Consider the following 114,090-nt stretch of genomic DNA (forward strand, 5'->3'; position numbering starts at 1 on the left):
TCGGTGGTGCCACGCTCGCGGTGGGCGTCCTGACGACGGACGATGCGCGCCTGGGGCGCGAAGCGCTCGGCGATCGTGGTCCGGGCGTCGGTGAGCTCGTCGGCGGCGCCCCGCTTGTGCAGCAGCAGCACGACGTCGACCGACTCCAGGGCCTCGACGGCGTCGAGCGTGAGGTGGCCGGGCGAGCCCGCCCCGATCCCGACGACGTGGACGGTGCGACTCACGCCTCGGCCTTGGCGGCCTTGGCGGCCTTCTTCTGCGCCTGCTTGAAGTCCCGGACCTCGGCGAGCGTGGTCTGGTCCACCACATCGGCGATTGATCGCCGGGAACCCTCGTCGCCGTAGTTCCCGGCCGCCTCGCGCCAGCCGTCGGCCTCGAGGCCGAGCTGCTTGCCGAGCAGGGCGGTGAAGATCTGGGCCTTCATCGTGCCCCAGCCGGGCAGGGCGTTGAGCCGCTTGAACACGTCGCGGCCGTCGGCGGCCTCGGTCCAGATCCGGGTGACGTCGCCGCTGTAGTCCTCGACGATCGTGCGGCAGATCGCCTGCACGCGCTCGGCCATGGACTTCGGGTAGCGGTGGACCGCCGGCGGGCCGGTGAAGGCGGCGACGAGTTCGTCGTGGTCGTACTCCGCGATCTTCTCGGCCGTGAGCTCGCCGATCCGCTCGGTCAGCAGGGCCGGCCCGGCGAACGCGCGCTCCATCGGGAACTGCTGGTCGAGCACCATCCCGATGAGCAGCGCGAGCGGGTTCTGCGAGAGGACCTCGTCGGCCTCCGGGTCCTGGGCGAGGGTCAGCTGCGGTGCCACGTCGCTCAGCCTAGGGGCTTGCGCAGGACCGCGAACCGGAAGTCGTCGCCGCGCGGGAACCCGACGCCGGGCTCGCCGTACGGGAACGGCTTCGTCTCCCCCGTGCGCACGTAGCCCCGCCGCTCGTACCAGGCGATCAGCTCGGCGCGCCGGTCGATGACGTAGAGCTCCATCGTCGTCGCGCCCGCCGTGCGCGCGTACTCCTCGGCGGCGGCCTGCAGTGCCTTGCCCAGCCCCGAGCCCTGTTGGTCCGGACGGACCGCGAACATCCCGAACGACGCGACCTCCTCGCCGGCCCGGTGGGTCACGGCGCAACACCCGTCGTGGTCGCCGGCCACCAGGACGTGGATGCCGGGGTCGGCGAGGTCGGCCGCCAGCAGCTCCCGGGTGGTGCGCGGCCCGTCGATCAGCTCCGCCTCGGTGGTCCAGCCGACCTGTCCACCCTCCCCGCGATATGCGGCGTGGACGAGTTCGAGGAGGGCGTCGGCGTCCTCGGCGACGGCGGGACGGATCGTGAGCGGGGCACTGGTCACGGCGTGCAGTCTGCGCCCGACGCCCGGACGAGGTCACGGGCGGAATCGCGTCGCGTGCCGCACACCGGTCAGTGGCCCGGGCGATCGGGAGGGGCGCTCCGCCCCCGCGCGTCGCGCACAGGGTGTCGCGATCCCGCGATTCCACGAGGTGCACACCAGGCATCCCGAGGAGCCCGTGAACCTGCCCCACGTCACTCTCGCGAACGCCGCGCCCGCTGGCTCGTCCGCGAGAGTGACACCAGGCAGCCCCGACAGCCCGCCGACCTGCCCCACGTACACCTCGCGCCGGGGGCGGCACGCCGCCGGACCTCGCCCCACCGTGTGCGCGACGCAATGCGCACCCGTCGTCGGGACGGCGTCAGACCCGCTCGAGCTGCCCGAGACCGCGGTCGACGTCGGCGGGGGTCCGCCCGATCACCGGGAGCCCCCGCAGGTAGAGCGCGATCCCCCGGCGACGGATGGCGAGCGAGACCCGGTGGGTGACGAACGGGTGCCGCAGCACCGCGCGCAGCACCACGCGGCGGGTCGCCGCGCGCCTCGTCCCGCGCATGGTCGCGACGAAGGCCGTCGCGAGCCCGCCGTCGGGACCCTCGCGGCGGAGCACCACCGTGGCCGACAGCGTCTCCCCCGGCTCGGGCACCTTCATCCGGTACTCGCCGTCGACGGGGAAGAACGGGGAGACGTAGAAATCCTTGTCCACGCGCGCCCGGCCGGCGTCGTCGACGTCGAGCAGGTAGTGGTGCCGCCCGCCGTAGGTGTTGTGGACCTCCGCGACCACGGCGCTCAACGAGCCCGTCGACGAGTAGGCCCAGTAGAGCGAGATCGGGTTGAAGACGTACCCGAACGTCCGGGGGTGGGCGAGCATCAGCACGCGGGCCGGGCGCTCCCGACCCTGCGCCGCGAGGAACGCGTCGAGGTTCTCGCGGATGGAGCGGGCGGGATCACCGAGGTGGTCGGCGCCCCGGAACGAGACCCCCGCGGCCCGGAGGAGACGACCCCGCGGCAGGTCGTCCAGGTCCACCAGCCACAGGTACATGCGGTGGGTGAAGGCGTCCTCGAGCGTCTGCGACCGTCGGTGGTCGACCAGCACCTCGTAGAGGGAGGTCACCACGCCACCCCGAGCGAGGCCGCCGCGCGCACGCCCGAGGCGCAGCCGTCCTCGTGGAACCCCCAGCCGTGGTACGCGCCGGCGAAGGCGATCCGGCCGTCGTTCAGGCCCGGCAGCTGCTTCTGCGCCGCCACCGAGGCCGGGGTGTAGGCCGGGTGCTCGTAGTCCATCCGCGCGATGACCGTCGAGGGGTCGACGCGGTCGGTCGCGTTCAGGGTCACGACGTAGGTCTCGGGGGTCTCGAGCCGCATGAGGCGGGACATGTCGTAGCTGACCAGCACGCGGTCCTCGCCCGGGACGCGCAGCAGGTTCCACGACGCCCGCGCGGCCGGGGCCTTCGGCAGGATCGACGTGTCGGTGTGCAGCCAGGTCTCGTTGGCCGAGTACTCGAAGGCGCCGAGCACGGCCTGCTCGGCGGACGTCGGGGCGGCGAGCATCGACAGCGCGGTGGGCGCGTGGGTGGCGATCACGACGCGGTCGAACGGGTGCGCCACGTCCGCGTCGTCCCGGACCTCGAAGCCCTCGCCGACGCGGGCGACGGCGCGCACCGGCGTCGACACCTCCACCGCCGACAGTCCCTTCGCGGCCTTCTCGACGTAGCGGGCCGATCCGCCGACCACGGTCTTCCACTGGTGCGACCCGCTGACCGAGAGCAGCCCGTGGTTCGCGAGGAACGCGAACAGGTAGCGCGCCGGGTACTGCATCGACAGCTCCGCACCGGACGACCAGACCGCCGAGACCACCGGCACCGCGAACGTGTCGACGAAGTACCGGGAGAAGCGGTTCGTCCGCAGGAACTCGCCGAACGTGACCTCCTCGGCGAGCTCGGTGTGTCCGTCGAGCACCCGCCGGGCGGCACGGTGGAAGCGCAGCACCTCGGCGAGCATCGCGAGGTGGCGCGGGTTCGCGAGGTTGCGCCGCTGCGCGAAGAGACCGGCCGCACCGCGTGCCCCGGCGTACTCCAGGCCGGTCGCGTCGTCGCGCACGCTCATCGACATCTCGGAGTCCTGCGTGGCCACGCCGAGCTCACCGAACAGGCGGATGAGGTTCGGGTAGGTCGCGTGGTTGTGGACGATGAAGCCCGAGTCGACGCTGACGTCCGGCAGGTCGTGGGTGTGCGCGTGCCCACCGAGGCGCGACTCGGCCTCGAAGAGCGTGACGTCGTGCGCGCGCTGCAGGACGTAGGCGGCCGTCAGGCCGGACACACCGGCCCCGATCACGGCGACGCGTTCCCGGGACACGGGCGACTCCTCAGACGGTCGGGGCGGAGAGCGGGACGGACAGGCCCTCGGGGGCACCGGCCGCCATCGCGTTCGCGACGGCGGGCTCGAACGGTTCGAGGCCGAGTGCGGCCAGCGCGAACCGTGCGGTCAGCCGGTGCCAGTCCCCCGCCCGACGCAGCATCGCGTGGCCGTCGCCGTGCACGTCGAACCGGGCCACCCGGTCGCTGACCGTCGACACCTGCCGCGCGAACCACAACGAGGAGCGCGGGTCGGTCATGCGCTCGCGGTCGCCGTGCGCGACGAGCAGCGTCTGCCCCCGCAGGTGCTCCCACGGCTCGTTCCGCTCGATCCACGGCGCCAGCGCGGCGATCCCGACGACGTTCGGGTCGTCCCCCACCCGCAGCGCGGCCCGCGCACCCATGGAGTGGCCGACGAGCACCACCCGCACGTCCGCACCGTGACGGCGGCGCAGCTCGTCGAGGGCCCAGCGGGCGTCGACGACCGGGTCGAGGTCGGGCGCGTTCCAGCCCCGGACGCGGTAGCGCAGCAGCTGGGTGTCCACCCCGCGCCGCGCCCCGACCCGGGCCACGGCCTGCCCGAACGGCACCATCCGCACGTGGGAGAGCAGGAACCCGCCGGCGCCCTGGTGCCCGTCGGGCCGCCCACCGTGGAGCACGAGGACGGCACCGGCACGGCCGTCCCCGTGCGGGGACGCGGCTTCGAGGCGAGGAAGGCTCACTCCCCCATCTTCGGCCCCTTCCTGACGCCGGGTCGGTGCCGGTGGTGAGGGTCGGATCACGGTTGCGGGCGGGTGGCGGCCGTGGCGAGGTCGGCCAGGTCCGCGGCGCGCAGCCCGGGCCAGCCGTGCACCCGGTCGCGCCACTCCGCCCGCAGCGACGACCCGCCGTGCGCGGCCCCGAGCAGCGCCCCGGCGATCGCGGCGACCGTGTCGGTGTCCCCGCCGCCGCGGACCGCCGCGAACAGACCGTCCTCGGTGTCCGAGGCCTGCGCCACGGCCGCCCACGCCCCCTGCAGCGCGGCGACCACCCAGCCGTTGTGCGACGCATAGGCCGCGGGGCCGAGCCGGGCCGCCTCCTCGAGACGGGGGATCCAGTGCCGGGCGGAGTCGTCGCGCAGGTGGTGGATCCGGGCCGCGACGTCGGGCCCGCCGGTGTGGATCGCCGCGTCGATCGCCAGGCACCAGATCGCGCAGGCCTCCCCCGCCTCCGGGTCCCAGTGCGTCAGCACGCTCACCGCCGTCGCGGCCTCGACGATCGCGACCGGGTCACCGAGGTGGGCGAGGGCGACGGGGGCCGTCCGCATCAACGACCCGTTGCCGCCGCTGCGCCCGGTCCGCCGGTGCAGCTCGAGCGCGCGCCGCCGCAGCCGGTCCGCCGAGCCCGGTCCCGGCTCCTGCCCGCGGAGCACCGACGCGGTCTGCGTGCCGATGTCCGCGGGCCCCTGCCGGTACCACCCGATGAACCCGTCGGCGATCGCGTCCAGGGCCTCATCGCTGCGCAGGTCCGCCCCGGTCGCGGCGACGCGGGCGATCACCGACGCCATCTCGGTGTCGTCGCTCCACTGGCCGGGTGCGTACCCGCCGAGGCCGCCGCCGAGCATCGCGGGCTCGCCGTCGAGGCGCCGGGAGCCGTACTCGTAGGGGACGCCGAGCGCGTCCCCGACGGCGCCGCCCTGCAACGTCCCGATGATGCGGTCCACGTGCTGCTCCAGCGTCATCGGCGTCTCCATTAGCTCGTTCCTGCGCTAATCGAGATAAGAGCACGTCTGCGCTAACCTGTCCAGCGTGTGGCGCGACGAGACCGGCCGGAGCCTGGCGGACTACCCGCACCCGTCGGTCGCGGTCGACGTCGCCCTGCTGACCGTGGTCGACGGCGCGCTGCACGTCGCCCTGCACCGCCGCGCGGGACACGCGGCGGGCGAGCTCGCGCTGCCCGGGACGTTCGTGCGGATCGACGAGACCCTCGCCGCCGCCGCCCTGCGGGCCCTGCGCGAGCACCTCGGCGTCAGCGGTCGCTCCCCCGAACAGCTGCGCGTGTTCGACGACCCCGCACGCGACGACCGCGGCCGGGTCCTCGCCGTGGCCCACGTGGACCTGGTCGACGCGGAGATGCTGCCCACCGGTACGGAGACCGCCGCGGTCGACCGGTGCCCGACGCTCGCCTTCGACCACGACGCGATGGTCGCCGCGGCGGCCGAGCACGTCCGGGCCCGGCACCGCCGCGGGCCGGACCCCGCGGGCCTGCTCGGTCGGGCGTTCACGCTGGCCGAGCTGCAGGGCCTGCACGAGGCCGTGCTGGGCGGGCCGCTGCCGAAGGACACCTTCCGCCGGCACGTGCTCGCCCACCTGGAGCCGACCGGCGAGGTCCGCACGGGCACCGTCGGGAAGCCGGCCCGGCTCTACCGACGAACCGCACCGGGGGTCCGGACGAACGCGCACGGACACCAGCCGTCACGAAGGGGAACCCACTGATGAAGGCCGGAGACACCGCGCCCGACTTCTCGCTCGCCGACGACACCGGGGCCACCCGGACACTGTCGGAGCTGCTGACGAACGGGCCCGTGGTCCTGTTCTTCTACCCGCTCGCCAGCTCGGGCGGCTGCACTCAGGAGAGCTGCCACTTCCGGGACCTGGCGACGGAGTTCGCCGAGGTCGGGGCCCAGCGCGTGGGGATCAGCGCGGACTCGGTGGAGAAGCAGCACACGTTCTCCCAGGCGAACTCGTTCGACTACCCGCTGCTCTCGGACCCGAAGGGCGAGGTCGCGAAGAAGTTCGACGCCAAGCGCTCGTGGCTGCCGGTGCTGCCGATCAAGCGGAAGACCTTCGTCATCGACACCGACCGCACGGTGCTCGAGGTGATCACCGGCGAGATGAAGTTCGACGAGCACGCCGACTCCGCGCTGACGGTCCTGCGCAAGCGTCGCGAGAACTGAGTCCCACCCGTCCTGAGCGAAGGGCCCCCTCGGTCGAGTAGGCCGACCGAAGGGGCCCTTCGTTCGTTCCGGGACGAGCCTCAGCCGAACGGCGCGTGGATCGAGTCGGCGGCGATCCGCAGGATCACCCGCGTCTCGTCGGGGTTCCCGGAGAAGTTCGGGTAGGGCCGGCCGAGGTAGCGCTGGGAGAGCTCCTCGATGTGCTCCCTGCCGCCCTCGGTCGTCGTCTCCACCACGCGGCCGCGGATGCCGTAGTAGCGGGCCGGCTGGTCGGGGTCGGCCACGTTCAGCGCCACGCGCGGGTCGCGGGCCACGTTGCGGGCCTTCTGCATGCCGCCGACGACGTTGACCACGACGTGCTTGCCGTCGGTGTCGACCCACGTCTCGGTCATCTGCGGCGAGCCGTCGGGCATGAGCGTGGCGATGAAGCACGGCGCGGGGCGGCGCAGCAGCTCGACGAGGGCATCGGGCAGGGCGGTCACGGGCGGACTCCTCAGGTGGCGCGGGCCGGGGCGGAACCGGGCGGCAGCGGGAAGAACCCGCTCGTCCGCTCGACGTACTCGGCGTACCCGGGCCGGTCGGACATCCCCTTCTCGAGGAGCTCCTTGCCGGTCACGTTGATGAGCAGGTAGCTCATGAGCGCCGGCCCGACCACGGTCACGAGGGCGGCCGGGTGCCCGACGGCGACCAGGAAGATGCCCCACCAGACGCAGAAGTCGCCGAAGTAGTTCGGGTGCCGCGTGTAGCGCCAGAGCCCGGAGTCGAGGATCTTCCCCTTGTTGTCGGGGTCCGCCTTGAACCACGCGAGCTGCGCGTCGCCGACCGACTCGAAGAAGAACCCGACCAGCCAGACGAGCGCGCCGACGATCAACAGCACCGACACGGTCGACGGACGCACCATCGCCGCGAGGACCGGGAGCACGACGACGAGCTGCACGCCGGCCTGGGTCAGGTAGACCTTGCGGACGACGGTCCAGGTCGTCGCGCCCGGCGCGTGTCCCTCGCCGAGCATCTCGGTGTAGCGCGGGTCCTCGCCCTTGCCGTGGTTGCGCCAGCCGATGTAGATCGCGAGCCGCAGGCCCCAGATCACCGGGAGGAGCAGCGCGACGAGCCGCACCGTGTCGTTCCCGACCCCCAGCAGACCCGACGTCACGTAGGCCGACGCCGCGATCAGGGCGAAGCCGAGCCCCCACGTCACGTCGACGACCGAGTGCTTCCCCACCGCCCGCGCCACCAGCAGCGTCACCGCGAAGGTCACGACGACGACGCCGACGGCGACCGCCAGCAGGATGCCGGCGGCCGCCCAGTCGAAGCTCATGACCTCGAGGTACCCGCGGGCGCGGATTCCACCGAGGGCTCGAACGTGGCGCGCGTCGCGGGCATCCCGGAGCGACCCGTCGTCGTGGGCCGGGAGAGCAGGATCTGGTCGACGCCCATGCGGTTCTCCTCGAACGCGAGCGCCGCCCCGACGAGGTAGAGCCGCCACATCCGGGCACCGCGCTCCCCGGCCAGTGCCACCGCGCGGTCCCAGTTCGCCTCGAGGGTGGCGATCCACGCGCGGCAGGTCGGCACGTAGTGCTCCCGCATGACGTGCACGTCGCGCACCTCGAGACCCGCCTGCTGGAGCAGCGTGAGGGTGTCGCCGACCGGGCGCATGACCATGTCCGGGGTCACGTAGGTCTCGATGAACGGTCCGCCGCCGGGGTGGTCCCCGGGTCGACGGGACATCTGCTGCACGAGCGCCCGCCCCGCCGGGCGGAGGGCGCCGAACAGGATCGAGGCGAACGTCGGGTAGTTGCCGTCGCCGACGTGCTCGCCCATCTCGATGCTCGACACCGCGTCGAACTCGCCGTAGCCCTCGATGCGGGTCGGTACGTCGCGGTAGTCGACGAGGTCGACCTGCACCCGGTCGGCGAGCCCCTCGGCGCGGATCCGCTGGTTGATGTGGTCGCGCTGCTCGGTCGCGATCGTCACGCCGCGCACGTGGGCCCCGTAGTGCTTGGCGGCGTGGATGGGCAGGGAGCCCCAGCCGCACCCGACGTCGAGCAGGCGCGAGCCCTCCCCCAGCCCGAGCTTGCGGCAGATCAGGTCGAGCTTCGCGTCCTGCGCGGCCACGAGGTTCGCCTCGGTCACGGGCGCCGCGAGGTCGGCCCAGTAGCCCGACGAGTACGCCATGTTCCGGTCGAGGATGAGCTCGTAGAAGTCGTTGCCGGCGTCGTAGTGGTGGTGGATGACCGCCCGGTCGCGCAGCCTGGAGTGCAGCTTCGCGAAGCGCGGCAGCCGGATCGCCTCGGGCGGCGGCGCCGGGCGCGGGCCGAGCAGCCCGAGCCGGGCGGCGCTGCCGAGCAGCCCGGGGAGCTCCGCGACGCCGGGCTTCCGCGGCCGCACCGCGCCGTCCCGCACGAGGCCCCACATCGCGGTGAGGCCCTCCTGCAGGTCGCCCTCGACGTCGAGGTCGCCGGAGACGTAGGCGTGCGCGAGCCCCATCTCGCCCGGCTGCCACAGCAGGCGGCGCAGCGCGCGGCGGTGCTTCAGGACGACGACGGGGGCACCGGACTCGCGGGTCGCGCCGGCCTCGCTGCCGTCCCACGCGCGGATGCGGACCGGCAACGTCCCGTCCACGAACCTGCCCGCCGCGCGGACCACCCGGGTTGCTGCGCCTGCCATCCGTCCTCCAACGCACTCGACGACCTCGGCAGGATCATCGCGGCGCACGCCCGACCGGTTCGGTGTGACGTGCCGCGCCCGACCGGGAGAACTACTCATGCGCGCACGCCGGAGGACAGGACATGATCCGGGGCATGTCCTCCCAGGCGCCGCAGCCTCCCCTTCCTCACGACGGGCCCTCGCCGCTGGCGGCGGCGCCGCCGGAGCCGGCGTCCGCACCCGCCGTCGAGAAGGCCCCGCACCCCCCGGCCGCGCCGCAGCACGCCGACCAGCCCCGCCCGCACCCGCTGGTGCGTCGGATCGCGCAGGGCCACGACCGGCGACCGCCGGGCCGGCCGATGCGGCTCTGGCGCAAGCTGCTGATCTGGCTGGCCATGCCGCGGCGCGACCGGGGCTTCGGCTACGGCTTCGCGATCGAGGTGCTGTGGCCGGTGCTCATGGCGGTCGCCCGGTGGGACTTCCGCGGCGGGCGGCACCTGCCGAAGCAGGGTGGCGTGCTGCTCGCGGTGAACCACCTCTCGCACGTCGACCCGATCGTGCTCGTCGCCTACTGCATGGCGCAGGGCCGCATCCCGCGCTTCCTCGCGATGAAGGAGCTGTGGGCGATGCGGGTCGTGGGGGCGCCGCTGCGCGGCGGCCGGCACATCCCGGTCGACCGGAAGGCGTCGGGCATCGAGGCCTACCGGGCCGCGGTCGACGCGGTGAACCGGGGCGAGTGCGTGGTGGTCTACCCCGAGGGCGGCTTCCCGGACGAGTCCGACGGCTGGCCGCAGAAGGCGCACACCGGGATCGCGCGGATGGCGCTCGAGACCGGTGCGCCGGTGATCCCGGTCGGGCAGTGGGGATCGAACCACCTGCTGCCGCCGCAGGCGAAGGTCGGGACGCTCGTCCCGCGCGCCACGCTCCGGGTGCTCGCGGGCGAGCCGGTGGACCTGGCCGACCTCGTCGGGAAGCAGAAGCGCGGCAGCGCCCTGAAGGAGGCGACCGACCGGATCATGGGCCGGGTCACCGACGAGCTGGCGATCCTGCGCGGGGAGGTGCCTCCGGCCCGTGAGCACTAAGTGGGGCGATGGGCCCACTTAGTGCTCACGTGCGGAGCACCTATCCCTGGATCTGCTTCTTCATCTCGTCGACCACGGACGGGTCGACGAGCGTGGAGGTGTCGCCCAGCTCCTCGCCCTCGGCGAGGTTCTTCAGCAGACGTCGCATGATCTTGCCCGACCGGGTCTTGGGCAGGTCGTTGGCGAAGATCACCGTCGCCGGGCGGGCCAGCTTGCCGATCGACTGGGCCACCTGCTCGCGCAGGGCCTGCTCCAGCTCCTCGGTGCCCGTCTTGTCGCCGGTGAGCGACACGAAGGCGACGATGGCCTGGCCGGTGTCGGGGTCCTTGCGCGCGGCGACCGCGGCCTCGGCCACGTCACCGTGCTCCACCAGCGCGCTCTCGATCTCGAAGGTCGAGAGGCGGTGGCCCGACACGTTCACGACGTCGTCGAGGCGGCCCATCAGCATGATGTCGCCGTCCTCGTCGTACTTCGCGCCGTCCCCCGCGAAGTAGGCGTCGGAGTACTTCGACCAGTACGTGTCGCGGAAGCGCTGGTCGTCCTTGTAGAGCCCGCGCATCATCCCGGGCCACGGCGCGGTGAGCACGAGGTTGCCGGTCTGCTCGACACCGAGGACGTTGCCCTCGTCGTCGCGGATCTCCGGCCGCACGCCCGGGAAGGGCTGCTGGGCCGAGCCCGGCTTCATCGTCGTGATGCCGGGCAGCGGGGTGATCAGGATGTGCCCGGTCTCGGTCTGCCACCAGGTGTCCATGATCGGCGCCTTGTCGCCGCCGACGTGCTTGCGGTACCACTCCCAGACCTCGGGGTTGATCGGCTCACCGACGCTGCCCAGGATCTTGATCGACGACAGGTCGTGCGCCTGCGCGTGCTGCTCGCCCCACTTCATGTGCGAGCGGATCGCGGTGGGCGAGGTGTAGAGGATCGAGACATTGTACTTCTCGACGATCTTCCACCACACCTCCTTGTTCGGGTAGCCCGGCACGCCCTCGTAGAGCACCGAGGTCACGCCGTTCACCAGCGGCCCGTAGGTGATGTAGCTGTGCCCGGTGATCCAGCCGATGTCGGCGGCGCACCAGTAGACCGAGTCGTCCTTGACGTCGAAGACGAGGTTGTGGGTGGTCGCGACGCCGGTGAGGTAGCCGCCGGTGGTGTGCACGACGCCCTTGGGCTTGCCGGTCGAGCCCGAGGTGTAGAGGAGGAACAGCAGGTCCTCGGACTCCATGGGCTCGCACGGGCAGCTCTCGGCGTCGGAGGACTCGCCGTCGACCAGGTCGTCGAGGTAGACGTCCCGGTCGTTCATCGGGATGTCGCCGCCCGTGCGCTTGACGACGACGATCTTCTCGACCGTGGTGCTGCCGGCCCCGTCGAGGCCCTCGTCGGCGTTGGTCTTCTGCGCGGCCGTCTTGCCGCCGCGGAGCGCCTCGTCCTGGGTGATGAGGACCTTGCACTCGAGGTCGTTGCAGCGCTCGGCCACGGCCTTGCCGGAGAACCCGCCGAAGACGACGGTGTGCGGGGCCCCGAGCCGGGCGCACGCGAGCATCGCCACGACGGCCTCGGGGATCATCTGCATGTAGATGCCGACGGGGACGCCCTTGCCCACCCCGAGCTTCTTCAGCCCGTTCGCGAAACGGACCACCTGCTCCTGCAGCTGCGCGAACGTGATGTCGTGCGCGTCCGCGGAGTCGGGCCCGTCGTCGGGGACGACGTGCAGGGCGACCTTGTCGCCCTGGCCGTTCTCGACGTGCCGGTCGACCGCGTTGTAGCAGGCGTTGAGCTTGCCGCCGACGAACCACTTGGCGTACGGGAGCTGCCAGTCGAGCACCGTGTCGTACGGCTCGAACCAGCTGATCCGTTCCTTCGCCTGGGAGTCCCAGAACTCCTCGAGGTCCTGGTCCTTCATCTCCGGACGGACGTTGGCGGTCTTCGACAGCTCCGGGTCCGGCGGGTAGGTCTTGCCCTGACTCGAGCCCTGCTCCGACATCCGCTGGCCTCCGCTTCGTTGCTTCTCCACTGGCTCCGGGCGTGCGGGGACCTGTGCGCAGCGTCACCGCCGACCCGGTTGGGGGCAACCCTGCCACGATCGACGTCGCCGGGTCCCCTTCGTCCGGACGGCGTGTTCCCCGTCGGGCCGGAGTGCAACCCGTCACAGTCGCTCCGCGGACGGTGAACCGATCCGGAGGCCAGACTGTCCGCCGTGATCGATCGACTCCCCGCGGTGGCCGGCCGCCTCGCCGCGGTGTTCCGCACGGCCGGCTTCACCGTCGAGGGCGTGGCGGAGGCGCTCGGCGCCGAGGCCGGCGCGGCGCTCGACCGCGGGGAGCCCGAGCCCGCGCGGCGCCGCCTTCCCGACGCCGGGTCCTTCCGCACCCTGGTCCGGCTCTTCCTGCTCGCCGAGACCGTGCCGGGCGAGGAGGCGGCCGCGGCCTTCGCGCCGGTCGACCTCGACGACCTGCTCGACGCGGAGCTCCTGCGCCGCGGATCCGACGGCGTCGCGGCCGGGCTGGACCTGCGCCCGCACGCCGACGAGCACGGCTCCTGGTGGGTGCTCTCGGACCTCGACGACGGGGCGGGCAAGGACGTCGAGCACGTCCTCGGGGCCGGCGCCGCGTCGATGTCGCTCGCGCGCGCCACGGTGCGCCGCCCGGTGGGGTCGCTGCTCGACGTCGGCGCCGGATGCGGGGTGCAGACGCTGCACTGCTCGGGGCACGCCGCCACCCTGACCGCCACCGACGTCTCCCCGCGGGCGAACACGCTCGCGCGGGCGACGTTCGCGATCTCCGACGTCGAGGTCGAGGTGCTCACCGGCCCCTGGTGGGAGCCGGTCGACAGCCGCCGGTTCGACCAGGTCGTCTGCAACCCGCCGTTCGTGCCCGGCCCGCCCGCCGTCGAGCACGTCTACCGCGACTCCGGGCTCGGCGGCGACGGTGCCTCCGCCCTGCTCGTCTCCACCCTCCCCTCCTTCCTGACGCCGGGTGGGGTCGGCCAGCTGCTCGCCTCCTGGTTGATCACCGGCGCGGACCTGGCCGCCGCCGAGGAGCCCCGGACGGGGTGGGCCACCCGCCCGCGACAGTGGGTCGAGGAGGCGACGCGGGCCGCCACCCCGGGCGGGCTGGACGCGTGGGTGGTGCAGCGCGACGTGGCCGACCCGGCGCTGCACGTCGGCACCTGGCTGCGCGACGCCGGCGTCGACCCGGCCTCCCCCGCGGGCCGTGCGCGGACCGCGGAGTGGCTGGACTTCTTCGCCGCGCACGACGTCGTGGGGATCGGGTTCGGCTTCGTCACCCTGCGCCGGACCGCCCCGGGCGAGGAGGGCACGGCCGTGTTCGAGGACATGCGCCAGGCCCTCGGCGACCCGCTCGGTCCCGAGATCGAGGCGTGGCTGGACCGGGTGACCTGGCTGCGCGGGCACGACCTGCTCGACGAGCCGCTCGTCGCCCCGCCCACGACCGCCCTGGAGCGCGGCTTCACCGGCTCCGACGAGGGTTGGCGCCGGATCGGCGGGACGCTCGTGCGGCTCGACGGCCCGCAGTGGCGCCACGACCTCGACGAGCTCGGCGAGTCCCTGCTCGCGGGGTGCCGCGGGCACCTGCCCCTGTCCGACCTGCTCGGGCTGCTCGCCGTCGCGCACGGTCGCGACGCCGACGAGCTGTCGGCGGCCGCCCTCCCCGTCGTCCGGGACCTGTTCCTGCACGGGCTGCTCGTGCCGCGGGACGCCCTCGCGTGAGGGCCGTCGTCGCGCGGGTGAACGAGGCGTCGGTGACCGTCGACGGTGCGGTGGTGGGCGCCCTCGACGGACCGGGCCTGCTCGTCCTGCTCGGCGTCCACCGGGACGACCCGGGACGGGGCGACGAGCCGGTGACCACGATGGCGCGCAAGCTGCACGAACTCCGGGTGCTGCCCGACGAGCAGTCGTGCGCGGACACCGGAGCGGGACTGCTCGTCGTGAGTCAGTTCACGCTCTACGGCGAGACGCGCCGGGGACGACGACCATCGTGGTCGGCGGCCGCACCCGGGGAGGACGCGGAGCGGGTCGTCGACGCCGTGGTCGCGGCCCTGCGGGTCCGGGGTGCGAGCGTCGCCACCGGCCGGTTCGGCGCCGACATGGCGGTGGCGTCGGTCAACGACGGACCGTTCACCGTGCTGGTGGAGGTCTGAGGCTCCCCGGTTGTCGGGTGATGACCGGAACCACGCGTCAGCACCGTCACAAGCGGCTATCCGGAGGACGAGCCGGTGCGCGGGAACGATCGCGCGCCACCGCGCGTTCGACCACATGTAGCGGCGTGCCAGACCAGCGCCGCGCAGGGAGGATTCCATGACGGCGACACTCGCCCCGCAGACGTCTCGCAGTGACGTCACCGCCGAGGCCGTCCTGCCCGAGTCGACCCCCGACGGCGCCGACACCTCCGAGAACCCCGTGCTGCAGACCGAGGCCGAGATCCAGAGCGACCTGGATGCCCAGAGCCCGGCCGCCGACCTCGTCCGTGTGTACCTGAACGGTATCGGAAAGACCGCGCTGCTGACGGCCGCCGACGAGGTGGAGCTGGCGAAGCGCATCGAGGCCGGCGTCTTCGCGGCGCACCTTCTCGAGGACCCCACCGCCGAGATCGACCCCGAGCGGGCCAAGGACCTGCGGATGGTGGCGCGCGACGGGCGTCGTGCCCGCGCCCACCTGCTCGAGGCGAACCTGCGACTCGTCGTCTCGCTGGCCAAGCGCTACACCGGCCGCGGGATGCCGCTGCTCGACCTGATCCAGGAGGGCAACCTCGGCCTCATCCGGGCCGTGGAGAAGTTCGACTACGCCAAGGGCTTCAAGTTCTCGACCTATGCGACGTGGTGGATCCGTCAGGCCATCACCCGCGGCATGGCCGACCAGGCCCGCACCATCCGCCTGCCCGTCCACCTGGTCGAGCAGGTCAACAAGCTGGCCCGCATCAAGCGCGACCTGCACCAGACCCTCGGGCGTGAGGCCACGAACGAGGAGCTGGCCGAGGAGTCGGGACTCGCCGTCGAGAAGGTCGCCGACCTGCTCGACCACAGCCGCGACCCGGTGAGCCTGGACATGCCGGTCGGGTCCGAGGAGGAGGCCCCGCTCGGAGACTTCATCGAGGACGCCGAGGCCACCGACGCCGAGTCGACGGTCATCTCGGGGCTGCTGCACGACGACATGCGACGGGTCATCGCGACGCTCGACGAGCGCGAGCAGAACGTGATCCGGCTGCGCTACGGCCTGGACGACGGGCAGCCGCGCACGCTCGACCAGATCGGCAAGCGCTTCGGGCTCTCCCGCGAGCGCGTCCGCCAGATCGAACGCGAGGTCATGTCGAAGCTGCGCGAGGGCGACCGCGCGCGACGGTTGAAGGCGTACGCCGCCAGCTGACACCCAGCGCGACACCGACTCCCCGGAGCGACCCCCGAACCGGGGGTCGGCCTCCGGGGAGTTCGTCGTCGCAAGCGTGTACGGGTGACGGAGCGTTCCGGAATCGTTCCGTCCACCTGCGGATGGCCCCTCCGGTCGGTCGCTTGACCCCTCCGACCGGGCAGGGGCATGCTCTGACCAGCGCGAACGCCGGACGCGCTGCACGCCGGGACGGCGGTCACCGCCCCCGGCCACCGACACGGTGATCCTGCCCGATCACCCGCGACGAGAGGCCGGGACGGCCGGGGGCCGTCCCGGTTTCTCGGCCCTCTCGTCGTCGGCGGTGTCAGCGGTGGCACACGGCTAACGCTCGACGTCAGCCACGCGCCACGCTCAGCGCACCTCGCCGGTGATTACGACCCGGCGTTGCCCCAGGTCCGCGTCCAGCGGCAGCTCGAACGCCGGGTAGCGCAGTTCCCGGGTGCACGGACCGGTCGAGGTCGACGTCTGCGTCACCCGCACCGTCACCGCGTCCGCCGTCTGGTCGACGACGGCCGCCGTCGCCTCCGTGCACCCCCCGGCGCGGCCGTACACCCCGAGGGTGCGCGGCCCGGTGGTCCAGACGAGCGTCGGCAGCCCGGCCGGGAGACCCGTCGTCGTGACGCGGGCGGGGTCGAGGGCGGTCCCCCCGGGCGGCGGCTGGGCGATCAACGGGTCGACCGGCACCGCCGGCGTCGACGTCCCGGGCGGTGCGCCGGTCGGCACCGTGGCCGGGGTCGGGGCGGACGACGGGGCCGGCTCCGGCGTCGGGGTGGACCCGCACCCGGCCGCGAGGACCAGGGCGACGGAGAGCATCACGATCATCGGCAGCGCACGCATCGCCCGCGATCGTGCCCGACGGCCTCCCCGCCCGGTGGACGCCTCACCCCTACGGGTCACCCGCCGAGTCGGCGGGGTCCCCCGTCGCGGGGGCCCGGGGGCGGGCCCAGGACCGCCCGCATCGACGTCGGGTGCACCCCGCGCTCGGCCACGAGGATCGGGTCGAGCACCAGCGAGCGGAGCTCCGGCACGTGGTCGGCGAGCTGGCCGACCCGCAGGAGCAGGTCCTCCAGGGCCGCGAGGTCCATCGGCCGGGCGCCGCGGTACCCGTCGAGCATCGGCGCCGCCCGCGGGGCCCGCACGAGCGTGTGGGCGTCCATCGTCGAGAGCGGCGTGGCGCGGTAGGCGCGGTCCCCCAGCAGCTCGGTGACCACCCCGGCCAGCCCGAAGGACACCAGCGAGCCGAACGACGGGTCGTCGCGCAGCTCCACCACCACGGGCATCCCGGGTGGTACCTGGGTCTGCACGTCGACCTCCGGCGAGCCGGACAGGTCGGTGAGCTGCTGGTAGGCGTAGGCCACGGACTCGGCGTCGCTCAGCCCCGTCCGCACTCCCGCGAGGTCGGAGCGGTGCCGCCAGGTGCGCACCACGGTCTTGACCACGACCTCGCCGGCGCCGTGCTCGCGCAGGGCCGCCGCCGCCTCGACGGCCTCCTCCCGGGAGGTGGCCCGGCGGAAGGGCGCGACCCGGATGCCGACGCGTCGCAGCAGCTCGGCGGTCTGCTCGTCGTCGAGCACCAGGGCGTTCTCGATCGGCCCGAGGTCCGCCACGAACGCCCGGGCCGCGGTGAGGTCGCAGCCCGGCGGGACGACGAAGTCGCCGACCGGGCGCTCCAGCCACTGCGTGTAGCGGACCACGCGGGCCAACGCGATCACCGCGCGCTCCGGGGACGGGTAGGACGGCACGCTGCCCCGGGCGGGGACCGCGGCCCCGCCGTGCTCGGAGGGCACGACGAGGTGCTCGGGCACCCCCGAGGAGGCGAGGAACGTCGTCGTCACCGGCTTGTCGGCGCTGGTGACCACCTCGGCGAGGGCGTCCGCGTGCTCCGCGCCGTCGGTGGCGACCGGCGGCGAGAACACGATCACCAGCGCGTCGCACCGGTCGTCCTCCAGGGCCTGTAGGGCCGCGTCGGCGAGCTCCGCCGGGTCGCCCATCGCGCCCACGTCGACCGGCGGGAACGCCAGGTGCATCCCGTGGGCGAGCGCCACGTCCGCGGCGAGGACCCCGAGCGCGCTCGAGTTCCCGACCACCCCGATCCGCGGACCCTGCGGCAGCGGCTGGTTGGCCACGAGCAGGGCGACGTCGAACAGCTCCTCCACCGAGCTGACGCGGATGACACCGGACTGGTCGAAGACCGCGCCGACCGACGCCTCCTCGAGCGGCGAGGTGCTGGCCGCGAGTCCCGGCGTCGCGTGCCGCCCCGACGCCACCGCCACGACCGGCTTGCGGCGGGCCAGGCGGCGCGCGACCCGGGCGAACTTCCGCGGGTTGCCGAAGCTCTCCAGGTACAGCAGCACGACGTCGGTGGAGGGATCGGTGTCCCAGTACTGCATGAGGTCGTTGCCCGACAGGTCGGCGCGGTTGCCCGCCGAGACGAACGTCGACAGCCCGAGCCGGCGCTGCGCGGCCGCGGCGAGGATCTGGATGCCCAGCGCGCCCGACTGGCAGAAGAAGCCGACCCGCCCGGGCGGCGGCAGGGTCGGGGCCAGCGACGCGTTGAGCCGCACGGCGGGCGCGAGGTTCACGACGCCGAGCGCGCTCGGCCCCACCACGCGCATGCCCCGGGAGCGGGCGGCGGTGACGAGCTCGCGCTGCCGGGCGATGCCGGCGTCGCCGGTCTCGCCGAAGCCCGACGTCACGACGACGAGGGCCCGGACCCCCTTGGCCAGGCAGCCGTCGACGACGCCCGCGACCTCCTCGGGCGGGACGGCCAGCACGGCGAGGTCGACGTCGTCGGGGATGTCGGTGACGGTCGGGTAGGCGCGCACGCCTCGGACCGACCGTGCCTCCGGGTTGACCGGGTAGACGGGGCCGGTGAACCCGCCCTGCAGCAGGTTGCGCAGGACGACGTGCCCGAGCTTGCGCTCGTCGGTGGAGGCGCCGACCACGGCCACCGACCGCGGGGTGAGCACGTTCGACACGGACCGCGCCTCGGCCGCCTGCTCCCGCGAGCGGCGGACCTCGGTGGAGCGGTCCGTGGCGGCGACGTCGAACTCGAGGTGCAGCGTGGACCCGTCCAGCGAGCGGGTCACGTCGTACCCGGCCTGGCGGAAGGTGTGCACCATCGCCCGGTTCTCGGCGAGGACCTCGGCGACGAACCGGCGGATCCCCACCTCCTCGGCCGCCGCCGCGAGGTGCTCGAGCAGGATCGAGCCGAGCCCCCGACCCTGGTGGTCGTCGCGGACGACGAAGGCGACCTCGGCCGACGGGTCGTCGGCCCCGAGGCGCACGTAGCGACCGATGGCGATGATCTCCTCGCCCAGCCACAGCACGAGGGCCACCGAGTCGTGGTGGTCGACCTCGACGAAGCGCTTGAGGTCGCGCGGCGGGATCGTGGGGTACGGGCTGAAGTAGCGGTAGTAGCGGGTCCGCTCGGAGAGCCGGGCGTGGAAGGCCACCACGGCCTCGGCGTCGTCCGGCGTGATGGGCCGCAGGTGCGCGGTGGCGCCGTCGGCGGCCACCACGTCGGCCTCCCACTGCCGGGGGTAGGGCGCGTCGGGGACGGCCGAGACCGGCGTGGTCGCCGCGTCGAGGCTCGAGATCTCCTCGACCGGGGATGAGCTCATGGATCAGTCCAGGACGTTCTGCGGTTCGAGTCCGTGCAGCGGGAACACCGCACGGCGGGTCTCCAGGACGAAGCGATCGACGTCGATCTCGGTGTAGCCGCCCCACGGCGTCCAGTCCGTCGGGGCCTCCTCCGTCATCGTGGTCGGCAACGGCCGGTTCGTCAGCGTGGCGGCGTGTGACGTCCATTCCGCCGGGATGGTGCGGTCCGGGTCGACGTCGCGGTCGAGCACCGTCGCGAGCAGGTGGGTCCAGGACCGCGGGACGCCGCGGAAGAGGTTGTAGCCCCCGCCCCCGAGGGCGAGCCACTTGCCGCCGGCGTACTCGGCGGCGAGGTCGCGGCAGGCCCGGTAGATCGCCCGGTGCCCGTCGACGGTGAGCGAGAGCTCGGCCAGCGGGTCCTCGTGGTGGGTGTCCGCGCCGCACTGGGTGACGAGGATCTGGGGCTCGAAGGCCCGCAGCAGGCCGGGGACCACGGCGTGGAAGGCGCGGAGCCAGGCCTGGTCGCGCGTGCCGGGCGGCAGCGGCAGGTTGATCGCGGTGCCCGCGGCCGCGCCCTCCCCCAGCTCGGAGGCGAAGCCGGTGCCGGGCCACAGCGTCCCCGGGTGCTGGTGGACCGAGATCGTCATCACGCGCGGGTCGTCGAGGAACGCCGCCTGCACCCCGTCGCCGTGGTGGACGTCGGTGTCGAGGTAGGCGATGCGGGTGTACCCGTGGTCGAGCAGCCAGCTGATCGCGATCGCGCAGTCGTTGTAGACGCAGAACCCCCAGGCGTGGTCCCGCATCGCGTGGTGCAGGCCGCCGGACAGGTTCACCGCCCGGTCGGCCCGGCCCTCGGCGATCTCGCGGGCGGCCGCGATCGACCCGCCCGCCACCAGCGCGGAGGCGTCGTGCATGCCCTCGAAGATCGGGTTGTCGGCGGTGCCGAGCTGGTGCACCGGGTCGTCCCCGTGGCTCGGCGCCTGCCGGACCGCGTCGAGGTAGGACGCCACGTGGACCCGCTCCAGCTCCTCGTCCGGCGCCGGGGTGGGGATCAGCGGCTCGACCCCCTCCAGGACGCCGAGGCTGCGGGCCAGCCGCATCGTCAGGTCCAGCCGGACCGGGTGCAGCGGATGGTCGTTCGAGAGCTTGTAGGCGAGGAGGGCCTCGTCCCAGACCACCGTGGCGCGCATGCCGGGCAACCTACCGAGGGAGACGGAGCTCGACCGTCTAGTGAGGCGTCCCGGTCTCCACCGGCCGCTTGCCCGCCACCCAGTTCGACCACGACCCGACGTAGAGCGCCACCGGGTCCTCCGGCGGACGCACCCCGGCGATCTCGGCGGCGAGCACGAGCATCGCCGCACTCACCCCGGACCCGCAGTACGCCCCGGCGGTGGTCCCGACGACGGGCTCGAGCAGGGCCGCGAGCTCGGCCGCCGGCCTCCAGCGGCCGTCGGCGGCGAGGAGCTGACCGACCGGCACGTTCACCGCGCCCGGGATGTGCCCGGCCACCGGGTCGATCGGCTCGGTCTCGCCGCGGTACCGCTCGGCGGCGCGGGCGTCGAGCAGCGTGCCGCCCTGCGCCGTCGCGGCCGCGGAGTCGGCGGTGAGCACGGGCATGGCGCCGCCCGCGACGTCGACGTCGCCCTGGGTGCGGGCCCCGCCGGAGACGGTGGAGGACTCGCCGCCGGCGGCGGTCCAGGCGCCGAACCCGCCGTCGAGGACCCGCACCCGACCGGGACGCAGCCCGGCCCAGCGCAGCACCCACCAGGCCCGCGCGGCGGCCATGCCGTCGCCCGCACCCACCGCGTCGTAGACGACGACCGAGCTGGACGGGACGATCCCGGCGCGGCGCAGGGTGGTCTGCAGGTCGTCGGGGTCGGGCAGCGGGTGCCGGCCCGCGGGGCCGGGCGGGCCGGCCAGCTCGGAGTCGACGTCGACGAACACGGCGCCCGGGACGTGCCCGGCGTCGAAGTCCGGCTCGCCCACCGGATCGGGGCGGCGGCGGGTCCGCTTCTTCGGCGGCGGCGTGAGCCGCCAGCGGACGTCGAGCACGACGGGACGTCCGTCGACCCCGGCCGGACCCCCGGCCAGTTCGGCGACGAGGTCGGCGGCGGCGACGAGCGGCCCCTGCGAGTTCGGCACGGGTCCATCGTGCCGTGTCCTTCTCGGTAGGATCGTGATCGGGACGGAAGGGGTGGGGATGAACGACCTCATCGACACCACGGAGATGTATCTGCGCACCATCTACGAGCTCGAGGAGGAGGGTGTGGTGCCGCTGCGCGCGCGCATCGCCGAGCGCCTCGAGCAGAGCGGGCCGACCGTGAGCCAGACGGTGGCCCGGATGGAGCGCGACGGTCTCGTGCACGTCGCCGGGGATCGCCACCTCGAGCTGACGCCGGAGGGCCGCGGCAAGGCCGTCTCGGTCATGCGCAAGCACCGGCTCGCCGAGCTCCTGCTGGTCAATGTCATCGGTCTGGAGTGGGAGCACGTCCACACCGAGGCGTGCCGCTGGGAGCACGTCATGAGCGAGGCCGTCGAGCGCAAGGTGTTCGCGCTGCTCGGCGAGCCCGCCGTCTCGCCGTACGGGAACCCGATCCCCGGGCTCGAGGAGCTGCGCGGCGAGGGCACCACGGAGCTGCCCGCGCGCACCCCCACGCCCGACGAGGCCGGGCTGGTCCGGCTCGACGAGTTCGCGCGGGCCGGAGGCGGCAAGGTCGTCATCCGCCGGATCGCCGAGCACGTCCAGCTGAACGAGCCGCTCATGGCCGGGCTGAAGGCCGCGGGCGTCCTGCCCGGCAGCGACGTCGAGGTCGTCGGCATCCCGCGCTTCGGCGACGCCGTGAACGTGGGCTCCGGGGGCCGGCGGTCCGAGGTCGACCCGCTCGTCGCGCACGCGGTGCTCGTCCGGGCGGTCTGAGGCAGCACCCGCGCTCACCGGCCGCACAGCCCGGTAGGCCAGACTCGGTGACCATGAAGCTGATGGTCACCGGAGGCGCCGGGTACGTCGGGAGCGTGTGCACCGCGCACCTGCTCGACGCGGGCCACGACGTCACCGTCCTCGACGACCTCTCCACCGGCCACCGCGACGCCGTCCCCGCGGGCGCCGCGTTCGTCGAGGGCGACGTCGCCGTCGCGGCGGCCGACGTGCTCGCCGACGGCTTCGACGGCGTGCTGCACTTCGCGGCCCGCTCGCTGGTGGGCGAGTCCGTGGTCGACCCGGCGAAGTACTGGCACGGCAACGTGGTCACCTCGATCGCCCTGCTCGACGCGGTCCGCGCGCACCGCGTGCCCCGGCTCGTGTTCTCCTCCACGGCCGCGACCTACGGCGAGCCGGAGAGCACGCCGATCACCGAGGACTCCCCCACCCGGCCCACCAACCCCTACGGCGCCACGAAGCTCGCGATCGACCACGCGATCACCTCCTACGCCGCGGCGTCGGGCCGGGAGCTGGGGGCGGTGTCGCTGCGCTACTTCAACGTGGCCGGCGCCCACGCGGGCATCGGCGAGCGGCACGCGACCGAGACCCACCTCATCCCGCTCGTGCTGCAGGTGGCGGCGGGCACGCGGGAGCAGGTCGCGATCTACGGCGACGACTGGCCCACCCCCGACGGCACGTGCGTCCGCGACTACATCCACGTGGACGACCTCGCCGACGCCCACCTGCGCGCCCTGGAGCACGCCCCGCCCGGCGAGCACCTCGTCTGCAACCTCGGCAACGGCACCGGGTTCTCCGTGCTCGAGGTGATCGAGGCCTGCCGTCGGGTCACCGGCCACCCGATCCCCGCCGCCGTCGCCCCCCGCCGCGCCGGCGACCCCGCCGTCCTGGTCGCCTCCGCCGCCCGGGCCCACGAGCGTCTCGGCTGGACGCCCTCGCGGGGTGACCTCGACGGGATCGTCGCCGACGCCTGGGCCTTCGCGCAGGGCCGGGTGTCCGCGTGAGCTCCCCCCGGGGTCACTCCCCGTCGCTGCGCTCGCCCCTGATCTGCTTCGACCTCGACGGCACGCTCGTCGACTCGGGCCCCGGGATCCGCGCGTCGGTGCGCCGTGCCGCGGCGTCCGTGGGGCTCGCCGAGCCCGACGACGAGCAGCTCCGCGCGCTGATCGGCCCGCCGTTCCCAGAGGCGTTCCGGGACGTCCTCGGCGTCGACGCGGCCACCGCCGACGCGATGATGGCCACCTACCGCGAGGTCTACGGCGGTGGCCTGCTGCGCGAGGTCACCGTGTACGACGGCGTGCCCGACCTGCTCGCCGACCTCGCGGCGCGCGGCGACCGCCTCGCCGTGACCACGAGCAAGCCGCGCGCCTACGCCCACGAGGTCGTCGCCCACGTCGGCCTCGACAAGTACCTCGCCGCCGGGGTGTTCGGCGCCGAGTTCGACGGCAGCGTCGAGGGCAAGGCCGCCGTCGTCGGGCTCGCCCTCGCCGCGCACGACGGCCCGGTGGTCGCCCTCGTCGGCGACCGCCACCACGACGTCGAGGGCGCCCGGGCGCACGGCCTGCCCTGCGTCGGGGTCACCTGGGGTTTCGGCGGACGCGACGAGCTGGCCGGAGCCGGGGCGGCCGCCGTCGTCGACGCCCCCGCCGCCGTACCGGCCGCCCTCGACGCCCTCCGCTGAGTCACACCCCGAGCTGCCGCGTCGTCTCCGCGACGGCGCGCTCCACGATCCGGCGGGCCGACTCCGGCGGCTGACCGGCCGCGAGCATCGTCGCGAGGAGCCCGCTGAGCCGGTGGTCGGGGTCCGCGCTCCGGGCCCGTTCCAGCGCCGTCGTCAGGGTGGCCCCACCGCCGTGGTCGAGCGACGCGAACGCGAGCAGCGTCGCGGGCTCGGCCACCTCCGGCTCGGGCACGGCGCGGACGAGGAGCCGCCAGAGCTGCTCGGCCGCCGCGGGCTCGACGCCGTCGTCGCACCCGGCGGCGAACCCCAGGGCGATGTCGCGGACGCGCGGGTCGCACAGCGCCACCGCGAGGCGGGCGATCTCCTCCTCCGCGAGCACCCCGCCCGACCCGACGTCGAGGACCGCGCGGCGCACGGCCTCGAGGTCCCGGCGCGCGGCGCCGGGCCCGGCCAGCTCCCGGTCCAGCAGCGCGGCCTGGTGCGCGTCGTCCACCAGGTCCCGACGGCGGCGGGAGCCCGCGCCCGGGTCGGGGGCCAGAGCGGCGGCCATCTCGTCGCGCGAGCCGTAGGTGACACGGCCGAGCGCGGTGGTCTCGGCCGCGGTGTGGGTTCCGCCCGGGTCGGGCAGCGTGCCGGAGCAGTCGCAGCGCTCGAAGCACCGGTAGGGCTCCCCCGCGGCGATCCGCGCGGTCCAGGTGGCGCCGATGAGCGGGACCCGGACCTCGGCGAAGGCGTCGGTGATCGCGTCGACCAGCCCGGCGCCGGGCGGGCGACCGTCGGGCCCCGGCGGGGCGGCCGACACCACCACGACGACGACCGCGTCCGGCCCCGTGGGGACCAGACGGTCGCGCACCGCGGCGGCGAGGACGGCGTCGTCCTCCGGGCCGTCGCCGAGGTCGATGCGCAGAGACGCGCCGAGCCGCCGCTTCCGGTCCGGCCCGTGCATCCCGAGGACGACCAGCGACTCCTCGGGGGTGAAGCCGAACAGGGGCGGGATGGAGGCGACGAGGTCCGCCGGGTCGGAGATCTTCACGACCACCGCCTCGTCGGGACCCCGCCGTCGCGACGGGGCCGGACGGGGCCGGGCGGGCCGGCGGGTGCGGGACTTCTTCCGGGTGCTCACACGGGCACTGACTCGGGCGGACCCCTCCCGGATCCACGCTCCACCCGTTCGGAGCAGCCGCCTGCGATCTCTTCACCGGCCGGTCACGTGCACGCGCTTGCCCCCGTCCCGGACACCGGTCACAGTCGCGACGTGGCGACCCACGACTACGACCTGCTCGTCATCGGCTCCGGCCCGGGCGGACAGAAGGCCGCGATCGCCGCGGCGAAGCTCGGGAAGCGGGTCGCGGTGGTCGAGCGACGCGGGATGGTCGGCGGGGTCTGCACGCAGACCGGGACCATCCCGTCGAAGACGCTGCGCGAGGCCGTGCTCTACCTGACCGGCTACGCGATGCGCGGGCTCTACGGCGAGAGCTACCGGGTCAAGCAGGACATCACCGTGCAGGACCTCCTCGCGCGCACCCACTTCGTCATCGGCCGCGAGGTCGAGGTCATCCGCGCCCAGCTGCAGCGCAACCGGGTCGACCTGCTCTCCGGCGCGGCCCGCTTCCTCGACGAGCACGCCGTCGAGGTGCTCGGCGAGCGCCGCGGCGAGCACCAGACCGTCACCGCCGACAAGATCGTCGTCGCGACCGGCACGAAGCCCGCCCGGCCGCCGTCGGTGGAGTTCGACGACCGCCGCGTGGTCGACTCCGACGGCATCCTCGCCATGGAGGCCATCCCGGCGAGCATGGTGGTCGTGGGGGCGGGTGTGATCGGCATCGAGTACGCCTCGATGTTCGCGGCGCTCGGCACGCGGGTGACCGTCGTCGAGCGCCGCCCGGCGATGCTCGAGTTCTGCGACACCGAGGTCGTCGAGTCGCTCAAGTTCCACCTGCGCGACCTCGCCGTCACCTTCCGCTTCGGCGAGGAGGTCTCCGGGGTGAGCGTGTCCGAGCGGGGCACGGTGACCACCCTCGCGAGCGGGAAGAAGATCGCCGCCGAGACCGTCATGTACTCCGCCGGCCGCCAAGGCGTCACCGAGGAGCTCGCCGTCGGGAGGGCCGGGCTGGAGGCCGACCCGCGCGGGCGGCTGACCGTCGACGAGCACTACCGGACCGCCGTGCCGCACATCTACGCGGTCGGGGACGTGATCGGCTTCCCCGCCCTCGCCGCGACGTCGATGGAGCAGGGCCGTCTCGCCGCGTACCACGCGTTCGACGAGCCAGTGGGCCACGCGGACGCCGCACTGGCGCCCTACGGCATCTACACGATCCCCGAGGTGTCGTACTGCGGCGCCACCGAGGCGGAGCTGACACGGTCCTCGGTGCCCTACGAGGTCGGCATCGCCCGCTACCGGGAGCTCGCGCGCGGGCAGATCGTCGGCGACGACTACGGGATGCTCAAGCTCCTCGTCCACCCCGACACCCACGCCCTGCTCGGCGTGCACGTGTTCGGTACGTCGGCCACGGAGCTGGTGCACGTCGGTCAGGCGATCATGGGCTGCGGCGGCACGGTGGACTACCTGGTCGACGCCGTCCTGAACTACCCGACGCTCTCCGAGGCCTACAAGGTCGCCGCCCTCGACGCGACGAACAAGATCCGGGCGCTCCAGGCCTTCGGCTGATCCTTCCCGACGCCGGGTCGGTGCGGGTCCAGCGCTGAAGTCCGCCTGAGGATCGGCGCCGGCTCAGGGTGACTTCAGTTCCGTCTCCCACCGTGGCCCCATGAGCGAACGACAGTTCACGATGCCGTCGAGCCCCGCCGGGATCCCGGGGTTCACCGAGTGGGAGCGCTCCCTGTCGCACGAGCGCGGGCAGACGACCCTGGCGCCGACACCGACGCCGACGCCACGGGCCGAGGAGAACGGCGGCTACGGGCGGGCGGTGGCGCGCGCGGCCGTCGCGTTCGTCCTCGGCCTCGGGGTGGGCACCGCGGTCATCCTCGGCACGGGCATCGCGGGACCGGCCGGTCCGGCCGGTGGCCCCGCCGCGCCGGGAGCTCCCGCCTCGACGGCGCCCGCCGTCGGTGGTCCGGCCGCCGGGGGTCCCACCGTCGGAGGTCCCGCCGCAGGTGGTCCGGCTGCAGGAGGTCCGGCCGCAGGAGGTCCGGCCGCAGGAGGTCCGGCCGCAGGTCCCGCCGCGGGTGGTCCGGGCGCCCCGGCGCCCGGTGGCCCCGCCGCGCCCTGACCGCCGGCACCCGCCGTCGGGAAGATCCGAGGACGTGGGGCGTGTCGCCCTGACCGCCGGGCGCGTCGCCACAGGAGTTCGGATCTTCGACCGGCCGCAGGACGAGCGAACGGCACCCTCGCAGCATCGAGGTGCGCGAGAGTGCCGTTCGCTCGGAAAGAGACGCGCCCAGCCGTCAGCTCCCGACGGGGAAGCGCAGCAGTGCGCCCACGTTGTCGACCAGCTCGGCGCCGGCGCCGAGGACGGACACCGAGCCGCCGAGCGCCCCGGTGGTGCGCAGCAGCACCTGCTCGGCGGGCCGCTGGACGACCTCGCCGTCGGTCAGGGCCGCCGCGCGGTCCTTCTCCGTGGAGATGGCCTCCGGGGTGGCCCCGGTCCACAGCTCACCGGTGACCTGGGCGCCGTCGACGAGCAGCAGCGTGTCGATGGCGCCGTTGCGGGCGGCCTCGAGGACCGCCTCGAGCCCCTCGGCGGCGTTGTTGTGGCCCTTGGCCTCGTGGAAGCGCTCACGGATCGACGTCTCACGCGACGTCGCGGCGAGCCCGGCCTCGGTGAGCAGCGCGTCCTCGAGGGCGTCCTCGCTGGCGCCCGCGGCCCGGCTGCCCGCCTCGATCTCGCGGGTGAGCTCGACGAGGTCCTTCGGCATCTCGTGGCGGACGACCTCGCGGCCGCTGACCTCGCCGGCCAGCACGATGATGTCCGGCCGGAAGGACTTCACCGCCGACTGGATGCCCTTCACCACGTCGGCGCCGTTCTGGTAGGCGGCCTCGGCGTGGCGACGCTGGCGGCGCTTGTGCGCGTTCCCGCCCTCGCGCGGCTTGTGCACGGACTCGACGGCGGTGCCGCGGACCGTCTCCTCGGAGACCTCCTGCGCGCCCTCGACGTTCGACGCGACCACCTGGTAGACGTCCCCGCCGGTCTGGTCCACGACGGCCAGCACCACGCGGACGCTGCCCGACTGGGACCGGAAGTACGAACCGAGCTCCGGCAGCGGCGACCACGTCGCCACGTCGCCGGAGTGGTCGACGCCCTCGACGGCCTCGTCGAGGAGCACCTCGCCGCCCGCCGCCACGACCACGCGACCGTAGGCGTCGAGCTCGCCACCGCGGTTCTCGGAGAACACCTCGGAGATCGCGGCGACCGTCTTGTCGTCGGCGCCCTGCTCGGTGAGCGAGTCCGCCAGTCCGCGCCAGCGCAGCTCGGTCTGCTTGGCCGCGTTCTCGCCGGGGTTCGTCGCCTCCAGGTAGACCGTCGCGAACGGCCCCGGCCGCTCGAAGAGTTCACGCGTGCGCGACAGGTCCATCAGGTCGTTCCTCCTCCAGGCCGCCACGGTGCGGACGGCCGACTCGAACTGCTTGCCGGCCTGCCGTACCCAGTGGCGGGGGGAGGTCTAACCCCCTACCAACCCCGCAGGTCCACCGGCCAGGTCTCGAGGACCTCCTCGTCCCGGACGACGTGCATCCGGTCGTGGTAGGCCACGGTCGGGTCGACGTGCGCGGGGATCACCAGGACGCGGTCGCCCACCCGCACCGGGTCGTCCGCGGCGAAGGTGACGTGCTCGTCGGAGCAGAACCACACCTGCGCGCCGGGGATCGTCGGGTTGCCGTGGTCCATGCCCAGCGCCTTGAGCCCGACGTCGGCGACGGCGTACGCGGGCATGTCCGGCCGCGCCGCCGACACGTGCACGACCGTCCCGAGCACGTGCAGCGCCTGCACGTAGCCCACGCCCGCCGCCGTGTACGCGGAGTCCATGAGCGCGTAGGAGCCGGCCTGCATCTCCGTGACGTACGGGTTGCACGCCGACGTCCCCGTGCCGCCGCCGGAGACCACGTCGCCCCCGACGTCGCGGTGCGCGGCGAGCAGCAGCTCCATCGCGGTCTTCGTGAGCGTCGCGCGCTCCTCGGCGTCCGGCCACGCCTGCAGGTGTCCCTCGTAGCCCATGACGCCGCGCACCGTCAGCCCCGCCGCGCGGGCCCGGTCGGCGAGCGCCCCGGCGTCGTCGGGCCGGCACCCGCAGCGCGGCATCCCGACGTTGACGTCGACCAGCACCTCGCGCACGCCGCCCGCGGCGGCCGCCTCGATCGTCTCCGGCGAGTCGACCGCCACGGTCACCCGCGCGTCCAGCCGTCCCAGACGCCGGGTGTCGAGGACCTCGTTGGCGAGCAGCAGGTCCGCGCCCAGCCCGGCGGCCGCCATGCCCTCGACCTCGCGGATCGTCGCGCACGTGAACCCGGTCGCGCCGTGGGCGGCCTGCCGGGCGGCGAGCGCCGTCGTCTTGTGCGCCTTGACGTGCGGGCGCAACGTCTCCCCCGGCCACCGCGCGGCCATCGCGGCGAGGTTCGACTCGAGGGCGGCGGCGTCGACGATCAGCGCCGGCGTCGTCAGGTCACCGAGCTGCACCGAGGATCCCCTCCAGGTGGGCGTTGAGGAACCGGCCCTCCGGGTCGAGCCGGTCGCGCAGGGCCACGAAGTCGCCGAACTCCGGGTAGCTCTCCGCCAGCTGCGCCGCGGTGCGGGTGTGCAGCTTGCCCCAGTGCGGGCGCCCGTCGAGCGCGGTCATCACCGCCTCGACGGCGCCGAAGTAGGCCTCGTGCGGCCGGGTGTGGTGGACGTGCACCGCGAGGTAGGCGGAGTCCCGGCCCGACGCCGTGGACAGCGGCACGTCGTCGGCCGCGGCCACCCGCACCTCGACGGGGAAGGTCACGTCCACCGCGTGCCGGTCGGCGGCCGTTCGGAGCCCGGCGAAGGCCTCCCCCAGCGCCGCCCGCGGGACCGCGTACTCCATCTCCTTGAAGCGCACCCGCCGCGGGCTGGTGAACACCCGGTAGGAACGGTCGACGTACTCGGCGTTCGCCATCTGACCCGCCAGGACGCGGTTCAGCGTCGGGACGGCCGCGGGCGCGACCGCGCCGAGCCGGCAGACCAGCTCGAAGGCGCCGTTGCCGAGCAGCTCGTCGCCCACCCACGCGCCGACCGCCGACCGGGTCGGGCCGGTCGCCGTCGTCCGGTCGTTCATCTTCGTCGCGGCGACGTCGGTGTGCGGGAACCAGTAGAACTCGACGTGGTCGTGCCGGTCGGCGAGCTCGTCGAGGCCCGCCAGTACCTCGGCCAGCGGCATCGCCGCCTCGGTCGCGTGCAGGGCGAAGGCCGGGACGCACTCCAGGGTCACCGCGGTGACGACCCCGAGCGCCCCGAGACCGACCCGGGCGTGGTGGAAGATCTCCGGGTGCTCGGTGGGGCTCGTCGTGATCACCGTGCCGTCGGCGAGCACCATCGCCAGCGCCCGGATCCGCGCCGCGATCCCGGTGTGCCCCGCGCCGGTGCCGTGCGTCCCGGTGGCGACCGCACCGGCGATCGTCTGCGCGTCGATGTCCCCGAGGTTCGGCAGCGCGAGCCCCTGCTCCCACAACGCCGCGTTCAGCGCCCGGATCGTCATGCCCGCCGGCACCGTCGCGAGCATTCCGTGGACCTCCGGCACCCCCTGCGACGGGACCGCCAGGGCGACCCCGTCCGGCGCGCCGATGCCGGTGAACGAGTGGCCCGACCCGGTCGCCTTCACGCGCAGCCCGTCGCGCGCGGCCTCCTTCACCGCCGTCGCCACCTCGTCGGTGGTCCGCGCGACCACCCGTCGGGCGGGCGTCGCGCGCTGGTTGCCCGCCCAGTTACGCCAGGTCAAGAGTCCGTTCCCTTCCCGACGACGGGTCGGCCTGCGGCAGACCCGCCGTCCCGTCGCGCAGCCGGCGCCGGAGCACCGCCACGTACCAGAGCCCGGTGAGGGCGAGACCGCCCAGCACCACGTAGTCGGCCGCGCGGAAGGCCTCCGGCAGCGTCAGGGCGGCCACCACGACGACGAGCCACAGCATCGCGAGCCCGGCCACCGGCAGCGCCGCACGACCGAGGCTGAACGGAGCCGTCCCGCCCGCGTCGTTCCTGCGAAGGCGCTTCCGCCGCGCGAGGTACCCGCCGAGGGTGAGCAGGTAGATCAGGTAGGGCACGAGGGCGGTGGCCCCGACCAGGATGGTGAACGCCGCGCCGTCCAGCGTGCCGTAGGCCAGCAGCGCGAGGCAGACCACGAGGCTCACGACGAGCGCGACCACCGGCGTCGCCGTCGCCGCGTTCACCCGGCGCAGGGCGCGCGAGGCGGGGAGCAGCCCGTCGCGGGCCATGGCGAAGATCAGCCGCGAGTTCGACGCCGCGGCCACCACCAGCAGCGCGAACATCGAGAACACGACGATCACGAGGAACACGTCGGTCAGGACCGGTCCGAGCCAGAACGACGCGATCGCCGCCAGCGGGACGGGCGAGGACTCGACGGCGGCGAGGTCGGGGATCGCCACGGTGAACCCGACGAGGGCGACCAGCCCGAGCACCCCGGAGACGACCGCGGCGACGATCATCGCCCGCGGGACGGTGCGGCGGGCGTCGACCGCCTCCTCGGCCATGTCCGCGGCGGCCTCGAACCCGACGAGGGTGAAGATGCCGATGAGCGCGCCGCCGACGATGCCGTCGGCCACCGGGGTGCCCGGATTGACCGTGCCGAGGAAGCCGAGCCCGTGCCCGCCGTCGGGAGTGGCGCCGCGGTGGGTCGCCCAGAGCACGAGGAGGAGCACCGAGAGCGCCACGGTGCCGGCGACCTCGGCGAACACCGCGAGGTTGTTCACCCGGGCCGCCCACTGCACACGGATCACGTTGACCAGGTAGGCGAGGACGAGGGCCGCCACGGCGATGACCAGCAACGTCAGCGGGTCGGCGGCGTCCAGCCCGAGCACGGTGGCGGCCAGCGGGGCGAGCCCGACGAGGGCGATCCCGGGCAGTCCGACCGCGGAGTAGAGCAGGCCCAGCGCGCCCACGGTGTAGCCGAAGCCGGTGTTCACCAGCCGCGCCGACCACTGGTAGTTCGCGCCCGCCAGGGGCATGTGCGCGGCCAGTTCCGCGAGGACCAGCACGACGAGGATCTGCCCGACGGCGGCGACGGGCCACAGCCACACCGCCGCCGGACCGAGGGTCGTCAGCCCGTAGGCGTAGTTGACGAAGATCCCGGTGGTGATCGAGACGACGGAGAACGCGATCGCGAACAGCGCGAACCGCCGCAGGACCCGGGGGAACGAGCTCGCGTATCCGGCCTCCATGAGTCGACAGCGTGCGACCTGCGTCATACTGAGTCAAGCGTCTGGGACAGTTGTCCAAGTCTGGGGGTTTCCGTGGCGCGGGTATCGGCCGCCGAACGGCGGCGCCAGCTCGTCGAGGCCGCGTTCCGCGTCATCGGCGCGGAGGGGTTCGCCGCGGCGACCACCCGCCGGATCTGCGCGGAGGCCGGCGCGCCCGTGGCGGCGTTCCACTACTGCTTCGCCTCCAAGGAGGAGCTGTTCGTCGAGCTCACCGAGGTCACGGTGGCGGCGCTGCGGGACGCCCAGGCCGAGGGGGTGCACATCGTCAGCCAGGAGGGATGGAACCCGATCGGGCCGTCGTTGCGCGAGACGCTGCGGCAGTGGTGGGCGACCGTGGAGGCGGCGCCGGAGCGGGAGGTCGTGCTCACCGGCCTGACCCACCACGCGCTGCACGAGCCGTCCCTGGCCGGGGTCGCGCAGCGGCAGTACGAGGCCTACCACCGGACGGCGGCACTCACCCTGTCCTCGCTCGCCGAGGCGTGCGGGGTGCGCTGGACACTGCCCGTGGAGCAGCTGGCGCGGATGCTCGTCGTCGTGACCGACGGGGTGACGATCGCCTGGCTCGTCGACCGGGACTCCCCTGCCGCCCTGGACGCCCTGGACGCCTTCGCCGCGCAGCTCGCAACCCTCGCAGGTGCACCGGGGTGAGGGCTGTGGTGAGGTCGCACGCGTGAGCGAGTTGCGCACGGTCGACGTCGCCGAGGTCGAGGCCGTCGTCCGGAAGCTGTGCGTCGAGGCGAACCACGAGCTGCGCGAGGACCACGTCGCCGCGCTGCAGCGCGGGCGGGACGCCGAGGAGTCGCCGATCGGCCGGGAGGTGTTCGACCGGCTGCTGGAGAACGCCCGGGTGTCGGCGGCCGAGCAGATCGCCTTCTGCCAGGACACCGGCTACGCCGTGGTGTTCCTGACGATCGGGCAGGACGTGCACTTCACCGGCGGCTCGCTGGCCGAGGCGATCGACCGGGGCGTGGCCGAGGGGTACTCCGACGGCTACCTGCGGGCCTCCCTGGTCCGCTCCCCCGTCGACCGCGTGAACACCGGCGACAACACCCCGGCGATGGTCCACTACGACCTCGTGCCGGGCGCCGACATCGAGCTCACGCTGCTCGTCAAGGGCGCGGGCTGCGACAACATGAGCGCGCTGCGGATGCTCACGCCGGCGGCGGGCGTCGAGGGGATGAAGCGCTTCGTCGTCGAGACGATCGAGAAGGCGGGACCGAGCGCGAGCCCGCCGGTGACGGTCGGGATCGGCATGGGCGGCACGTTCGACCGCGCGGCCGTCCTCGCGAAGCGGGCGCTGACGCGCGACCCCACCGGCTCGCCGTCGCCCGACCCGAAGCTCGCGGAGCTCGAGGCCGAGCTCGTCGAGGCGATCAACGCGACCGGGATCGGGCCGGCCGGGTTCGGCGGGACCGTCACCACGGTCGCGGTGCACGTCGAGGCCTACCCGACGCACATCGCGGCGTTCCCGGTCGCGATCAACCTGGACTGCCACTCCCACCGGGTGCGGAGCGTGACCCTGTGAACCTGACCCTGCCGATGGACGACCCGTCCTCGGTGCACGCCGGCGACTCGGTCACCCTGAGCGGCACCGTCTACACCGCGCGCGACGCCGCGCACGCCCGGTTCCTCGAGGCGATCGAGGCCGGTGAGGACCTCCCGTTCGACGTCGAGGGCGCGACGATCTACTTCGTCGGCCCCACCCCGGCGCGGCCCGGGCACGTCATCGGCAGCGCCGGGCCCACGACGGCGAGCCGATGCGACGCCTACTCGCCCGCGCTGGTCGAGCGCGGGCTCGCGGCGATGATCGGCAAGGGCCGCCGCAACGCCGAGGTCAAGGCGTCGATGCTGGAGCACGGCTGCGTCTACTTCGGCGCGATCGAGGGCACCGCCGCGCTGCTCTCGCAGTGCATCACCTCGGCCGAGATCGTCGCGTACGAGGACCTGGGCGCCGAGGCGGTGCGGAAGCTGACGATCGCGAACTTCCCGGCCCTCGTCGTCAACGACCTGCACGGCGGCGACCTGTACGACGACGGGCCCGCGCGCTACCGCCGCGTCTAGAGCTGCGCGCGCACCCCGGCCTCGTGAGGCAGGGACCGGGTCTGCTCGGCCAGACCCGCCTCCATCGCCGTGCGGGACTCCGTACCGCCGAGCCGACCGACCGGCAGCACCGTGCGGTGTCGCACGTCCTCGAGCACCAGGGCCGTGGCGAGGTAGGCGGCCAGGGCGGCGACGACGATGGCCACGATTCCGCTGACGCGCTCCCACGCGGTGGAGGCGGTGAGGTCGTAGAGGCCGCCCGCGACGAACCGCAGCGCCGCACTGAGCAGGACGACCGAGAACAGCGGCTTCGAGGTCAGGCCCGGGATCGCCATGAGGACCAGCACGCCGGCGAGGGCGCAGAAGAGCACGCCGCGCGGGGCGCTCGTGGTGGCGCCGGTGTACTCCTGCACCACGACGTCGGTCGGCCAGGTGACGGCGAGCAGCCCTAGCAGGGTCGCGACGAGCGGCTCACGCGTGAGGAACCCGAGGACCGCGGCGAGGAACTGCGGCAGGGCGATGAAGGTCGCGAGCATGATCATCACGACCCGGGTGTCCTCCGGGGAGAACCCGCCGAGGTGGGTCACGGCCAGCAGGACGTTGCCGATCGCGAAGGCGAACAGCCCCAGCGGCAGGGGGCTCGCGTAGGCGCGCAGCACGATGGACGTGCGATCGAGCACGTCGTCCGTGGCTCCGTCCCGCTCGCCCGGGCGCCCGTGGCGCGGGGCCGCCTCGTGGCGGCCGAAGCCGTCGGTGGCCGGGTCGGACTCGGGCGGGGCATCCGTGGTGCTCACGCGCCGGGGTCCCGCGCCGACCTGCGGACCAAACTCGGACACGCGTCCCACCGGCCGTGCACCCGTCGTCGTGAAGTGCTCGGATACCGCCCATGCGCTACGACGCGATCCTCGCGGAGACGATCGGCATCCGCGGTCACGGTGACGACCTCATCGAGGCCTACACCGCCCGCCCGATGGAACCGGGCCCGCACCCCGGCATGATCGTCATCCACCACATGCCCGGCTACGACCGGGAGTCCAAGGAGATCACCCGTCGCTTCGCGGCGATGGGCTACTCGGCGGTCTGTCCGAACCTCTACACGCGCGAGGCCCCCGACGCCGAGCCCGACGACGCCGCCGCCACGGCGCGTGCGCAGGGCGGGGTGCCCGACGAGCGCTTCGTCGGCGACGCGCAGGGTGCCGCCCGGTGGCTGCGCAGCCTGCCGAACGCGACGGGGAAGGTCGGGGCGATCGGCTACTGCTCGGGCGGGCGCCAGGCGGTGCTGACCGGGATCGCGGTCGACGTCCAGGCGACGGTCGACTGCTACGGGGCCTTCGTCGTGGGCACCCCGCCCGAGGGGTTCCCGTTGAAGGTCAGCCCGCTGGCCGACCGCATCCCGGAACTCGGCGCGCCGCTGCTCGGCCTCTTCGGCAACGACGACTCCTACCCGTCGCCGGAGCAGGTCGACGAGCTGGAGAAGCTGCTGCAGGAGAACGGGAAGACCTACGAGTTCCACCGCTACGACGGCGCCGGCCACGCGTTCTTCTCCGTCGACCGGCCGTCGTACCGACCCGAGGCGGCCGTCGACGGCTGGCAGAAGGTCACCGCGTTCCTCGCCACCCACCTCGGGAGCTGACCGTGTGCACGTACTCGACGGAGAAGGTCACGCTCGAGCGGTCGAGCGGCAAGACCCGTGAGGGCTGGCGGCCGATGAACGAGGCGACGGTCTACTACGACCACCCCGTCCACGCCCCGGACGCCCACACCGTGAACATCGACTTCCTCGGCGCCGACCCGAGCTCACGGGTTGCGGTGGAGCTCTCGCTCGACTCGGCCCGGGAGCTGCTCGCCGCCCTCGAGGTCACCGTGGAGCGGGCCGCCCTGCACTAGGTGCCTGCGGCAGGTGAGCACTAACGGTCGCTATGACGACCCTTACTGCTCACCTGCGCTTGCGCACCGGAGCAGTCGCGATATATCTTCGAGCCATCGCCGACAGTCGGCGATACATGACGAGAGGATCGAACGACATGTTCGACATCAACGAGCGCCCCGGGTGGGCGCACAAGCGGGGCATGCGTGGACACGGCGCTCCCGAGCACGGCGAGCCGGGCGGCCCGGGTCGCGGCGCGCCCCGTCGTCGGGGTGGAGGCCCCTTCGGCATGGACTTCGGGCCGCCCTTCGGCCCCGGCGGCCCGCGCGGCCGCGGCGGTCGTGGTGGCCCGTTCGAGGGTCCCTTCGAGCGCCCCGAGGGTCCCGACGGCGAGCGCGGTCACGGCCGCGGTCGGCACGGACACGGCCCGCACGGTCGCAGCCGGCGGTCGCGCGGCGACGTGCGGCTCGCGATCCTGGCGCTGCTGCGCGAGGAGTCGCGCCACGGCTACCAGATCATCCAGGAGATCGCCGAGCGTTCGGGCGGCTCGTGGAAGCCCAGCCCCGGTTCGGTCTACCCGACCGTCTCGCAGCTGGCCGACGAGGGCCTCGTGCACACCGAGAAGTCGGAGGGCCGCACGCTCGTGCACCTCACCGACGCGGGGCGCACGTACGTCACCGAGCACGCCGACGAGCTCGACGCGGTGTGGTCGCAGGTCGCGGCCGGCGCCCAGGACGGGTTCGGAGACCTGCGCACCGCCGGTCGTGGGCTGGCCGGGGCGGTCGCCCAGGTCGCCCAGGTCGGCACCCCCGAGCAGGTGACCGAGGCGACGAAGGTCCTCGACGAGGCCCGGCGTCGGCTCTACCTGCTGCTGGCGGAGGTCTCGCCGGAGACCCCCTCGGAGGATGACGAGGACCAGACCTCGTGACCGCAACATCCCCGTCACACGCCCCTCCTAGTCTCGATCACTCCTGATGGGACCGAGGAGGAACGTGTGCTGGGCCTGTTCGCGGGAGGGGGCGCCCCACCGTCCCCCGGTCCGGTCGCCCGCCGGGTCGCCGGGGAACGGTGGACGCTGCAGTACCGCGTGGTCCACGGCTATCGGCGGGCCTTCCGCCGGGCCGGCAGCGGCCCCGTCCTCCTGCTGATCCACGGGATCGGCGACGACTCCTCGACCTGGGGCCCGGTCCTCGACGACCTCGCGCGCGACCACACCGTGATCGCCCCCGACCTCCTCGGCCACGGCGGCTCCGACAAGCCCCGCGGTGACTACTCGATCGGCGCCTACGCCAACGGCATGCGGGACCTGCTCTCGGTCCTCGACGTCGACCGCGCCACGCTCGTCGGCCACTCGCTCGGCGGCGGGGTCGCGATGCAGTTCGCCTACCAGTACCCCGAGCGCACGGAGCGACTCGTCCTCGTCGGCGCCGGCGGGGTGGCCCAGTCGGTCACCCCCGCGCTGCGGGCCGCCTCACTCCCCCTCGCCCACCTCGTGCTCCCGATGCTGGGCTGGCCGGGCGTCCGGTTCCAGACCGAGCTGGTGCTGCGCCTCTGCCAGCAGCTCGACACCGGGCTCGGGCGCGACGCCGAGGACCTCGTCCGCCTCGTCGACGCCCTGCCCGACGCCACCAGCCGGTCGGCCTTCCTGCGCACGCTGCGCGCGGTCGTCGACTGGCGGGGCCAGGTCGTCACGATGCTCGACCGGTGCTACCTGACCGTCGGCATGCCCACGCTGCTCGTGTGGGGCGCCGAGGACATGGTGGTCCCGGTCGAGCACGGCGAGACCGCCCACGCGGCGATGCCGGGGAGCCGGCTCGTCGTCTTCGAGCGCGCCGGCCACTTCCCGTTCCACACGGACCCGGCGCGCTTCCTCACCGTGCTCCGCGAGTTCCTCGTCGCCACCGAGCCGGCGCACTGGAGTCCCGCAGAGTGGCGCGAACTGCTGCGCACGGGGGCTCGTCCCGACGGTCCCGCCGACGCTGCGCGGGACGCAGGACTCGTCGTCGAGCACCCCCGGCAGGCGTGACGGCCCGTACCCGGGCCGCGGAGTGCGGCGAACTGCACCAGCGGTGACGCAATCCGCCGCACTCCGGGTGCGACCGGGCGACCGGGCCCGGGGATCGGCAGACTGATCAGCGTGACCTCGACACCGGCGCCAACGCAGACCGACGACCCGTACCTCTGGCTCGAGGACGTCACCGGCGACGAGGCCCTGTCCTGGGTCCGCGAGCGCAACGCCGAGAGCCTCGGGCGGCTGACCGACACCGACCGGTTCGGCGAGCTGCGCGACGGGCTGCGCGCCGTCCTCGACTCCGACGACCGCATCCCCTACACCCGCCGTCGGGGTGAGCGGCTCTACAACTTCTGGCAGGACGCCGAGCACCCGCGCGGGCTCTGGCGCCGCACGACGCTCGACGACTACCGCACCGGCGACCCGACCTGGGAGCTCCTGCTCGACGTCGACGCCCTGGCCCGTGACGAGGACGAGAACTGGGTGTGGGCCGGCGCGGCCGCCCGCTGGCCGGACTACACGCGCGCCCTCGTGCAGCTCTCGCGTGGCGGCGCGGACGCCACGGTCGTCCGCGAGTTCGACCTGGAGGCCAAGCGGTTCCTGACGGCGGAGGAGGGCGGCTTCGCGCTGCCCGAGGCCAAGAGCCGGGTGTCGTGGATCGACGACGACACGGTGTTCGTCGGCACCGACCTCGGCGAGGGTTCGATGACGACGTCGGGCTACCCGCGGGTGATGCGGCGGTGGTCGCGCGGGACGCCGGTCGCCGAGGCCCCCGTCGTCTTCGAGGCGCGGGAGACCGACGTGTCCGCCTTCGCCGGGAAGGACCGGACGGTCGGGTTCGAGCGCGAGATCGTCGGGCGCAGCCCCGACTTCCACACCGTCGAGGAGTTCGTGCTCGGGGCCGACGGGTCGCTCGTGAAGATCGACGCGCCGGCCGACGCGGACACCGACATCGACCGTGCCTGGCTGCTCGTGCGCACCCGGTCGCCGTGGACGGTCGAGGGCACCGAGTACGGCGCCGGCACGCTGCTGGCGTTCGAGGCCGAGGGGTTCCTCGCCGGGCGCCGGGAGCACACGGTGCTGTTCGCGCCGACGCCGTCGCGATCGCTGTCGGGCTGGACGTGGACGAAGAGCTACCTGATCCTGACGGTGCTCGAGGACGTCGCGACCCGCCTCGAGGTGCTCACCCCGCCCGCCGGTCCGGAGCGGTGGGCGGCCGGCGACTGGGTCCGGCGCGAGCTGCCGACCGGCGAGGCGTTCGCCGAGGTCGCGGTGGTCGGTACCGACCCCGACGAGTCCGACGAGATCTTCCTCGACACCGACGGCTTCACCCGCCCCTCGACCTTCGCCCGCACCGTGCTCGGTGCGTCCGCCGACGAGGACGCGCCGCTGGAGACGCTGCGCTCCGCGCCCGCGTTCTGGGACACCACCGGGGTCACGGTGCAGCAGTTCTTCGCGACGAGCGAGGACGGCACGAAGGTGCCCTACTTCGTCGTCGGGAAGGAGTCCGCCGAGGCCGGGCCGGTGCTCATGACCGGGTACGGCGGGTTCGAGATCTCCCTGACGCCGTCGTACTCCGGGATCATGGGTCGGGGGTGGATCGCGCAGGGCGGGACCTACGTCGTCGCGAACATCCGCGGCGGCGGCGAGTACGGACCGGAGTGGCACACCTCGGCGCTGCGGGAGAACCGGCACCGGGCGTACGCCGACTTCGCGGCGGTCGCGCGCGACCTCGTCGACCGCGGGATCACGACGCCGGGTCAGCTCGCCATCCACGGCGGGTCCAACGGCGGGCTGCTCATGGGCGTGATGATCACGCGGTACCCGGAGCTGTTCGGGGCGGTCGTGGTGATGGTGCCGCTGCTGGACATGCGCCGGTTCCACCTGCTGCTCGCCGGCGCCTCGTGGCAGGCGGAGTACGGGGAGCCCGACAATCCCGACGACTGGGCGTTCATCTCGCAGTACTCGCCCTACCAGCACCTGTCGAAGGACGCGACGTACCCGTCGATCCTCGTGACCACCTCGACGCGCGACGACCGGGTGCACCCCGGGCACGCCCGCAAGTTCGTCGCGCGGCTCCGCGAGTACGGGCACCCCGTGGAGTACTACGAGAACGTCGAGGGCGGCCACGGCGGCGCGGCGGACAACGCCCAGCGGGCCTTCCAGTGGGCGCTCGTCCTCGAGTTCTGCCGCCGCGTCGTGGGCTGATTCCGCGCCCCCTGTGGCAGCGAGGGGGACTCAGACCAGGCGCGACAGCAGGCGGTCGACCTCGGCCTCCGGGTCCGCGGTGAGTCCGGTGTGCACCGGGCCGGCCTGGACGACGGTCGAGCGGGGCGCCGTGAGCCACCGGAACCGCTCCCCCGGCGACAGCACGCCCGCCGGGCCCTCCCCCGCCACGACCCGCGGCCAGGCGTGGACCGCCAGGGCCACCTCGTCGAGGTCCGCCTCGGGAGCGAGGGCCCGCAGGCGGTCCACGTCGAACGCCAGTCGCATCGTCAGCACCACGGCGTGCCGGCAGTAGAGCAGCACGCCGACGTTGACGCACTCACCCCGGTCGACACGCGGCACCACCCGCAGCGGGGCCCATTCGTACGTGTTCACGGGGCCCACGACCGGTCCGCCACGCGCGCCAGCAGGTGGGCGACGTAGGCCTCCCGCGCCGCACCCGCCGTCGGGAAGTCGGCGTCGAAGCCCCCGACGAGCCAGTCGTCGGGCACCTCGGCGACCACGCCCTCCAGCAACGGGCGCGTCACCAGCGCCGACAGCGATGCATCAGCGGCAGCCCGCGCACCCGCCGTCGTGAAGGGCAGGAGCACGTGGTCGGAGGCGTCGTAGGCGCGACCGACGACGGCGGCCGCGCGCGCCCAGGAGTGGTGGAAGTACAGGCAGGCGCCGTGGTCGATGCACCAGAGGTCGCGGTGCCAGCGGAGCAGGTTGGGGTTGCGCCAGGAGCGGTCCACGTTCTCGACGAACGCGTCGAACCACACCACCCGTGCCGCTTCGTCCTCGGAGACGGTGTGCGCCACCGGGTCGAAGCCGAGCGCGCCGGGCAGGAAGTCCATGCCGAGGTTGTCGCCGCCGGAGCGGGCGAGCAGTTCCTGGACCTCCCAGTCCGGCTCGGACTGCGCCACCACCGGGTCGAGCTCCACGACGACGAGCTCCGGCACCCGCAGCCCCAGCGCCCGGCCGATCCCACCGGCGACGATCTCGGCCACGAGCGCCTTCACGCCCTGCCCGGCGCCGGTGAACTTGACGACGTAGGTGCCGAGGTCGTCCGCCTCGACCAGCCCGGGCAGCGACCCGCCCTCCCGCAGCGGCGTGACGTAGCGGGTCGCGACGACCCGCCTCACCGCAGGTCCAGCGCGTACCAGACCTGCGCGTACGGGTTCGCGTTGTACGGCTCGACCTCGACGAACCCGGCGCGCTCGTAGAGCGTGCGGGCCTCGACGAGGTCGGCGCGTGTGTCGAGCACGACCCGGGCACGGCCGGCCTCCCGGGCGCGCCGCAGCAGGTCGTCCAGGAGGGCCTTCCCGACGCCGAGCCCGCGCGCGGCCGGTGCGGTCCACATGCGCTTGATCTCCGCGGCGTCGTCGGGCACGCCCGGGCCGACGAACCGCAGCCCGGCGCACCCGAGCACCGTGTCCTCCGCGCCGAGGGCCAGCACGAACACGCCCTCGGGCGGCACCAGCCCGCCGTGTGGGCTCTCCGCGACGAACGCGTCGATCTCCTCGTCGGTCGCCGGGCGGCCGTTCATCCGACCGATCACGTCGCCGACGTACCCGCGCAGCGCCCCGAGCCCGGGCTCGGCGTCGGGACGGGCGTCGTGGAGCGTGATGGTCGGGCCGGTCATGCGTCCATTGTCGCGCCCGCCCCGTTCCAGTCGACGAGCTGGACCACCACGCCGTTGGGGTCGCGGGTCTGGAACGCGCGCTCGCCCCACTCCTCGACGGTCAGCGGCATCGTGATCTCCACGCCCTCGTCCTGCAGCCGCGCGAGCTCGCCCTCCAGGTCGTCGACGACGAACGCCAGGATGAGGCCCTGCGCGGTGACGTCGCGCTGCTCGGGCGGCATCGTCTCCAGACCCGTGGCCAGGTAGACGACGTTCACGCCCGCGTCCGCCCGCTGCAGCGAGTGGAAGCTGCCCGGCGCGCTCATCACCGCCTCGAACCCGTAGTGGTCGACGAGGAACCGGGCCGAGGCGTCCGGGTCGGCGACGGTGAGGCTGACGGCCGTGGCGGTGATGTGCACCCCGTACAGCGTACATTGTACGATGTACGATGTACGATGTGACCGATCCGGCGCGCGTCATCGCCCTGCTCTGGCGGACGGCACCACCGCCGCGGCGCGGCCCGTCACGCGGCCTCACGGTCGACGGGGTGGTCGAGGCCGCGACCCGCCTCGCCGACACCGGCGGCCTCGAGCCCCTGACCATGCGCGCGCTCGCCGGCGCGCTCGGCGTCGCACCGATGACGCTCTACACCTACGTGCCCGGCAAGGCCGAGCTCGTCGACCTGCTCGTCGACCACGCCTTCCTGACGATGGATCGAGGCGGGTCCGCCGGGCCGGGCTGGCGCGAGCGGGTGCAGGCGGTGATGGAGGAGAACCGCGCGCTGTACCGCGCGCACCCGTGGATCGGCGCGGTCGACCCGGGCCGCCCGGTCCTCGGGCCCGGCACGACGGCGAAGTACGAGCACGAGCTGGGCGCCTTCGGGGGATGCGGGCTGTCCGACGTCGACCGGGACGCCGCGCTGACGTTCGTCCTCGACTTCGTGGCGGCGTCCGCCCGGGCGGAGGCCCGCTCCGACCCGGCCGGCGACGAGGCGTGGTGGGCGGCGGCCGGGCCGGCGCTCGCGGAGGTGCTGGACCCGTCGTCGTACCCGCTGGCCACCCGGGTGGGCACCGCCGCGGGCGAGGCACAACGCAGCGCGCGCCACCCCGACGCCGCGTGGGCGTTCGGGACGGCGCGCGTGCTGGACGGTCTCGCGGCGCTGATCGACCGCTGACGATGTGGCTTCTCTGCCACTGGGTGACAGCAACGACGCTTTGCTGCCACGGGGGTGGGGTCAGACGGTGTAGCCCGGGCTGGACAGCATCTCGACCATCACGCCGGCGATGCGCTCGACGTCCGCGGGCTGCAGGCCGAACATCGCGAAGTGGCCGGCCGGGGTGTCGATGACCCGGAGTTCGCCGTGCGGGAGGTGTCCGGCCTCGTTCTCGCAGTCCTCGACCGGGAAGAAGTTGTCCCCGCCGAACGGCACCACGAAGAAGTGCGCGGTGATCTTGCCCAGCGCCGCCTCCAACGACCCGCCGCCGTGGGGGGAGATGTCCCCGGCCCACCACTTGTTCGCCTGCGTGACGAGGTTGTTCGGGTCCATCGGGGCGAAGTAGCCGCGGATGAAGCTCTGCCGGAAGTCGTTCGCCGACGCGAAGCCCAGCCCGCGCCAGTGCTCGCCGCGGTACCACTCGTGCGTGAAGCCCTCGAGCGAGAACGCGAGGGCGTGGCGGGTCAGGCCCAGCCGCACGTCCGCGGCGTCGGAGTAGAAGCCGTCGGCGAAGGCCGGGTCGCTCTTGAGCAGCTCCATGTGCAGGTCGATGAAGACCTGGTTGTGCACCGGGGTCTTCGCGGTGCCGGCGAACGCGGCCGCGCGCGGGACCATGTCGGGGAAGCGCACCGCCCACTCGTAGGTCTGCTGGGCGCCCATCGACCAGCCCAGCACGGCGTGCAGCTGCTCGACCCCGAAGTGCTCGGTGACCAGCCGGTACTGCGCCAGCACGTCGTCGGCGATGGAGACGAAGGGGAACTGCCCGCGGTCGAAGGGCGGCGGGGTGTTCGACGGCGAGCTCGACATCCCGCCGCCGAGCTGACCGGGGCACACGACGAAGTACGTGTCGGTGTCGACCGGCTTGCCGGGCCCGATGTAGTCGTCGAGCGACGACGGGGTGCCGGAGTACATGTGCGGGAAGAGGACGAGGTTGTCCTTGTTCGCATTCAGTGTGCCGTGCGTGCGGAACGCCAGCTGCGCCCCCGGCAGCGTGTAGCCCGACCGCAGGACGAACCCGCCCAGGTCGAAGTACTCGTGCTCGCCCTGCTGGGCGTGCGAGTAGTAGCCCTGCCGGTCCGTGCCGGTCATGTCAGACCTCCGCGCCGAGTCGATCTTCCGCGCCGGAGCCTACGGCGACGTGGGTCACAGGGACAGCTCGTGCACGGCGTTGCGCGCGCCGGAGGTCGGTTGTGTGCGACCAAGGGCGTCCGTCGCCCGCGCGGTGATCGTCCGCGCGCTCCCGACCGTCGCCCGGAACCCCTGCCAGGCCCGCCCCCGGGCGCGTTCGAGCTCGGCGGTGACCGGCCTGCCGTCCGCCGTCACGACGACGCGGGTGACCGGCACGGAGCTCCACGCCCAGCCGCGCGCCACGCCGTCGGTGACGTCGATGAGCACCGAGGTCACGTCGAGCTCCCGGACCGGCACCGACCGGCCGTCGGGACCGGGCCGCAGGTAGAGCCGCGTGGTGAACAGGTGCTCGGGGCGGTGGTCGGCGAGCGTGAGCTCGGTCAGCCACTTCACCGAGTTCGTCCCGAAGAACCCGGGGACCACGAGGCGCAGCGGGCCGCCGCGGTCGGCCTGCAACCAGGTGTCGTTGCAGGCGTACGCGACGAGCGCGCGGTCGAGGACGGCGTCGACCGGGAGGTCCTTGAGGTAGTCCGGGCTCGTCTCCCCGCCGAACTCGCCGTGGTCGGCGCCGCGGGCCCAGACCGACGTGGCGTCCGGCTGCACGCCGGCGAGGTCGAGGACGTCGCGCAGCCGCGCGCCGGTCCACACCAGGTTCGCCGCCCGCCGCACCCACTCCCCCGGCGCCAGCGGGTTGCCGAAGCACTCGTGCACCGACTCGACCCGCCGCTGCGGCAGCGCCCGGACGTCGTCGGGCGTCAGCTCGACCGCACGGTCCACCAACCCGTTCACGACGACGGGTCGGTCCGGCCGGGGTGCGGCGAGGCCGAAGTGCCCGATGACGAACGCGTCCTCGAGAGCGGTGACCCGGCTCGTCAGCCGCTCGGGCGGCACGAGCCGACGGACGGCTCCGACGGTGTCCATCCGCGCGCGCACGGCCGGGACCCTACGGCGCCGACGGCCAGCGCACCTCGATCCGCGCGCCGCCCTCGGGCGACCGCGCGGCACGCACGGCCCCGCCCCGGCTCTCGACCAGCCGCGCCACGAGCGCCAGGCCCAGCCCCGAGCCGGGCGTCCCACCCGTCGCGTCGAGCCGGGTGAAGCGGTCGAACACCCGCGCCCGCTCGTCGTCGGGGATGCCGGGCCCGTCGTCGTCGACGAGCAACCGGGCCGACGACCCGGCCGGGACGACCGACACCTTGACCACCGTCGTCGCGTGTCGCCGTGCGTTCCCGAGCAGGTTGTCGAGCACCAGCCCGACCTCGGCGGGCGTGCTCAGCGCCGACACCGCGGTCGGCGCCCAGACCGTGGTCACCGGCCCGTCGGGCTGCCGCTCCACGGCCTGGGCGACCGCCTCCCCGAGGTCGACCGGCTGCGCCTGCGGCAGCCGGCCGCCGTCCGCGCGGGCGAGGGCGAGCAGGTCGGTGACCAGCGAGGACAGGCGTTCGGCGTCCTGGGCCACGGATCGCCACGCCTCGGTGTCCTCCCCCGGCCGCGGGTGCGCGACCGCCACCTCCGCCTGCGCGCGCACCGAGGCGATCGGCGACCGGAGCTCGTGGGCGGCGTCGTCGGCGAAGCGCCGGACGGTCGAGACCGCGTCGTCGCGCCGGGCCAGCAGGGCGTTCAGCTCGACGGCGAGGGCGGCCACCTCGTCGTGCGCGGGCGGGACCGGCAGCCGCTCCCCCTCCCCGACCTGCGCCGCCGCCGTCCGGAGCCGGGTCACCGGACGCAGCGCCGCGCCCGCCGCGAACCAGGCGGCCGCAGCCAACGCGACCGCCGCGACCACGACCCCCGGCACGAACCAGAACGCGGCGTCGCCGAGCAGGGACGCGGCACCGAGGAGGTCGCGCGAGGCGACGACCAGGCGCGGCGTCCCGTCGGGCAGCGTCACCGGCACCGCCACGTACCGGCGCGGTTCGGTCCCCGGCCCGCCGACGGTCACCGGCTCCCCGCTCGCCAGCGCCCGCACGACCGGCTCGGCGAGCGGCAGCGGACCACGCCCGTCCACCGGTGTCCCGGCCACGTCGGTCACGCGCAGCGGTGGCGGCAAGGGCTCGCCGTTCCGGACGGCGGGTGCGGCGGCCGCCGCGCGCTCGCGCAGCTCCCCGTCGCCGGCCTCCACGACCGCCGACAGCAGCAGTCCGGCCCCCAGTCGCGCCAGCGCGCCGAGCACCACGAGCGCCACCACGCCGACGACCAGCGCGATCCGGGTCCGCGTGGTCCGGCGGGCCCACCAGGCGCCGGGCCCCCGTCGTCCGTGAGGGGAGGATTCGAGCGCTCTCGTGGGCTGAGGGTTCCCCTCACGCGGGGTGGAGGGCGGGCCGTTCACGACGGCGGGTGCAGCCGGTACCCGCGCCCGCGCTCGGTGACGACGAGCCCGTCCGCGCCGACGGCCGCGAGCTTGCGGCGCAGGTACCCGACGTACACCTCGACGACGTTGCGGGCGGCCGCCCCGTCGCCCCAGACGGCGGTGAGCAGCTCGTCCTTGGTCACCACGACCCCGGGCCGGCCGGCGAGGAACCGCAGCACCGCGAGCTCCCGGGCCGACAACCCGATCTCCGCGCCGGCCCAGGTCGCGGCCTCGCCGTCGACGGTCAACGCGCCGACCACGAGCCGCGGCGCCGAGGGCGTCCGGCGCCGCAGGAGCGCCCGGAGCTGGGCGACGAGCACGACGAACGAGAACGGCTTCACGACGTACCCGTCGGCGCCCAGGTCGAGCCCGTCGGCCTGGTCGACCTCGCCGTCCTTCGCCGAGAGCAGCAGCACGGGCGTCTCCACGCCGTCGGCGCGCAGCTGCTCGAGGACCCGGTAGCCGGAGAGCCCGGGCAGGATGATGTCGAGGACGACCGCGTCGAACGTGCCCGTCGACGCCTCCGCGAGCCCCGCCGGCCCGTCCCCCACGGCGACGACGTCCATCCCCTCGGCGCCCAGCCCGCGCACGAGCGCCGCACGCACGCCGGGCTCGTCGTCGACGACCAGCACGCGGGGCACGGGCGCGACGGTAGTCCCGCGGACCTGTGGCGGTCTCAGTCCAGCCGCGCGAAGGCCCGGACGGGGAACGTGGCGAGCCCGACGACCACGGCGTACCTGCCGGCACCGCCCGAGTCTGTGAGCGTCTCAGTGTCACCGCCGCAGGATGGTGTCCATGAGGCGCAGATGGTTCGGGGCAGCTGGGGTGGTGGCGGCGGGGGCGGTCGCCGCCGCGGTGATCGCGATTCCGACGGCGGCCGCCCAGCCGCAGCTCCCGCCGGTGAGCCCGGAGGACCTGGTCGCGTCGGTGATGACGGCGCAGCCCGGTCCCTTCAACGGCACGGTCGGGATCGACAACGAGCTGGGCCTCCCGGCGCTCCCCGGCGCCCCGCAGCTCGGCAACGGCACCCAGACCGCCCGCATCTGGTCCGGCGGCGACGGCAAGGGCCGCGTCGCCCTGCCGTCCGGTGACGGCGAGAAGACGCTGGTCTCCGACGGCACCACCCGCTGGGCCTACGACGCGACCGACCGCACCGCCACCCGCTCGACGGGCGGCGCGCCGGAGCAGAAGGACCCGCAGACCGACCCGGCCGGCGCGTCCACCCAGATCATCGGCGAGCTCCGGAAGACCAGCCAGGTCGCCGTCGACGGCACCGCCGAGGTCGCCGGGCGCCCCGCGTACACGCTGGTGCTGACCCCCCAGCCCACCGAACGCACGATGCTGCGCGAGGTCCGCGTCGCGGTCGACGCCGAGAAGCGCATCCCGCTGGAGCTCACGGTCCTCGCGACCGGCTCGGCGACGCCGGCCCTCCAGATCGGCTTCGACGACGTCACCTTCGGGCCGCAGGACCCGTCGCTGTTCACCTTCACCCCGCCGCCCGGCACCACCGTCAAGGACGCCCCGGCGCGCGAGGGACGGCCCGGGCCGGACCGGCAGGGCCCGCCGGAGGGCACCCGCACGGTCGGCGAGGGCTGGGACCGCGTCCTCGTCCTGCAGCGGCCGGCCGGTCAGCCGGGTCAGCAGGGTGACCAGCAGCAGCGTCCCGAGGGCGCGCCGGACCTGAACGCGCTCGGCACCCCGGTCAGCGGACCGTGGGGCAACGGTCGGGCGATCACGTCCGCGGTCGGCACGGCCATCGTCACCGACGACGGGCGCGTCGCCGTCGGCGCGGTGCCCGAGCCGGTCGTGGCCGAGGCACTGGGTACGAAGTGAGGCGAGCGGAGCGACGGGGGGTAGATCGATGAGCGTGGCCGAGGAGATCCGCACCTCGGGCGGGCGGGGAGCGGCATCGTCGGGAACGGACTCCGAACCCGCCGCCCGGCTGCGGGACCTGCGCAAGACCTACGGGTCGGTGACGGCGGTCGACGGGGTCGATCTCGACCTGCCGGCGGGCGCGGTCGTCGGGCTCCTCGGCCCGAACGGCTCGGGCAAGACCACGCTGATCCGGATGCTGCTGGGCCTGACTTCGCCGACGGCGGGTCGGGTCGAGCTGCTCGGGCGCGACGGCACCGAGCTGGAGAAGGCCCTTCCCGACGTCGGGGCGCTCGTCGAGGGCCCCGGGTTCCACCCCTTCCTCTCGGGGCGGGACAACCTGCTGCGCGCCGCCGCGTGCGAGCCGCGGCTGGAGGGTGACCTGCGGGCGCCGGTGGACGCGGCGCTGGAGCGGGTCGGGCTCACCGAGGCGGCGCGCCGCCGGTACCGCGGCTACTCGCTGGGCATGAAGCAGCGCCTCGGGCTCGCCGCGGCCCTGCTCGTGCCGCGACGACTGGTGGTGCTCGACGAGCCGACCAACGGGCTGGACCCGGCCGGCACGCGGGACGTGCGGCGGGTGATCGCCGAGCTGCACGAGGCCGGCACCACCGTGCTGCTCTCCTCGCACCTGCTCGCCGAGGTCGAGGCGGTCTGCACCCACGTGGCCGTGCTGGCCCGCGGGTCGCTGCTGATCTCGGGCGAGCTGTCGAGGCTGCTGGCCTCCGACGGCGAGCTCGCCGTCACCGTCGACGACCCCGCCCGCGGGCTGGCGGCTCTGCGCGCCGAGGGGTTCCGGGCCTACCTGCGGGACGACGCGCTGGCCGTCACCGAGGTCGACCCGCCCGCGGTGGTGGCCGCACTGGTGCACGCCGGGATCGGAGTGTGGGAGGTGTCCCGACGACGGGCGCACCTCGAGGAGCTGTTCGCGCGGCTGACCGAGGAGGACGCGTGACCGCTGTCCTGGAACGCACCCACGCCCCGCTCGGGCGAGTGATCGGCGCCGAGGTGCGGTGGGTGCTCCGGCGTCCGCGCACCCTCGTCGTGCTGGGGCTGCTGGCGCTGATCCCGGTGGCCGTGGCGATCGGGATCGCCGTCGCCGGACAGGGTGGCCGCGGGCTGATCGCCCAGGTCGCGGGCAACGGGTTCGTGCTGCCGGTCGTGGCCCTCGGGCTGGCCCTCACCCTCCTGCTGCCGCTGGCCGTGGCCTCGGCCGCCGCCGACGCGGTGGCCGGCGAGGCCGGGTCGGGCACCCTGCGCGGGCTGCTGGTCGCACCGGTCGGCCGGGCCCGCTTCGTCGTCATGAAGGCGGCCGGGGTGATCACGGTGGCGGTGCTCGCCGTCGTGATCATCGCGGTGGTCGGGATGATCGCCGGGACGCTCGTCGTCGGGAGCCCCGGCTCGTTGATCACGCTGTCCGGCACCACGCTCGGCTACGGCGAGGCCCTCGCGCGGATCGCGCTCGTCGCGGTGTGGACGATCGGGCAGCTCCTCGCGATCGGGGCCGTGGCGCTGGCGATCTCGACGTTCACCGAGCACCCGCTCGTCGTCCTCGCCTGCGTGCTCGGCGGCATGATCGTGTTCGGCGTGCTGGGCGCCATCCCGGCGCTGGACTGGCTGCAGCCGCTGCTCCTGACGTCGGGCTTCACCGCCGGCACGGATGTCCTGCGCGACCCGCTCCCGCTCGACGGGCTGGGCTCGTCGTCGCTGCGGGCGCTGGTCTACGTGGTGCTCGGGGTCGGCGTCACGTCCTGGCGGATGGCGCGCCGGGACGGCTGATCCTCAGGCGGCCCCGCGGGCCGCCCGCACCGCCTCGGCGTGGAAACCGCGGGCCACGGGCTCCAGCGCCTCGAACGCGCCGGGCGGGGTGCCCGGGAGCTCGCGGCCCGCGTCCCGGACGCGCCCCAGGATCGCGTCCGCGGCGGTGTCGGCCTCGGCCGTGAGCCGCGGCAGGTCGACGCCGGTGAGCACCCCGTCGCGCTTCACCACCCGGCCGTCGACCAGCACCGTCGCGACGTCCGCGGCCGTCGTCTGGAAGACCAGGGTCGCGTAGGGGTCGATCCGCGGGTGCTGCTCGAGGGCGCCCCCGCCGACGAGCTGCAGGTCGGCGCGCTTGCCCGGGGTCAGCGAGCCGATCCGGTCGCCGAGGCCGAGCGCGTCGGCGGCGTTCACCGTGGTCCAGGTCAGCGCCTCCTTCGCGAGGCTGGTCACCCGCTCCGGCATCGCGCCCGCGCGGTTGACCGCCTCGGTGGCCTCCCAGCGCGTGAAGCCGAGCCCGAACCGCATCTCGTGCCAGAGGTCGCCGGAGTTGAGCGAGATGACGTCGGCGGACAGCGTCGGCGCCAGGCCGTGCCGGCGGCACCGCTCGAACACCGGACGCCCCATCCCCATGTTCAGCTCGGTCTCGACGGAGATCGACACCTTCCCGCCGCTGCGGACCACGGCCTCCCACTCCGCGTCGTCGAGCGCGTTGCAGTGGACGTGGACCATGTCCGGACCGAGCAGCCCGAGCGCGTCCAGCTCGCCGATCCCGCCGGTCAGCACGCTGCCCCAGACGCAACCGGTGTGGTTGACGATCAGCGCGCGGCGCTCGCGGGCGGCCGCGAGCTCGGCCACCGTCCGGTCGAACGGCAGGCCGAACAGCTCGGACAGCGAGACCCCCAGGGTGAGCAGACCGTCCGCCGTCGGGAAGTACGCGTCGGCGATGCGGTGGAAGTCCGCCAGGCGGGCCTCGTGCTCCCCGAACCGCGACGCCTCCGGCGAGCTCTCGAAGAAGCCGTAGCAGAACGCCGCCCGGATCCCGGCGTCGCGGAGCCCCAGCACCGCGGCGTCGCTGTGGTCGGGGGTGTTGTTGCAGTGCGAGAAGTCCAGCAGGGTCGTGACGCCCGCGTTGAGCGCGTCGAGCCCGCCGAGGCGCTGCCCCAGCCGCACGTCGTCCGCGGTGAAGGCGGGCGAGATCGCGAGCCGGATACCGAAGTAGTAGTCGCCGAGCGTCCAGTCCCCGCAGATGCCGCGCGCCAGCGACTGCCACGTGTGCCGGTGGGTGTCGATCAGGCCCGGCAGGACCAGGTGGCCCCGGGCGTCGATCACCTCGGCGTCGGTGTCGGGCAGCGACGGGGCGACGGCGGCGATCACGCCGTCCTCGATCAGGACGTCGCCGGTGGTCAGGTCGCCGAGCGCGGGGTCCATCGTCAGGACGTGACCGCCCCGGATCAGGGTGCGGGCCATGGTGCCTCCTCGTGGTCGGGTTCCGGGCCAGCATCGGAGGGCGCACCGCGGAGAACATGTCCCGTTCCGGTTCCGATCGCCGGTCGAAGACGGCGGGTCGGGCGTCGTAGCATCGCGACGCGCCCCGGTGGAGGTGGTGGGACATGGACGTCCGGGCCCTGCGGTACGCGGTGACGCTCGCCGAGACCCTGCACTTCGGGCGCGCGGCGCAGGCGCACTTCATCGCCGCGCAGCCCTTCGGGCGCCGCATCCAGGCCCTCGAGCGCGAGCTCGGCACCCCGCTGTTCGCGCGCACGAGCCGTCGGGTCGCGCTGACCCCGGCCGGCGAGCGGTTCCTCCCCCGCGCGCGGCAGGCCCTGGCGGGCCTGGACGCGCTGGTCGACGAGGTCGACGTCCGGCGCGACGTCCCCGGGGTGCTGCGGATCGGCGTGCTCGGCTTCGGGCTGGCCGACCTCTGGCCCGACGTCTGGGACCTCGTCGAGGCCCGCTGCCCGGACCTCGTGGTGGAGACCGTCGAGCTGACCTGGGCCGACCAGTACGACGCCGTCCGCTCCGGGGAGGTCGACCTCGCCCTCGTCCACGACGTGGGCGGCGCGGACGACCTCGCGCTGGACCGGGTCCTGACCACCGGCCGCGTCGCGGTCGTCCCGGTGCGCTCCGAGTTCGCCGGGGCCGACCGGCTCACCGGCTCCGACGTCGCCGGGCACCGCCTGGTCTCCCCGGTCGGCGCCTCCGCGGGCCTCGCGGAGTGGGGCGAGGGCGGCGGCGGGCGGGGCCGGGTGACGGTGCGCTCGCCCGCCGGGGTCGCGACGGCGGTGGCGACCAGCGGGTGGCTCGGCCTGCACGCGGAACCGGCCCGACGGTTCTTCCCCCACCCCGGGGTGCGCTACGTCCCGATGGACGGCCCGCCGGCCACGGTCGCCGTCGCGAGCCGCCCGGGCGAGCGCCGCGACGCGGTGGCCGTCGTCCGAGCCGCGGCGCGCGCGGTCTCGGGGCTGGACCGCAACCGGATCGGTGCATGATCCCCGAGGTCGCGCGACGCAGACTGGCGGCCGACGAGAGGAGCGCGGATGCGCTGGAGCAGCTACGCGGAGGCCGACGGGACCGTCTGGACGGCGGTGTGGCGGGACGACGTCCTGCACCCGGTCCCCGGCACGACGTCGCTGGTGGACCTGCTCGGTGACGACGGGTCGCGGCTCGGTCGGGCCGCCTCCGACGCGCTCGCCGGGCCCGCCGTCGACCCCGGCACCGTGACCCTGCTCCCCCCGGTGCCGCGGCCGCCGTCCGTCCGCGACTTCATGGCCTTCGAGGAACACGTGGTGACGGCCAGCGCCGCGATCGGGCTGACGGTCGACCCGCTCTGGTACCGGCAGCCGGTCTTCTACTTCACCAACCCGGCGGCGCTGCGCGGAGCACACGATCCCGTCCCCGTCTCCCCCGGCAGCGCCGCGTTCGACTACGAGCTGGAGGTCGCGGCGGTGATCGGCCGGGAGGGCGCGGACCTCGATCCCGACGAGGCCGTGGACCACATCGCGGGCTACGTGCTGTTCTGCGACTGGAGCGCCCGGGACCTGCAGGGCGAGGAGATGAAGCTGAACCTCGGCCCGGCCAAGGGCAAGGACTCGGCGTCGAGCTGCGGGCCCTGGATGCTCACGCCCGACGAACTCCCGGCGGCCGCGGCGATGCAGGCCGCCGTGAACGGCCGGCCGTACAGCGCGGGCCGGTTGGACGCCCTGTACTGGTCCTTCGGGGAGATGATCGCCTACGCCTCGCGGGGCACGCGGGTCGTCCCCGGGGACCTCATCGGCTCCGGCACCGTCGGCACCGGCTGCATCCTCGAGCTCTCCCGCGTCCACGGCGCGGACGCCTACCCCTACCTGGTGCCCGGCGACCGGGTCCGCCTCGAGGTCGACGGCCTCGGGGCCGTCGACGCCCCGATCACCGCCGGCGCCCCGGTCCGTCCCCTCCGGAAGGAGACCCCCGCGTGAGTGCCCACGCCCACGACATCACCGTCCCCGGCCCGCCGCGGCTGGAGGAGGTGTCCGACGGCATCCACGCCTACGTGCAGCCCGACGGCACGTGGTGGATCAACAACACCGGCTTCGCGGTCGGGCCGCAGGGCGTCGTCGCCGTCGACTCGTGCTCCACCGAGCGGCGCACCCGGGCCTTCGTCGACGCCATCGCCTCGGTGACGTCCGCGCCGGTCCGGACCCTGGTCAACACCCACCACCACGGCGACCACACGTGGGGCAACGCGCTGTTCGGCACCGCGACGATCGTGGCCCACGAACGGGCCCGCGACGAGATGATCGCGTTCGGGCCGCCCCGGGAGCTGCCGTTCTGGGAGAACCCGGAGTGGGGGTCGCTGCCCCTCGACCCGCCGTTCCTCACCTTCACCGACCGCGTCGCGCTGCACGTCGGGGACCTGCGGGCCGAGGTGCTGCACGTGGGCACGCCCGCGCACACCACCAACGACTCGCTGGTGTGGTTCCCGGAGCGGTCCACGCTGTTCTGCGGCGACCTCGTGTTCAACGGCGGGACCCCGTTCCTGCTCATGGGGTCCGTGACCGGTGCGATCGAGGTCCTCGAGCAGGTCGTCGGGCCGCTCGGCGCGACGACGACGGTGCCCGGTCACGGCCCGGTCTTCCACGACCGGGCTCCGCTCGACGCCACGCTGGACTACCTGCGGTTCGTGCTCGACGTCGCCGAGCGGGGGCGCGCGGCGGGGCTGACGCCGCTGGCCGCCGCGCAGGACACCGACCTGGGCCGCTTCGCCGACTGGCCGGACGCCGAGCGGATCGTCGGCAACCTGCACCGTGCGTACGCCGAACTCGACGGCCTCCCCCGCGGCGGAGCGATCGACGTCATGGCGGCCCTGGGCGACATGGTGACCTGGAACGGCGGCCGCCCGCTGACCTGCCTGGCCTGACGCCAGGTCCGGGGTGAGCGAGCGGCCCGTTCGCAGCATCTACGTGCGCGAGAGTGCCGTTCGCTCGTCGCGGGTGGTCGTCGTGACCGACGACCGGGCCGCCCGGATCGCGAGGACCCCGAGCCCCACGGCGCCTATCGCCTCGAACAGCTCGACCTGCAGCCCCGTGAGGACCGGCGCCTCGGGCAGCGGGACGAGCACGCCGAGCGCGGAGAGCACGAAGGCCGCGCCGATCCACCACGGCACGCCCGACCCGCGGCGCAGCAGGGCGATCCCGGTCAGGAGCACCCCGGCGACGAAGACGAGCCCGCCGACGGTCTGCAGGGTGACGAAGGCGCCCGAGGCGACGATCGACCCGTCGTCGGGAACGGCCTGGGGAATCTCCCGCGCGACGAAGCCCTCGACGACGAGGTGCGACTGCGCGGAGAGGGCGTTGCCCACGAAGTACAGCGTCAGGCCGACGACGCCGAGCACGCCGATCCGCGGCGCGAGCCACGCGGTGACGGCCGGGAGCCCGAGCATCAGCAGGATCGCGCCCCCGTAGAGCAGCAGGTAGGCGGGTGGACCGCCCGGCGCGGTGATCGACGCGGCGGAATGGGACTGTCCGTCGACGACGGGGTGCAGCATACCGCCGGCGAGCCCGGTGACCCCGGACAGGGCGAGGGCGGCGCCGCCGAGGGCGAGCAGGTGGCGGGGGGTGACGGTCATGGTGACTCCTCGGTCGTGGGTGTCCCGACCGTGCCCGCCGCCACTTGCGATCGACTTGCGGTCAGGCTCGCGCCGCCGCCAGCCACTGCGGGGCGGCCAGACGGCGGGCGAGCGCCGCGGCGGCCTCGGCGTGCGGGCGCGGGTCCTCGCCGAGGGCGGTGGCGGCGCGCGCGAGGACGAGGTCGACCGGGCCGAGGACGAGCTGGCCGTTGCCGGTCCGGACGAGCTGCCCGGCCCACGGCCGTAGCTCGTCCCGGGTCCGCCGCACCACCTCGACGTCTCCGAGGCGGCACGCCGCCAGGCACTGGAACGCGGTCTCCAGGAGCCAGGTGGCCTCCCGCGGATAGGGCGGGAGCGGCCAGAGCGCGCGGGCGTCGGCCTCGCGGCCCGCGTCGAGGTGGGCGAGCACCCGCAGCACCGCGACGTAGCCCGCCCCGCCCGCCGCCGCCACGGCTTCCAGCTCGTCGAGGACGACCGAGCAGTCCCCGGCCACGGCGGCCACCGTCGTCCGGATCCAGGTGCGGATGACGCGCCCGTTCGGGTCGCCGGACGCGGTGATGCGCGCGCTGAGCTCGTCGAACGCGCGGCGGGCGGCGTCGAGGCGGCCGTGGACGAGGTCGAGGGTCGCGGCGAAGACGGTCACCGACAGGGCGAGCACCGGGAGCTGCCCCGCGCCCGCGGTGGCGGTGGCCGCGTCGAGGTGGCCCTGTGCGGCGTCGAGCTCGCCGCGCCCGACCGCCGCGGCGGAGAGGACCAGGTGGGCGAGGGCGACGTGGTCGCCGAGGTGGGCTCCGCTCGCGACGGCGAGCATCTCCTCCCCGACCCGGCGTTGGTGGTGGGGGTCGTCGGTCGCGAACGTGTGGAAGTGCGCCACCGCCAGGGCGCGGCAGCGCAGGCGCGGGTCGTCCAGCTCGACGGCGATCGCGAGCGCCTCCTCGCCGGCGGCCCGTCCGACGTCGACGAGCCACGGCTGGGACTCGTGCGCGAGGGCCAGCAGCAGTTCCGCCCGGAGTCGCCGGTCGGACGGGTCGATCGCGTCGAGCAGCTCCCGGACACGTGCGATCGCAGCGTCCTGCTCGTCCAGCGCCGGGCGCGTGGCCCACAGCGCGACGACGTCCCAGCTCCAGGCCCACGCCTCGTCGGTGAGGTCGCCGTCGCGGCGGGCGACGGCGATCGACCGGTCACGTTCGGCCAGCGCCGCGAGGACGTCCCCGGAGGCGGCGAGGGCCCGGACCAGGGACCGATGGGTGCTCAGCCGGCTCGCGGTGTCGCCGGCGCCCAGATCGTGGGCCCGCAGCGCCGCCCGCCACCACCGGACGGCCTCCTCCACCGCGCCCGCGTCGAGGGCCGCCGTCGCCCCGGCGACCAGGTGGGGCAGGGCGCGGCCGGCCGTGGTGGTGTCGAGGGCGAGTTCCGCGTGGTGGGCGAGTGCGTGGACCCGCTCCGGGTGCCGGGTCCCGAGCGCGTCGAGCAGTGCGCGGTGCAGGCGGGCCCGGCGCAGCGGCGGCATCCGGGCGGCGACGGTGTCGCGGACGAGGGCGTGGGAGAAGCGCAGGTCGGGGTCGCTCTCGAGCAGCCCCGCCACCACCCCGGTGTCGAGGTCGTCGAGCAGCTCCTCCTCGTCCAGCGGTCCCCGGAGCGCCTCGACCCCGAGCATCAGGTCGACGTCGACCTCCCGGCCGAGCACCGCCGCCCGGGTCAGGGTGGCGACCGCCCGGGCCGGCAGCCGCGCGAGCCGCCGGCTCAGCACGTCCCCGACGCCGGCCGGCAGGTCCCGGGTCGCCACGTCGTCACCCTCGGTCCGCGCGAGGTCGCCCAGTTCCCGGAGGAAGAGCGCGTTGCCCGCGGCACGGTCGAGCAACGCCCGCCACGTACGTTCGGCGAGATCCCGCCCGGCGTGGCGGGCGAGGAGGCGACGCCCGGACTCGGGATCGAGCCCGGCCAGGCGGATCCGGTCGACGGTCTGGGCGGCGAGCAGCGCCAGGGTCGCCCGCAGGTCGTCGGACACCTCGTCGTCGCGGTAGGTCGCGACGACGAGCAGCGCCCCGTCGCCGTTCGCGACGAGGTGGCGCAGCACCTGCAGCGTCTCCCCGTCCGCGCCGTGCACGTCCTCGCAGACGAGCGTGACCGGGCCCGCGAGCACCGGCGCGACGGCCGCGGCGAGCGTGAACGGGTCGGCCGCGGTGGGCGGCGTCCCGGTCGCGGCGGTGACGAGCTCGCGCCACGCCCACCCCGGTGGGGCGCCACCCGCCTCCGGGCAGCGGGCCCGCAGCACCCGACCCGTGACCTCCCGCGCGAACCGCTCGACGAGTGCCGACTTGCCCGTCCCGGCCTCGGCGGCGACCCACACGACGCCCGCCCGGGAACGCCGGGTGCCGTGCGCGCGGTGCAGCCGCGCGAGTTCTGCGGTCCGGCCGAGGAAGCCGTCGTCGGGCTCCGCGGCGACGACCGGCGCTGCCCGACGACGGGCGGGGGTCGCGACGGGGGCGAGCACGGCCTGCTGGGCCTCGTGCCACGCCGGGCCCGGGTCGAGGCCGAGCTCCTCGCCGAGCCGGGTGCGCACGTCCCGCAGCACCGCCGACGCGTCGCCCGGCCGTCCGACCGCAGCCAGGGTGCGGGCGAGCAGCGCGGCGGCACTCTCGCGCAGCGGCTCGGCGCGGGCCAGCTCGTCGAGGGCGGACAACACCTCCCCGGGCCGGCCGACGGCCAGGGCCGCCTCCCCCGCGATCTCGGCCGCCGCGGCGTGGACCTCGCCCAGGCGCGTCGCCGCGTCGGCCGCCCACGGTTCGTCGGCGTACGCGGCGAACGGCGGGCCGGTCCAGCGGCTCCGGGCCGCGAGAGCCAGGGTGAGGGCCTCGGCGGCCGGCGCCGCCCGGGCGGCGTCGACGAGCCGGGCGACGTCCCAGGCGTCGACCTGCTCGTCGGGCAGGACCAGCCGGTAGCCGGGCGCTGCACTGACGAGGACGGCGGCGGGCGTCCGGGGCGCCCGGTCCGGTTCGAGCCGCCGCCTCAGGTGGGAGACGTAGGCCTGCAGCGCCCCGAGCGCCTTGGGCGGCGGATCCCCGGCCCACAGGTCCTCGACGAACCGGTCGGTGGACACGATCCGTCCGCTCGCGGCGGCGAGGAGGCCGAGCACCGCCCGCTGCCGGGGTCCCCCGAGATCCAGCGGCCGACCGTCGATCGTCGCCCGGACGTCGCCGAGCACGTCGACGCGGAGCACGTGACCAGCCTAGGGACCGGAGTGGGAGGGCGCTCGACCCTCCCACTCCGTCCCGGGTGCCGGACTAGCTGCAGCCGCTGGTGGAGCCGCAGCCCTCGCAGACGTAGCAGGAGCCGGCGGGCCGCATCTTGGTGCCGCAGGTCAGGCACAGCGGCGCGTCGGCCGCCTTGCCCTGCTGCAGCTCGAGCAGCTCGGTCGAGCTGCCCACCGAGATGTCGGCCTTGCGCACGCCGGCCGGCTTGGCGGGCTCGTCGGCCGCGTCGACCGTCGTGCGGAGCTCCTCGACGACCTCCACCGGAGCGGCCGGGGCCTGCCCGTAGTCGTTCGCCACCTGCGCGGTGCGCTCGTCCGCCGAGAAGATGCCGAGCTGCGCCCGCTTCTCGTAGGGCAGGTGGTCGAGGGCGATCCGGCGGAACAGGTAGTCGACGATGCTCGTCGCCATCCGCACGTCCGGGTCGTCGGTCATGCCCGCGGGCTCGAAGCGCATGTTCACGAACTTCGACACGTAGGTCTCCAGCGGCACCCCGTACTGCAGCGCGATGGAGATCGCCATCGAGAACGCGTCCATGACGCCGGCGAGCGTGGACCCCTGCTTCGACATCTTGACGAAGATCTCGCCGAGGCCGTCGTCGGGGTAGGAGCCCGCCGTCATGTAGCCCTCGGCGCCGGCGACCGCGAACGACACCGTCTCGCTGGGGCGCTTCTTCGGGAGGCGCTTGCGCACCGGGCGGTGGTCGGTGGTCGCGACCTCGGCGCCGGTGGTGGACTCCGCGGTCGACCCGCCGGTCTTGCCGGCCGACAGCGGCTGCCCGACCTTGCAGTTGTCGCGGTAGATCGCGAGCGCCTTGAGCCCGGACTTCCAGGACTCGAAGTAGATCTCCTCGACGTCCTCGACGGTGGCCCGCTCGGGCATGTTCACCGTCTTGGAGATCGCGCCGGAGATGAACGGCTGGACGGCCGCCATCATCCGCACGTGGCCCATCGGCGCGATGGCCCGCTCACCCATGGCGCAGTCGAAGACCTCGTAGTGCTCGGGACGCAGGCCCGGGGCGTCGACGACGTGGCCGTGCTCGGCGATGAACTCGACGATCGCCTCGATCTGCTCGCCCTGGTACCCGAGGGCCTCCAGCGCGCGCGGCACCGTCTGGTTGACGATCTGCATCGAGCCGCCGCCGACCAGCTTCTTGAACTTGACCAGCGAGAAGTCCGGCTCCACCCCGGTGGTGTCGCAGTCCATCATGAAGCCGATGGTGCCGGTGGGGGCGAGCACGCTGGCCTGCGCGTTGCGCCACCCGTTGCGGGCGCCGATGTCCAGGCCGTCCTGCCACTGCTTCGTGGCGGCGTCGCGGATCCGGGCGTCCTCGCGGTGCAGCGTGCGGATCGCGTCGTTCGCCGCGGCGTGCTTGCGCATGACCCGACGGTGGGCGTCGGCGTTGCGGGCGAACCCGTCGTAGGGCGCGACGGCGCCGGCGAGCTCGGCGGAGCGCCGGTAGGCGGTGCCGGTCATCAGCGAGGTGATCGCCGCGGCGAGCGCTTGGCCGCCCGCGGAGTCGTACGCGTGGCCGGTGGCCATCAGCAGCGCACCGAGGTTGGCGTAGCCGATCCCCAGCTGCCGGAAGGCCCGGGTGGTCTCGCCGATCTCCGGCGTCGGGAAGTCGGCGAAGCAGATGGAGATGTCCATCGCGGTGATGACGAGCTCGACCGAGCGCGTGAAGCCCTCGACGTCGAAGCGGCCGTCGTCGCCCAGGAACTTCATGAGGTTCAGCGAGGCGAGGTTGCAGCTGGAGTTGTCCAGGTGCAGGTACTCCGAGCAGGGGTTCGACGCGGTGATGCGACCGGACTCCGGCGAGGTGTGCCAGTCGTTGATCGTGTCGTCGTACTGCAGGCCCGGGTCGGCGCACTCCCACGCCGCCTCGGCCATCTGGCGGAACAGGCCCTTGGCGTCGACGGACTCGATGACCTCGTGCGTCATCCGGGCGCGGAGCCCGAACTGCCCGCCGGACTGCACGGCCCGCATGAACTCGTCGGTGACCCGGACCGAGTTGTTGGCGTTCTGGTACTGCACGGAGGCGATGTCGGCGCCGCCGAGGTCCATGTCGAAGCCGGCGTCGCGCAGGACGCGGATCTTCCTCTCCTCGGCGCGCTTGGTCTCGACGAACTCCGCGATGTCGGGGTGGTCGACGTCGAGCACGACCATTTTCGCGGCCCGCCGGGTCGCCCCGCCGGACTTGATCGTCCCGGCGGACGCGTCGGCGCCGCGCATGAACGAGACCGGGCCGGAGGCGGTGCCGCCGGAGGAGAGCAGCTCCTTGGAGGAGCGGATGCGCGAGAGGTTGAGGCCGGCGCCGGAGCCGCCCTTGAAGATCAGCCCCTCCTCGCGGTACCAGTTGAGGATCGACTCCATGGTGTCGTCCACGGAGAGGATGAAGCAGGCGCTGACCTGCTGCGGCGAGGCCGTGCCGACGTTGAACCAGACCGGCGAGTTGAAGCTGAAGTACTGGTGCAGCAGCATCCAGGTCAGCTCGTCGGAGAAGATCTCCGCGTCGGCGGGCGTGGCGAAGTAGGCGTGGGTGCGGCCCGCCTCGGTGTAGCTGCGCACCACGCGGTCGATCAGCTGGCGCAGGCTCGACTCGCGCTGCGGGGTGCCGACCGCCCCGCGGAAGTACTTGCTCGTGACGATGTTCGTGGCGTTCACCGACCACGTCGAGGGGAACTCGACGCCGCGCTGCTCGAAGTTGATCGAGCCGTCGCGCCAGTTGGTCATGACGACGTCACGGCGCTCCCACTCCACCCCGTCGTACGGGTGGACCCCCTCGGTGGTGTGGACGCGCGTGATCGACAGGCCCCGACCGGCCGCGCCGTCCGGCGCGCCGCTCGTGCTCGTGCCGGACCCGACGGTCTCCGTCATGCGTTCCTCGCCTCCTGCACCGGGGACGCTTCCCCACGATCCGGTGCTCCGTAATCCCCGACTCATCGACCGGCGTCGCCGCCGGCCCTGTTCGATCACACTGATTCGTGCTCTGTTCCCTGGTCCTCCGGCTCCGCGGCGAGCCGACCCCGGAGGTCGGCGATCTCGGCCTCGAAGTCGGCCACGCAGGAGAAGTTCCGGTAGACGCTGGCGAACCGCAGGTAGGCCACGGCGTCGAGCTCCCGCAGCGGACCCAGGATCGCCATCCCGACCTCGTGGCTCGGCACCTCGGCCGTGCCCGACGCCCGCACCGTCTCCTCCACCTGGTGCGCCAGCAGGGCCAACGCGTCCGGGTCGACCGGACGGCCCTGGCAGGCGCGGGCCACCCCGCGCACGACCTTGTCGCGGCTGAACGGCTCGGTGACCCCGCTGCGCTTGACCACCGCGAGCACGGCCTCCTCGACGGTGGTGAACCGCTTCCCGCACGCCGTGCAGGAGCGGCGGCGACGGATCGCCTGCCCCTCGTCGGCCTCGCGCGAGTCGACGACGCGCGAGTCGTCGTTGCGGCAGAACGGGCAGCGCACCCGGTTCTCCTCTCGCCCGGCCGGACGGCCTGTGGATGGACGGCCTCCCCGCGTACCGCCTGGGGACACCGCTGTGGACCAGACGCTCCCGGGGTGTGGATTCGGGGGCGCCGCCGGTGGAAGAACCACCGACCTCGGTGGAGCGATGCCCGGATCCTGTGCGGGACCCTGTGGACAACGCCTCACCTGCACACACAACCTGTGGACTAACTACACGCATGTAACCACAAGATGTTGGGGCGGGACGCTAGCGACACCCGAGAGAGCGGTGCAAGCCGGATCCCCCCGTCCGGGGACGCCCGCGGCGAGCGGCTCCCTCGGGCGCCGGGCGGCCGTGTGTGGTGCCGGTGAGCGCACGCGTGGGTGACACGGCGACGCCACCCCGTCGGCGGCTCAGGGGGCGGCGGGGACCACGAGGGGGCGACCGGGAGTGACCAGGGACGACGAGAGGTGGTTCGCGTCGCGGATGCGCTCGACCACCGCGCTCCGCTCGGAACCCGGCGCCACCCGGGCCGCCACGTCGAGCAGGGTCTCCCCCGGCGCCACGACCGTGACCGCCGTACCGGCGGGCACCGGCGCTACGGGACCGGCCGGGCCGACGACGTCCGCACCGAGCCGGACCACCAGGGCCAGCAGGCCCACGAGCAGCGCGGCGAGCACGACCGCCGCGACGGTCCGTCGCCGGCGCAGCACCACCGCAGGCGCGGGAGCGACATGAATCACATCCATGCAATTCACCCGCCCGACGGAGGCCGGGAGCGGCGTCGCGGGGACCACCAGCGCGGCCGGGCGACCGGCCGGGCGGCAGGCGTCGCGCCGGGGCGCCGGACGGGTCGGGACACCGGCGACCGACCGCCCCGTGGGCCGCACACGACCGGGTGACCGACTGCCCCACCCGGCGTCGACACCCCCGGTGACCTGCGCGGGAACCGCAGCGGGACCGACGGCCGCGGACCGCGGCCGGACCGGAGTCGGAGAGCTCATCGGGCACCTTCTTCCATCGCACAGGCGTTCGATCGAACGTCTGTGCGATGTCTAGCACCGACCCCCGACAACGTCGACGTACCGACCGGCGTGTCCTTCGAACACGTGTTTGATCCGTCGCGCACTCGGCGCTACCTTCTCCCACGGGAGCACGCAGCGTCACCGTCCCGGCCGACCACGGCCGGCCCGACGCCGGGCTCACGCTTCGAACCGAGGAGGACGCCATGACCGGTCGCCGACGCGACGGGACGCCCGACCCGCCCGGGACCGACGCCGAGGCCGCCGGGGTCGCCACGGCCGTGACCGCCGAGGTGCACGCGTTCCCCGACCGGGAGCCCGAGCCCTCCGCCTCCGGGGCGCCCGCCCTGACCCCGCGCCAGCGCAAGGTCCTCGAGGTCATCCGCGACTACATGGACCGCGTCGGCTACCCGCCCAGCGTCCGCGAGATCGGCGACGCCGCGGGCCTCACCTCCACCTCCTCGGTGGCGCACCAGATGAAGGTGCTCGAGAAGAAGGGGTTCCTGCGCCGCAACGCGAGCCGGCCCCGCGCGCTCGAGGTCTTCATGCCCGAGGAGCTCGACCCCGAGTTCGGCGGCGGCTCCGAGACCGAGGGGGTGCGCGCCGACCGGCCGACGCCCTCCTACGTCCCGGTGGTCGGCCGCATCGCCGCCGGTGGGCCGATCCTCGCCGAGCAGGCCGTCGAGGACGTCTTCCCGCTGCCCAAGGAGCTCGTCGGCGAGGGCTCGCTGTTCCTGCTCAAGGTCGTCGGGGACTCGATGATCGAGGCCGCCATCACCGACGGCGACTGGGTGGTCGTGCGCCAGCAGCCGAACGCCGAGAACGGCGAGATCGTGGCCGCGATGCTCGACAACGAGGCCACGGTGAAGACCTACAAGCGCAAGGACGGCCACGTCTGGCTGCTCCCCGCCAACGAGGCCTACGAGCCCATCCCCGGCGACGAGGCCACGGTGCTCGGCAAGGTCACGGCGGTCCTGCGACGGCTCTAGGGTCGCCGCCGGCGCCGCCGCGCCAGGAGCAGCCCGCCGACGACGACCGCGAGCGCACCGAGCGCCACGGCGGCGATCACGGTCCCGCGTCTGTCCCCGGACCCGTCCGGTGGCGCGCCGACCTGCGCCCGTGGCGCGGGCGACGTCGACACGGGCGGCACCGGGAACCCGTACAGCCGGGCCGTGGGTGCGCCGTCCGGTGACTCCCCCGCCGACAGCAGCGAGCCGTCGGCGCCGAACGCGAGCGCCTCGCCCTGCGGCTCCCCGGGCAGCGGGACCGGTGTCGGTGTCCCCTGCAGCCCGGCGATCACGTCGTCCGCCGTCGGGCCGCCGACCGGGAAGAGCCATGCGTCGGTGTAGGTGCGCAGTGCGGCGGTCCGACCGTCCTCCGCCAGGGCGCCGCCCGTGATCAGCCCGCGGCCGAGGAAGCTCACCGGCCCGCCCTCCGTGGTCGACGACGGGAGCCGCACCTCACCCGCCGCCCGCAGGGCCAGGGGCTCGGCGGAGGCGTCGGGGAGTGGGCGGTCGGTCGTGTAGACGCGGCCGAATCCACCGCCCTCCTTCGTGACGATCACCGGCCGTCCGTCGGCGGGCAGCAGCAGCGCCTCGGCGTCGTGCGGGCCGTCCGGGTAGGCCAGCCGCACCACCGTGCCCGTCCCCGAGCGCGGGACCCGGATCAGCGCCACGGTGGACCGTTCCCGGTCGTTGTCGCCGACGTCGGCCAGCCACAGCGTCCCGTCTGCGCCCCGCGCCAGGTCCTCGACGTCCCGGCCCCGCACCCCGACCGGCCGGGCCGAGGCCACGGAGCAGTCGGGGCGCAGCGTGTACACCACGGTCGCGTTCCCGCTGTCGTTCACGACGACGGGTCCGGCCGGCGTCACCGCCAGCCCGGACACCTCCGCGAGCCGGTCGTCGCTCAGCGCGCAGTCGACCGACGGTGTGGCGTCACTGGCACTGGGTGCAAGCAGCGACGCATTGCCTGCACCCAGGAGACCTGCCGTCAGGAAGAGCTCGAGGATCAGGGGACCGGCACCGGGACGGCCGCCTCGGTGACGGCCGCGGCCAGCTCCGAGGACACCCGGGCGTGCAGCACGGTGCCCTCCGCGACGTGCCGCTCGTCCAGCACCTCGCCCTCGGCGTGCACCCGCGCCACCAGGGCACCCTCGGTGTAGGGCAGCACGACCTCCACCTCGACCTCCGGGCGCGGGAGCGCCTCGGCGATGCGACGACGGAGCAGGTCGATGCCCTCCCCCGTGCGGGCGGACACGAACACGGCGCCGGACAGCGTGGCGCGCAGCTGCGCGATCGCCATCGGGTCGGCGTCGTCGACCTTGTTGACGACGAGCAGCTCGGGCGGCGTGGGCAGCGCGCGCTGGGGGTCGTCGCCGCGGGACGGCGGACGCGGGGCCTCGGGGTCCTGCCCGATCTCGGCGATCACCTCGCGGACCGCGGCGATCTGGTCGAGCGCGGCGGGGTCGGACCCGTCGACCACGTGCACGATGAGGTCGGCGTCGCCCACCTCCTCGAGCGTCGACCGGAAGGCCTCCACGAGCTGGTGGGGCAGGTGCCGGACGAAGCCGACGGTGTCGGTGAGCGTCGCGACGCGTCCGTCGGCGGTCTCCCACCGGCGGGTCGTCGGGTCGAGGGTGGCGAACAGCGCGTCCTCGACGAGCACGCCGGCGTCCGTGATGGCGTTGAGCAGCGAGGACTTGCCGGCGTTGGTGTACCCGGCGATCGCCACGGCCGGGACGTCCCGACGACGGCGGCGGTCGCGCTGGGTGTCGCGCACGGTCTTCATGCCCTCGAGCTCGCGGCGCAGCTTCGCGATCCGCTGGTGGATGCGCCGCCGGTCGGTCTCGAGCTTGGTCTCACCGGGGCCACGGGTGCCGACGCCGCCGCCGGCGCCACCACCCGCACCACCACCCTGCCGGGACATCGACTCGCCCCAGCCGCGCAGGCGGGGCAGGAAGTAGCGGAGCTGGGCCAGCTCGACCTGCGCCTTGCCCTCCCGGGAGCGGGCGTGCTGGGCGAAGATGTCGAGGATCAGGGCGGTCCGGTCGACCACCTTGACCTTGAGCTTCTCCTCGAGCTGCCGCAGCTGACCGGGCGAGAGCTCGCCGTCGGCGATCACGGTGTCCGCGCCGGTGGCCTGGACCGTCTCCTTGAGCTCGGCGACCTTGCCGGAGCCGACGAAGGTGGCCGGGTCGGGCGAGGAGCGGCGCTGGACGAGTCCGTCGAGGACCTCGGAGCCGGCGGTCTCGGCGAGGCGCGCGAGCTCGACCATCGAGGCGTCCGCCATCGCGGCGTTGCCCGTGGTCCACACGCCGATCAGCACGACGCGCTCGAGGCGCAGCTGCCGGTACTCGACCTCGGTGACGTCGGTGAGCTCGGTGGACGCGCCGGTCAGGCCGGGGACGCGCCGCAGGGAGGTGCGCTCCTCCAGCTCCATCGTCCCGGTCGTGACGTCGGGAGCGGGCTCCAGGTCGACGTCGTCGTCGAGACGGATCGGTCGACCGACGGGACGGGGGTCGGGGGACGCGGCGGGGCGGGCGTGTGCAGGTTCAGTCATCTTGTCTCCACTGTCCCACGACGCCGGGCGCCTCACCACGTCTTATCGACGGCTGCTACGCGCGCGCCACCTGCGCCACCCGGGTGAACGCGTACGGCTCGGTGTCGGAGCCGCCGAGCTCGACCTCGCCGCGGGCGATGAGGACGGCCGGGCCGGTCAGCGTGGTCGTGCCGGCCTCGACGCCCACCTGCAGGACCCCACCCGGCGTCGTGACCGTGACCGTCCCGGTGTCCCGCCCTGCGGCGCGCAGCCCGGCCACGGCGCCGGCCACCGTCCCCGTGCCGCAGGACCGGGTCTCGCCCGAACCGCGCTCGTGGACCCGCAGGCGCGTCGCCAGGCCGTCGGTCAGCGGGGACAGGAACTCGACGTTGACCCCGTGCGGGAAGAGGGCCGGGTCGTACCCCGGGGCGACGGTGAGGTCGAGCGCGTCGACGTCGGCGCCGGTGACGCAGGCGAGGTGCGGGTTGCCGACGTCGACGGCGATGCCCGGGAACGACGTCACCGACCCGACCGGGCCCGCCGTGGACGGCACGATCGCGGTCGACTCCGCCCCGATCCGGGCCGGGCCCATGTCGACGGTGACCTCCCCCTCGCCGACGGTCACGTGCCGCAGCCCGGCCCGGGTGGCGACGTCGAACTCGCGCCCGGACTCGAGCCCGGCCTCCACCAGGTAGCGGGCGAACACCCGGACCCCGTTGCCGCACATCTCGGCGATCGAGCCGTCGGCGTTGCGGTAGTCCATGAACCACGTCGCGCCCGGGTCCTCGGACGGCGCCACCCGCAGCACCCCGTCGGCCCCGAGGCCGCGTCGGCGGTGGCACAGGGCGCGGACGGCCGCGGGGCCGAGGTCGAGACGGGCGTCGGGGTCGGGCAGCAGCACGAAGTCGTTCTCCGTGCCGTGGCCGAGGACGTACTCCATGCGCCCCAGCCTACGAACCGTCGCGCAGTGCGGTGAGCACCTCGTCGACGAGCGTGGGCGACGCCGCGTCGAACCACCGCACCCGGTCGTCGCGCCGGAACCACGAGCGCTGGCGGCGCACCAGCCGACGCGTGGCGACGACGATCCGGCGGCGGGCCTCGGCGAGCTGCGCCGCCCCGTCGTCGGGAAGGGGCAGGACCTCGAGGAGCTCCCGGTAGCCGACCGCGCGGGACGCGGTCTCCCCCGCGCGCAACCCGCGGGCCTCGAGCGCCCGGACCTCGGCGACGAGCCCGGCGTCGAACATCACGTCGACCCGCGTCGCGATCCGCGCGTCGAGCTCGGCGGTGTCGCGGTCGAGGCCGACGAGCAGCGTGTCGTGGCGGGGGCGTCCGGGCCTCGGCAGGCTCGCGGCGAAGGGGCGCCCGGTGAGCTCGACGACCTCCAGCGCCCGCACGATCCGGCGGCCGTTGCTGGGCAGGATGGTCGCAGCCGCGTCGGCGTCGACGCCCGCGAGCCGACCGTGCAGCACGCCCGGCCCGACCTCCGCGAGCTCCGCCTCGAGCCGGGCCCGCACCGCGGGATCGGTGCCCGGGAAGGCGAGGTCGTCCAGGAGCGCCTGCACGTAGAGGCCCGATCCGCCCACCGCGATCGGGGTGCGGTCCCGACGACGGGTCGCGTCGACCGCCGCCCGCGCCGCGCGCTGGTAGGCCGCGACCGACGCGGTCTCGGTGACCTCGAGGACGTCGAGCAGGTGGTGCGGCACGCCGCGGCGTTGGGCGACGGGGAGCTTCGCGGTGCCGATGTCCATCCCGCGGTAGAGCTGCATGGCGTCGGTGTTGACGATCTCGCCGTCGAGACGTTCGGCCAACGCCAGGGCGAGGTCGGACTTCCCCGTGGCGGTGGGCCCGACGAGCGCGATCGGCCTGGTCATCGAGGCCATGGTCCCGTGGGGCGCCGGAGGACGCGTGGGGCGGGTGGGGTGCCGCGACATCGAGTCGTCGCTGGTCGGGGGTGCGGCACCGCCGGGATTGCTGTTTGAATGCCCCGACGATCCAGCGGGAGGTGTGCGGCGCATGGCCGACGAGCAGGTCACGGGGGTGGCCGGCGCGGTCCCGGGTGCGAGCGGGGCGACGGACGACGTGACGGAGAACGTGACGGGTGACGTGACGGAGAACGTGACGGACGACGTGGCGGGGCAGGAGTCGGTGAGCGACGGGGGCGACGGGCAGGTGGACGCGCCCGAGCCGGACGAGCAGGTGCAGATCTCCCCCGCCGCGGTGGCCGTGGACGACCCCGAGCCCTCGTCCTCCGAGGCGGCGCCGGACGTGGCGGGCCCCGGCCTGACCTCCGACGAGCCCGTGCCCGCGACCTCCGGCGACGCCCTCGTCACGGTGTCCCCCGCTGCGGTGGCCCCGGACGACGCGACCTCCGAGGACGCCGCCGCCGACGACGCCTCCGGGGCCGTGGACCGCGCCGCGCCTCCCGTGCCCGCCCCCGGTCCGCCGCCCGGCGCGCCCGAGGTGCCCTCCGTCCCCCCCGGCGTGGCCGCGGTCCACGACCAGGCCGACGGCAGCACCGACGGCTCCGAGCGACCCGTCCCGGCGAGCCCGGCGTCGGAGTCCGCCGAGCTGCCCACCGTGCCCGCCGCGACCGACGACCCCACCCAGTGGGGCCGCGTCGACCCCGACGGCACCGTCTACACCGTCGCGCCCGAGGGCGAGCGCGCCGTCGGGTCGTGGCAGGCCGGGGATGCCACCGAGGGGCTGGCCCACTTCGCCCGCCGCTTCGACGACCTCCGGACCGAGGCCGACCTCCTCGTCCGCCGCCTGCAGACCGGACGCGGCGACGCGGCGAACGTGCTCCGCAGCGCCACCGTCCTGCGCGAGCGGCTCGACGTCGCGTCCGTCGTCGGGGACCTGCCCGGCCTCGTCGTGCGTCTCGACGCCGTCATCACGGCCGCCGAGCAGGCCGGGAAGGCCGAGAAGACGGCCAAGGCCGGCGCGCGCGACCAGTCCGTCGCGCGCAAGGAGGCGCTGATCGGCGAGGCGGAGACGCTCGCCGAGGAGACGACGCGCTGGAAGCACGCGGGCGACCGCTTCTCGGCGATGCTCGAGGAGTGGAAGACGATCCGCGGGATCGACCGCAAGACCGACGACGCGCTCTGGAAGCGCTTCGCGAAGGCCCGCGAGACCTTCACCCGCCGTCGTGGGGCGCACTTCGCCGAGCTCGACCGCGAGCGGGCCTCTGCGAAGGCGCGCAAGGAGGAGCTCGTCGTCGAGGCGGAGTCGCTGCAGTCCTCGGAGGACTGGGGCGCGACCGCCGGGCGCTACAAGGAACTGATGACCGAGTGGAAGGCGGCCGGGCGGACGTCGAAGGACGCCGACGACGCGCTCTGGGCCCGCTTCCGCGGGGCGCAGGACGCGTTCTTCTCCCGCCGCTCGGCCACGTTCGACGCCCGCGACGCCGAGTTCACGCAGAACGCCACGGCCAAGGACGCCCTCCTCAAGGAGGCCGCCGCCATCGACCTGTCCGACACCGACGCGGCCCGCGCCGCGCTGCGCTCCGTGCAGGAGCGGTGGGACCAGATCGGCAAGGTCCCGCGCGAGCGGGTGCGGGAGTTCCAGAACCGGCTCAAGGAGGTCGAGGACCGCGTCCGCGCGGCCGTCGACAAGCGCTGGTCGCGCACCGACCCGGAGAAGGAGGCCCGCGTCGGGCAGTTCCGGGAGCGCGTCGAGGCCTACGAGGCGCAGGCCGCGAAGGCCCGGGCCGCCGGGGACGAGCGCCGGGCCAAGGAGGCCGAGCAACAGGCGTCCACGTGGCGCGAGTGGCTCGCCGCCGCGGAGCGGGCGACGGGCTGACCCTCCCCCGGTCTTGAACGAGCGGCTCTCGCCGCTTCTCGCTGTCAGAGAGTGCCGTTCGTTCCTCCGGGGAGTCGCCGATCAGTGGCCGTCGTCCGGCGTCCCGGGCGCCACGAAGATGCAGAAGGGGTGCCCGGCCGGATCGGCGTAGACGTACAGCGGCTCGTCCTCGTCGTCGGAGCGGTCGAGCAGCAGGGTCGAGCCGAGGCCGAGGGCGCGCCGGTGCTGCCGCTCCAGGTCCTCCATCGTCGGGACGGTCAGGTCGAGGTGCACCCGCTGGTGCCCGCTGGGCCAGTCGACGGGCGGGAGCTCCGCCACGGGCTGGACGGCGAGCACCGGCATCCCGCGTTCGTCGCGCAGCGCGAGCCACTCCTGCGCCTGCCGGTCCGGTCCGCCGTCGGTCGGGGGTTCGTCGCCGATCCGGTACCGCAGCCCGAGCAGCTCCCGGTAGAACTCGGCGATGCCGCGAGCGTCCACGGCATCGAGCACGGTCTGGCGCAGGATCGGGTGGTCCACCATGGGCCCACCATGCCGGTGGGGTCTGACAGTCTCGACCCATGGCCTCCGTCGTCGTCACCGGAGCCGGGCGCGGCGTCGGTCGGGCGATCGCCGAACGGCTTCTCGTCGACCACACGGTGATCGCGGTCGACCTCGACGCGGACGCGCTCGCGGAGGTCGACGGAGTGGTCGGCGTGGTCGCGGACGCCTCCGACGAGGAGGCGATGCAGGAGGCCGCCGGCATCGCCGAGCGCGTGTCCCCCCCGGTGGGCTGGGTCAACAACGCCGCGATCTTCCGCGATGCGGACCTCACCGACGGTTCGCCCGCGGTGCTCGACCTCGTCGTCGCCAATCTGGCACCCGCCGTCGTCGGCACATCGGTCGCCGTCCGCCACTTCCTGACGACGGGTCGGGCCGGCTCGATCGTCACCGTCTCGAGCCATCAGGCGCAGCGGGCCGTCCGCGGTGCGCTGCCGTACGCGACGGCGAAAGCCGCGGTCGAGGGCCTCGTCCGTGCCGCCGCGGTCGATCACGGCCCCGACGGCATCCGAGTCAATGCGGTCGCCCTCGGGTCGATCGAGACGGAGCGCTCGGAAGCTCATCGGGCCGGGCTGTCGGATCCCGCCGACTTCGACCGTCAGATCGCGGCCCTGCACCCGCTCGGTCGGATCGGGCGGAGCGCAGAAGTCGCCGACGTGGTGGCGTTCCTGCTGTCCGATGTGGCAGCGTTCGTCTCCGGCGCCGTGCTGCCCGTGGACGGTGGCCGGGCCGCACAGGGACAGGACCCGGAGGCCCGCTGATCCGGCCGTGATTGTCGGACCCTCGAACTAGTATTCGAACCATGGCCGCCGTCCTGCTCACCGAGACCCCGGGCGGGGACCCGTTCGCCGGGGTCCCCGCCGGGCCGGCGCTCGCTGAGGCGCTGGCGGCGGTGACGGTGGCCGACCTGCCCGGCGAGCAGGTCGCGGCGTGGCTGCGGGCGAGTTTCCGGCAGCGCAACCACGACGACGCGGTGTTCCTCGACGCGGTCCGCCAGACCTGCCGCTCCCGCGCCGGGACGTGTCGTCGGGTGCTCGACGACGGGTTCGCGCCGCGGGTCGTCGCGGCCAATCTGGGCTGGTCGGCGATCACCGCCTCGGCCCGCTACGGGCTGGCGCTGTTCGTGCTCGACGCCCACCCCGCCCTGGGCGCGGCGATGTCCAGCGGTGAGCTGGAGCAGCGCAAGGCCGAGATCTTCGAGGCGGCCACCGAGGGCCTCGCCGACCACCAGATCGCCGAGGTGATCCGGATCGTGCTGCCCGAGGCGCCGGGGCTGGCCTACCAGGCGCTGCGGGAACGGATCCTCGAGGTCGCCCGCGCCCTGGACCCGGCGTGGGCGGCGGCACGGCTCGCGGCGGCGGTCGCCCGGGCGCGGGTGGCGACCCGCCCCTCACCGTCCGGGGCGGTCGACCTGTGTGGCTACGACCTGCCCCCCGACCTGGCCCAGGACGCGAAGGCCCACCTCGACGCGCTGGCCGGGCCGGTGCAGGCGCGGCTGGCGTTGCTCGGGGTCGACCTCGGGATCGGGTTCATCTCCGCCCGCATCTTCACCCGGCTGCTCGACGGCACCCTCGCCGGACTCGACGACCCGGGCGTGCAGGACGCCATCGTCACCGAACTCGACGGCGGCGGTGCGCCCGACGACGGCGGGGCGGACCCCGACGACCAGGGACCCGATGACCAGGGACCCGATGACCAGGGACCCGACGATCGGGGACGCGACGGTCACGGACCCGAGCGCAGCCCGGACGGCGGACCGCAGCGCCCCGACGACAAATCCCCGGACGACAGCAACCCCGACGACGGTCCCTCCAACGACGGCCCGCCCGACGACGGCCCGCACACTCCGCACGACAGCGACCCTGACGACGGGGACGGCCCGTCGGCCGAGGAGCCGGCCCCGGACACTCCGCCCGACAACGAGCCCGCGTCCGGCAGTTCCGCCCGCGGTGGGCCGCCGCGCGAAGCGGTGGTCGAGCCCTACCCCGCCGAGGTGGCGCTGCGGATGCGGCTGTCCACCCTGCTCGGCCACGACGACCACCCCGCCGAACTACCCGCCCTCGCCGGCACCCTGCCCGAGATCGCCCGCCGCCGCGCCCACGACCTCGGCGCCGCCACCTGGCAGATCCTCGTCCACGACGACCACGGCCACCTCACCCACGTGCTCTCCCTACGCGCCCCACCCCACGCCGACCGCGACCCCCGACACCGCCGACGCACCGTGCAGATCACCGCCCATGCGGCACTGCTCGACACCCTCGACCCGCCACGCGACCCGTGGCTGGCCGCGCTGCTCGCCGCCTACCACCGATCCCGCGACGCCCCACCCGACGAACACCCCGCCACCACCGGCCGCGACAGCGACCGACGCCTCCCCGGCGCCGCCCTCGCCCGCTGGATCGACGCCCGCGACCCCGTCTGCGTCGCCCCCGGCTGCCGCACCCTCGCCCGCCGCTGCGAACACGACCACACCCGCGACTGGCAGGACGGCGGCCGCACCCGCGCCGACGGCCTGGCCAACCTCTGCAAAGCCGACCACCGCGCCAAACACGCCCGCGGCTGGACCCACGACCAACCCGCCCCCGGCCGGTTCACCATCACCGACCCCACCGGCACCGTCCACCACACCGAGAGCCGCATCGTGCGCCCCCTACCCGACCCTGCCCCGGCCGAACACCCCCACGACCGACCCGACCACGTATCGAGGACCGCCGGCGGCACCCTCGACTACCTCCGCGCCACCCGCGCCGTCCGCCGAGCGACGCCGACACCCAGCGAGGACGACGACCCGCCCTACTGACCGGACGACAGGAGCTCCAGGAGCCCCTCCGGGTACAGGACGGCGCGGCCGGCCACCACGTCGCGGAGCGGGAGCCACCGCACCGGCGTGCCCTCGTCGAGGATCGGACCCGGATCGGGGCGGTCGTAGAAGGCGGGGTCGGCGATCGACGCCGTGTAGAGCACCACGATCTCGTGGCCCGGACGCCCCTCGAACTCGAACACGTTCTCCAGCACGCCGACGCGCGCGACGTCCGTCAACGCCACGTCGAGCTCCTCGCGGAACTCCCGGTGCAGCGCCTGCTCGGAGAGCTCCCCGAACTCGATGCCCCCACCGAGCGGCCGGTAGAAGGTGTGGCCCCGGACGGCGTCGTGGCCCTCGAGCACCAGCAGGTCGTCACCGCGCCGCACGATGCCCAGCACGAGCGGACGGATCACGCCCGCAGTCTCACCGCCGGGCGACCGCGCGCGCCACCAGGTCGGAGAACAACGTCGACAGCGGAATCCCGGCCGCCCCGGCCATCGTCGCCACGACGCTCGACGGGCTGAACGAGCAGTACGGCCCCGCCTCGAGGAACCAGGGCCGCCCGTCGGGGTCGATCCGGAAGTCGAACAGCCCGTAGTCCCGGCACCCCAGGGCCGCGTAGCAGCGCCGCGACGCCTCCCACACGGCCTCGGTCGCCGGGTCGGACACGTCGACGATCCACGCCCGGCCCTCCCCCTTGGCCACCAGCCCGAGCTCCCCCGAGTCGGAGCGCGCGAGCTTGTCGGCCTCGCCACGGATCGGCGCGAGATCGCCCACCGGGTACTCCTCGAGCGGCAGGCACTCCAGCCCGTGGCCGCGGTCGAGCACCCCGCAGCGCACTTCGCGCCCGGCCGGGACGAACGTCTGCACCAGCGCCGACGCCGAGTGCTCGAACGCCGCCGTCAGCGCGTCGGGGTACTGCCCGGCGGCCCGGACGAGGGTCGTGCCCACCGAGTTGTCGGCGTCCGCGGGCTTCACGACGACGGGTGGCGCGAGCGTCGGGGTCTCCCCCGGCGCCAGGACCTCGGACGCCGGGACGTCCACGCCGGCCGCCGCGACCAGCGCGTTCGCCCGCGGCTTCACCATCGACGCCGCCATGACCTCCGGGGCGTTGCCCACGTACGGCACACCGAGCACGTCGAAGAGGGCCCGGTAGGCGGTCATCCCGGCCGGACAGAACATCTGCGGGATCATGACGTCGGGGGCGAGTGCGGTCAGGTGCCCCACGGCGCCCGCCAGGTCCACCGGCGGGGCGGCGTCGAGGGCCGCCGGTGACAGGTCCCGCGGGAACCGCCACCGGCCGTCGGGCGAGACGTGGGCGACGGCGTCGTCGGGCCCGCCCACCGCGGAGAGCGCGCCGCGGGCGTAGAGCCGGGACAGGTCGGCGAAGAACTCGTCGGTCGGCGAGCCGACCAGGTGCAGGGCCCTAGTCACCGCCGGGCTCCACGAGCTTCCCGATGTTGACGTCGATCTTCACCCAGTCCCGGCCGCCCAGCAGGTTCTCCAGGAGCAACGACGGGATCTGCAGGTGGTGGACCAGCAGGAACGGCAGCGGGTCGTGCACCGAGAAGATCGCGTCGGTGCCCTCCCACAGCGTCCGCACCCGCTCGGCCACCGACGACGGGTTCGACAACAGCCGCCACAGCTCCTGGTAGAGCCAGTAGGTGGGCCGGCTCTCGGTCGTCGGCCGCAGCGTCGGGCCCCCGTCCTCGAGGTAGGCCCTCGCCAGGGCGGGCTCCTGGTCGTAGAACATCGTGATCGCGGAGTGGGTCCGCGGGTTGCACTCGATCGCCCGCACACCGCCGTCGGCACCCACGATGAAGTCGAACGAGTACTGCCCGGTGAGCTTCCGCTCCGCGACGAACCGCGTCACCCACGCCTCGATCTCCGGGCGCTCGACGTGGTCGTAGTTGAGCTGGAACGCCGAGGACTCGCAGCAGCAGTAGACGGTGAGCACGCCGTCGCGTGCGGTCCCGTGCGTGCAGTACTCCGTGCCCGCGACGAACTCCTGCAGGATCCACGGCCGGTCCGGCGCGATCGGCTTCGAGGCCGCGAACGCGCGGGTCTCCTCGACGCTCGCGCGCGGCAGCGGCGTGAGGTCGAGCCGGTTGACCGAGTCGTAGGGGATCGACTTGAGCACGTAGGTCGATCCCGGCGGGAAGTCGAACGCCGCGACCTCGTCGGCCGAGGTGACCCGGTGCGTGTCCGGCACCGGCAGCCCCACGTCGGAGGCCGCCGCGGCGAAGGCGGCCTTGTCGTCCACGGTGCCGATGTCCTCGACGTCGCCGTGCACGACCTCGCAGTACTGCTCGAGCAGCGGCCGGGCCTGCGCGTCGTACCAGCTCGACGCGGGGCTGCACACCGGGACGTACACGTCGACGCCCTCGGCCCGCACCACGTCGACGAGGGCCTGCGCGTAGCCCGGGTCGTCCGGCGGCGGCACGACGTGGAACGCGTCGACGGCCGCCGAGAAGCGGTGCCCGGTGAGGCGGTACTTCGCCGCCTCGACGAGCACCACCCGGTGCCCCGCGGCGTGGAACGCCCGCGCCAGCGCGAGCGCCTTCGTCATCTTCCCGCCGCTGATCAGCACGGTGCGCGGCCGGTCCGGCCGCTCCCGTGCGGGTGTCCCGACGACGGACGAGTACAGCAGCGCCCCCGCCGTCACCGCGAGGTTGGCGGGCAGGGCGGCCGCGAGCAGCGCCTGCATCCCGACGGTGCGCAGGACGCGGTTCACGGCAGCACCCGGATCAGCGTGATGCCGTCCCGCAGCGGGACGACCACCTGCTCGAGGCGAGGGTCCGCCGCGACGTCCGCGTTGAACGCCGCGATCGCGCGCCCGTTCTCCGTGTCCGGCCCCGCCCAGGGCTGGCCCTGCATGAGGGTGTTGTCCACGCACACCAGCCCGCCCGGGGCGAGCAGCCCCGTCGTCAGGATCGTCTCGAGGTAGTCGGCGTAGCCGGCCTTGTCGGCGTCGATGAAGACCAGGTCGAACGCCTCCCCGGCCAGCGCGGACAGGGTCTCGCCGGCCGGGCCGACGCGGACGTCGATGCGGCGGCCCGCCGTGGAGCCGGCGAACTGTTCACGGGCGAACGCGGCGACCTCCGGGTCGATCTCGAGGGCGACCACCGACCCGTCGTCGGGAAGGGCCTCGGCGAGGGCGAGCGCCGAGTAACCGGTGAACATCCCGACCTCCAGCACCCGCCGCGCGCGCATGGCGTGCGCGAGCATCGCGAGGAAGCGTCCTTCGACGTGCCCGGAGAGCATTTCCTGCTCGAGGGAGCCGGCGGCGTCGCGCCAGTCGTACGCGGCGGTCGCCCGGGCGAGGGCCGCGAGGTCAGCCGACTCGGCCGACGTCATGGACTCGACGTAGGGGTCGAGCCCGACGGCGAGGTCGCGCGCCGCCCGGAGGTCGTCCTCCAGCGGCGTCCCCGCCGCCCGCCCGAGGAGATCCTCGAGGCGGGCGGCCAGGATCGAGGCCGGCGTGACCGGGCGCGCGGCGCCCGGAGCGGTCCTCACGCCTGCTCCGGCACCACGAACATGTCCTCGCCCTCGCCCTGGCGGGGGTACGAGCGGACGACCTCGTTGTGCGTGTCGACCGTCTCGGAGAGCTCCTCCGGGGTGAGGTCGTTGATGAAGAAGCAGGTGCCGATCGGCCGCGGGACCGCCGCGCGCAGCTGGCCGTTGCGGGTCTGGGTGATCGAGTCGGTGGCCTTGGCCAGCAACTCCGGCGTCAGGTGCGGACTGGTGAGGGTGAGCCCGATGCGGCTCATCAGCCAGAAGATGCGGTCGCGCTCGCTGACCGAGATGTAGCCCCGGCGCTCGGCGAGCGTGGTGGAGAGGGCCATGTCGATCGAGATGGCGTGCCCGTGGAAGTACGGGGGCTCCGGGGTGAGCTCGATCGTCGGGCTCCAGGTGTGCCCGAAGGCGATGACACGGTCGAGGTCGAGCTCCCAGAGGTTGGGCACCTCGAGCTCGAGCATGGTGCGGATCGCGTCGTAGGTCAGACGGTGCGCGATCTCGCGCAGCTCCGGCGTCCCGTCGAGGTGCCCGAAGCGGGTGTGGAGCAGGTCCTCGCCGTACTTCTCGAGCAGCTCGAAGATGCCGGCGTTGCCCACCGTCGAGATCTTGACCAGTTCGGCCATCCCGTTGCGGACCTGGTCGACCGGCAGGGTCTTCAGGAACGAGAAGTCGAGGATGACCTGCTGCGACGCGTGGAACGAGCCCAGGCGGTTCTTGTTCTTGCCGTGGTTGACCGCGACCTTGATCGCCACGCTGGCGTCGATGAGCCCGATCAGCGTGGTGGGGATCCGGATGTAGGGCGTGGCGCGTCGGAACAGCGAACAGGCCGTGCCGGTCACGTCGGTCATCAGCCCGCCGCCGACCACCAGCACCGGCTCGGTGCGGTTCAGGCCGAAGTCGCCGAACGCGTCGACGATCTTCTCGACCGTCCGCAGCGTCTTGTCGGGCTCGCGGATGATGATCGGGAACGTCGTCAGCGCGAGGCCGTGGTGGTCGAAGTAGGCCTGCATCTGCTCGCCGTAGAGCTCGTGGACGGTCCGGTCCACGATCATCAGCGAGCGGCCGAACGGACGGTACGCGTCGGCGAGCTGGGGGTTGGCGGGATCGAAGACGCCGTCGACGTAGACCAACGAGTAGTCGATCTTCTCGTAGGCCTCGACGTGGAAGGCGGTCTCGGTGCTGGTCAACGTGGGCTGAGGGGCGACCATGGCTCGGGCTCCATTGGGCAGGCCGGATCACGGCCCGGCGGTGTGCCGGGCCGGTCGGGAAGACGGGGGGAGGGTGGGACTACGCGAGCGCGCGCAGCTCGGCGAGGTTCAGGGTGTCCACGCGGGTGTCGGCGGCCGAGAAGTCGTGGCCCGCGGTGTTGGCGTTCGGGAAGGCGACGGTGGTGATCCCGGCGCCCTTGGCGGCGGCGACCCCGCCGACGTTGTCCTCGATGGCGACGACGTCGCCCGGCTCGAGGCCGGTCTCGCGCAGCGCCGTCCGGTAGGCCTCCGGGTCGGGCTTGACGTTCTCCACCCGGGAGGTGTCCTCGATGACGTCGAAGTCCGCGGTCCGGATGTCGGGCTCGAGCGCGTCGAGCAGCGCGCGGACGTTGTCCCGGCTCGTGGACGTGACGAGTCCCAGCTTCAGGCCGGACTCCTTGGCCCCGCGCACGACGTCGAGGACGCCGGGCCGCGGGGCGGTCTGCTCGGTGGCGAGCGACTCCTGGAAGATGCGCGACTTGGTCGCGTGGACGGCCTCGGCGTCGACCGACTGGCCGTGCTGGGCGGCGAAGTCGGCGATCCGCTGCGCTCCGCCGTTGCTCTCGAGCATCGCGAGGTAGTCCTCGCGGCTCCACTCCCAGCCCAGGTCGTGCTCGGCGAAGGCCCGGTTGAAGGCCTTGCGCTGCAGCTCCGAGGTGTCGACGACGGTCGAGATCGAGCCGAAGAAGATCGCAGAGGTCACGGGTCAGCCGCTCCAGGGATGGCGGGGAGACGATTCGTCTCCGCGTCGGGTGCGTGGGATGCAGGGGGCCGACGCCGGTGGCCACCGGACGACGGGAGAGGTTCCTCGGTGGAAGGGCTACCCCACGATCCCGAGCACTAACGTGTCGAGTCCTCCGACACTGCGCGCACGAGGGCGACCGCGGCCACGACCCCCAGCACGACGACGGGCACCCACAGGTTGAACGGCGCCGGCAGGAGCGCGGTGAGGACCGCGACGAGCAGGGCGACCGCGAGCACGGCGAGCACCTGGGCGGGCGCCGGGGCGTCGCCGGGGCGGCGGGCGGTGCGGCGGTACCCGGTGAGGATCGCCTCGAACTCGCCCTGCTCGCGGGCGTCGAGGGGCCGCCCGCCGTCGTCGGTCACGGAAGACCGTTCGACGACGGGCGACCGGACGGTTCGGACCTCAGACGTGCGCCGGCATCCGCTTGACCACGTGGAAGAAGTTGCCCGGCATGAGCTCCGGCTCGCCCGCGGCGATGTGCGGGGCCCGCGTGAGCAGTTCGGTGAACAGGGCGCGGAGCTGGAAGCGGGCGAGCTGGTTGCCCAGGCAGTGGTGGATACCACCGCCGCCGAAGCTGACGTGCGGGTTCGGGTGGCGGGAGAGGTCGAGCTCGTGGGCCCGCTCGATCCGGCTCTCGTCGCGGTTCGCGGAGCTGTAGAACATGACGACCTTGTCGCCCGCGGTGATCTGCGCACCCCGGAACTCCACGTCGCGGGACGCGGTGCGCCGGAAGGTCATGATCGGCGTCGCCCAGCGCACGATCTCCTCGACGGCGGGCTGGATGCGGCCCTCGAGGTCCTCGAGCAACCACGCCCGCTGCTCCGGGTGGTCGGTGAGGGCGCGCAGCCCGTGGCTCGTCGACTGCCGCGTGGTGTCGGTGCCGGCGATCGTGAGCAGGCAGAAGAAGGCCGCGATGTCGGCGTCGGTGAGCTTCTCCCCGTCGACCTCGGCCTCCACCAGCGCCGTGATCAGGTCGTCCTGCGGCTGCTCACGACGCTCGTTCGCCAGCCGCGTGCACAGCTGGTGGGTGGTGACGATCGCCTGGAACATCCGTCCGAGGCGCTCCTCCTGCGTGGTCCCCACGAGCTCGGGGTCCTGCCACCCGACGAGGACCTTCATCTCGCGGTTGGCCTCCTGCCGGTCCCCCTCCGGCACGCCCATCATGTCGTTGATGTTGTGCATCGGGAGCAGCTCGGCGCACTCGGCGACGAACTCGGCGGTGCCGCCGCCGGCCTCGGCCACCTCGAGGAGGTGGTCGACGACCGAGCGGGCGTTCGCCTCGATCCGGTCGTTGATCCGCCGCATCTGCTTGGGGGTGAAGGCGGCGGACACCAGGCGGCGCATCTTCGTGTGCCGCGGCGGGTCCATGCCGATGATCGACTGCGCGGCCTCGACGAACTCGTGCGGCGCGCTCTCCATGAGGATGCCCGGCCCGGAGAGGAAGTCGTCCGGACGCCGGGTCACCTCGACCAGGTCGTCGTAGGTGGTCACCGCCCAGAACCCGTGGTCGTCCGGGTCGTCGAGCAGCGAGTCCTCCATCGGCGGGTGCCAGGTGATCGTCCCGCGGGCCCGCAGCCGCGCGAACGTCTCCTCCCGCTCCTCACCGGTCGCGGACCAGAAGGCCTTCGACGAGATGTCCTCGGCGTCGTACGGCCGGTCCGGGTTCCCGCTGGCGGTGCTGGTCGAGTGCTGGGTCATCGGTGACCTCCGGATGGGGCGAGCGGAGCGACGGGGGGTGCTGTGGCGGCGACGACTCGAATGATGGACACAAAGCGACGATGTGTCAAACACCGAGCAGCGCGCTGTCCAGTACTCTGCCGAGGTGCCCCGTCCCCGCGACTCCGCCCGACAGCTGCTGCGCGACGCGGTGCTGGACATCGCCGCCGAGGAGGTCATCGCCCACGGCTGGGACGGGCTGCAGGTCCGCACCGTGGCCACCCGGGCGGGCGTGAGCCGCCAGACGGTCTACAACGCCTTCGGCGACAAGCACGGCGTGGCCGAGGCGCTGGTCCACCGCCTGCTCGACCGCTTCCTCGCCGGCATCGACGCCGCGATCGCGGCCCGGGAATCGCTCCACGACCAGTGGGAGGCGGCGGTGCTCCACACGCTGGAGACCGCCGCGTCCGACCCGCTGCTCACCGCGGTCCTCGTCGGCACGAGCAGCGACGAGTTCCTGCCCCTGCTGACCAGCGACGGCGGCCCGGTGATCATCCGCGCACGGGACCGGCTCGTGGCGACCCTCGGCGGCCACCACCCCGACCTCGACCCGCGCGTGCTCTCCCCGGTCGCCGAGACGGTCACGCGGCTCACCGTCAGCCACGTCGTGCTGCCGCTGCACCCCCCGCAGCGGGTCGCGGCCCACGTCGCGGAGCTGGCGACGGCGGCGAGCGCGCTCGCCTACCGCTAGACCCGCCGGAACCGCACCTGCTCCCCCGGGCGGAGCTGCCCCGCGACATCGGTGTCGGCGTCCAGGACGACCCCGATCACCGGGTAGCCCCCGGTGACGGGATGGTCGGCGAGGAACACCGTCGGCCGTCCCGACGGCGGCACCTGCACGCTCCCCCGGATCACGCCCTCGCTGGGCAGCTCGACCTCGGCGAAGGTCTCCGAGCGCCCGAGTTCCGGGCCCTCGAGACGGAACCCGACCCGGTTCAGGTCGTCGGTGACGGTCCAGACGCTGCGCAGGAAGAGCCCGGGATCGGCGAACCAGTCGTCCCGCGGTCCGAGGACCACCCGCAGCACCCCGTCCGCCCGCGGCGGCGGCGCGAGGTCGACGGCGGGCACGGGCGCGCCCGGCGCCGGACCGACCGGCAGCTCGTCGCCCTCGCCCACGACGGCGGGTCCGAGGCCGGCGATGACATCGGTGGACCGGCTGCCCAGCACCCGTTCCACCGCGATGCCGCCGCGCACGGCGAGGTAGGTCCGCAGGCCGGTCGGCGGGGTCCCGAGCCGCAGCTCCGCCCCCGCCGGCACGACGACGGGTCGGTGCAGGTCCCCCGCGCGGCCGTCGATCGTGAGCGGCGCGGGGGCGCCCGCCAGGGCGACCACCCCCGACGTCGGGAAGTCCGCGGCGAAGCCCCCGAGGGTGATCTCGAGGCCGGCGGCCTCCGCGTCGTTGCCGACGAGGCGGTTGGCGAGGGCCAGGGCGCGGCGGTCGGCGGCGCCGGACACCCCGACGCCCAGATCGGCGTGGCCCGGACGGCCGCGGACGTCCTGCACGGTGGTGTGCGGCCCGGTGGCGCGGACGATGATCACGAGCGCACGAACCGGACGCGGGTGCCGGGGCGGAGCACGGCGGGCGGGTCCCGGTCGAGGTCCCAGAGCACGTGGTCGGTGCGGCCGATCAGCTGCCAGCCGCCCGGCGACTCCCGCGGGTAGACGCCGCTGAACTCCCCCGCGAGTCCGACCGCCCCGGCCGGGACGCGGGTGCGCGAGGACTCCCGACGCGGGACGTGGAGCCGGTCGTCGACGCCGACGAGGTAGCCGAACCCGGGGGTGAAGCCGGCGAACGCCACCGTCCACGTCTGGTCGGTGTGGGCCGCGACGACCTCCTCGGTCGTCAGCCCGGTGTGCCCGGCGACGTCGTCGAGGTCCTCGCCGTCGTAGGTCACGGCGATCTCGACGACGTCGGACCCCTCTCGGGCGACGACGGGCTCCGGCTCCCGGGCGCGGACGTCGGCCGCCACCGCGGCGAGGTCGACCCCGCTGCCGACCCGGATGAGCACCGTGCGCGCGGCCGGCACGAGGTCGACGGTTCCCGACGGCGGGTCCGCGGCCAGGTCCGCGTGCAGGGCGAGGACGTCGTCGAGCGCGTCGAGCTCCACGAGCAGGCCGGTGTCCCCGCAGGGACGGAGGGTGCGCGTCACTGGAAGATCGTCGGCAGTTTCGCGAGCGACTGCACGCTCGCAACGACGGTGAACACGAACGCGGCCGTGCCGATCGCCAGCAGCCAGACGGGCTGACGCAGCCCGGCGAGCAGGTCGCGGCGCCGCCAGCCGACCCAGAGGAGCAGGCCGAGCCCGAAGGGCAGGATGAGGCCGTTGAAGGCGCCGGCGAACACGAGCAGCGCCGACGGGGTCTGGCCGAGCAGCAGGAACGCGACGGTGCAGACCGTGATGAAGGCCGAGATGGTGAGGTTGAACCGCCGGTCGACCACGCCCGAGAGCGTGCGCAGGAAGGTCGCCGAGGTGAACGAGGCGCCGATGGTGGAGGTCATGCCGGCGGTCCACAGCACCACGCCGAACAGCTGCAGCCCGACGGGGCCGAGGGCGAACTCGAAGGCCGACCCGGCGGGGTCCGCCTTCGAGAGCTGCGCGCCCCCCGCGACGGCCCCGAGGATCCCGAGGAACAGCAGGATGCGCAGCACGCCGGTGACGAGGATGCCGTTGACCGACCCGCGGCTGATGGTGCGCAGGTTCTCCGGCCCGGTGGTGCCGGACTCGATGAGCCGGTGGGCGCCGGCGTAGGTGATGTAGCCGCCGACCGTGCCGCCGATGAGGGTGAGGACCGGCAGGAAGTCCAGGCCGACCGGAGCCACGGTGCGCAGCGCGGCCTCGCCGACCGGCGGTGCGGTCACCACCGCGACGACGGCGATCAGACCGATCTTGAGCACGCCGAGCACCAGCACCGCCCGGTCGATCGTCCCCTCGAGCGCCTTGTAGTTGAAGATCACGATCGCGAGGACGGCGCTGAGGACCGCCCCGAGCCGGACGTCCAGGCCGAACGTGTCGTGGAGGCCCAGTCCCGCGGCGCTGATGTTGCCGATGCCGAACACGAGGCCGCCGACGACGACCAGGAACGCCAGCACGTGGCCGGAGTACGGCACGACCTGGTTCGCGAGATCCTGGGCCCGCATCCCGGACAGCCCGACGATCCGCCAGACGTTGAGCTGGATCGCGACGTCGATGAGGACGCTCGCCACGATGGCCGCCGCGAAACTCGCGCCGTACTGCGCGGTGAACGTGCCGGTCTGGGAGATGAACCCGGGCCCGGCCGCGGACATCGCCATGAGGAACATCGCCCCGGCGACGGCCAGTGTCCGTTTCACGTCGACGGTGGGCCGGGCCTCGTCCGCTGCCATGCGGGGAACGTAAGGATTGTTCAACAATCCGTCAACCCGATCGGGCAGGTCGATCCGCCGTGCACACCCGGGCGGAGCACACTGTCGACCATGACTCAGGTTGAGAGCGTCGCCACCCCGCGTGGGCGCTCCACCGGCATGGACCACCCGGCGGCCCGCGGACGCAAGGGCGCGGCCGGTCTGGCCCTCGGGGCCCTCGGGGTGGTCTTCGGCGACATCGGCACGAGCCCGCTCTACGCGATGCAGACGGTGTTCTCGATCGACAACGGGGCGGTCAGCCCCACGGAGGGCGACGTCTACGGCGTCATCTCGCTGATCTTCTGGTCCGTGCTGATCGTCGTGACGATCAAGTACGTCGTGTTCATGCTGCGCGCCGACAACGACGGCGAGGGCGGTGTGATGGCGCTCGCCGCGCTCGTGCGCAGCGCGCTGACGGGGCGGGCGGCGACGTTCGCGATCGGCCTCGGCGTGCTCGGGGCGGCCCTGTTCTACGGCGACTCGCTCATCACCCCCGCGATCTCGGTGCTCTCCGCCGTGGAGGGCGTCGAGGTGGTGCGTCCCGAGCTGGCCGAGGCCGTCCTGCCGATCGGCGCGGTGATCCTCGCGGCACTCTTCGTGGTGCAGCGCGGTGGCACCGAGCGGGTGGGGCGCCTGTTCGGGCCGGTCATGGCGGTCTGGTTCGTCGTGCTTGCCGTCCTCGGGCTGCCGCACATCATCGAGCACCCGGACGTCCTGGCCGGCCTCTCCCCCACCTACATCGTCACCTTCATCGCCGACCACCCCTACACCGCGTTCATCGCCATGGGCGCGGTCGTCCTGTCGATCACCGGCGCGGAGGCGCTCTACGCCGACATGGGCCACTTCGGCCGCCGCCCGATCCGGATGGCGTGGTTCTCCGCCGTCTTCCCGGCGCTGATCGTCAACTACCTCGGCCAGGGCGCGCTCGTGCTGCACGACCCGTCGACGATCTCGAGCCCCTTCTACCTGCTCGCGCCCGGCTGGGCCCGCATCCCGCTCATCGTGCTCGCCACCGCGGCCACGGTCATCGCCTCCCAGGCCGTGATCTCCGGGGCCTACTCGGTGTCGCTGCAGGCCATGCGTCTGGGCTATCTGCCGCGGCTCACCGTGCGGCACACCTCCGCGCGGGAGAGCGGCCAGATCTACGTCCCGGCGGTGAACTGGCTGCTCTTCGGCGGGGTGCTGATCCTCGTCGCGACCTTCCGCTCGTCGTCGAGCCTCGCGACGGCCTACGGACTCGCCGTCACCGGCACGCTGCTGATCTCCACCACACTGTTCCTCCTGCACGCCCGGCACACCTGGCAGTGGGCGTGGTGGCGGGTGATCGGCCTGGGCGTGCTGTTCGGCGTGGTCGAGCTGCTCTACTTCGGCGCGAACGTCATCAAGATCGAGTCCGGCGGCTGGTTGCCGCTGCTCGTCGCGGTCGTCGTCGTGATCACGATGACCACCTGGCAGAGCGGACGCCGCGTCATCACCCAGCGACGCACCTCGCTGGAGGGGTCGCTCCCCGACTTCCTCGACGGGCTCGACGGCGTCACGCGCGTCCCCGGCATGGCGGTCTTCCCGCACCCCACCAACGAGACCGCTCCCCTGGCCCTGCGGGCGAACGTCGAGTTCAACCACGTGCTGCACGAGCGCGTGGTGATCGTCTCGCTGGTGTCGGTGGACGTGCCGCACGTCCCCCGCGAGGAGCGGGTCACCGTCGACGACCTCGAGCACTCCCACGACGGCGTGGTCCACGTCCGCGCCCGCTTCGGGTTCCAGGACCGGCAGAACGTGCCCGACGTCCTGCGCCAGGCCGTCGAGCTCGCTCCCGAGCTCGAGGGTGCCGACCCGGATTCCGCGATGTACTACATCTCGCGGCTGATGATCGAGCGTGGCGACGCGCCGGGACTGCCGACGTGGCGCAAACGGCTGTTCGTGGGGCTGGCGCACAACGCGGCCTCACCCGCCGGGTCGTTCAAGCTGCCGGTGGCACGAACCGTGGTGATGGGGTCGACCCTGGAGCTGTAGCTCAGACCCGCGAGAACGCCCATCCCGCCCACCGGCCGGTCAGCACCACCATCGCGAGGAGCGCCAGGACGAGACCGATCCCGGGGCCGCCCCCCGGGACGGTGTTCTGCGACCACACGGCCCAGACCCCGGTGACCGAGGTGACGGCGCAGCCGGCCGCCGTCACGAAGACGAGGACCCAGCGGCGCGTCATCACCGAGGCGACCGACAGGCCGACCCCGAAGACGAGCGCGAGGATCGAGAACAGCCGCGGCAGGGCCGTGACGCCCGGGTCCCCGGACACGACCTGCCATCCGCTCGCGCCCGCGGCGGTCCAGCGCAGGATCGCCGCGACCAGCAGGACGAAGATCGCGATCGCGACGACGAGCACCTTCGGCCCGAAGTCGACCTCCCGGGAGATCGACGGGCGCGCCGGCTCCCGCTCGGTGGTCGTCTCGCTGTCGAACGGGTTCACCCGGTACTCCCCACGGTGCATCCGGTCTCGACCGGCTGTTCCTGCGGCTTACCCATGGCGGGCAGCCCCAACCCGACCCTTGGCGTGGTCGGCCGCGTCCCCGCCTCGTGCGCGTCCCCGGCACGGGTCCGCCGGTGCCCGAGGACGTCACCGTCGGCGACGACGTGGTGCGGGGCGCCGTAGGTGGCGCGGACGGTGACCACGTCGCCCGGCCGGATCGGCCCCGGCACACCGGTCGGCGTGAAGTGCACCAGCCGCCCGTCGCGCGCCCGGCCGGACATCCGCCGGGTCGCCGCGTCCTTGCGGCCCTCGCCGGTGGCCACGAGCAGCTCCAGCTCCCGGCCGACCTGCGCGCGGTTCCCCGCGAGCGACATCTCCTCCTGCAGCGCGACCAGCCGCTCGTACCGGTCCTGGACGACGGCCTTCGGCACCTGGTCGGGCAGCGTCGCGGCCGGGGTCCCCGGGCGCGGCGAGTACTGGAAGGTGAACGCCTGGGAGAAGCGGGACTCCTCGACCACGCGCAGGGTCTCGGCGAAGTCGGCCTCGGTCTCGCCCGGGAACCCGACGATGATGTCGGTGGTCAGCGCCGCGTCCGGCATGGCCTCGCGGACCTCGGCGACGATGTCGAGGTAGCGCCGCGCCCGGTACGAGCGGCGCATGGCCTTCAGCACGCGGTCCGAGCCGGACTGCAGCGGCATGTGCAGCTGCGGGCAGACGTTCGGGGTCTCGGCCATCGCGGTGATGACGTCGGAGGTGAAGTCCCGCGGGTGCGGGCTGGTGAAGCGGACCCGCTCCAGACCCTCGACGTCACCGCAGGCCCGCAGCAGGTCGGCGAACGCGGTCCGCCCGGTGGCCCGGTCGGAGAAGTCGACGCCGTAGGCGTTGACGTTCTGCCCGAGCAGGGTGACCTCGAGGACGCCGTCGGCGACCAGCGCCTCGACCTCGCCCAGGATCTCCCCCGGGCGCCGGTCGACCTCCTTGCCGCGCAGCGACGGGACGATGCAGAAGGTGCACGTGTTGTTGCAGCCGACCGAGATCGACACCCAGCCCGAGTAGGCGGAGTCGCGGCGGGCGGGCAGGTGCGAGGGGAACGTCTCGAGCGACTCGAGGATCTCCACCTGCGCCTCGCCGTTGTGCCGGGCGCGCTCCAGCAGCGCCGGCAGGGACCCGACGTTGTGCGTGCCGAACACGACGTCGACCCACGGGGCCTTCGCCGTGACGGTGCTCCGGTCCTTCTGGGCGAGGCAGCCGCCCACGGCGATCTGCTGGTCGGGCCGCGCGGCCTTGACCGGCGCGAGGCGACCGAGCTGCCCGTAGAGCTTGTTGTCGGCGTTCTCCCGCACCGCACACGTGTTGAACACGACGAGGTCGGCGTCCTCGACGGCCTGGTCCTCGGGGGCCGGTTCCCAGCCCGCCTCGACGAGGACGCCGGCCAGGCGCTCGGAGTCGTGCACGTTCATCTGGCATCCGTGGGTGCGGATGGCGAAGGTCCTGGCGCCGCTCATCGGTGTCCAGGGTAGGCCCGTCGACTGGGAGGATGTCCCCGTGGTCGGTCGGCGGACGGTGCTGCTGGGCGCCGGGGCACTCGCCCTCGGCGTCGGTGTCCCCGGTCTGGCCTGCGCGCACGATGGGGCGGGGGTGCCGGTCGCCCTCGCGAGCGGCAACCCGGCGGGCGTCTACCACCGGCTCGGCGCGGCGCTCGTCGACGTGTGGCGCTCCGATCTCGGCGCGACGACGTCGCTGCTCGACAGCCAGGGGTCGGTGGACAACGTCGGGATGCTCGCGGCGGGCCTCGCCGACGTCGCGTTCTGCGCGCTGGACGTGGCCGCGGACGGCGCGGTCGACGGCGCCCGCCCGGACCGGCCGCTGCAGGCCCTCGCCCGCATGCACGACGACGCGATCCACGTGGTCGTCCCGGCCGACTCCCCGATCCGCACCCTCGCCGACCTGCGCGGCCGCCGGGTGTCCGTGGGCGCACCGAACTCCGGGGTGCTGGTCATCGCACCGCGGCTGCTCGCCACGGTGGGCCTCTTCCCCGAGACCGGGCTCGCCGCGGTCCAGCTGGGTCTCGGCGAGTCGGTCGCCGCGCTGCGCGAGGGCCGCATCGACGCGTTCTTCTGGTCCGGCGGGGTCCCGACGGCGGGGGTGGAGGACCTGGCGCGGTCGGTGCCGCTGCGGCTGCTGGACCTCACGGCCGAGGTCGACGCACTGCGCCGGGCCTACCCCGTGTACGACGTGACGACCGTGCCGGCCCGGACGTACGGCATCGCGGACCCGGTCACGACGGTGGCCGTGCGGAACGTCCTGCTCGTCACCGCCGCGATGGCCGACACCACCGCCCGCGGCCTCACCCGCGTGCTGCTCGACCGGGTCGACGCGCTCGTCGCCGCCGACCCGGCGGGGCGCAGCGTCGACCCGCGCACCGCGATCGGCACGCAGCCGGTGGCGCTGCACGCCGGGGCGGCCGCGGCGTTCCGCGCGCTCAAGCCGTACTGAGCGCCACCGACCGCCAGCGCAGGACCACCCGCAGGCCACCGTCGTCCGGGAGTTCCAGCGAGAGTGCCGCGCCGGCGCGCTCGGCGCCCCGGGCCGCGATCGCCAGGCCGAGGCCGGACCCGCCGTCGGGGACCGGCGCCTTCCGCCAGAAGCGCTCCGTCGCCCGCTCGAGCTCCTCGGGCCGCAGGCCGGGGCCGTGGTCGCGGACCGAGACCTCCACCGTGCCCTCGACCCGCGCGGTGGTCAGCTCGACCGTCGAGCCCTTCGGTGCGTACTTGACCGCGTTGTCGAGGACCGCGTCGAGCACGGTCGCGACCGTGACCGGGTCGGAGTGGACGACGAGGCCCCGCGCCCCGGCGCGGTGCAGCTCCAGGCCCTCGAACTCGGCGAGCACCGACCAGGTCCCGACCCGCTCGTCGAGGACCCGGTCGAGGCCGACCTCGACCGGCGGCACCACCCGGCCCTCGGTGCGCGCGAGGGCGAGCAGGGCGTCGAGGACCGCGGTGAGGCGGTCGATCTCCTCGAGCGCGGCGCCCGGGCCGTCGCGGATCTCCGGGGGTACCGGCGCGTCGGCGAGGTCCTCCGCGTGCGTCGCGAGGCGCAGCCGCAGCGCCGTCAGCGGGTTGCGGAGCTGGTGCCCGGCGTCGGCCACGAAGGAGCGTTGCGCCTCCAGGGTCGCCGTCACGGTCGCGGCCATCGCGTCGAAGTCGCGGGTGAGCCGGCGCAGCTCGGGTGGGCCGTGGTCGCCGCCGATCGGCTCGGCGGGCCGCCCCGCACGCACCGCCGCCGCCACCTTCGCGGTCCCGACGTCGAGATCCTCGACCGGCGAGAGGATCCAGCGGACCAGCGGGAGCGCCGCGAGGGCCGCGATCACGAGCGCCACGGCACCGGCGAGCGCGAGCACGCCCCACACGACCAGCACCGAGGCGCGTGCCTCGGCGGTCGGCGAGATCGTCACCGCCGCGCCGCGCACCTCCCCGCCCACCAGGACCGGCTCCGCGAGGAGCATCGGCCGGCCGTCCCAGGGCCAGATCGTGGTGTGGGTCGGTGACCGGCGACCGGCGAGGGCCAGGGCGATCCGCGCCTCGTCGTCGGCCTGCGCGATGCTCGCGACGACGGACGGGCGGGACGCGACGAGCAGCTCGCCCTGCCGGTCGAGGACGGCGGCGGGGGCGTCGTAGAGCTGGTCGTAGCGGGTCAGCTCGGCGGCCAGCGCGGTGGTGTCGGAGTCGGTCACGGGCCGCTGCGCCAGGGCCGCGAAGCGGGTGGTGTCGCCCAGCCGGTCGGTGAACATCTCCGCGGTCGACGTGGCCGCGGCCGCCATCGCGAGCGGCACGCCGAGGCCGAGCACCACCGCCACGACCAGCACCGACACGACGACGAGCAGGCGGTTCCGCACGTCAGCGCCGCGTCAGCCGGTAGCCCACCCCGCGCACGGTCGCGACGACGTCGGGCCGCCCCAGCTTGGTCCGCAGCGTCGCCACGTGGACGTCGAGCGTGCGGTTGGCCCCGGGCCAGGTCCGGCCCCAGACCTCGGCCACGATGCGCTCGCGGGTGCACACCGCGCCGTCCGCGCGGGCGACCTGGGCGAGCACCGCGAACTCCTTGCGACTCAGGGCGACGGGGTCGGCACCGTCGCGGACCTCGCGCCGGGCGAGGTCGACGACGAGGCCCGCGCCGAGGTCGACGACGTCGTCGGCCGGTCCGGGCCGGCGCCGCCGGAGCACCGTGTGGATGCGGGCGAGCAGTTCCCCGGCGTCGTAGGGCTTGACGAGGTAGTCGTCGGCGCCGGAGTGCAGGCCGAGGATGCGGTCCTCGACCTCGCCGCGGGCACTCACGACGATCACCGGGGTGTCCCCCGCCTCGCGGATGCGGCGGCAGACGTCGATGCCGTCGACGTCGGGCAGGCCGAGGTCGAGCAGGACCACGTCGGTGCCCGGGAGATGGGCGACGACGTCGCGGCCGCCGGCGAGCCGGGTGACCTCGATCTGCTGACGGGCGAGTGCCGTGCGGAGCGCCGCGGCGACGCGGTCGTCGTCCTCCACCAACAGGATCCGCATCGTCACCCCGTTCCGGTCATGTCAAGACAACCCTAAGTCTTCCCCAAGAGACCTGGGCACCTCGTCCATCCCCCGGCAGGGTTCTCCGCCATCGGGTCGATGTGAGGAGGACCACTGATGACACCGATGGTGCGTCTCGCCGGGGTGAACAAACACTTCGGTGACCTCCACGTGTTGCGCGAGATCGATCTCGAGATCGCGCCCGGCGAGGTCGTCGTCGTGCTGGGGCCGTCCGGTTCCGGCAAGTCGACCCTGTGCCGGGCGATCAACCGGCTCGAGCCGATCGACGGTGGCGTCGTCGAGATCGACGGCAAGGAGCTGCCGGCGGAGGGCCGTGACCTCGCGGCGCTCCGCAGCGACGTGGGCATGGTGTTCCAGCAGTTCAACCTGTTCGCCCACAAGACGATCCTGGAGAACGTCACCCTCGCGCCGACGAAGGTGCGCAAGGTGTCGAAGGGCGAGGCCGAGAACCGGGCGAAGACCCTGCTCGACCGGGTCGGCATCGCGAACCAGGCCTCGAAGTACCCCGCCCAGCTCTCCGGCGGTCAGCAGCAGCGCGTCGCGATCGCCCGGGCGCTCGCGATGGACCCGAAGGTCATGCTCTTCGACGAGCCCACCTCGGCGCTCGACCCGGAGATGGTCGGCGAGGTCGTCGAGGTGATGTCCGACCTCGCCCGCGACGGCATGACGATGGTCGTGGTCACCCACGAGATGGGCTTCGCCCGCCGTGCGGCGCACCGCGTCGTGTTCATGGCCGACGGCGAGATCGTCGAGGACTCCACCCCCGACGCGTTCTTCGCGCGCCCCTCCTCGGACCGGGCGCGCGACTTCCTCGGCAAGATCCTCACCCACTAAGGAGAACTCGCATGAGACGCGTCGGCGTCATCCTGGTGGCCATCGCCGCCTTCGTCCTCGCCGGCTGCGGCCGCGAGGGTGGTCCCGGAGCCGCTCAGAGCGAGCAGCTCAGCTTCCCGGTGGCCCAGAACGTGCAGGTGCCGGGCTCGGCCACCGTCGCGAAGATCCAGCAGGCCGGCCGCATCAAGATGGGCGTGAAGAACGACCAGCCCGGCCTCGGCGTGCAGGACCCGACCAACGGGCAGTACACCGGCTTCGACATCGAGATGGGCCGCATGATCGCGGCGGGCCTCGGGGTCTCCCCCGACCGCATCGACTACGTCGTCGTCCCGTCCGCCGCCCGTGAGGACGCCATCTCGCGCGGCGACGTCGACTACTACGTCGGCACCTACACGATCAACGACAACCGCAAGCAGCGCGTCGGCTTCGCCGGGCCGTACTACCAGGCCGGGCAGGACCTGCTGGTCCGCGCCGACGACTCCTCGATCACCGGCCCGCAGACCCTCATGGGCAAGAAGGTCTGCTCGGTCACCGGCTCCACCCCGATCCAGCGGGTGCGGCAGCAGAACCTGACCCAGCCCGAGAACGTGGTCGAGTTCCAGACCTACTCGCAGTGCGTGAACCAGCTGATCGCGCGCCAGGTCGACGCCGTGACCACCGACGACGCGATCCTCAAGGGCTTCGCCGCCCAGGACCCGCAGCAGCTCAAGGTGGTCGGCCAGGTCTTCTCCGAGGAGCCCTACGGCGTGGGCGTCCCGCGCGACGACGTCGCCTTCCGGAACAAGGTCAACGACCTGATCCAGCAGGCCGAGACCGACGGCACCTGGCAGCGCATCTACGACGCGACGCTGGGCAAGTCGGGCACGCCGGCCACCCCGCCCGCCATCCAGCGGTACTGACGCATGACGACGGGGCCCGGTCCGCCGGGCCCCGTCCTCGTGGAGGCCACCCATGAACGTCCTGTTCGACAACCTCGGTGAGTTCGGCACCCGCTTCCTCGGCACGATCGAACTGTTCGTCCTGGCCGCGATCGCCTCGCTGGTCCTCGGCACCGTGCTCGCCGCCATGCGCGTCAGCCCGGTGCCCGCGATGCGGGTCGCCGCGACCGGCTACGTGACGCTGCTGCGCAACACGCCGCTGACGCTGGTGTTCTTCTTCTTCGCGTTCGGCTTCCCGCTGCTCGAGATCGCCGACCTGAGCTTCTTCACCCTCGCCGTCGTCGCGCTGTCGCTCTACACCGCGGCGTTCGTGTGCGAGACGGTCCGCGCCGGCATCACCACCGTGCCGCCGGGGCAGGCCGAGGCGGCCCGCGCCCTGGGTCTCGGGTTCGGCCAGTCGCTGACCCTGATCGTGCTCCCCCAGGCGATCCGCGCGGTCGTCCCGCCGCTGACCAGCGTGCAGATCGCGCTGCTCAAGAACACGACGGTGGCCGCAGGCTTCTCCGTGGTCGAGGCCGGCGGCATCTACCAGGTGCTCTCCGAGCGCGGCTACTCGACGCTGGTCGGGCTGCTCTGGGTCGCGCTGGGCTTCGTCATCCTGATCACCCCTCTGACGTTGCTGCAGCGCTCGCTGGAACGCCGCTGGTCGGCCTCCTCGGGCGGTGCGGTCAAGGCAGGTGCCCGATGAGTGCTCCCACCGCCGTGCTCTACGACGTCCCCGGCCCGAAGGCGCGCGCCCGCAACGGGGCCCTCGGCGTCGTCGCCGTGATCGTGGTCGCCGCCCTGCTGGCCTTCGTGATCGTCCGGCTGGTCGCCACCGGGCAGTTCGAGGGCCGGGTCTGGGAGTGGATCCTCTACGAGAACATCCAGCTCGCCCTGCTCGAGGGGCTGCTCAACACGCTGCGGGCCTTCGCGGTCGGGGCCGTGCTGGCGCTGGCGTTCGGCGCGGTGTTCGCGCTCGGCCGGCTCTCCGACCACGCGTGGGTGCGGGGGATCTCGACCGGTGTCGTCGAGTTCTTCCGTGCCGTCCCGCTCGTCGTGCTGATGTTCATCTTCTACTTCGGCATGCCGTCGGCCGGGATCACGGTCTCGACGTTCACCGCCGTCGTCCTGGCACTCACGCTCTACAACGGGTCCGTGCTCGCCGAGATCTTCCGGTCCGGCGTGCAGGCGGTGCCGCGGGGACAGTCCGAGGCGGCGTACGCGCTCGGCATGCGGAAGTCCGCGGTGATGCGGTTCGTCCTGCTGCCGCAGGCGGTCCGGTCGATGCTGCCGACGATCGTCAGCCAGCTCGTGGTGCTGCTCAAGGACTCCGCACTCGGGTTCCTCATCCTCTACCCCGAGCTGCTCTACCAGGCCCGCGTGCTCGGGTCGTCCGGCCAGCTGGGCCGGCCGCTGCTGCCGGTGGCGATCGTGGTGGCGATCGTCTACATCACGCTGTGCCTGCTGCTCACCGCGCTCGCGAACTACCTGGAGCGGCGCACCCGTCGGACCTCACCCGCGCCCGCCGTACCCGCCGACGGCGCGGTCTGACCTCACGCAGCTCTCACCCGGAGACGGCCAGGACCTCGGCGAACCCGTCGTCGAGGTCCTGGCCGAAGCCGTCGAGGTCGGTGATCGCCGCGGCGTCGAGGTTCGCGGCGACGCAGCACGTGTCACCGTGGGTCAGCATCGCGATCATCGCCGCGCACCCGGGCAGCGGGGCGAACGGGTAGCTCCGCACGATCCTGGCGCCCGCGAGGTACACGTCCTCGCGCAGCCCGGGGACGCTGCTGGCCTGCAGGTCGTTCCCGCCGGTGGAGCCGCCGCCGAACCGGGCGACCAGGGCGCCGGGCAGGCGCGCCAGCAGCGGCGTCACGAGCTCCACGCTCTCCAGCGCGGGCTCGGCCTGGGCGGCCCGCACCCGCCGGTGCACGTCGGCGATGCGGGTGGCGGGGTCGACGATCCCGACGGGCGCCGAGAGCCGGGCCGGCGCGAAGCGGTTGCCGCCGGGCTCGTCGGACTCGCGCCGGACCGACACCGGCAGCGTCACGGGCATGAGCCGGTCGGGCGGCACCGGGTCGCCGCAGCGGGCGCTGTAGCGGCGGAAGGCCCCGAGCAGCGCCGCGATGTAGGCGCTGTTGACCGAGCCGCCGCCCGCCCTCCCGGCGGCGTGGAGGTCCGCGAACGGCACGTCGAGGGTCCGGAACCGCCAGGCCGGGCTCCGGCGGGCCAGGACCGGCAGCGGTGGTGCCGGCGGGGGCGAGAGGACCCGGGCGGCCGAGGCGACGTAGCCGACGGCGTCCCGGACCGCCCGGTCAGGCCGCGTCACCGTCGCTCCCAGGAGGCTCCGCACCGCGCCGCCGGCCAGGGCGAGGTCGGTGGTGACCTGCCGGACGAGGTCCCGCCCGAGCCCGCCCGGCTCCGGCAGGGGGGCGGGCGGTTGGGGCTTGTCCGGCGTGGGCTCCCGGGTGCGGGAGTGCAGCCCCGCGAGCAGCTGGGCGAGGCCCATCCCGTCGGAGAGGACGTGGCTGAGCTTGAACAGCAGCGCCGCCCCGTCGTCGGGCAGGCCGGTCACGAGGCTCGCCTCCCACAGCGGCCGGGCCGGGTCGAGCGGGGTCATCGCCACCTGTTCGGCCGCCGCGAGCAGGTCGGTGTGGCCGGCGCCGTCGTGCAGCCGCAGGCGCCGCAGGTGGTAGTGCAGGTCGAAGTCGGGGTCGAGCGACCAGTAGGGGGTGCCCGCCCCGAGGAACGGCGTGACGATCCGTTCCCGCAACCGCGGGACCACCCGTGACGCCCACTCGGTCGCCGCGACCAGCCGGTCCCAGTCGGGCGCCACGTCGAGGGTCTCGACGATGAGCACCGTCGAGCGCATCCGCGGGTCCGCCTCGACGCGCCACATCAGGGCCTCGAAGCCGGTCAGCTCCGACGACCGCGACCACAGCAGCCGACCGTCCGGACCACGGGGCGGTGTCGGATCGATGCTCACCTGCGGATCGTGCCTCCACCGTCGTCGGTCCGTCCCCCGCCGACCGGGCGCGATCCCGGCATCCCGACGGCGGGTGCGGTGCACCCGCCGTCGGGAAGGACTACGTCCCGGCCGGGCCGATCGAGTCCGCCGGCAGCGGCGAGCCGTTGTCCGGTCCGGCGTCGTCGAGGGAGCGCCTGCCCGTGGCCGTCTTCGCCTCGAGGTCCTCCCGCTTGAAGATCTTGCGCCCGAGCCAGACCAGCGGGTCGTACTTCGTGTCGACGACGCGTTCCTTCATCGGGATGAGCGCGTTGTCGGTGATCTTGATGTGCTCGGGGCAGACCTCGGTGCAGCACTTGGTGATGTTGCAGTAGCCGAGGCCGTGGTCCTCCTGCGCCGCGTCCTTGCGGTCGCGCACGTCGAGGGGATGCATGTCGAGCTCGGAGACCCGCATCAGGTAGCGCGGGCCGGCGAACTGCTCCTTGTTCTCCTCGTGGTCACGCACCGCGTGGCAGGTGTTCTGGCACAGGTAGCACTCGATGCACTTGCGGAACTCCTGCGGCCGCTCGACGTCGAGCTGGTCCATCCGGTACTCGCCCGGCGCCAGGTCCTCCGGCGGCGCGAACGACGGGATCTCGCGCGCCTTGACGTAGTTGAAGTCGACGTCGGTGACGAGGTCCCGGATCACCGGGAAGGTCCGCAACGGCGTGATCGTCACGGTCTCGTGCTCGTCGAAGGTCGACATGCGCGTCATGCACATCAGGCGCGGCCGGCCGTTGATCTCGGCCGAGCAGCTGCCGCACTTGCCGGCCTTGCAGTTCCAGCGCACCGCGAGGTCGCCCGCCTGGGTGGCCTGCAGCCGGTGCACGATGTCGAGGACGACCTCGCCCTCGTTGACGTCCACCTCGTAGGGCTGCAGCGCCCCCTCGCCGGAGGAGTCGCCGCGCCAGACCTCGAACTTCGCCCGGTAGCCCATGGCTCACATCCCCTGGTCGGCGCGGTGCCCGCCGAGCTCGTCGCCGGTGTAGTACTTCTTCAGCTCGTCGAGCTCGAAGAGGTCGAACAGGTCGGACCGCATCGCCGGCTGCGGCTGGTGCTCCAGCTGCACCTCCGGGCCGTCGGGACCCTCGGCGAGCGAGCAGTTCAGCAGCTCGCGTCGCCAGTTCTCGTCCATCGCCGGGTAGTCGTCGCGCGTGTGGCCGCCGCGGCTCTCCTGGCGCTCCAGGGCCGCCATGGCGATGCACTGGCTGACCATGAGCATGTTGCGCAGGTCCATCGCCAGGTGCCAGCCCGGGTTGTAGGCGCGGCCCCCGGAGACCCCGACGCGCGGGATGCGGTCGCGCAGCTCGGCGAGCCGCTTGAGCGCCATCTCCATCTCGTCGGCCCGCCGGATGATGCCGACGAGGTCGTTCATCGTCTGCTGCAGCTCCTGGTGCAGCGTGTAGGCGTTCTCCTCGCCGCGGACCGAGAACGGCTTCTCGGCCTCGGCCAGCGCCGCGTCGACCGCGTGGTCGGCGACGGCGGGTGCGGTGCCGAGGCCGTCGAGGTAGTCGGCCGCCCCGGCGCCGGCCCGGCAGCCGAACACCAGCAGGTCGGACAGCGAGTTCCCGCCGAGCCGGTTCGAGCCGTGCATCCCGCCCGCGACCTCGCCGGCCGCGAAGAGCCCGGGCACGACGGTGCCTGCGGTGTCGGGGTCGACCTCGACGCCGCCCATCACGTAGTGGCAGGTCGGGCCGACCTCCATCGGCTCGGCGGTGATGTCGACGTCGGCCAGCTCCTTGAACTGGTGGTACATCGACGGCAGGCGCTTGCGGATGAACTCCGTGGTGCGGCGGCTCGCGATGTCGAGGTAGACCCCGCCGGCGGGTGACCCGCGACCCTCCTTGACCTCGTTGTTGATCGCCCGGGCCACCTCGTCGCGCGGCAGCAGCTCCGGGGGACGCCGGTTGTTGTCGGCGTCCTCGTACCAGCGGTCGCCCTCGTCCTCGCTGGTGGCGTACTGCTCGCGGAACACGTCGGGGATGTAGCGGAACATGAACCGCTCGCCCTCGGAGTTCTTGAGGACACCGCCGTCCCCCCGGACCGACTCGGTCACGAGGATGCCCTTGACGCTGGGCGGCCAGACCATCCCCGTGGGGTGGAACTGCACGAACTCCATGTTGATCAGCCGCGCGCCGGCCCGGAGCGCGAGGGCGTGGCCGTCGCCGGTGTACTCCCAGGAGTTGCTGGTGACCTTGAACGACTTGCCGATGCCACCGGTCGCGAGGACCACCGCGGGGGCGTGGAAGCAGAGGTACTCCCCCGTCGGCCGCCGGTAGCCGAAGGCGCCGGCGATCCGGTCGCCGTCCTTGAACAGCTCGGTGACGGTGAACTCGTGGAAGACCTTGAGGTCGGACTCGTAGTCGCCGGTCCGGGCGTGGTCCTCCTGCTGCAGCGAGACGATCTTCTGCTGCAGCGTGCGGATGAGCTCCAGCCCGGTGCGGTCGCCGACGTGCGCGAGGCGGGGGAACTGGTGGCCGCCGAAGTTGCGCTGGCTGATCTTGCCCTCGGGCGTGCGGTCGAACAGCGCGCCGTAGGTCTCGAGCTCCCAGACCCGCTGCGGGGCCTCCTTGGCGTGCAGCTCCGCCATGCGCCAGTTGTTGAGGAACTTCCCGCCGCGCATCGTGTCGCGGTAGTGGACCTCCCAGTTGTCGCGGGGGTTCGCGTTCCCCATCGACGCGGCGATCCCGCCCTCGGCCATGACCGTGTGCGCCTTGCCGAACAGCGACTTCGACAGGATCGCGACCCGCTTGCCCCGCATCCGCGCCTCGATCGCCGCGCGCAGACCGGCGCCACCGGCGCCGATGACGAGGACGTCGTAGGTGTGGTGGACGACGGTCGTGTCGTTCCCGGCTGCGGTGTCGGCCATCAGTTCACGATCCTCAGGTCGGAGATGGTGCCGCTCGCGACGAGCATGATGTAGAGGTCGGTGAGGATCAGCGTCCCGATGGTGATCCAGGCGAACAGCATGTGCCGCGTGTTCAGCGCCGAGACCCCGGTCCAGACCTTGTAGCGCACCGGGTGCTTCGAGAAGTGCTTGAGCCGCCCGCCGGTGATGTGCCGGCAGGAGTGGCAGGACAGCGTGTAGAGCCACAGCCCGATCACGTTGACCAGCAGGATGAGGTTGCCGAGCCCGATCCCGAACCGTTCGGTGCCGTCGGGGGCGTCGCTCCGGAACGCCACCACCATGTCGTAGGTGTTGATCAGCGAGATCAGGAACGCGAAGTAGAAGAAGTAGCGGTGCGCGTTCTGCAGGATCAACGGGAACCGGGTCTCTCCGGTGTACTTCCCGTGCGGCTCGGAGACGGCGCAGGCGGGCGGCGACATCCAGAACGCCCGGTAGTAGGACTTCCGGTAGTAGTAGCAGGTCAGCCGGAAGCCGAGCAGGAACGGCAGCGACAGCAGCGCGAGCGGGATCCACGGCGGGAACTCCGGCAGGAACGTCCCGAAGTGGCTCGACCCCGGCACGCAGCTCGCCGAGAAGCACGGCGAGTAGAACGGCGAGAGGTAGTGGTACTGGGGCACGTAGTACGCCGATCCCCAGAACGACCGGATCGTCGCGTAGACGACGAACGTGGCCAGCCCGAGGGCGTTCACCAGCGGGGCCAGCCACCAGCGGTCGCGGCGGAGGGTTCTCGCCCGGATGTCCGCCCGGCCGGGGTTGTCGGCCGAAGGCGCTCCGGGGTCGTGCGCTGTGGTGGTCACTGGCACCGGTCCTCGTCGACGGAGCTCGCGCGACGCGCGCGCTGCCGTCGGCGCGGTCGTGGTGGTGACCGCTCGTGGCCGTCGCTGCGCACGGCGTCGCACCGTGTGGTGCGCAGCACACTACGACGTGTCATTCCCGGTTGTCGTCCGGGTCACAGGTGATGTTGTGCGTGATCCCGGTCACGACCGGCTGATTCCGGAGGGACGGGCGCTACCGCCGGCCCGCGGCCACCTCGTCGTCGCCCTCGAGGTCGGTCTCCGCCTCGATCTCGGCGCCCCGGGCGGCCATCTCGGTCTTCACGACCTCGTAGGCCAGCCCCGCGCCGTAGCCCTTGCGGGCCAGCATCCCGACCAGCCGGCGCGCGGCCACGGGGGGCTCGACGCGGTCGAGCGAGGGCAGCCGCTTGCGGACCAGCTCGGCAGCCTTCGAGCGCTCGGCCTCGGGGTCGAGCTCGTCGAGGGCCGCGTTGGCGACCTCGGTCTCGACGCCCTTGTGGCGCAGTTCCTGGGACAGCGCCCGCTTCCCGAGGCCCCGGTGGCGGTGCCGCGAGTCGACCCACTGCTCGGCGAACGCGGAGTCGTCGAGGAGGCGGACCTCCTCCAGCCGGTCGAGCACCGTGGCGGCGACCTCGTCGTCGACCTCGCGGCGCGTCAGCTCGGTGGCCAGCTCGGCGCGGGTGCGGGCCCGGACGCTGAGCAGGTTCAGACAGATGGTCCGGGCGACCGATTCGGGGTCGGCCGCCGGATCGGCGGGACCCTCGAGCTCCGGCGCCTCCCGGGCCGGGCGCCGCGGGCGTCGCCCGAACCCCGCCATCAGAAGTCGACCGGGGCGGGCGCCGGCTCGGCCACCTCGGCGTCGAGCTTCGGCCCGATGCCGAGCTTCTCCTTGATGCGCTTCTCGATCTCGCCGGCGACGTCCGGGTTCTCCCGCAGGAACTTGCGGGCGTTCTCCTTGCCCTGGCCGAGCTGGTCGCCGTCGTAGGTGTACCAGGCGCCCGACTTGCGGACGAAGCCCTGCTCGACGCCGACGTCGATCAGCGAGCCCTCCTTCGAGATGCCGTGGCCGTAGATCATGTCGAACTCGGCCTGCTTGAACGGCGGCGCGACCTTGTTCTTCACGACCTTGACGCGCGTCCGGTTGCCGACCGCGTCGGTGCCGTCCTTCAGCGTCTCGATCCGGCGGATGTCCAGGCGCACCGACGAGTAGAACTTCAGCGCGCGGCCACCGGTGGTGGTCTCCGGCGAGCCGAACATGACGCCGACCTTCTCGCGCAGTTGGTTGATGAAGATCGCCGTGGTGCCGGAGTGGTTCAGCGCACCGGTGATCTTGCGCAGCGCCTGGCTCATGAGCCGGGCCTGGAGGCCGACGTGGCTGTCGCCCATGTCGCCCTCGATCTCGGCGCGGGGCACGAGCGCGGCCACCGAGTCGACGACGATGATGTCGAGCGCGTTCGAGCGGATCAGCATGTCCATGATCTCGAGCGCCTGCTCGCCGGTGTCCGGCTGGGCGACCAGCAGGGCGTCGGTGTCGACGCCGAGCGCCTTGGCGTACTCCGGGTCGAGCGCGTGCTCGGCGTCGATGAACGCCGCGACGCCGCCCTGCGCCTGCGCCTGGGCGACGGCGTGCAGGGTGACGGTCGTCTTCCCGGAGGACTCCGGGCCGTAGATCTCGACGACGCGGCCACGCGGCAGACCGCCGACGCCGAGCGCGACGTCCAGGGCGATCGAGCCGGTGGGGATGACGCTGATCGGCGCGCGACCCTCCTCGCCCAGCCGCATCACCGAGCCCTTGCCGAACTGCTTGTCGATCTGCGCCAGGGCGAGTTCGAGCGCCTTGTCGCGATCCGGGGCCTGAGGCATTCGGGGTTCCCCCTCGGGACGGGTGTGGTCTTCGGCTCGACGGTAGGACAGGGGTCCGACAACATCGTGCGAGCAGGTCTGCGGCTGTGGACAACGGGGGCGGTCGGTGCCGGTGTGGACGACCGCCTACGGCGTTCAGACTAGACGAACACGTGTTCGATCCCGGAGGGGGACACGCCGGTCATCTGCGGGCGGCCGGGACGTCGAACTCGGCGCACACCGCGCGCCAGACCTCGCGCGGCTCCTCGCCGTCCTCCAGCGCCTGCTCCACGGTGCGGCCGGCGAGCGCGGAGAACACGTGGTCCCGCGCGATCGAGGAGGCGCGCACGGCGCCGAACTCGTCCTCCATCAGCTGCCGGAAGTGGGTCAGGCGCACACCCCGAGGGTAGGTGCGTCCGCCGTGCCCGCCCGACCCGACCCGGCGTCGTGGGCCCCGCGAGGGCGTCCGCGACCCGGCCGGCGAACCCGGGGAGATCGGTAGCCTCGGGGTCGTGGATGTCGTGTTCGCCCAGATCGGGCTGCCCACTCCCGCCGGCTACGAGTGGCTCGGCCCGGTGCTGGCCGTCCTCGGCCTGGTCGCCGCGCTCGTGGTGCTGCTGCGCTGGTGGTTCTCCCAGCGCCGGTGAGTGTCGGACCCGGCGGGTATGCATGACCTCGTGACCGTTCTCGACCGTTTCTCCCCCGCCACGCGGGACTGGTTCACCGGTGCCTTCGGTGAACCCACCGCCGCGCAGGCGGGTGCGTGGGACGCGGTCGCGGACGGCGAGCACGCCCTCGTCGTCGCCCCCACCGGCTCGGGCAAGACGCTGGCCGCCTTCCTCTGGGCGCTCGACCGGTTGGCCTCGGAGCCGCTGCCCGAGGAGCCCACGCGACGGTGCCGGGTCCTCTACGTGTCGCCGATGAAGGCGCTCACCGTCGACGTCCAGCGCAACCTCCGCTCGCCGCTCGCGGGGCTGCGCCAGGCCACCCACCGCCTCGGGCTCCCGGAACCCGACATCACCGTCGGCTCCCGCACCGGCGACACCCCGGCCGACGAGCGCCGCGCCTTCAACCGCACCCCGCCCGACGTCCTGGTGACCACCCCGGAGTCACTGTTCCTGCTGCTCACCTCCGCCGCGCGGGAGTCGTTGCGCGGGGTGGACACGGTGATCGTCGACGAGGTGCACGCGGTCCTGGCCTCGAAGCGCGGGGCGCACCTGGCCCTGTCGCTGGAGCGCCTCGATGCCCTGCTCGACGCACCGGCCCAGCGGATCGGGCTCTCGGCGACGGTGCGCCCGGTGGAGGAGGTCTCCACCTTCCTCGCGGGCGGGCGTCCGGTGCGCGTGGTGCAGCCGGAGTCGACGAAGGTCGTCGAGGTCAGCGTCGTCGTCCCGGTCGAGGACATGAGCGCGCTCGACTCGGGGGACAACCAGAGCGGCCCGGGCGTCGAGGAGGAGGTCGAGGGCTCCGCCGCCGGGGCGGCGCAGCGGGCGTCCATCTGGCCCGCGGTGCAGGAGAAGGTGCTCGACCTCGTCGAGTCCCACCGCTCCACGATCGTCTTCGCCAACTCCCGCCGGTTGGCCGAGCGGCTCACCGCGCGGATCAACGAGCTCGCCACGGAGCGGGCGGCCATGGCCCAGGCGGAGGCCGAGCCGGTCGACCTGGACGACGACCCCGATGTCGACGACTCCGACGACACCTCCGACGACGCCGGTGACGCACCCGTCGTCGGGAAGGGCCCCTTCCCGGCCGAGGCGGTCGGGCAGTCCGGCGTGGCCGAGCCCGCCGAGGTGATCGTGGCGCGGGCGCACCACGGCTCGATGAGCCGCACCCAGCGCACCCTGGTGGAGGAGGCCCTGAAGACGGGGCAGCTGCCGTGTGTCGTGGCGACGTCCAGCCTGGAGCTGGGCATCGACATGGGGGCGGTCGACCTCGTGGTGCAGGTCGAGGCGCCGCCGTCGGTGGCCAGCGGGCTGCAGCGGGTGGGACGGGCCGGCCACCAGGTGGGTGCGGTGTCCGAAGGCGTCGTGTTCCCGAAGTACCGGGGCGACCTCGTCTCCTGCGCGGTCGTGGCCGAGCGGATGGCGGGCGGGAAGATCGAGGCGATGCGCTACCCGCGCAACCCGCTCGACGTCCTGGCCCAGCACGTCGTGGCGATGACCGCGATGGAGAACTGGTCGCTGACCGACCTGACCGCGCTCGTCCGGCGGGCGGCCCCGTTCAGCGGACTGCCCGACTCGGCGGTGGGCTCCGTGCTCGACATGCTCGCGGGCCGCTACCCCAGCGAGGAGTTCGGCGAGCTGCGCCCGCGCATCACGTGGGACCGGGTCACCGACGAGCTCGCCGGACGGCCGGGCGCCCAGCGGCTGGCCGTCACCTCCGGCGGCACGATCCCCGACCGCGGGCTGTACACCGTCGTCACCCCCGGCTCCGGGGAGAACGGCACCGGGGGCTCGCGGGTCGGTGAGCTCGACGAGGAGATGGTCTACGAGTCGCGGGCGGGCGACACGTTCCTGCTCGGCTCCACCACCTGGCGGGTCCTCGACATCACCCGCGACCGCGTGATCGCCGAGCCCGCCCCCGGCGTGCCCGGACGGATGCCGTTCTGGAAGGGCGACGCACTCGGACGGCCGCTCGAGCTCGGGCGGGCCCTGGGCGCGTTCGTCCGCGAGATCGCGGGCGCCGACGATGCGGCCGCCCGGGAACGCGCGGCGGCCGCGGGCCTCGACGCCTGGGCCGTCGACAACCTCGTCGGCTACCTGGGCGAGCAGCGGGAGGCCACGCGGCACGTCCCGAGCGACCGCACGATCGTGGTCGAGCGGTTCCGCGACGAGCTGGGCGACTGGCGGATCGTCGTGCACTCCCCCTTCGGCGCCCAGGTCAACGCGCCGTGGGCCCTGGCGATCGCGGCCCGGTTCCGCGAGCAGCGCGGCCTGGAGGTGTCGGCGGCCTCGGCCGACGACGGGATCGTGCTGCGGCTGCCCGACACCCTCGACGACACGGGCGCCGAGATCCTGCCCGGCGCGGAGGACGTCCTGCTCGACCCCGACGAGGTCGACCAGCTGGTCACGGCGGAGGTCAGCGGCTCCGCCCTGTTCGCCGCCCGCTTCCGCGAGTGCGCGGCCCGGTCGCTGCTGCTCCCCCGCCGCGACCCGACCCGGCGCACGCCGCTCTGGCAGCAGCGGCAGAAGGCCGCCCAGCTGATGAGCGTCGCGTCGAAGTACGAGCAGTTCCCGGTGGTGCTCGAGACCTACCGGGAGTGTCTGCAGGACGTGTACGACGTGCCCGGCCTGGTCGAGCTGATGCGCGACGTCCGCTCGCGGGCGGTGCAGGTGGTCGATGTCGCGACCCCGTCGGCGTCGCCGTTCGCGCGGACGCTGATGTTCGGCTACGTGGGGATGTTCCTCTACGAGATGGACGCCCCGCTCGCGGAGCGGCGGGCCGCGGCCCTCTCGCTGGACTCGACGCTGCTCGCCGAGCTGCTCGGGTCGGAGGCGATCCGGGAGCTGCTCGACGTCGACGTGCTGGCCGAGGTCGAGTCGGGGCTCCAGCGCACCGACCCCGAACGCCACGTGCGCGACGCCGAGGGCACGGCCGACCTGCTGCGCTTCGTCGGCGACCTCACGACGGCGGAGGCCGCGACCCGCGGGGTCCGCGAGGAGTGGTTGGAGTCGCTGGAGTCCGCGCGCCGGGCGCTCCGGGTCAAGATCGCGGGCGAGAACCGCTGGGTGGCGATCGAGGACGCGGGGCGGCTGCGCGACGCGCTCGGCGCCGGGCTCCCCGTCGGCGTGCCCGAGGCCTTCACCGAGCCGGTCGCCGACCCGCTCGGTGACCTCCTCGCCCGCTACGCCCGCACGCGAGGTCCGTTCCCGGCGTCGGCCGCCGCCCGGCGGTTCGGGCTCGGCCCGGCCGTGGTGTCGTCGGTGCTGGAGCGGATGGCCGGTGCCGGACGCCTCGTCCGCGGTGAGCTGCGGCCGACCGACGCGCCCCCGGTCCCCGGGGACACCGGGGTCCCCGACGGCGGGATCGACTTCTGCGACGCCGAGGTCCTGCGGCGCATCCGCCGCGGGTCGCTCGCGCGCCTGCGGGCGGAGGTCGAGCCCGTCGAGCCCGCGGCCCTCGGGCGGTTCCTGCCGTCCTGGCACGGGATCGGCGGCCGCCGTCGTCGGGCGCCGAGCCCGGACGACGTACTGAACGTGATCGAGCAGCTCGCGGGCGCCCCGGTGCCCGCGAGCGCCTGGGAGTCGCTGGTGCTGCCGGCGCGGCTGCCCGGGTACACCCCGGCGCTGCTCGACGAGCTGACCAGCGCCGGCGAGGTCACGTGGACCGGGTGCGGCACGCTCTCCGGGGGGGACGGCTGGCTCGCCGTCGCCCCCGCCGACGTCGCCGACCTCATGCTGCCCGAGCCCGACGAGGGGCTGGTGGAGTCGCCGCTGCACCGCGCGCTGCTCGAGGCCCTCGACGGCGGGGGCGCGCTGTTCTTCCGGACGCTCTCCGACCGCGCGGGCGCCATCCTCCGCGACGCCGGCGAGACGATCCCCGACGACCCGACGACGGTCGAGGCGCTCTGGGACCTCGTATGGTCCGGGCACGCCACGAACGACACGCTGGCTCCCGTCCGAGCGCTGGTGTCGGGGGGCGGAGGACGGTCGAAGGCGGCACACAAGGGTCGGCGGACCCCGTCGCGCGGGCGCTACGCGCGGGTCGGGCGGCCGCAGATGCCGTCGCGCACGGGCCCGCCGACCGTCGCGGGCCGCTGGTCGGCCGTCCCGGAGCGTGAGCCGGACGCGACCCGGCGCGCCCAGGCCCGGACCGAGTCGTTCCTGGAACGTCACGGCGTGCTGACCCGGGGGGCGCTCGACACGGAGCGGGTCACCGGCGGCTTCGCGGGCATCTATCCGGTGCTGCGGGCCATGGAGGAGTCGGGACGCTGCCGGCGGGGCTACGTCGTCGAGGGGCTCGGGGCGGCGCAGTTCGCGGTGCCGGGCGCGATCGACCGCCTCCGTGCCACCTCCCGCGACGACGACGCCTCCGCCCGGGGCCAGCAGGCGCTCGTGCTCGCCGCGACCGACCCGGCCCAGCCCTGGGGCGCGGCGCTGGAGTGGCCGCCGACGAAGGCGTCGCAGGACGGCACCACCGGTCACCGGCCGGGCCGCAAGGCCGGCTCGCTCGTGGTGCTGACCGACGGCGAGCCCACGATCTACGTCGAACGCGGCGGCAAGTCGCTGCTGTCGTTCACCGACGACCGCGAGCGGCTCACCGAGGCGGCGAACGCCCTCACCGCGGCCGTGCGGGACGGGTCGCTCGGTGGCCTGTCGGTCGAGCGCACGGACGGGTCGAGCGCGATGGACGGGGTGCTCGCCGAGGCGCTCGGCGAGGCCGGGTTCCGCAACAGCCCGAAGGGCCTGCGCATCCGGGCGTGATGCCGGCGCGAGGGTGACACCAGGCAGCTCCCGGGGCCCGCGGACCTGCCCCACGGACACCTCGCGGCGGGCCGCCATCCCGCTCCACCGCGAGAGTGACACCAGGCAGGCCGCGCGGTCCGTGGAGCTGCCCCACGTGCACCTCGCGGTCGCATCTGCACCCGGCCCGCCGCGAGGGTGACACCAGGCAGCCTCCGCGGCCCGTGGAGCTGCCCCACGTGCATCTCGGGGCCCGGAGCGGGGAGCGCCGGGCGCGGGGGTGGACCGGGGCAGGCAAGATGGTCGCCGCACGGTCCGGCGAGCAGAGGAGTCCGATGGCACTGGCGTGTCCGAGCTGCGAGGTCGGAGCAGCGGAGTACGTCGGGATGGCCGACGACGGGCGCAACGAGATGCGCTGCACCACCTGCGGCCACCACTGGATGCACGGCGCCCGACCGGTGTCACCCCGCGCGGTGGTGCCGAAGCCCGTCAAGACGCCCGCACCCCGGGCCCGCGCGACGAGCGCGAGGCCCGCCGCCACGCGCGCGGCGACGACGAGCACGCGCCCCGCGCCCGCCCCGGCCGCCGCACCCGTCGTCCGGAGGTTCCCGACCCTCGACGACGTGCCCGGCGAGTCCCTCCAGCGGCTGGCGGCGCTCAAGGCGGCGTGGCCCCGCCGGCGGCCGCGCACGGACCCCTACGCCGCGGACTTCCGTCGGCTCTACGAGCTGATGTTCAGCCGCGCCGGGCTCCCGCACGCCGAGCCGGGACAGCTCAAGGACTTCGTCACCGCGGACGTCCTGGCACTGTCGGGCAACACCTCGTCGTTCTCCCGCGAGTGGCGCAAGCTCGGCGACCGGGACGCCTCCCAGCGGTTCCGCGACGCCATCGAGTACCTGCTCCGCGGGGAGAGCGGCGACGACGAGCAGTCACCGGACGACCCGCCCCTCGAGGACCGCTTCACGGCGCTGGCCGAGCAGACCAGCCCGCACGCGATGGGGGGCGCCCGGGAGTCGGTGCTGACCCACGTCCTCGCGGTGGCGCGCCCGGAGCGGTTCCTGCCGATCCTCACCGTCGACGGCGGGTCGGGCGGGGAGGGCAAGCGCGAGATCGTCGCGTCGGTGCTCGGGGTCGACCTCCCGCCGGTCGACCGCACCCGGCACACCGTCGGCCGGCTGGCCTGCGGGTCGAACGACCTGCTCGTCGACGCGCTCGGCGCCGGGTTCGCCGACCTCGACGACGCCGCCGCGTTCCTCCTCTGGGCCCACGCTCAGGCCTGAGCCCAGGCCGCCACCTCCGCCCGCAGCTCGGCGCGGCGCGCGTCGTCGACGAACGCCGCCTCGACGGCGTGGTCGGCGAGCGCGCGCACCTGCGCCCGGTCGAGGCCCAGCGCCTCCGCGACGGCGCGGTGGTTGTCGTCGACGTAGCCGCCGAAGTAGGCGGGGTCGTCGGAGTGGATGCTGACCGCGAGCCCGGCGTCGAGCATGGCGGGCAGCGGGTGGCCCGCAAGGGTGTCCACGCACCGCAGGCGGACGTTCGACAGGGGGCACACGCGGCACCGCCTCCTGCGCCAGCCGGGCCACCAGCGCCGGGTCGTCGAGGCTGCGGATGCCGTGGTCGATCCGCTCGACCCCGAGCAGGTCGAGCGCCTCCCACACGTACGCGGCGGGGCCCTCCTCCCCCGCGTGGGCCACCAGCCGCAGCCCCTCGGCGCGGGCCCGGGCGTAGACCTCGGCGAACAGCGACGGCGGATTCCCGACCTCGGCCGAGTCCAGCCCGATCCCCAGCAGGGGCGTCCCGCTCGCGACCAGCGCGTCGAGCACCGACATCGCCTCCTCGACCGGCCGGTCGCGCAGGAAGCACGGGATGAGCCCCGTCGTCATTCCGGCCGGGGCCGCGGCGAGGGCGCCCGCGACCCCCTCCAGCACCGCCTCGACCGCGACGCCACGGGCGAGGTGGGCCTGCGGGTCGACGAACAGCTCGACGTGGCGCACCCCGGCCGCCGCGGCCCGCGCCAGGTACGCCTGCGTCATCGCCGCGAAGTCCGCCGGCTCCCGGAGCACCGCCATGTTCGCGTAGTAGAGGTCGAGGAAGTGCTGGAGGTCGTCGAAGGCGTAGCGGGCGCGCAGGTCCTCGAGGTCGCCGTAGGGCAGGGACACCCGGTTCCGCTCGGCCAGCTCCATGATCAGCTCGGGCTCGAGCGTGCCCTCGACGTGGACGTGCAGCTCGACGGCGGGCGGGGTGTCGGTCATGCAGGGGATCCTGGCTCACGGGCCACCGGGTCCATGCAGGCGCTGCCCCGGCGGGCCGGGTCGCAGCCCACGCGGTAGAGCCGCGCGGCCACCGCGGCGGACGTCCGCGCGAACCGCGCCGCGAGCTCGTCGAGGACCTCGGTGCGGGCGCGCTCCGGATCGGCGGCGATCCACGCCGCCCGCAGGGCGGCGTCGTCCTCGGTCGACCACGGCAGGCCCCCGTTCGCCGGCCGGGGTGGCTGTGCCGAGCGGAGCGGGACCACCTCACCGCCCGGTCGGTCCCACGCCTCCGGCCAGTCCTCCCGCCAGCCGAAGCGGAGCCGCTCCTCGAGGTAGGGGTCCTCGTCGGGGTCGGAGCAGGGGTCGGGCTCGGCCGACGGCCACAGGGCCGGGTCGATCGGACCGAGGGCGCCGAACTGGTCGTCGGCCCAGGCGGCCCGCAGCAGGGCGTGCAGCCGGCGGGCCGGCAGCGACACCGTGCGCCCCGGCCCGTCCGGCTCCGCGTCGGCCCCGACGGGCACGATCGCGACGTAGGCCCGGGCGTCGAGGACCTGGATCCGCAGTTCGTGGTCCGCCTCGCGGACCGTGATCATCTCGCGCATGAGGTCAGGGTCGGGGCATCCCCAGCACCCCGGCAACGACGGCGCCACACCCTGTGGACAACCTCGATCCGTCCACAGCCGCCCTGCTCCGAACGGCCGGGATCAGTGCTGTCCGGAGGGCTCCACCCAGCCGAGGCGGACCGAGAGCTCCCGGGCCGCCTCCCGCATGTCACCGACGATCGCCCGCGCGCGCCGTCGTGGGAGCCGGTACGCCGGGCCCGAGGCGGAGAGCGCGGCGACCACCGAACCGTCGTGCGCCCACACCGGCACCGCGACCGCGTGCATGCCGACCTCGAGCTCCTCGAACGAGCGGGCGTAGCCCTCGTCGAGCACCCGCGCCAGCTCCACCCGCAGCGCCGCCGGCTCCGTGATCGTGGCCTCGGTGAACCGCGGGAGGCGCCGCCGCAGCAGCAACCGCTGATCCGTGTCGTCCATGTGGGCCAGGAGCACCTTGCCGGCCGAGGTCGCGTGCAACGGGGTGCGGCGGCCCACCCAGTTCTGGGTGCTCACGCTCGAGGTGCCGAACTCCTGCGCCACGTTGATGGCGGCCTCGCCGTCGGAGACCGCGATGTTGACGGTCTCCCCGACGATCTCCGCGAGCGCCTGGCAGGTCGGCTGCCCCAGTCGGGCGAGGTCCATCCGCCCGGTGGTCGCGGCGGCCAGGCGCACGACGCCGAAGCTCAACGCGTACTTCCCGCGGTCGCCGAGCTGCTCGAGCAGCCCGCGGCGCTGCAGCGCGGAGACCAGGCGCGACGCGGTCGACTTGTGGACGCCGAGCTCCTCGGCGATCTCGGTGATACCGGCCTCGCCACGGGCCGCGAGGATCTCGAGGATGGAGATCGCCCGGTCGACCGACTGGACTGCGGAACGATCTCCCCGGTCCCCGTCGGCCCTCGTCACGCACGGGAGTGTAACGACCCCGAACGGCGCAGCGCCGGATCGCGACAAACCTGTCGAACCACGGCTGGTCGGCACCCGCCTCGACCGGGTCCCACCATTCGGCCGAGCACTCGAGGGTCCAGACTGTGGGGGTGCCCAGGGTCGACGCGGACGAACTCGTGACCGACCCGCACCCGGCGTCGGGAGACCCGGACACCGACACCGGGCCCCTGCACGGCACCCGGCCCCGCCCGCCGGCCGCACACGTCGTGCACCGCGGCCCGGGACCGCTCGACCGGCGCGGCCTGCGCTGGCTGCGCGTGGACGCCCTCGGACTGACCGTCGCGGTCGCCTTCGGCTCGCTCGCGATGACGCCGTCGCTGATCCCGCGGGACTGGATGGTGCAGGGCCTCGCGACGGGACTCTCCGCCGCGGCCGGCTACGGCGTGGGCACCACGCTGTGGTTCCTCATCCGGCGCACCCACGTCGGCCTGCGGCTCGTCGCCCACGCCCGCGGCTGGGTGCCACGACGGGTGCGGCTGGTCGCGTGGCCGATCCTGCTCGTCGCCTCCGCGGTGGTCGTGGCGATCGCCCTCGTCGCCGGGGTGCACTGGCAGCGGGAGCTGGCGGTGCTGGTGGGCATGGAGCCGCCGACCCTGCTCGGCTACTCGCGGGCGGTCCCCCTCGGGATCGTCGTCGCGATCCTGCCGATCGCGCTCGTCCGGCTCGTGCGCCACGCCGACCACGTGCTCGTACGCGGGCTGCGCCGCTACGCCCGGCTGCCGCGGCGGATCGCCGCCGCCGTGGCGGTCGTGCTGCTCGCCGTGATCCTGTCGGCCTTCCTCAACCAGGTCGTCCTGGGCGGCACCCTCGCCGTCGTCGACCAGGCCTTCTCCGGCGTGAACGACGAGACCTACCCCGGCTTCGACCAGCCGACGGACCCCCGGCGGTCCGGCTCGCCGGCCTCGCTGGTGCCCTGGCAGACCCTCGGCAAGGAGGGTCGCCGCTTCGTCGCCGCCGGTCTCGACCCCGCGATCCTGGCCCGCGCCGGCAACCGACCCGCCGTCGAGCCGATCCGCGCCTACGTCGGTCTCGAGTCGGCCCCGGACGCGCAGAGCCGCGCCGACCTCGCCGTCGCCGAGCTCGACCGCGAGGGCGCCTTCGCCCGACCGGTGGTCGCGGTCATCACGACGACGGGCACGGGCTGGGTCGACGACCCGGTGTCGAACTCGCTGGAGGCGATGTACGGCGGGAACACCGCCATGGTCGCCACGCAGTACTCCTACCTGCCGAGCTGGCTGTCGTTCCTGTTCGACGGTCCGCGCGCGGAGGAGGCCGGCCGGCTGCTCATCGACGCGGTCCACGCCCGCATCGAGGCGATCCCGGAGGGTCAGCCCCGGCCCCGGATGCTCGTGTTCGGCGAGAGCCTCGGGTCGCAGGGGTCGGAGGCGGCCTTCTCCTCGCTCGCCGACGTCCGCGCCAACACCGACGGCGCGCTGTGGGTCGGCCCGCCGAACTCCAACCGGCTGTGGTCGCAGATCGTCACCCGGCGCGACCCGGGCTCGCCGGAGATCCTGCCGACCTACTCCGACGGCCTCGTGGTGCGCTTCGCCGCCGACGGGGGCAGCGCCACCGTCGCGCAGACCCCGCCGACGCCGTGGATCACCCCGCACGTCCTCTACCTGCAGCACGCCTCCGACCCCGTCGTCTGGTGGTCGCCCCGCCTGCTCTGGGAGCGGCCGGACTGGCTCGTCGAGCGCCGCGGCCCCGACGTCCTCGGCGCGATGAGCTGGTACCCGGTGATCACCTTCTGGCAGGTGACGATCGACCTGGTCAACGCCGTCGACGTGCCGCCCGGGCACGGCCACGTGTACGCGGGCGAGGTGCTGGACGGCTGGGCGGCGATCGGCGCCCCCCAGGGCTGGACGGCCGCCGACACCGCGCGGGTCCAGCAGGCCCTCGTCGGCACCTCGGCGAGCACCGCCGCCGGCTGACCGGGCACGGTGTGCGGCCCCTCACGGCTCGCACACAGGGGCGGATGGCACCGTGGAGGGCGTCCCCCGTCGCCGACCCGAGGTGCCATGACCGTCGCCCTCCCCGCCGCGCCTGCACGTCGCGTCCCCGCCGTCGTCGTCCTCTCCGCCGTCGTGGCGGCCGTCGCCGTGGTGCTGGTCGCCTGGAACAACCTCCTGGTGCCGGCCCTGCCCGCCGACCCCGTCGTCCGGATGATCGCCAACGTCGTCGGGGTGCTGGTGCTCGTGCTGGCCGCGCGCGCGGGCGGCCTGACGTGGCGGGACCTCGGCCTGTGCCCGACGACGTGGCGGGCCGGGATCCGCTGGGGCGGTGCCGCCGTCGGCGTGGCCGCCCTGGGCTACGCGGCCGCGTTCCTGCTGCCGGCGACCCGCCCGCTGCTCGAGAACCCCGGCGTGGAGTCCAGCTCGTCCTCCCAGCTCGTGCTCCGGGCGCTGCTGCTCATCCCGGTCGGCACCGTGCTCTGCGAGGAGCTGGCGTTCCGCGGGGTGCTGCACGGGCTCACCGAACGGGCCTGGGCGGGGCGACTGTGGGCCGGGCGCGGCGTGGTGTTCGCGGTGGCCTCTGCGTTCGCGGTGTGGCACCTCGCGGGCGCGCTGGCCGCGCCGGTGGGCGGCGTGCCGGTGTTCGGCGTGCTCGTGGTGCTCCTGGTGACCGCGCTGGGCGGCGTGGTGATGTCGGTGGTGCGCCGCCGGACCGGGTCGCTGTTCGCCTCCATCGGCATCCACCTGGGCACCAACGTCGTCGGGCTCGTCGCGGTCCTGCTCGCCACCCGCTGAGGCGTGACGTAGGGAATATCCGGAACCCGGACGACGTTCCGGACGTCTATCGTTTCGTTGCGTAATACACGAAACCGGTGGATCGGAGGACGGGTGGCGCAGGCTGACGTCGGAGCTCGGCCGGGAGCATCACCCGCGCTGGTCGTCGCGGTGCTCTCGTCGGTGGGGCTGATCGCCTCGCTGTGCATGACGCTGGTGGTGCCGATCGTCCCCCAGCTGCCCGCCCTGCTGTCGACGACGCCGGCGAATGCCTCCTGGGTGATCACGG

Annotated in this window: 107 protein-coding genes and 1 pseudogene (2 of these 108 running past the window's edge); 43 read left to right on the plus strand and 65 right to left on the minus strand. The window is 73.9% G+C overall.

Annotated elements, in window-relative coordinates:
* The 7 genes from cobF to BJ983_RS11790 all read right to left on the minus strand — a co-directional run.
* Nucleotides 1–224, minus strand: the beginning of a protein-coding gene (gene cobF / locus BJ983_RS11760; protein ID WP_179793956.1) for a precorrin-6A synthase (deacetylating). Its footprint begins 541 nt before the window's first position; 224 of the gene's 765 nt are visible here — the first part of the coding sequence; it begins with the start codon at nt 222–224; its stop codon lies off the left edge, out of view.
* A complete protein-coding gene (locus tag BJ983_RS11765; protein WP_179793957.1) occupies nt 221–805 on the minus strand; it encodes an HhH-GPD-type base excision DNA repair protein in 585 nt (194 codons plus the stop codon). The genes cobF and BJ983_RS11765 overlap by 4 nt, the downstream gene beginning before the upstream one ends.
* 5 nt (nt 806–810) lie before the next feature.
* Complete coding sequence (locus BJ983_RS30800; protein ID WP_179793958.1) at nt 811–1,338, minus strand: GNAT family N-acetyltransferase; 528 nt, start codon at nt 1,336–1,338, stop codon at nt 811–813.
* A 358-nt stretch (nt 1,339–1,696) separates the two neighbouring features.
* Nucleotides 1,697–2,446, minus strand: coding sequence for a DUF1365 family protein (locus tag BJ983_RS11775; RefSeq protein WP_179793959.1), 750 nt, complete (start codon nt 2,444–2,446; stop codon nt 1,697–1,699).
* Nucleotides 2,443–3,687, minus strand: coding sequence for an FAD-dependent oxidoreductase (locus BJ983_RS11780; RefSeq protein ID WP_179793960.1), 1,245 nt, complete (start codon nt 3,685–3,687; stop codon nt 2,443–2,445). Before BJ983_RS11780 ends, BJ983_RS11775 begins: the two co-directional genes overlap by 4 nt.
* 10 nt (nt 3,688–3,697) lie before the next feature.
* The gene (locus BJ983_RS11785) at nt 3,698–4,408 is read right to left on the minus strand and encodes an alpha/beta fold hydrolase (protein WP_343054043.1); all 711 of its coding nucleotides are present in this window, start codon (nt 4,406–4,408) and stop codon (nt 3,698–3,700) included.
* Between the two features lie 56 nt (nt 4,409–4,464).
* Nucleotides 4,465–5,406, minus strand: a complete 942-nt coding sequence (locus BJ983_RS11790) for an ADP-ribosylglycohydrolase family protein (RefSeq protein ID WP_218890234.1) — start codon at nt 5,404–5,406, stop codon at nt 4,465–4,467.
* Between the two features lie 67 nt (nt 5,407–5,473).
* Between BJ983_RS11790 and BJ983_RS11795 the strand changes: the two genes are divergently transcribed.
* Complete coding sequence (locus tag BJ983_RS11795; protein ID WP_218890235.1) at nt 5,474–6,160, plus strand: NrtR DNA-binding winged helix domain-containing protein; 687 nt, start codon at nt 5,474–5,476, stop codon at nt 6,158–6,160.
* Nucleotides 6,160–6,621, plus strand: coding sequence for a peroxiredoxin (locus BJ983_RS11800; protein ID WP_179793961.1), 462 nt, complete (start codon nt 6,160–6,162; stop codon nt 6,619–6,621). Before BJ983_RS11795 ends, BJ983_RS11800 begins: the two co-directional genes overlap by 1 nt.
* 80 nt (nt 6,622–6,701) lie before the next feature.
* On the opposite strand, the gene BJ983_RS11805 is transcribed toward BJ983_RS11800, so the two are convergent.
* From BJ983_RS11805 to BJ983_RS11815, 3 genes are read right to left on the minus strand one after another with little or no spacing between them, the layout of a single operon-like run.
* Nucleotides 6,702–7,103, minus strand: a complete 402-nt coding sequence (locus BJ983_RS11805; RefSeq protein WP_179793962.1) for a TIGR03618 family F420-dependent PPOX class oxidoreductase — start codon at nt 7,101–7,103, stop codon at nt 6,702–6,704.
* A gap of 11 nt (nt 7,104–7,114) precedes the next feature.
* On the minus strand, nt 7,115–7,939 hold the full coding sequence (locus tag BJ983_RS11810; RefSeq protein WP_179793963.1) for a DUF1295 domain-containing protein: 825 nt from the start codon (nt 7,937–7,939) through the stop codon (nt 7,115–7,117).
* Nucleotides 7,936–9,288, minus strand: a complete 1,353-nt coding sequence (locus BJ983_RS11815; protein ID WP_218890236.1) for an SAM-dependent methyltransferase — start codon at nt 9,286–9,288, stop codon at nt 7,936–7,938. Before BJ983_RS11815 ends, BJ983_RS11810 begins: the two co-directional genes overlap by 4 nt.
* Before the next feature lie 134 nt (nt 9,289–9,422).
* Here BJ983_RS11815 and BJ983_RS11820 point away from each other — a divergent pair, with 134 nt between their 5' ends.
* Nucleotides 9,423–10,349: a lysophospholipid acyltransferase family protein gene (locus BJ983_RS11820; protein WP_246325571.1), complete on the plus strand. Its 927-nt coding sequence runs from the start codon at nt 9,423–9,425 to the stop codon at nt 10,347–10,349.
* A gap of 40 nt (nt 10,350–10,389) precedes the next feature.
* Here BJ983_RS11820 and acs read toward each other — a convergent pair whose 3' ends face one another.
* On the minus strand, nt 10,390–12,330 hold the full coding sequence (acs, locus tag BJ983_RS11825; protein WP_179793964.1) for an acetate--CoA ligase: 1,941 nt from the start codon (nt 12,328–12,330) through the stop codon (nt 10,390–10,392).
* A 213-nt stretch (nt 12,331–12,543) separates the two neighbouring features.
* Here acs and BJ983_RS11830 point away from each other — a divergent pair, with 213 nt between their 5' ends.
* From BJ983_RS11830 to BJ983_RS11840, 3 genes are all read left to right on the plus strand, one after another.
* Complete coding sequence (locus BJ983_RS11830; protein ID WP_343054045.1) at nt 12,544–14,073, plus strand: DUF7782 domain-containing protein; 1,530 nt, start codon at nt 12,544–12,546, stop codon at nt 14,071–14,073.
* On the plus strand, nt 14,070–14,504 hold the full coding sequence (gene dtd, locus BJ983_RS11835; RefSeq protein WP_179793965.1) for a D-aminoacyl-tRNA deacylase: 435 nt from the start codon (nt 14,070–14,072) through the stop codon (nt 14,502–14,504). The genes BJ983_RS11830 and dtd overlap by 4 nt, the downstream gene beginning before the upstream one ends.
* 157 nt (nt 14,505–14,661) lie before the next feature.
* Nucleotides 14,662–15,726, plus strand: coding sequence for a sigma-70 family RNA polymerase sigma factor (locus BJ983_RS11840; RefSeq protein WP_246325572.1), 1,065 nt, complete (start codon nt 14,662–14,664; stop codon nt 15,724–15,726).
* 372 nt (nt 15,727–16,098) lie between these two features.
* On the opposite strand, the gene BJ983_RS11845 is transcribed toward BJ983_RS11840, so the two are convergent.
* From BJ983_RS11845 to BJ983_RS11860, 4 genes are read right to left on the minus strand one after another with little or no spacing between them, the layout of a single operon-like run.
* Nucleotides 16,099–16,584, minus strand: a complete 486-nt coding sequence (locus BJ983_RS11845; RefSeq protein ID WP_179793966.1) for a hypothetical protein — start codon at nt 16,582–16,584, stop codon at nt 16,099–16,101.
* A gap of 56 nt (nt 16,585–16,640) precedes the next feature.
* On the minus strand, nt 16,641–19,370 hold the full coding sequence (locus BJ983_RS11850; RefSeq protein WP_179793967.1) for a bifunctional acetate--CoA ligase family protein/GNAT family N-acetyltransferase: 2,730 nt from the start codon (nt 19,368–19,370) through the stop codon (nt 16,641–16,643).
* Nucleotides 19,371–19,373: 3 nt separating this feature from the next.
* Nucleotides 19,374–20,540 (minus strand): acetoin utilization protein AcuC, encoded by a 1,167-nt coding sequence (locus BJ983_RS11855; protein WP_179793968.1) that lies wholly within the window; start codon nt 20,538–20,540, stop codon nt 19,374–19,376.
* Between the two features lie 37 nt (nt 20,541–20,577).
* Entirely contained in the window at nt 20,578–21,492 is a 915-nt protein-coding gene (locus BJ983_RS11860; RefSeq protein ID WP_343054046.1) for a sulfurtransferase, read from the minus strand.
* A 58-nt stretch (nt 21,493–21,550) separates the two neighbouring features.
* Here BJ983_RS11860 and BJ983_RS11865 point away from each other — a divergent pair, with 58 nt between their 5' ends.
* The 3 genes from BJ983_RS11865 to BJ983_RS11875 are packed head-to-tail and all read left to right on the plus strand — an operon-like array spanning nt 21,551 to nt 23,966.
* Nucleotides 21,551–22,267: an iron-dependent transcriptional repressor DtxR gene (locus tag BJ983_RS11865; protein WP_179793969.1), complete on the plus strand. Its 717-nt coding sequence runs from the start codon at nt 21,551–21,553 to the stop codon at nt 22,265–22,267.
* Between the two features lie 53 nt (nt 22,268–22,320).
* A complete protein-coding gene (gene galE, locus BJ983_RS11870; RefSeq protein ID WP_179793970.1) occupies nt 22,321–23,289 on the plus strand; it encodes a UDP-glucose 4-epimerase GalE in 969 nt (322 codons plus the stop codon).
* Nucleotides 23,286–23,966 carry an HAD hydrolase-like protein gene (locus BJ983_RS11875; RefSeq protein WP_179793971.1) on the plus strand — a complete coding sequence of 227 codons (681 nt, stop codon included), beginning with the start codon at nt 23,286–23,288 and terminating at the stop codon, nt 23,964–23,966. Before galE ends, BJ983_RS11875 begins: the two co-directional genes overlap by 4 nt.
* 1 nt (nt 23,967) lies before the next feature.
* Here the strand turns inward: BJ983_RS11875 and BJ983_RS11880 are convergent, their stop codons facing one another.
* Nucleotides 23,968–25,089, minus strand: a complete 1,122-nt coding sequence (locus BJ983_RS11880; RefSeq protein ID WP_179793972.1) for a DUF4192 family protein — start codon at nt 25,087–25,089, stop codon at nt 23,968–23,970.
* Between the two features lie 132 nt (nt 25,090–25,221).
* Between BJ983_RS11880 and sthA the strand changes: the two genes are divergently transcribed.
* Together sthA and BJ983_RS11890 are read left to right on the plus strand one after the other, a co-directional pair.
* Complete coding sequence (gene sthA, locus BJ983_RS11885; protein ID WP_179793973.1) at nt 25,222–26,634, plus strand: Si-specific NAD(P)(+) transhydrogenase; 1,413 nt, start codon at nt 25,222–25,224, stop codon at nt 26,632–26,634.
* 100 nt (nt 26,635–26,734) lie between these two features.
* Entirely contained in the window at nt 26,735–27,196 is a 462-nt protein-coding gene (locus tag BJ983_RS11890) for a hypothetical protein (RefSeq protein WP_179793974.1), read from the plus strand.
* A 175-nt stretch (nt 27,197–27,371) separates the two neighbouring features.
* Here BJ983_RS11890 and BJ983_RS11895 read toward each other — a convergent pair whose 3' ends face one another.
* The 4 genes from BJ983_RS11895 to BJ983_RS11910 form a co-directional block, all read right to left on the minus strand.
* Nucleotides 27,372–28,499, minus strand: a complete 1,128-nt coding sequence (locus tag BJ983_RS11895; RefSeq protein WP_179793975.1) for a baeRF2 domain-containing protein — start codon at nt 28,497–28,499, stop codon at nt 27,372–27,374.
* A gap of 95 nt (nt 28,500–28,594) precedes the next feature.
* Nucleotides 28,595–29,596 carry an alanine racemase gene (locus BJ983_RS11900; protein ID WP_179793976.1) on the minus strand — a complete coding sequence of 334 codons (1,002 nt, stop codon included), beginning with the start codon at nt 29,594–29,596 and terminating at the stop codon, nt 28,595–28,597.
* The gene (locus tag BJ983_RS11905; protein ID WP_179793977.1) at nt 29,583–30,872 is read right to left on the minus strand and encodes a D-arabinono-1,4-lactone oxidase; all 1,290 of its coding nucleotides are present in this window, start codon (nt 30,870–30,872) and stop codon (nt 29,583–29,585) included. The genes BJ983_RS11900 and BJ983_RS11905 overlap by 14 nt, the downstream gene beginning before the upstream one ends.
* Complete coding sequence (locus BJ983_RS11910; RefSeq protein WP_179793978.1) at nt 30,859–32,325, minus strand: APC family permease; 1,467 nt, start codon at nt 32,323–32,325, stop codon at nt 30,859–30,861. Before BJ983_RS11910 ends, BJ983_RS11905 begins: the two co-directional genes overlap by 14 nt.
* Nucleotides 32,326–32,397: 72 nt before the next feature.
* Between BJ983_RS11910 and BJ983_RS11915 the strand changes: the two genes are divergently transcribed.
* Genes BJ983_RS11915 through BJ983_RS11925 form a run of 3 tightly spaced genes read left to right on the plus strand, consistent with a single transcriptional unit; the run spans nt 32,398 to nt 34,425 of the window.
* On the plus strand, nt 32,398–33,012 hold the full coding sequence (locus tag BJ983_RS11915) for a TetR family transcriptional regulator (protein WP_179793979.1): 615 nt from the start codon (nt 32,398–32,400) through the stop codon (nt 33,010–33,012).
* A 22-nt stretch (nt 33,013–33,034) separates the two neighbouring features.
* Nucleotides 33,035–33,889: a fumarate hydratase gene (locus BJ983_RS11920; RefSeq protein WP_343054049.1), complete on the plus strand. Its 855-nt coding sequence runs from the start codon at nt 33,035–33,037 to the stop codon at nt 33,887–33,889.
* A complete protein-coding gene (locus BJ983_RS11925) occupies nt 33,886–34,425 on the plus strand; it encodes a FumA C-terminus/TtdB family hydratase beta subunit (RefSeq protein ID WP_343054050.1) in 540 nt (179 codons plus the stop codon). The genes BJ983_RS11920 and BJ983_RS11925 overlap by 4 nt, the downstream gene beginning before the upstream one ends.
* On the opposite strand, the gene BJ983_RS11930 is transcribed toward BJ983_RS11925, so the two are convergent.
* Nucleotides 34,422–35,198: a GPR1/FUN34/YaaH family transporter gene (locus BJ983_RS11930; protein WP_179793980.1), complete on the minus strand. Its 777-nt coding sequence runs from the start codon at nt 35,196–35,198 to the stop codon at nt 34,422–34,424. The two genes, BJ983_RS11925 and BJ983_RS11930, sit on opposite strands and share 4 nt — an antisense overlap.
* A 92-nt stretch (nt 35,199–35,290) precedes the next feature.
* Here BJ983_RS11930 and BJ983_RS11935 point away from each other — a divergent pair, with 92 nt between their 5' ends.
* The 5 genes from BJ983_RS11935 to BJ983_RS11955 all read left to right on the plus strand — a co-directional run bounded on the left by BJ983_RS11935 (nt 35,291) and on the right by BJ983_RS11955 (nt 40,490).
* Nucleotides 35,291–36,037: a dienelactone hydrolase family protein gene (locus BJ983_RS11935; protein ID WP_179793981.1), complete on the plus strand. Its 747-nt coding sequence runs from the start codon at nt 35,291–35,293 to the stop codon at nt 36,035–36,037.
* Nucleotides 36,038–36,039: 2 nt separating this feature from the next.
* Complete coding sequence (locus BJ983_RS11940; protein WP_179793982.1) at nt 36,040–36,291, plus strand: DUF6295 family protein; 252 nt, start codon at nt 36,040–36,042, stop codon at nt 36,289–36,291.
* Between the two features lie 116 nt (nt 36,292–36,407).
* Nucleotides 36,408–37,199, plus strand: coding sequence for a PadR family transcriptional regulator (locus BJ983_RS11945; protein ID WP_246325574.1), 792 nt, complete (start codon nt 36,408–36,410; stop codon nt 37,197–37,199).
* Between the two features lie 66 nt (nt 37,200–37,265).
* Nucleotides 37,266–38,297, plus strand: a complete 1,032-nt coding sequence (locus tag BJ983_RS11950; RefSeq protein WP_179793983.1) for an alpha/beta fold hydrolase — start codon at nt 37,266–37,268, stop codon at nt 38,295–38,297.
* 111 nt (nt 38,298–38,408) lie between these two features.
* Entirely contained in the window at nt 38,409–40,490 is a 2,082-nt protein-coding gene (locus BJ983_RS11955; RefSeq protein WP_179793984.1) for a prolyl oligopeptidase family serine peptidase, read from the plus strand.
* Nucleotides 40,491–40,520: 30 nt separating this feature from the next.
* Here the strand turns inward: BJ983_RS11955 and BJ983_RS11960 are convergent, their stop codons facing one another.
* Genes BJ983_RS11960 through BJ983_RS11975 form a run of 4 tightly spaced genes read right to left on the minus strand, consistent with a single transcriptional unit; the run spans nt 40,521 to nt 42,530 of the window.
* Nucleotides 40,521–40,883, minus strand: a complete 363-nt coding sequence (locus tag BJ983_RS11960; protein ID WP_343054051.1) for a DUF3037 domain-containing protein — start codon at nt 40,881–40,883, stop codon at nt 40,521–40,523.
* A complete protein-coding gene (locus BJ983_RS11965) occupies nt 40,880–41,632 on the minus strand; it encodes a HipA family kinase (protein ID WP_179793986.1) in 753 nt (250 codons plus the stop codon). Before BJ983_RS11965 ends, BJ983_RS11960 begins: the two co-directional genes overlap by 4 nt.
* Nucleotides 41,629–42,132: a GNAT family N-acetyltransferase gene (locus BJ983_RS11970; RefSeq protein ID WP_179793987.1), complete on the minus strand. Its 504-nt coding sequence runs from the start codon at nt 42,130–42,132 to the stop codon at nt 41,629–41,631. Before BJ983_RS11970 ends, BJ983_RS11965 begins: the two co-directional genes overlap by 4 nt.
* A complete protein-coding gene (locus BJ983_RS11975; RefSeq protein ID WP_179793988.1) occupies nt 42,129–42,530 on the minus strand; it encodes a VOC family protein in 402 nt (133 codons plus the stop codon). The genes BJ983_RS11970 and BJ983_RS11975 overlap by 4 nt, the downstream gene beginning before the upstream one ends.
* Nucleotides 42,531–42,568: 38 nt before the next feature.
* On the opposite strand from BJ983_RS11975, the gene BJ983_RS11980 reads away from it, so the two are divergent.
* The gene (locus BJ983_RS11980) at nt 42,569–43,285 is read left to right on the plus strand and encodes a TetR/AcrR family transcriptional regulator (RefSeq protein ID WP_425484753.1); all 717 of its coding nucleotides are present in this window, start codon (nt 42,569–42,571) and stop codon (nt 43,283–43,285) included.
* Nucleotides 43,286–43,345: 60 nt separating this feature from the next.
* On the opposite strand, the gene BJ983_RS11985 is transcribed toward BJ983_RS11980, so the two are convergent.
* The 4 genes from BJ983_RS11985 to BJ983_RS12000 all read right to left on the minus strand — a co-directional run bounded on the left by BJ983_RS11985 (nt 43,346) and on the right by BJ983_RS12000 (nt 47,431).
* Entirely contained in the window at nt 43,346–44,413 is a 1,068-nt protein-coding gene (locus BJ983_RS11985; RefSeq protein ID WP_179793990.1) for an alpha/beta fold hydrolase, read from the minus strand.
* Nucleotides 44,414–44,467: 54 nt separating this feature from the next.
* Nucleotides 44,468–45,385: a molybdopterin-dependent oxidoreductase gene (locus BJ983_RS11990; RefSeq protein WP_179793991.1), complete on the minus strand. Its 918-nt coding sequence runs from the start codon at nt 45,383–45,385 to the stop codon at nt 44,468–44,470.
* 10 nt (nt 45,386–45,395) lie between these two features.
* On the minus strand, nt 45,396–46,637 hold the full coding sequence (locus BJ983_RS11995; RefSeq protein WP_343054053.1) for a sensor histidine kinase: 1,242 nt from the start codon (nt 46,635–46,637) through the stop codon (nt 45,396–45,398).
* 137 nt (nt 46,638–46,774) lie between these two features.
* Nucleotides 46,775–47,431: a response regulator gene (locus BJ983_RS12000; protein ID WP_179797726.1), complete on the minus strand. Its 657-nt coding sequence runs from the start codon at nt 47,429–47,431 to the stop codon at nt 46,775–46,777.
* Nucleotides 47,432–47,594: 163 nt separating this feature from the next.
* Between BJ983_RS12000 and BJ983_RS12005 the strand changes: the two genes are divergently transcribed.
* Genes BJ983_RS12005 through BJ983_RS12015 form a run of 3 tightly spaced genes read left to right on the plus strand, consistent with a single transcriptional unit; the run spans nt 47,595 to nt 50,447 of the window.
* Nucleotides 47,595–48,632, plus strand: coding sequence for a LolA family protein (locus BJ983_RS12005; protein WP_218890237.1), 1,038 nt, complete (start codon nt 47,595–47,597; stop codon nt 48,630–48,632).
* A 28-nt stretch (nt 48,633–48,660) separates the two neighbouring features.
* Nucleotides 48,661–49,623, plus strand: coding sequence for an ABC transporter ATP-binding protein (locus BJ983_RS12010; RefSeq protein ID WP_179793992.1), 963 nt, complete (start codon nt 48,661–48,663; stop codon nt 49,621–49,623).
* Nucleotides 49,620–50,447 (plus strand): ABC transporter permease subunit, encoded by an 828-nt coding sequence (locus BJ983_RS12015; protein ID WP_179793993.1) that lies wholly within the window; start codon nt 49,620–49,622, stop codon nt 50,445–50,447. The genes BJ983_RS12010 and BJ983_RS12015 overlap by 4 nt, the downstream gene beginning before the upstream one ends.
* Before the next feature lie 3 nt (nt 50,448–50,450).
* Here the strand turns inward: BJ983_RS12015 and BJ983_RS12020 are convergent, their stop codons facing one another.
* Nucleotides 50,451–51,896 carry an amidohydrolase family protein gene (locus BJ983_RS12020; protein ID WP_179793994.1) on the minus strand — a complete coding sequence of 482 codons (1,446 nt, stop codon included), beginning with the start codon at nt 51,894–51,896 and terminating at the stop codon, nt 50,451–50,453.
* A 143-nt stretch (nt 51,897–52,039) separates the two neighbouring features.
* Between BJ983_RS12020 and BJ983_RS12025 the strand changes: the two genes are divergently transcribed.
* From BJ983_RS12025 to BJ983_RS12035, 3 genes are read left to right on the plus strand one after another with little or no spacing between them, the layout of a single operon-like run.
* Entirely contained in the window at nt 52,040–52,918 is an 879-nt protein-coding gene (locus tag BJ983_RS12025) for a LysR family transcriptional regulator (RefSeq protein WP_179793995.1), read from the plus strand.
* A 48-nt stretch (nt 52,919–52,966) separates the two neighbouring features.
* Nucleotides 52,967–53,884 (plus strand): fumarylacetoacetate hydrolase family protein, encoded by a 918-nt coding sequence (locus tag BJ983_RS12030; protein ID WP_179793996.1) that lies wholly within the window; start codon nt 52,967–52,969, stop codon nt 53,882–53,884.
* Complete coding sequence (locus tag BJ983_RS12035) at nt 53,881–54,825, plus strand: MBL fold metallo-hydrolase (protein WP_179793997.1); 945 nt, start codon at nt 53,881–53,883, stop codon at nt 54,823–54,825. Before BJ983_RS12030 ends, BJ983_RS12035 begins: the two co-directional genes overlap by 4 nt.
* A gap of 39 nt (nt 54,826–54,864) precedes the next feature.
* On the opposite strand, the gene BJ983_RS12040 is transcribed toward BJ983_RS12035, so the two are convergent.
* From BJ983_RS12040 to BJ983_RS12060, 5 genes are all read right to left on the minus strand, one after another.
* Nucleotides 54,865–55,533, minus strand: a complete 669-nt coding sequence (locus tag BJ983_RS12040; protein ID WP_179793998.1) for a hypothetical protein — start codon at nt 55,531–55,533, stop codon at nt 54,865–54,867.
* 61 nt (nt 55,534–55,594) lie between these two features.
* Entirely contained in the window at nt 55,595–58,753 is a 3,159-nt protein-coding gene (locus BJ983_RS31630; RefSeq protein ID WP_179793999.1) for a BTAD domain-containing putative transcriptional regulator, read from the minus strand.
* A gap of 64 nt (nt 58,754–58,817) precedes the next feature.
* Complete coding sequence (locus tag BJ983_RS12050; protein ID WP_179794000.1) at nt 58,818–61,661, minus strand: vitamin B12-dependent ribonucleotide reductase; 2,844 nt, start codon at nt 61,659–61,661, stop codon at nt 58,818–58,820.
* A gap of 95 nt (nt 61,662–61,756) precedes the next feature.
* Nucleotides 61,757–62,245, minus strand: a complete 489-nt coding sequence (nrdR, locus tag BJ983_RS12055; RefSeq protein ID WP_179794001.1) for a transcriptional regulator NrdR — start codon at nt 62,243–62,245, stop codon at nt 61,757–61,759.
* Between the two features lie 393 nt (nt 62,246–62,638).
* Complete coding sequence (locus BJ983_RS12060; protein ID WP_179794002.1) at nt 62,639–62,974, minus strand: LysM peptidoglycan-binding domain-containing protein; 336 nt, start codon at nt 62,972–62,974, stop codon at nt 62,639–62,641.
* Between the two features lie 479 nt (nt 62,975–63,453).
* Here BJ983_RS12060 and lexA point away from each other — a divergent pair, with 479 nt between their 5' ends.
* Nucleotides 63,454–64,236 carry a transcriptional repressor LexA gene (gene lexA / locus BJ983_RS12065; protein WP_179794003.1) on the plus strand — a complete coding sequence of 261 codons (783 nt, stop codon included), beginning with the start codon at nt 63,454–63,456 and terminating at the stop codon, nt 64,234–64,236.
* Here lexA and BJ983_RS12070 read toward each other — a convergent pair.
* The 4 genes from BJ983_RS12070 to miaA form a co-directional block, all read right to left on the minus strand.
* On the minus strand, nt 64,233–65,132 hold the full coding sequence (locus BJ983_RS12070; RefSeq protein ID WP_218890238.1) for an NHL repeat-containing protein: 900 nt from the start codon (nt 65,130–65,132) through the stop codon (nt 64,233–64,235). The two genes, lexA and BJ983_RS12070, sit on opposite strands and share 4 nt — an antisense overlap.
* 122 nt (nt 65,133–65,254) lie before the next feature.
* Nucleotides 65,255–66,685: a GTPase HflX gene (gene hflX / locus BJ983_RS12075; protein WP_246326126.1), complete on the minus strand. Its 1,431-nt coding sequence runs from the start codon at nt 66,683–66,685 to the stop codon at nt 65,255–65,257.
* A gap of 175 nt (nt 66,686–66,860) precedes the next feature.
* Complete coding sequence (dapF, locus tag BJ983_RS12080) at nt 66,861–67,724, minus strand: diaminopimelate epimerase (RefSeq protein ID WP_179794005.1); 864 nt, start codon at nt 67,722–67,724, stop codon at nt 66,861–66,863.
* 10 nt (nt 67,725–67,734) lie between these two features.
* Nucleotides 67,735–68,655 carry a tRNA (adenosine(37)-N6)-dimethylallyltransferase MiaA gene (miaA, locus tag BJ983_RS12085; protein WP_179794006.1) on the minus strand — a complete coding sequence of 307 codons (921 nt, stop codon included), beginning with the start codon at nt 68,653–68,655 and terminating at the stop codon, nt 67,735–67,737.
* Nucleotides 68,656–68,797: 142 nt separating this feature from the next.
* Between miaA and BJ983_RS12090 the strand changes: the two genes are divergently transcribed.
* Nucleotides 68,798–70,582, plus strand: a complete 1,785-nt coding sequence (locus tag BJ983_RS12090; protein WP_218890241.1) for a DUF349 domain-containing protein — start codon at nt 68,798–68,800, stop codon at nt 70,580–70,582.
* An 81-nt stretch (nt 70,583–70,663) separates the two neighbouring features.
* Here BJ983_RS12090 and BJ983_RS12095 read toward each other — a convergent pair whose 3' ends face one another.
* Complete coding sequence (locus BJ983_RS12095; RefSeq protein ID WP_179794007.1) at nt 70,664–71,101, minus strand: VOC family protein; 438 nt, start codon at nt 71,099–71,101, stop codon at nt 70,664–70,666.
* A 38-nt stretch (nt 71,102–71,139) separates the two neighbouring features.
* On the opposite strand from BJ983_RS12095, the gene BJ983_RS12100 reads away from it, so the two are divergent.
* Entirely contained in the window at nt 71,140–71,880 is a 741-nt protein-coding gene (locus tag BJ983_RS12100) for an SDR family NAD(P)-dependent oxidoreductase (protein ID WP_179794008.1), read from the plus strand.
* 41 nt (nt 71,881–71,921) lie between these two features.
* Nucleotides 71,922–73,919 (plus strand): HNH endonuclease signature motif containing protein, encoded by a 1,998-nt coding sequence (locus tag BJ983_RS12105; RefSeq protein ID WP_179794009.1) that lies wholly within the window; start codon nt 71,922–71,924, stop codon nt 73,917–73,919.
* Here BJ983_RS12105 and BJ983_RS12110 read toward each other — a convergent pair.
* From BJ983_RS12110 to BJ983_RS12145, 8 genes are all read right to left on the minus strand, one after another.
* Nucleotides 73,913–74,335: an NUDIX domain-containing protein gene (locus tag BJ983_RS12110; protein WP_179794010.1), complete on the minus strand. Its 423-nt coding sequence runs from the start codon at nt 74,333–74,335 to the stop codon at nt 73,913–73,915. The genes BJ983_RS12105 and BJ983_RS12110 overlap by 7 nt on opposite strands.
* A gap of 10 nt (nt 74,336–74,345) precedes the next feature.
* Nucleotides 74,346–75,356, minus strand: coding sequence for a D-alanine--D-alanine ligase family protein (locus tag BJ983_RS12115; RefSeq protein ID WP_179794011.1), 1,011 nt, complete (start codon nt 75,354–75,356; stop codon nt 74,346–74,348).
* Nucleotides 75,349–76,656, minus strand: coding sequence for an ATP-grasp domain-containing protein (locus BJ983_RS12120; RefSeq protein WP_179794012.1), 1,308 nt, complete (start codon nt 76,654–76,656; stop codon nt 75,349–75,351). The genes BJ983_RS12115 and BJ983_RS12120 overlap by 8 nt, the downstream gene beginning before the upstream one ends.
* The gene (locus tag BJ983_RS12125; RefSeq protein ID WP_179794013.1) at nt 76,653–77,438 is read right to left on the minus strand and encodes a class I SAM-dependent methyltransferase; all 786 of its coding nucleotides are present in this window, start codon (nt 77,436–77,438) and stop codon (nt 76,653–76,655) included. The genes BJ983_RS12120 and BJ983_RS12125 overlap by 4 nt, the downstream gene beginning before the upstream one ends.
* A complete protein-coding gene (locus BJ983_RS12130; protein ID WP_179794014.1) occupies nt 77,435–78,649 on the minus strand; it encodes a sedoheptulose 7-phosphate cyclase in 1,215 nt (404 codons plus the stop codon). Before BJ983_RS12130 ends, BJ983_RS12125 begins: the two co-directional genes overlap by 4 nt.
* 79 nt (nt 78,650–78,728) lie before the next feature.
* Nucleotides 78,729–79,391 (minus strand): HAD-IA family hydrolase, encoded by a 663-nt coding sequence (locus BJ983_RS12135; RefSeq protein ID WP_179794015.1) that lies wholly within the window; start codon nt 79,389–79,391, stop codon nt 78,729–78,731.
* Nucleotides 79,392–79,528: 137 nt separating this feature from the next.
* Nucleotides 79,529–79,795 carry a hypothetical protein gene (locus tag BJ983_RS12140; RefSeq protein ID WP_179794016.1) on the minus strand — a complete coding sequence of 89 codons (267 nt, stop codon included), beginning with the start codon at nt 79,793–79,795 and terminating at the stop codon, nt 79,529–79,531.
* Between the two features lie 40 nt (nt 79,796–79,835).
* Nucleotides 79,836–81,131: a cytochrome P450 gene (locus BJ983_RS12145; RefSeq protein WP_179794017.1), complete on the minus strand. Its 1,296-nt coding sequence runs from the start codon at nt 81,129–81,131 to the stop codon at nt 79,836–79,838.
* 124 nt (nt 81,132–81,255) lie between these two features.
* Here BJ983_RS12145 and BJ983_RS12150 point away from each other — a divergent pair, with 124 nt between their 5' ends.
* Nucleotides 81,256–81,840 (plus strand): TetR family transcriptional regulator, encoded by a 585-nt coding sequence (locus BJ983_RS12150; protein WP_179794018.1) that lies wholly within the window; start codon nt 81,256–81,258, stop codon nt 81,838–81,840.
* Here BJ983_RS12150 and BJ983_RS12155 read toward each other — a convergent pair.
* From BJ983_RS12155 to BJ983_RS12165, 3 genes are read right to left on the minus strand one after another with little or no spacing between them, the layout of a single operon-like run.
* A complete protein-coding gene (locus BJ983_RS12155) occupies nt 81,837–82,688 on the minus strand; it encodes a 5-oxoprolinase/urea amidolyase family protein (RefSeq protein ID WP_179794019.1) in 852 nt (283 codons plus the stop codon). The genes BJ983_RS12150 and BJ983_RS12155 overlap by 4 nt on opposite strands.
* Nucleotides 82,685–83,299: a carboxyltransferase domain-containing protein gene (locus BJ983_RS12160; protein ID WP_179794020.1), complete on the minus strand. Its 615-nt coding sequence runs from the start codon at nt 83,297–83,299 to the stop codon at nt 82,685–82,687. Before BJ983_RS12160 ends, BJ983_RS12155 begins: the two co-directional genes overlap by 4 nt.
* Nucleotides 83,296–84,513, minus strand: a complete 1,218-nt coding sequence (locus BJ983_RS12165) for an NRAMP family divalent metal transporter (protein ID WP_179794021.1) — start codon at nt 84,511–84,513, stop codon at nt 83,296–83,298. The genes BJ983_RS12160 and BJ983_RS12165 overlap by 4 nt, the downstream gene beginning before the upstream one ends.
* 90 nt (nt 84,514–84,603) lie before the next feature.
* Here BJ983_RS12165 and BJ983_RS12170 point away from each other — a divergent pair, with 90 nt between their 5' ends.
* Nucleotides 84,604–86,544: a potassium transporter Kup gene (locus BJ983_RS12170; RefSeq protein ID WP_179794022.1), complete on the plus strand. Its 1,941-nt coding sequence runs from the start codon at nt 84,604–84,606 to the stop codon at nt 86,542–86,544.
* A 1-nt stretch (nt 86,545) separates the two neighbouring features.
* Here the strand turns inward: BJ983_RS12170 and BJ983_RS12175 are convergent, their stop codons facing one another.
* Both BJ983_RS12175 and miaB read right to left on the minus strand, forming a co-directional pair.
* Nucleotides 86,546–86,998, minus strand: a complete 453-nt coding sequence (locus tag BJ983_RS12175; protein ID WP_179794023.1) for an Rv2732c family membrane protein — start codon at nt 86,996–86,998, stop codon at nt 86,546–86,548.
* Nucleotides 86,995–88,503 carry a tRNA (N6-isopentenyl adenosine(37)-C2)-methylthiotransferase MiaB gene (gene miaB, locus BJ983_RS12180; protein WP_179794024.1) on the minus strand — a complete coding sequence of 503 codons (1,509 nt, stop codon included), beginning with the start codon at nt 88,501–88,503 and terminating at the stop codon, nt 86,995–86,997. Before miaB ends, BJ983_RS12175 begins: the two co-directional genes overlap by 4 nt.
* A gap of 40 nt (nt 88,504–88,543) precedes the next feature.
* Between miaB and BJ983_RS12185 the strand changes: the two genes are divergently transcribed.
* A complete protein-coding gene (locus tag BJ983_RS12185) occupies nt 88,544–89,494 on the plus strand; it encodes a TAXI family TRAP transporter solute-binding subunit (RefSeq protein ID WP_179794025.1) in 951 nt (316 codons plus the stop codon).
* Here BJ983_RS12185 and BJ983_RS12190 read toward each other — a convergent pair.
* Both BJ983_RS12190 and BJ983_RS12195 read right to left on the minus strand, forming a co-directional pair.
* Nucleotides 89,481–90,893, minus strand: coding sequence for an ATP-binding protein (locus BJ983_RS12190; protein ID WP_179794026.1), 1,413 nt, complete (start codon nt 90,891–90,893; stop codon nt 89,481–89,483). The two genes, BJ983_RS12185 and BJ983_RS12190, sit on opposite strands and share 14 nt — an antisense overlap.
* Nucleotide 90,894: 1 nt before the next feature.
* The gene (locus BJ983_RS12195) at nt 90,895–91,554 is read right to left on the minus strand and encodes a response regulator transcription factor (RefSeq protein ID WP_179794027.1); all 660 of its coding nucleotides are present in this window, start codon (nt 91,552–91,554) and stop codon (nt 90,895–90,897) included.
* A 126-nt stretch (nt 91,555–91,680) separates the two neighbouring features.
* Between BJ983_RS12195 and BJ983_RS12200 the strand changes: the two genes are divergently transcribed.
* Genes BJ983_RS12200 through BJ983_RS12215 form a run of 4 tightly spaced genes read left to right on the plus strand, consistent with a single transcriptional unit; the run spans nt 91,681 to nt 94,880 of the window.
* Nucleotides 91,681–92,409, plus strand: coding sequence for an amino acid ABC transporter ATP-binding protein (locus BJ983_RS12200; RefSeq protein WP_179797734.1), 729 nt, complete (start codon nt 91,681–91,683; stop codon nt 92,407–92,409).
* An 11-nt stretch (nt 92,410–92,420) separates the two neighbouring features.
* A complete protein-coding gene (locus BJ983_RS12205; protein WP_179794028.1) occupies nt 92,421–93,308 on the plus strand; it encodes a glutamate ABC transporter substrate-binding protein in 888 nt (295 codons plus the stop codon).
* A 52-nt stretch (nt 93,309–93,360) separates the two neighbouring features.
* Nucleotides 93,361–94,035 carry an amino acid ABC transporter permease gene (locus BJ983_RS12210; RefSeq protein ID WP_179794029.1) on the plus strand — a complete coding sequence of 225 codons (675 nt, stop codon included), beginning with the start codon at nt 93,361–93,363 and terminating at the stop codon, nt 94,033–94,035.
* Nucleotides 94,032–94,880 (plus strand): amino acid ABC transporter permease, encoded by an 849-nt coding sequence (locus BJ983_RS12215; protein ID WP_179794030.1) that lies wholly within the window; start codon nt 94,032–94,034, stop codon nt 94,878–94,880. Before BJ983_RS12210 ends, BJ983_RS12215 begins: the two co-directional genes overlap by 4 nt.
* A 13-nt stretch (nt 94,881–94,893) precedes the next feature.
* Here the strand turns inward: BJ983_RS12215 and BJ983_RS12220 are convergent, their stop codons facing one another.
* The 7 genes from BJ983_RS12220 to BJ983_RS12250 all read right to left on the minus strand — a co-directional run bounded on the left by BJ983_RS12220 (nt 94,894) and on the right by BJ983_RS12250 (nt 102,274).
* Nucleotides 94,894–96,315 carry a wax ester/triacylglycerol synthase domain-containing protein gene (locus tag BJ983_RS12220; protein ID WP_179794031.1) on the minus strand — a complete coding sequence of 474 codons (1,422 nt, stop codon included), beginning with the start codon at nt 96,313–96,315 and terminating at the stop codon, nt 94,894–94,896.
* A 100-nt stretch (nt 96,316–96,415) separates the two neighbouring features.
* Nucleotides 96,416–97,270 (minus strand): succinate dehydrogenase/fumarate reductase iron-sulfur subunit, encoded by an 855-nt coding sequence (locus BJ983_RS12225; protein WP_179794032.1) that lies wholly within the window; start codon nt 97,268–97,270, stop codon nt 96,416–96,418.
* A 3-nt stretch (nt 97,271–97,273) separates the two neighbouring features.
* On the minus strand, nt 97,274–99,202 hold the full coding sequence (locus BJ983_RS12230; protein ID WP_179794033.1) for a fumarate reductase/succinate dehydrogenase flavoprotein subunit: 1,929 nt from the start codon (nt 99,200–99,202) through the stop codon (nt 97,274–97,276).
* A complete protein-coding gene (locus BJ983_RS12235) occupies nt 99,202–100,038 on the minus strand; it encodes a hypothetical protein (RefSeq protein WP_179794034.1) in 837 nt (278 codons plus the stop codon). Before BJ983_RS12235 ends, BJ983_RS12230 begins: the two co-directional genes overlap by 1 nt.
* Before the next feature lie 211 nt (nt 100,039–100,249).
* A complete protein-coding gene (locus tag BJ983_RS12240; protein WP_179794035.1) occupies nt 100,250–100,852 on the minus strand; it encodes a regulatory protein RecX in 603 nt (200 codons plus the stop codon).
* The gene (recA, locus tag BJ983_RS12245) at nt 100,852–101,898 is read right to left on the minus strand and encodes a recombinase RecA (RefSeq protein WP_179794036.1); all 1,047 of its coding nucleotides are present in this window, start codon (nt 101,896–101,898) and stop codon (nt 100,852–100,854) included. Before recA ends, BJ983_RS12240 begins: the two co-directional genes overlap by 1 nt.
* Before the next feature lie 181 nt (nt 101,899–102,079).
* Nucleotides 102,080–102,274, minus strand: a complete 195-nt coding sequence (locus BJ983_RS12250) for a DUF3046 domain-containing protein (RefSeq protein ID WP_179794037.1) — start codon at nt 102,272–102,274, stop codon at nt 102,080–102,082.
* 115 nt (nt 102,275–102,389) lie between these two features.
* Between BJ983_RS12250 and BJ983_RS31635 the strand changes: the two genes are divergently transcribed.
* The 3 genes from BJ983_RS31635 (at nt 102,390) to BJ983_RS12260 (ending at nt 108,559) form a co-directional block, all read left to right on the plus strand.
* Nucleotides 102,390–102,524, plus strand: coding sequence for a hypothetical protein (locus tag BJ983_RS31635; protein ID WP_281376277.1), 135 nt, complete (start codon nt 102,390–102,392; stop codon nt 102,522–102,524).
* An 18-nt stretch (nt 102,525–102,542) separates the two neighbouring features.
* A complete protein-coding gene (locus tag BJ983_RS12255; protein WP_179794038.1) occupies nt 102,543–107,300 on the plus strand; it encodes an ATP-dependent helicase in 4,758 nt (1,585 codons plus the stop codon).
* A 314-nt stretch (nt 107,301–107,614) separates the two neighbouring features.
* Nucleotides 107,615–108,559, plus strand: coding sequence for a zinc ribbon domain-containing protein (locus BJ983_RS12260; RefSeq protein WP_179794039.1), 945 nt, complete (start codon nt 107,615–107,617; stop codon nt 108,557–108,559).
* On the opposite strand, the pseudogene BJ983_RS32705 reads toward BJ983_RS12260, so the two are convergent.
* The 3 genes and pseudogenes from BJ983_RS32705 to BJ983_RS12275 all read right to left on the minus strand — a co-directional run bounded on the left by BJ983_RS32705 (nt 108,550) and on the right by BJ983_RS12275 (nt 111,033).
* Nucleotides 108,550–109,531: pseudogene (locus BJ983_RS32705) on the minus strand (adenosine deaminase). The gene BJ983_RS12260 and the pseudogene BJ983_RS32705 overlap by 10 nt on opposite strands.
* On the minus strand, nt 109,528–110,133 hold the full coding sequence (locus BJ983_RS12270; RefSeq protein ID WP_179794040.1) for a hypothetical protein: 606 nt from the start codon (nt 110,131–110,133) through the stop codon (nt 109,528–109,530). Before BJ983_RS12270 ends, BJ983_RS32705 begins: the two are co-directional and overlap by 4 nt.
* 102 nt (nt 110,134–110,235) lie before the next feature.
* On the minus strand, nt 110,236–111,033 hold the full coding sequence (locus tag BJ983_RS12275) for an IclR family transcriptional regulator domain-containing protein (protein ID WP_179794041.1): 798 nt from the start codon (nt 111,031–111,033) through the stop codon (nt 110,236–110,238).
* Between the two features lie 131 nt (nt 111,034–111,164).
* Here BJ983_RS12275 and BJ983_RS12280 point away from each other — a divergent pair, with 131 nt between their 5' ends.
* The 3 genes from BJ983_RS12280 to BJ983_RS12290 form a co-directional block, all read left to right on the plus strand.
* A complete protein-coding gene (locus tag BJ983_RS12280) occupies nt 111,165–113,006 on the plus strand; it encodes an alpha/beta-hydrolase family protein (protein ID WP_218890244.1) in 1,842 nt (613 codons plus the stop codon).
* An 87-nt stretch (nt 113,007–113,093) separates the two neighbouring features.
* Complete coding sequence (locus BJ983_RS12285) at nt 113,094–113,822, plus strand: CPBP family intramembrane glutamic endopeptidase (RefSeq protein WP_179794042.1); 729 nt, start codon at nt 113,094–113,096, stop codon at nt 113,820–113,822.
* Between the two features lie 93 nt (nt 113,823–113,915).
* Nucleotides 113,916–114,090, plus strand: partial view of an MFS transporter gene (locus tag BJ983_RS12290; protein WP_179794043.1) — the beginning only. Its footprint extends 1,538 nt past the window's final position; 175 of the gene's 1,713 nt are visible here — the first part of the coding sequence; it begins with the start codon at nt 113,916–113,918; its stop codon lies off the right edge, out of view.

Origin of the sequence: Actinomycetospora corticicola (assembly GCF_013409505.1) — a bacterium.
GTDB lineage: Bacteria > Actinomycetota > Actinomycetes > Mycobacteriales > Pseudonocardiaceae > Actinomycetospora > Actinomycetospora corticicola.

Bases quoted from the DNA above. Each gene is read 5' to 3' on its own strand.
- BJ983_RS12095 (WP_179794007.1), bottom strand. From the start codon at position 71,101: ATGGTGGACCACCCGATCCTGCGCCAGACCGTGCTCGATGCCGTGGAC.
- BJ983_RS12020 (WP_179793994.1), bottom strand. From the start codon at position 51,896: ATGGCCCGCACCCTGATCCGGGGCGGTCACGTCCTGACGATGGACCCC.
- BJ983_RS12005 (WP_218890237.1), top strand. From the start codon at position 47,595: ATGAGGCGCAGATGGTTCGGGGCAGCTGGGGTGGTGGCGGCGGGGGCG.
- BJ983_RS12130 (WP_179794014.1), bottom strand. From the start codon at position 78,649: ATGGTCGCCCCTCAGCCCACGTTGACCAGCACCGAGACCGCCTTCCAC.
- BJ983_RS12260 (WP_179794039.1), top strand. From the start codon at position 107,615: ATGGCACTGGCGTGTCCGAGCTGCGAGGTCGGAGCAGCGGAGTACGTC.
- BJ983_RS11945 (WP_246325574.1), top strand. From the start codon at position 36,408: ATGACGAGAGGATCGAACGACATGTTCGACATCAACGAGCGCCCCGGG.
- BJ983_RS12240 (WP_179794035.1), bottom strand. From the start codon at position 100,852: ATGGCGGGGTTCGGGCGACGCCCGCGGCGCCCGGCCCGGGAGGCGCCG.
- BJ983_RS12010 (WP_179793992.1), top strand. From the start codon at position 48,661: ATGAGCGTGGCCGAGGAGATCCGCACCTCGGGCGGGCGGGGAGCGGCA.
- BJ983_RS12050 (WP_179794000.1), bottom strand. From the start codon at position 61,661: ATGACGGAGACCGTCGGGTCCGGCACGAGCACGAGCGGCGCGCCGGAC.
- BJ983_RS12090 (WP_218890241.1), top strand. From the start codon at position 68,798: ATGGCCGACGAGCAGGTCACGGGGGTGGCCGGCGCGGTCCCGGGTGCG.
- BJ983_RS12170 (WP_179794022.1), top strand. From the start codon at position 84,604: ATGACTCAGGTTGAGAGCGTCGCCACCCCGCGTGGGCGCTCCACCGGC.
- BJ983_RS12210 (WP_179794029.1), top strand. From the start codon at position 93,361: ATGAACGTCCTGTTCGACAACCTCGGTGAGTTCGGCACCCGCTTCCTC.
- miaB (WP_179794024.1), bottom strand. From the start codon at position 88,503: ATGAGCGGCGCCAGGACCTTCGCCATCCGCACCCACGGATGCCAGATG.
- BJ983_RS12060 (WP_179794002.1), bottom strand. From the start codon at position 62,974: ATGGATGTGATTCATGTCGCTCCCGCGCCTGCGGTGGTGCTGCGCCGG.
- dapF (WP_179794005.1), bottom strand. From the start codon at position 67,724: ATGGAGTACGTCCTCGGCCACGGCACGGAGAACGACTTCGTGCTGCTG.
- BJ983_RS12040 (WP_179793998.1), bottom strand. From the start codon at position 55,533: ATGACCGTCACCCCCCGCCACCTGCTCGCCCTCGGCGGCGCCGCCCTC.
- BJ983_RS11845 (WP_179793966.1), bottom strand. From the start codon at position 16,584: ATGCGTGCGCTGCCGATGATCGTGATGCTCTCCGTCGCCCTGGTCCTC.
- recA (WP_179794036.1), bottom strand. From the start codon at position 101,898: ATGCCTCAGGCCCCGGATCGCGACAAGGCGCTCGAACTCGCCCTGGCG.
- BJ983_RS12205 (WP_179794028.1), top strand. From the start codon at position 92,421: ATGAGACGCGTCGGCGTCATCCTGGTGGCCATCGCCGCCTTCGTCCTC.
- miaA (WP_179794006.1), bottom strand. From the start codon at position 68,655: ATGACCAGGCCGATCGCGCTCGTCGGGCCCACCGCCACGGGGAAGTCC.
- BJ983_RS12105 (WP_179794009.1), top strand. From the start codon at position 71,922: ATGGCCGCCGTCCTGCTCACCGAGACCCCGGGCGGGGACCCGTTCGCC.
- BJ983_RS11800 (WP_179793961.1), top strand. From the start codon at position 6,160: ATGAAGGCCGGAGACACCGCGCCCGACTTCTCGCTCGCCGACGACACC.
- BJ983_RS11890 (WP_179793974.1), top strand. From the start codon at position 26,735: ATGAGCGAACGACAGTTCACGATGCCGTCGAGCCCCGCCGGGATCCCG.
- acs (WP_179793964.1), bottom strand. From the start codon at position 12,330: ATGTCGGAGCAGGGCTCGAGTCAGGGCAAGACCTACCCGCCGGACCCG.
- BJ983_RS12285 (WP_179794042.1), top strand. From the start codon at position 113,094: ATGACCGTCGCCCTCCCCGCCGCGCCTGCACGTCGCGTCCCCGCCGTC.
- BJ983_RS11970 (WP_179793987.1), bottom strand. From the start codon at position 42,132: ATGACCGGCCCGACCATCACGCTCCACGACGCCCGTCCCGACGCCGAG.
- BJ983_RS12030 (WP_179793996.1), top strand. From the start codon at position 52,967: ATGCGCTGGAGCAGCTACGCGGAGGCCGACGGGACCGTCTGGACGGCG.
- BJ983_RS12255 (WP_179794038.1), top strand. From the start codon at position 102,543: ATGCATGACCTCGTGACCGTTCTCGACCGTTTCTCCCCCGCCACGCGG.
- BJ983_RS11815 (WP_218890236.1), bottom strand. From the start codon at position 9,288: ATGGCAGGCGCAGCAACCCGGGTGGTCCGCGCGGCGGGCAGGTTCGTG.
- galE (WP_179793970.1), top strand. From the start codon at position 22,321: ATGAAGCTGATGGTCACCGGAGGCGCCGGGTACGTCGGGAGCGTGTGC.
- BJ983_RS12270 (WP_179794040.1), bottom strand. From the start codon at position 110,133: ATGCGCGAGATGATCACGGTCCGCGAGGCGGACCACGAACTGCGGATC.
- BJ983_RS11850 (WP_179793967.1), bottom strand. From the start codon at position 19,370: ATGAGCTCATCCCCGGTCGAGGAGATCTCGAGCCTCGACGCGGCGACC.
- BJ983_RS11820 (WP_246325571.1), top strand. From the start codon at position 9,423: ATGTCCTCCCAGGCGCCGCAGCCTCCCCTTCCTCACGACGGGCCCTCG.
- BJ983_RS12225 (WP_179794032.1), bottom strand. From the start codon at position 97,270: ATGGGCTACCGGGCGAAGTTCGAGGTCTGGCGCGGCGACTCCTCCGGC.
- hflX (WP_246326126.1), bottom strand. From the start codon at position 66,685: ATGGAGCTGGAGGAGCGCACCTCCCTGCGGCGCGTCCCCGGCCTGACC.
- BJ983_RS11935 (WP_179793981.1), top strand. From the start codon at position 35,291: ATGCGCTACGACGCGATCCTCGCGGAGACGATCGGCATCCGCGGTCAC.
- BJ983_RS12215 (WP_179794030.1), top strand. From the start codon at position 94,032: ATGAGTGCTCCCACCGCCGTGCTCTACGACGTCCCCGGCCCGAAGGCG.
- BJ983_RS11810 (WP_179793963.1), bottom strand. From the start codon at position 7,939: ATGAGCTTCGACTGGGCGGCCGCCGGCATCCTGCTGGCGGTCGCCGTC.
- BJ983_RS12165 (WP_179794021.1), bottom strand. From the start codon at position 84,513: ATGGCAGCGGACGAGGCCCGGCCCACCGTCGACGTGAAACGGACACTG.
- lexA (WP_179794003.1), top strand. From the start codon at position 63,454: ATGACCGGTCGCCGACGCGACGGGACGCCCGACCCGCCCGGGACCGAC.
- BJ983_RS12230 (WP_179794033.1), bottom strand. From the start codon at position 99,202: ATGGCCGACACCGCAGCCGGGAACGACACGACCGTCGTCCACCACACC.
- BJ983_RS12100 (WP_179794008.1), top strand. From the start codon at position 71,140: ATGGCCTCCGTCGTCGTCACCGGAGCCGGGCGCGGCGTCGGTCGGGCG.
- BJ983_RS12200 (WP_179797734.1), top strand. From the start codon at position 91,681: ATGGTGCGTCTCGCCGGGGTGAACAAACACTTCGGTGACCTCCACGTG.
- BJ983_RS11840 (WP_246325572.1), top strand. From the start codon at position 14,662: ATGACGGCGACACTCGCCCCGCAGACGTCTCGCAGTGACGTCACCGCC.
- BJ983_RS11895 (WP_179793975.1), bottom strand. From the start codon at position 28,499: ATGGACCTGTCGCGCACGCGTGAACTCTTCGAGCGGCCGGGGCCGTTC.
- BJ983_RS11985 (WP_179793990.1), bottom strand. From the start codon at position 44,413: ATGACCGGCACGGACCGGCAGGGCTACTACTCGCACGCCCAGCAGGGC.
- BJ983_RS12025 (WP_179793995.1), top strand. From the start codon at position 52,040: ATGGACGTCCGGGCCCTGCGGTACGCGGTGACGCTCGCCGAGACCCTG.
- BJ983_RS11790 (WP_218890234.1), bottom strand. From the start codon at position 5,406: ATGACGCTGGAGCAGCACGTGGACCGCATCATCGGGACGTTGCAGGGC.
- BJ983_RS12145 (WP_179794017.1), bottom strand. From the start codon at position 81,131: ATGACCCAGCACTCGACCAGCACCGCCAGCGGGAACCCGGACCGGCCG.
- BJ983_RS11855 (WP_179793968.1), bottom strand. From the start codon at position 20,540: ATGCGCGCCACGGTGGTCTGGGACGAGGCCCTCCTCGCCTACAAGCTC.
- BJ983_RS12195 (WP_179794027.1), bottom strand. From the start codon at position 91,554: ATGCGGATCCTGTTGGTGGAGGACGACGACCGCGTCGCCGCGGCGCTC.
- BJ983_RS11910 (WP_179793978.1), bottom strand. From the start codon at position 32,325: ATGGAGGCCGGATACGCGAGCTCGTTCCCCCGGGTCCTGCGGCGGTTC.
- BJ983_RS11865 (WP_179793969.1), top strand. From the start codon at position 21,551: ATGAACGACCTCATCGACACCACGGAGATGTATCTGCGCACCATCTAC.